Source organism: Paractinoplanes globisporus DSM 43857 (genome assembly GCF_000379645.1).
Taxonomy (GTDB): Bacteria; Actinomycetota; Actinomycetes; order Mycobacteriales; family Micromonosporaceae; genus Actinoplanes; species Actinoplanes globisporus.
Window position 1 is genome coordinate 1 of record NZ_KB903328.1, and the last position, 113,701, is coordinate 113,701.

Annotated in this window: 103 protein-coding genes, 1 rRNA gene and 2 pseudogenes (1 of these 106 cut by a window edge); 56 read left to right on the top strand and 50 right to left on the bottom strand. The window is 70.5% G+C overall.

Annotation, left to right across the window (positions count from 1 at the left end; translation table 11 throughout):
- Positions 1-12: 12 nt before the first annotated feature.
- Positions 13-129, top strand: a 5S ribosomal RNA gene (gene rrf / locus A3CQ_RS0137125).
- Positions 130-156: 27 nt separating this feature from the next.
- Here rrf and A3CQ_RS0137130 read toward each other — a convergent pair.
- Positions 157-609, bottom strand: a complete 453-nt coding sequence (locus A3CQ_RS0137130; RefSeq protein ID WP_020516031.1) for a hypothetical protein — start codon at positions 607-609, stop codon at positions 157-159.
- A gap of 16 nt (positions 610-625) precedes the next feature.
- Between A3CQ_RS0137130 and A3CQ_RS0137135 the strand changes: the two genes are divergently transcribed.
- The 15 genes from A3CQ_RS0137135 (at position 626) to A3CQ_RS0137205 (ending at position 21,029) form a co-directional block, all read left to right on the top strand.
- Positions 626-1,612: a phosphotransferase family protein gene (locus A3CQ_RS0137135; RefSeq protein WP_020516032.1), complete on the top strand. Its 987-nt coding sequence runs from the start codon at positions 626-628 to the stop codon at positions 1,610-1,612.
- A 123-nt stretch (positions 1,613-1,735) separates the two neighbouring features.
- Positions 1,736-2,767 (top strand): M4 family metallopeptidase, encoded by a 1,032-nt coding sequence (locus A3CQ_RS0137140; RefSeq protein ID WP_040433759.1) that lies wholly within the window; start codon positions 1,736-1,738, stop codon positions 2,765-2,767.
- A 267-nt stretch (positions 2,768-3,034) separates the two neighbouring features.
- Positions 3,035-3,352 carry a protealysin inhibitor emfourin gene (locus tag A3CQ_RS55405; protein WP_051115468.1) on the top strand — a complete coding sequence of 106 codons (318 nt, stop codon included), beginning with the start codon at positions 3,035-3,037 and terminating at the stop codon, positions 3,350-3,352.
- Between the two features lie 39 nt (positions 3,353-3,391).
- Positions 3,392-4,294 (top strand): siderophore-interacting protein, encoded by a 903-nt coding sequence (locus A3CQ_RS0137150; protein WP_020516035.1) that lies wholly within the window; start codon positions 3,392-3,394, stop codon positions 4,292-4,294.
- A gap of 52 nt (positions 4,295-4,346) precedes the next feature.
- Positions 4,347-5,138: an SAM-dependent methyltransferase gene (locus tag A3CQ_RS0137155; RefSeq protein WP_020516036.1), complete on the top strand. Its 792-nt coding sequence runs from the start codon at positions 4,347-4,349 to the stop codon at positions 5,136-5,138.
- Positions 5,139-5,194: 56 nt separating this feature from the next.
- Positions 5,195-5,821, top strand: a complete 627-nt coding sequence (locus A3CQ_RS0137160) for a dihydrofolate reductase family protein (RefSeq protein ID WP_020516037.1) — start codon at positions 5,195-5,197, stop codon at positions 5,819-5,821.
- A 241-nt stretch (positions 5,822-6,062) separates the two neighbouring features.
- Entirely contained in the window at positions 6,063-8,987 is a 2,925-nt protein-coding gene (locus tag A3CQ_RS0137165; protein ID WP_020516038.1) for a glycoside hydrolase family 3 protein, read from the top strand.
- Between the two features lie 71 nt (positions 8,988-9,058).
- Positions 9,059-11,872: a beta-galactosidase gene (locus A3CQ_RS0137170; protein WP_020516039.1), complete on the top strand. Its 2,814-nt coding sequence runs from the start codon at positions 9,059-9,061 to the stop codon at positions 11,870-11,872.
- A gap of 71 nt (positions 11,873-11,943) precedes the next feature.
- The gene (locus A3CQ_RS0137175; RefSeq protein ID WP_020516040.1) at positions 11,944-12,978 is read left to right on the top strand and encodes a LacI family DNA-binding transcriptional regulator; all 1,035 of its coding nucleotides are present in this window, start codon (positions 11,944-11,946) and stop codon (positions 12,976-12,978) included.
- A gap of 245 nt (positions 12,979-13,223) precedes the next feature.
- Complete coding sequence (locus A3CQ_RS0137180) at positions 13,224-14,540, top strand: extracellular solute-binding protein (RefSeq protein WP_020516041.1); 1,317 nt, start codon at positions 13,224-13,226, stop codon at positions 14,538-14,540.
- The gene (locus tag A3CQ_RS0137185) at positions 14,537-15,511 is read left to right on the top strand and encodes a carbohydrate ABC transporter permease (RefSeq protein WP_020516042.1); all 975 of its coding nucleotides are present in this window, start codon (positions 14,537-14,539) and stop codon (positions 15,509-15,511) included. Before A3CQ_RS0137180 ends, A3CQ_RS0137185 begins: the two co-directional genes overlap by 4 nt.
- 2 nt (positions 15,512-15,513) lie before the next feature.
- Positions 15,514-16,395: a carbohydrate ABC transporter permease gene (locus tag A3CQ_RS0137190; protein WP_051115470.1), complete on the top strand. Its 882-nt coding sequence runs from the start codon at positions 15,514-15,516 to the stop codon at positions 16,393-16,395.
- A 9-nt stretch (positions 16,396-16,404) separates the two neighbouring features.
- A complete protein-coding gene (gene yicI, locus A3CQ_RS0137195) occupies positions 16,405-18,633 on the top strand; it encodes an alpha-xylosidase (protein WP_020516044.1) in 2,229 nt (742 codons plus the stop codon).
- A 73-nt stretch (positions 18,634-18,706) separates the two neighbouring features.
- Positions 18,707-19,723 carry a carbohydrate kinase family protein gene (locus A3CQ_RS0137200; protein ID WP_026206693.1) on the top strand — a complete coding sequence of 339 codons (1,017 nt, stop codon included), beginning with the start codon at positions 18,707-18,709 and terminating at the stop codon, positions 19,721-19,723.
- A complete protein-coding gene (locus tag A3CQ_RS0137205; RefSeq protein ID WP_040433762.1) occupies positions 19,716-21,029 on the top strand; it encodes a 6-phospho-beta-glucosidase in 1,314 nt (437 codons plus the stop codon). Before A3CQ_RS0137200 ends, A3CQ_RS0137205 begins: the two co-directional genes overlap by 8 nt.
- On the opposite strand, the gene A3CQ_RS58090 is transcribed toward A3CQ_RS0137205, so the two are convergent.
- Entirely contained in the window at positions 21,026-21,496 is a 471-nt protein-coding gene (locus tag A3CQ_RS58090; protein WP_020516048.1) for a CGNR zinc finger domain-containing protein, read from the bottom strand. The genes A3CQ_RS0137205 and A3CQ_RS58090 overlap by 4 nt on opposite strands.
- Before the next feature lie 97 nt (positions 21,497-21,593).
- Between A3CQ_RS58090 and A3CQ_RS55415 the strand changes: the two genes are divergently transcribed.
- The 4 genes from A3CQ_RS55415 to A3CQ_RS55420 all read left to right on the top strand — a co-directional run bounded on the left by A3CQ_RS55415 (position 21,594) and on the right by A3CQ_RS55420 (position 25,555).
- Complete coding sequence (locus A3CQ_RS55415; RefSeq protein WP_020516049.1) at positions 21,594-23,048, top strand: MFS transporter; 1,455 nt, start codon at positions 21,594-21,596, stop codon at positions 23,046-23,048.
- A 50-nt stretch (positions 23,049-23,098) separates the two neighbouring features.
- A complete protein-coding gene (locus A3CQ_RS0137220; RefSeq protein WP_020516050.1) occupies positions 23,099-23,671 on the top strand; it encodes a redoxin domain-containing protein in 573 nt (190 codons plus the stop codon).
- 452 nt (positions 23,672-24,123) lie between these two features.
- Positions 24,124-25,056 (top strand): hypothetical protein, encoded by a 933-nt coding sequence (locus A3CQ_RS0137225; RefSeq protein ID WP_026206640.1) that lies wholly within the window; start codon positions 24,124-24,126, stop codon positions 25,054-25,056.
- 31 nt (positions 25,057-25,087) lie between these two features.
- Complete coding sequence (locus A3CQ_RS55420; RefSeq protein WP_020516051.1) at positions 25,088-25,555, top strand: GNAT family N-acetyltransferase; 468 nt, start codon at positions 25,088-25,090, stop codon at positions 25,553-25,555.
- Between the two features lie 71 nt (positions 25,556-25,626).
- On the opposite strand, the gene A3CQ_RS0137235 is transcribed toward A3CQ_RS55420, so the two are convergent.
- From A3CQ_RS0137235 to A3CQ_RS0137255, 5 genes are all read right to left on the bottom strand, one after another.
- On the bottom strand, positions 25,627-25,944 hold the full coding sequence (locus A3CQ_RS0137235) for a hypothetical protein (protein WP_020516052.1): 318 nt from the start codon (positions 25,942-25,944) through the stop codon (positions 25,627-25,629).
- A gap of 41 nt (positions 25,945-25,985) precedes the next feature.
- On the bottom strand, positions 25,986-26,351 hold the full coding sequence (locus A3CQ_RS0137240) for an SHOCT domain-containing protein (RefSeq protein WP_020516053.1): 366 nt from the start codon (positions 26,349-26,351) through the stop codon (positions 25,986-25,988).
- A 12-nt stretch (positions 26,352-26,363) separates the two neighbouring features.
- Complete coding sequence (locus tag A3CQ_RS63950; RefSeq protein ID WP_342663729.1) at positions 26,364-27,275, bottom strand: DUF6325 family protein; 912 nt, start codon at positions 27,273-27,275, stop codon at positions 26,364-26,366.
- A gap of 184 nt (positions 27,276-27,459) precedes the next feature.
- Entirely contained in the window at positions 27,460-28,350 is an 891-nt protein-coding gene (locus A3CQ_RS63775) for a M56 family metallopeptidase (protein ID WP_020516055.1), read from the bottom strand.
- The gene (locus A3CQ_RS0137255) at positions 28,347-28,727 is read right to left on the bottom strand and encodes a BlaI/MecI/CopY family transcriptional regulator (RefSeq protein ID WP_020516056.1); all 381 of its coding nucleotides are present in this window, start codon (positions 28,725-28,727) and stop codon (positions 28,347-28,349) included. Before A3CQ_RS0137255 ends, A3CQ_RS63775 begins: the two co-directional genes overlap by 4 nt.
- 299 nt (positions 28,728-29,026) lie before the next feature.
- Between A3CQ_RS0137255 and A3CQ_RS0137260 the strand changes: the two genes are divergently transcribed.
- On the top strand, positions 29,027-29,941 hold the full coding sequence (locus tag A3CQ_RS0137260) for an EamA family transporter (protein WP_020516057.1): 915 nt from the start codon (positions 29,027-29,029) through the stop codon (positions 29,939-29,941).
- Here the strand turns inward: A3CQ_RS0137260 and A3CQ_RS0137265 are convergent.
- Positions 29,871-31,505: a methyl-accepting chemotaxis protein gene (locus A3CQ_RS0137265; protein WP_020516058.1), complete on the bottom strand. Its 1,635-nt coding sequence runs from the start codon at positions 31,503-31,505 to the stop codon at positions 29,871-29,873. The genes A3CQ_RS0137260 and A3CQ_RS0137265 overlap by 71 nt on opposite strands.
- 9 nt (positions 31,506-31,514) lie before the next feature.
- Entirely contained in the window at positions 31,515-33,164 is a 1,650-nt protein-coding gene (locus tag A3CQ_RS0137270) for a methyl-accepting chemotaxis protein (RefSeq protein WP_020516059.1), read from the bottom strand.
- A gap of 160 nt (positions 33,165-33,324) precedes the next feature.
- Between A3CQ_RS0137270 and A3CQ_RS0137275 the strand changes: the two genes are divergently transcribed.
- Complete coding sequence (locus A3CQ_RS0137275) at positions 33,325-33,660, top strand: carboxymuconolactone decarboxylase family protein (RefSeq protein WP_020516060.1); 336 nt, start codon at positions 33,325-33,327, stop codon at positions 33,658-33,660.
- Here A3CQ_RS0137275 and A3CQ_RS0137280 read toward each other — a convergent pair.
- The 4 genes from A3CQ_RS0137280 to A3CQ_RS0137295 are packed head-to-tail and all read right to left on the bottom strand — an operon-like array spanning position 33,626 to position 36,185.
- Positions 33,626-34,780 (bottom strand): AI-2E family transporter, encoded by a 1,155-nt coding sequence (locus tag A3CQ_RS0137280; RefSeq protein WP_245577515.1) that lies wholly within the window; start codon positions 34,778-34,780, stop codon positions 33,626-33,628. The genes A3CQ_RS0137275 and A3CQ_RS0137280 overlap by 35 nt on opposite strands.
- Positions 34,764-35,207 (bottom strand): DUF7144 family membrane protein, encoded by a 444-nt coding sequence (locus tag A3CQ_RS0137285; protein ID WP_020516062.1) that lies wholly within the window; start codon positions 35,205-35,207, stop codon positions 34,764-34,766. Before A3CQ_RS0137285 ends, A3CQ_RS0137280 begins: the two co-directional genes overlap by 17 nt.
- Positions 35,208-35,210: 3 nt before the next feature.
- Positions 35,211-35,951 (bottom strand): potassium channel family protein, encoded by a 741-nt coding sequence (locus tag A3CQ_RS0137290; RefSeq protein WP_020516063.1) that lies wholly within the window; start codon positions 35,949-35,951, stop codon positions 35,211-35,213.
- Positions 35,952-36,185, bottom strand: a complete 234-nt coding sequence (locus tag A3CQ_RS0137295; RefSeq protein ID WP_040433806.1) for a DUF8691 family protein — start codon at positions 36,183-36,185, stop codon at positions 35,952-35,954.
- A 174-nt stretch (positions 36,186-36,359) separates the two neighbouring features.
- Here A3CQ_RS0137295 and A3CQ_RS0137300 point away from each other — a divergent pair, with 174 nt between their 5' ends.
- Positions 36,360-37,733, top strand: a complete 1,374-nt coding sequence (locus A3CQ_RS0137300) for a DUF2252 domain-containing protein (RefSeq protein WP_051115471.1) — start codon at positions 36,360-36,362, stop codon at positions 37,731-37,733.
- Here A3CQ_RS0137300 and A3CQ_RS0137305 read toward each other — a convergent pair.
- Positions 37,730-37,930 (bottom strand): DUF8691 family protein, encoded by a 201-nt coding sequence (locus A3CQ_RS0137305; RefSeq protein WP_020516066.1) that lies wholly within the window; start codon positions 37,928-37,930, stop codon positions 37,730-37,732. The two genes, A3CQ_RS0137300 and A3CQ_RS0137305, sit on opposite strands and share 4 nt — an antisense overlap.
- Before the next feature lie 25 nt (positions 37,931-37,955).
- Positions 37,956-39,356, bottom strand: coding sequence for a hypothetical protein (locus A3CQ_RS0137310; RefSeq protein WP_020516067.1), 1,401 nt, complete (start codon positions 39,354-39,356; stop codon positions 37,956-37,958).
- Between the two features lie 142 nt (positions 39,357-39,498).
- On the opposite strand from A3CQ_RS0137310, the gene A3CQ_RS0137315 reads away from it, so the two are divergent.
- From A3CQ_RS0137315 to A3CQ_RS0137345, 7 genes are all read left to right on the top strand, one after another.
- Positions 39,499-40,008, top strand: a complete 510-nt coding sequence (locus A3CQ_RS0137315; protein ID WP_020516068.1) for a DUF1269 domain-containing protein — start codon at positions 39,499-39,501, stop codon at positions 40,006-40,008.
- A 67-nt stretch (positions 40,009-40,075) separates the two neighbouring features.
- Complete coding sequence (locus A3CQ_RS0137320) at positions 40,076-42,790, top strand: MGH1-like glycoside hydrolase domain-containing protein (protein WP_020516069.1); 2,715 nt, start codon at positions 40,076-40,078, stop codon at positions 42,788-42,790.
- Positions 42,787-44,262: an alpha-amylase family protein gene (locus A3CQ_RS0137325; protein ID WP_020516070.1), complete on the top strand. Its 1,476-nt coding sequence runs from the start codon at positions 42,787-42,789 to the stop codon at positions 44,260-44,262. The genes A3CQ_RS0137320 and A3CQ_RS0137325 overlap by 4 nt, the downstream gene beginning before the upstream one ends.
- A gap of 25 nt (positions 44,263-44,287) precedes the next feature.
- Positions 44,288-45,730: an MFS transporter gene (locus A3CQ_RS55425; protein WP_020516071.1), complete on the top strand. Its 1,443-nt coding sequence runs from the start codon at positions 44,288-44,290 to the stop codon at positions 45,728-45,730.
- A gap of 23 nt (positions 45,731-45,753) precedes the next feature.
- Entirely contained in the window at positions 45,754-46,182 is a 429-nt protein-coding gene (locus A3CQ_RS55430; RefSeq protein WP_040433810.1) for a DUF6325 family protein, read from the top strand.
- Positions 46,183-46,192: 10 nt separating this feature from the next.
- The gene (locus A3CQ_RS0137340; protein ID WP_020516073.1) at positions 46,193-46,639 is read left to right on the top strand and encodes a DUF6325 family protein; all 447 of its coding nucleotides are present in this window, start codon (positions 46,193-46,195) and stop codon (positions 46,637-46,639) included.
- 1 nt (position 46,640) lies between these two features.
- Positions 46,641-46,994 (top strand): SHOCT domain-containing protein, encoded by a 354-nt coding sequence (locus A3CQ_RS0137345; protein ID WP_040433765.1) that lies wholly within the window; start codon positions 46,641-46,643, stop codon positions 46,992-46,994.
- A gap of 66 nt (positions 46,995-47,060) precedes the next feature.
- Here A3CQ_RS0137345 and A3CQ_RS0137350 read toward each other — a convergent pair whose 3' ends face one another.
- Complete coding sequence (locus A3CQ_RS0137350; protein ID WP_020516075.1) at positions 47,061-47,909, bottom strand: M48 family metallopeptidase; 849 nt, start codon at positions 47,907-47,909, stop codon at positions 47,061-47,063.
- A 446-nt stretch (positions 47,910-48,355) separates the two neighbouring features.
- Here A3CQ_RS0137350 and A3CQ_RS0137355 point away from each other — a divergent pair, with 446 nt between their 5' ends.
- From A3CQ_RS0137355 to A3CQ_RS0137385, 7 genes are read left to right on the top strand one after another with little or no spacing between them, the layout of a single operon-like run.
- A complete protein-coding gene (locus A3CQ_RS0137355) occupies positions 48,356-50,983 on the top strand; it encodes a winged helix-turn-helix domain-containing protein (protein ID WP_245577516.1) in 2,628 nt (875 codons plus the stop codon).
- Between the two features lie 54 nt (positions 50,984-51,037).
- A complete protein-coding gene (locus tag A3CQ_RS0137360) occupies positions 51,038-52,957 on the top strand; it encodes a phage holin family protein (protein WP_157296806.1) in 1,920 nt (639 codons plus the stop codon).
- A 58-nt stretch (positions 52,958-53,015) separates the two neighbouring features.
- Positions 53,016-53,846 carry a class II glutamine amidotransferase gene (locus tag A3CQ_RS0137365; protein ID WP_020516078.1) on the top strand — a complete coding sequence of 277 codons (831 nt, stop codon included), beginning with the start codon at positions 53,016-53,018 and terminating at the stop codon, positions 53,844-53,846.
- Between the two features lie 21 nt (positions 53,847-53,867).
- On the top strand, positions 53,868-55,268 hold the full coding sequence (locus A3CQ_RS0137370; RefSeq protein ID WP_020516079.1) for an amino acid permease: 1,401 nt from the start codon (positions 53,868-53,870) through the stop codon (positions 55,266-55,268).
- A 12-nt stretch (positions 55,269-55,280) separates the two neighbouring features.
- Positions 55,281-56,501, top strand: a complete 1,221-nt coding sequence (locus A3CQ_RS0137375) for an arginine deiminase (RefSeq protein ID WP_020516080.1) — start codon at positions 55,281-55,283, stop codon at positions 56,499-56,501.
- A gap of 13 nt (positions 56,502-56,514) precedes the next feature.
- Entirely contained in the window at positions 56,515-57,516 is a 1,002-nt protein-coding gene (gene argF / locus A3CQ_RS0137380) for an ornithine carbamoyltransferase (protein WP_020516081.1), read from the top strand.
- Between the two features lie 4 nt (positions 57,517-57,520).
- Positions 57,521-58,435, top strand: a complete 915-nt coding sequence (locus A3CQ_RS0137385) for a carbamate kinase (protein WP_020516082.1) — start codon at positions 57,521-57,523, stop codon at positions 58,433-58,435.
- Between the two features lie 712 nt (positions 58,436-59,147).
- Here A3CQ_RS0137385 and A3CQ_RS0137390 read toward each other — a convergent pair.
- From A3CQ_RS0137390 to A3CQ_RS55435, 6 genes are all read right to left on the bottom strand, one after another.
- Entirely contained in the window at positions 59,148-61,049 is a 1,902-nt protein-coding gene (locus tag A3CQ_RS0137390; protein ID WP_020516083.1) for a hypothetical protein, read from the bottom strand.
- 72 nt (positions 61,050-61,121) lie between these two features.
- The gene (locus tag A3CQ_RS0137395; RefSeq protein WP_020516084.1) at positions 61,122-61,580 is read right to left on the bottom strand and encodes an RDD family protein; all 459 of its coding nucleotides are present in this window, start codon (positions 61,578-61,580) and stop codon (positions 61,122-61,124) included.
- Complete coding sequence (locus tag A3CQ_RS0137400; protein ID WP_020516085.1) at positions 61,577-64,336, bottom strand: cation-translocating P-type ATPase; 2,760 nt, start codon at positions 64,334-64,336, stop codon at positions 61,577-61,579. Before A3CQ_RS0137400 ends, A3CQ_RS0137395 begins: the two co-directional genes overlap by 4 nt.
- Before the next feature lie 248 nt (positions 64,337-64,584).
- The gene (locus tag A3CQ_RS0137405) at positions 64,585-65,079 is read right to left on the bottom strand and encodes a hypothetical protein (protein WP_020516086.1); all 495 of its coding nucleotides are present in this window, start codon (positions 65,077-65,079) and stop codon (positions 64,585-64,587) included.
- A gap of 1 nt (position 65,080) precedes the next feature.
- Positions 65,081-65,521 (bottom strand): DUF7144 family membrane protein, encoded by a 441-nt coding sequence (locus A3CQ_RS0137410; protein WP_020516087.1) that lies wholly within the window; start codon positions 65,519-65,521, stop codon positions 65,081-65,083.
- 13 nt (positions 65,522-65,534) lie between these two features.
- Positions 65,535-66,050, bottom strand: a complete 516-nt coding sequence (locus A3CQ_RS55435; RefSeq protein WP_051115472.1) for a DUF6069 family protein — start codon at positions 66,048-66,050, stop codon at positions 65,535-65,537.
- A 192-nt stretch (positions 66,051-66,242) separates the two neighbouring features.
- Here A3CQ_RS55435 and A3CQ_RS64375 point away from each other — a divergent pair, with 192 nt between their 5' ends.
- Entirely contained in the window at positions 66,243-66,596 is a 354-nt protein-coding gene (locus A3CQ_RS64375; protein ID WP_444510684.1) for a DUF7144 family membrane protein, read from the top strand.
- A gap of 72 nt (positions 66,597-66,668) precedes the next feature.
- On the opposite strand, the pseudogene A3CQ_RS64380 reads toward A3CQ_RS64375, so the two are convergent.
- From A3CQ_RS64380 to A3CQ_RS0137440, 5 genes and pseudogenes are all read right to left on the bottom strand, one after another.
- Positions 66,669-67,457 (bottom strand): annotated as a pseudogene (locus A3CQ_RS64380) (YhjD/YihY/BrkB family envelope integrity protein); the annotation flags it as partial.
- Positions 67,458-67,459: 2 nt separating this feature from the next.
- Positions 67,460-70,147 carry a winged helix-turn-helix domain-containing protein gene (locus A3CQ_RS0137425; protein WP_020516090.1) on the bottom strand — a complete coding sequence of 896 codons (2,688 nt, stop codon included), beginning with the start codon at positions 70,145-70,147 and terminating at the stop codon, positions 67,460-67,462.
- A 147-nt stretch (positions 70,148-70,294) separates the two neighbouring features.
- Positions 70,295-71,416: a carboxylate-amine ligase gene (locus tag A3CQ_RS0137430; protein ID WP_245577517.1), complete on the bottom strand. Its 1,122-nt coding sequence runs from the start codon at positions 71,414-71,416 to the stop codon at positions 70,295-70,297.
- A 77-nt stretch (positions 71,417-71,493) separates the two neighbouring features.
- Positions 71,494-71,988 (bottom strand): hypothetical protein, encoded by a 495-nt coding sequence (locus tag A3CQ_RS0137435; protein ID WP_020516092.1) that lies wholly within the window; start codon positions 71,986-71,988, stop codon positions 71,494-71,496.
- Positions 71,985-72,530 (bottom strand): hypothetical protein, encoded by a 546-nt coding sequence (locus tag A3CQ_RS0137440; protein WP_020516093.1) that lies wholly within the window; start codon positions 72,528-72,530, stop codon positions 71,985-71,987. Before A3CQ_RS0137440 ends, A3CQ_RS0137435 begins: the two co-directional genes overlap by 4 nt.
- Positions 72,531-72,656: 126 nt before the next feature.
- Here A3CQ_RS0137440 and A3CQ_RS0137445 point away from each other — a divergent pair, with 126 nt between their 5' ends.
- Both A3CQ_RS0137445 and A3CQ_RS55445 read left to right on the top strand, forming a co-directional pair.
- Positions 72,657-73,055 carry a hypothetical protein gene (locus A3CQ_RS0137445; protein ID WP_026206647.1) on the top strand — a complete coding sequence of 133 codons (399 nt, stop codon included), beginning with the start codon at positions 72,657-72,659 and terminating at the stop codon, positions 73,053-73,055.
- A gap of 5 nt (positions 73,056-73,060) precedes the next feature.
- On the top strand, positions 73,061-73,615 hold the full coding sequence (locus A3CQ_RS55445) for an Rv1733c family protein (protein WP_020516095.1): 555 nt from the start codon (positions 73,061-73,063) through the stop codon (positions 73,613-73,615).
- Positions 73,616-73,654: 39 nt separating this feature from the next.
- On the opposite strand, the gene A3CQ_RS0137455 is transcribed toward A3CQ_RS55445, so the two are convergent.
- Both A3CQ_RS0137455 and gadC read right to left on the bottom strand, forming a co-directional pair.
- Entirely contained in the window at positions 73,655-74,083 is a 429-nt protein-coding gene (locus A3CQ_RS0137455) for an EH domain-containing protein (RefSeq protein ID WP_245577519.1), read from the bottom strand.
- Positions 74,080-75,552: a glutamate/gamma-aminobutyrate antiporter GadC gene (gene gadC, locus A3CQ_RS0137460; protein ID WP_040433769.1), complete on the bottom strand. Its 1,473-nt coding sequence runs from the start codon at positions 75,550-75,552 to the stop codon at positions 74,080-74,082. Before gadC ends, A3CQ_RS0137455 begins: the two co-directional genes overlap by 4 nt.
- A 135-nt stretch (positions 75,553-75,687) precedes the next feature.
- On the opposite strand from gadC, the gene A3CQ_RS0137470 reads away from it, so the two are divergent.
- Entirely contained in the window at positions 75,688-76,464 is a 777-nt protein-coding gene (locus A3CQ_RS0137470) for an N-formylglutamate amidohydrolase (protein WP_020516099.1), read from the top strand.
- On the opposite strand, the gene A3CQ_RS0137475 is transcribed toward A3CQ_RS0137470, so the two are convergent.
- The gene (locus A3CQ_RS0137475; RefSeq protein WP_020516100.1) at positions 76,448-77,038 is read right to left on the bottom strand and encodes a TetR/AcrR family transcriptional regulator; all 591 of its coding nucleotides are present in this window, start codon (positions 77,036-77,038) and stop codon (positions 76,448-76,450) included. The genes A3CQ_RS0137470 and A3CQ_RS0137475 overlap by 17 nt on opposite strands.
- An 87-nt stretch (positions 77,039-77,125) precedes the next feature.
- On the opposite strand from A3CQ_RS0137475, the gene A3CQ_RS0137480 reads away from it, so the two are divergent.
- A complete protein-coding gene (locus A3CQ_RS0137480) occupies positions 77,126-78,511 on the top strand; it encodes an MDR family MFS transporter (RefSeq protein WP_020516101.1) in 1,386 nt (461 codons plus the stop codon).
- On the opposite strand, the gene A3CQ_RS0137485 is transcribed toward A3CQ_RS0137480, so the two are convergent.
- The 4 genes and pseudogenes from A3CQ_RS0137485 to A3CQ_RS0137500 form a co-directional block, all read right to left on the bottom strand.
- The gene (locus tag A3CQ_RS0137485; RefSeq protein WP_020516102.1) at positions 78,500-79,219 is read right to left on the bottom strand and encodes an MBL fold metallo-hydrolase; all 720 of its coding nucleotides are present in this window, start codon (positions 79,217-79,219) and stop codon (positions 78,500-78,502) included. The two genes, A3CQ_RS0137480 and A3CQ_RS0137485, sit on opposite strands and share 12 nt — an antisense overlap.
- Before the next feature lie 9 nt (positions 79,220-79,228).
- Positions 79,229-79,792, bottom strand: a complete 564-nt coding sequence (locus A3CQ_RS64120) for a zinc ribbon domain-containing protein (RefSeq protein ID WP_369076496.1) — start codon at positions 79,790-79,792, stop codon at positions 79,229-79,231.
- Positions 79,753-80,664 (bottom strand): annotated as a pseudogene (locus tag A3CQ_RS64125) (transposase); the annotation flags it as partial. The pseudogene A3CQ_RS64125 and the gene A3CQ_RS64120, both read right to left, overlap by 40 nt.
- A gap of 85 nt (positions 80,665-80,749) precedes the next feature.
- A complete protein-coding gene (locus tag A3CQ_RS0137500) occupies positions 80,750-81,220 on the bottom strand; it encodes a hypothetical protein (protein ID WP_020516105.1) in 471 nt (156 codons plus the stop codon).
- A gap of 178 nt (positions 81,221-81,398) precedes the next feature.
- On the opposite strand from A3CQ_RS0137500, the gene A3CQ_RS0137505 reads away from it, so the two are divergent.
- A complete protein-coding gene (locus A3CQ_RS0137505; protein ID WP_020516106.1) occupies positions 81,399-82,175 on the top strand; it encodes a phosphatase PAP2 family protein in 777 nt (258 codons plus the stop codon).
- Here the strand turns inward: A3CQ_RS0137505 and A3CQ_RS0137510 are convergent, their stop codons facing one another.
- Genes A3CQ_RS0137510 through A3CQ_RS55450 form a run of 3 tightly spaced genes read right to left on the bottom strand, consistent with a single transcriptional unit; the run spans position 82,176 to position 84,428 of the window.
- On the bottom strand, positions 82,176-83,489 hold the full coding sequence (locus tag A3CQ_RS0137510) for a neutral zinc metallopeptidase (protein ID WP_020516107.1): 1,314 nt from the start codon (positions 83,487-83,489) through the stop codon (positions 82,176-82,178).
- A gap of 51 nt (positions 83,490-83,540) precedes the next feature.
- Positions 83,541-83,816, bottom strand: a complete 276-nt coding sequence (locus tag A3CQ_RS59700; RefSeq protein ID WP_020516108.1) for a hypothetical protein — start codon at positions 83,814-83,816, stop codon at positions 83,541-83,543.
- 21 nt (positions 83,817-83,837) lie between these two features.
- Positions 83,838-84,428 (bottom strand): hypothetical protein, encoded by a 591-nt coding sequence (locus A3CQ_RS55450; protein ID WP_020516109.1) that lies wholly within the window; start codon positions 84,426-84,428, stop codon positions 83,838-83,840.
- A 104-nt stretch (positions 84,429-84,532) separates the two neighbouring features.
- Between A3CQ_RS55450 and A3CQ_RS0137520 the strand changes: the two genes are divergently transcribed.
- The 5 genes from A3CQ_RS0137520 to A3CQ_RS0137540 all read left to right on the top strand — a co-directional run bounded on the left by A3CQ_RS0137520 (position 84,533) and on the right by A3CQ_RS0137540 (position 87,992).
- On the top strand, positions 84,533-85,738 hold the full coding sequence (locus tag A3CQ_RS0137520; RefSeq protein ID WP_020516110.1) for a DUF8581 family protein: 1,206 nt from the start codon (positions 84,533-84,535) through the stop codon (positions 85,736-85,738).
- An 89-nt stretch (positions 85,739-85,827) separates the two neighbouring features.
- Positions 85,828-86,373 (top strand): winged helix-turn-helix domain-containing protein, encoded by a 546-nt coding sequence (locus A3CQ_RS0137525; protein WP_026206648.1) that lies wholly within the window; start codon positions 85,828-85,830, stop codon positions 86,371-86,373.
- Positions 86,298-86,909: a transposase gene (locus tag A3CQ_RS0137530; protein WP_084699401.1), complete on the top strand. Its 612-nt coding sequence runs from the start codon at positions 86,298-86,300 to the stop codon at positions 86,907-86,909. Before A3CQ_RS0137525 ends, A3CQ_RS0137530 begins: the two co-directional genes overlap by 76 nt.
- 86 nt (positions 86,910-86,995) lie before the next feature.
- The gene (locus A3CQ_RS0137535; RefSeq protein WP_020516113.1) at positions 86,996-87,376 is read left to right on the top strand and encodes a hypothetical protein; all 381 of its coding nucleotides are present in this window, start codon (positions 86,996-86,998) and stop codon (positions 87,374-87,376) included.
- A gap of 10 nt (positions 87,377-87,386) precedes the next feature.
- Positions 87,387-87,992: a DUF8581 family protein gene (locus A3CQ_RS0137540; RefSeq protein ID WP_020516114.1), complete on the top strand. Its 606-nt coding sequence runs from the start codon at positions 87,387-87,389 to the stop codon at positions 87,990-87,992.
- Here A3CQ_RS0137540 and A3CQ_RS0137545 read toward each other — a convergent pair.
- Complete coding sequence (locus A3CQ_RS0137545) at positions 87,978-88,547, bottom strand: DUF6197 family protein (RefSeq protein ID WP_020516115.1); 570 nt, start codon at positions 88,545-88,547, stop codon at positions 87,978-87,980. The two genes, A3CQ_RS0137540 and A3CQ_RS0137545, sit on opposite strands and share 15 nt — an antisense overlap.
- A gap of 101 nt (positions 88,548-88,648) precedes the next feature.
- Between A3CQ_RS0137545 and A3CQ_RS58100 the strand changes: the two genes are divergently transcribed.
- The gene (locus tag A3CQ_RS58100; protein ID WP_020516116.1) at positions 88,649-89,080 is read left to right on the top strand and encodes a hypothetical protein; all 432 of its coding nucleotides are present in this window, start codon (positions 88,649-88,651) and stop codon (positions 89,078-89,080) included.
- The gene (locus tag A3CQ_RS0137555) at positions 89,077-89,934 is read left to right on the top strand and encodes a tetratricopeptide repeat protein (RefSeq protein WP_026206649.1); all 858 of its coding nucleotides are present in this window, start codon (positions 89,077-89,079) and stop codon (positions 89,932-89,934) included. The genes A3CQ_RS58100 and A3CQ_RS0137555 overlap by 4 nt, the downstream gene beginning before the upstream one ends.
- 6 nt (positions 89,935-89,940) lie before the next feature.
- Here the strand turns inward: A3CQ_RS0137555 and A3CQ_RS0137560 are convergent, their stop codons facing one another.
- From A3CQ_RS0137560 to A3CQ_RS0137575, 4 genes are read right to left on the bottom strand one after another with little or no spacing between them, the layout of a single operon-like run.
- Positions 89,941-90,786 (bottom strand): carbohydrate ABC transporter permease, encoded by an 846-nt coding sequence (locus A3CQ_RS0137560; protein ID WP_157296808.1) that lies wholly within the window; start codon positions 90,784-90,786, stop codon positions 89,941-89,943.
- On the bottom strand, positions 90,783-91,706 hold the full coding sequence (locus tag A3CQ_RS0137565) for a carbohydrate ABC transporter permease (RefSeq protein WP_020516118.1): 924 nt from the start codon (positions 91,704-91,706) through the stop codon (positions 90,783-90,785). Before A3CQ_RS0137565 ends, A3CQ_RS0137560 begins: the two co-directional genes overlap by 4 nt.
- A 10-nt stretch (positions 91,707-91,716) precedes the next feature.
- A complete protein-coding gene (locus A3CQ_RS0137570; protein ID WP_020516119.1) occupies positions 91,717-93,033 on the bottom strand; it encodes an ABC transporter substrate-binding protein in 1,317 nt (438 codons plus the stop codon).
- 2 nt (positions 93,034-93,035) lie between these two features.
- A complete protein-coding gene (locus A3CQ_RS0137575) occupies positions 93,036-95,816 on the bottom strand; it encodes an alpha-L-rhamnosidase (protein WP_020516120.1) in 2,781 nt (926 codons plus the stop codon).
- A 179-nt stretch (positions 95,817-95,995) separates the two neighbouring features.
- Here A3CQ_RS0137575 and A3CQ_RS0137580 point away from each other — a divergent pair, with 179 nt between their 5' ends.
- The 4 genes from A3CQ_RS0137580 to A3CQ_RS0137600 all read left to right on the top strand — a co-directional run bounded on the left by A3CQ_RS0137580 (position 95,996) and on the right by A3CQ_RS0137600 (position 99,820).
- Complete coding sequence (locus A3CQ_RS0137580) at positions 95,996-96,898, top strand: helix-turn-helix transcriptional regulator (protein WP_020516121.1); 903 nt, start codon at positions 95,996-95,998, stop codon at positions 96,896-96,898.
- 38 nt (positions 96,899-96,936) lie between these two features.
- Positions 96,937-98,238, top strand: coding sequence for an MFS transporter (locus A3CQ_RS0137585; protein ID WP_020516122.1), 1,302 nt, complete (start codon positions 96,937-96,939; stop codon positions 98,236-98,238).
- A gap of 179 nt (positions 98,239-98,417) precedes the next feature.
- Positions 98,418-99,314 (top strand): polyphosphate kinase 2, encoded by an 897-nt coding sequence (gene ppk2, locus A3CQ_RS0137595; protein ID WP_020516124.1) that lies wholly within the window; start codon positions 98,418-98,420, stop codon positions 99,312-99,314.
- Positions 99,315-99,328: 14 nt separating this feature from the next.
- Entirely contained in the window at positions 99,329-99,820 is a 492-nt protein-coding gene (locus A3CQ_RS0137600; RefSeq protein ID WP_020516125.1) for a hypothetical protein, read from the top strand.
- Here A3CQ_RS0137600 and A3CQ_RS0137605 read toward each other — a convergent pair.
- From A3CQ_RS0137605 to A3CQ_RS0137625, 5 genes are all read right to left on the bottom strand, one after another.
- On the bottom strand, positions 99,817-101,304 hold the full coding sequence (locus tag A3CQ_RS0137605) for an alkaline phosphatase D family protein (RefSeq protein WP_020516126.1): 1,488 nt from the start codon (positions 101,302-101,304) through the stop codon (positions 99,817-99,819). The two genes, A3CQ_RS0137600 and A3CQ_RS0137605, sit on opposite strands and share 4 nt — an antisense overlap.
- 72 nt (positions 101,305-101,376) lie before the next feature.
- Positions 101,377-102,321, bottom strand: a complete 945-nt coding sequence (locus tag A3CQ_RS0137610) for a beta-ketoacyl-ACP synthase 3 (protein ID WP_020516127.1) — start codon at positions 102,319-102,321, stop codon at positions 101,377-101,379.
- Positions 102,322-102,446: 125 nt separating this feature from the next.
- Positions 102,447-103,940, bottom strand: coding sequence for an alkaline phosphatase PhoX (locus A3CQ_RS0137615; protein WP_020516128.1), 1,494 nt, complete (start codon positions 103,938-103,940; stop codon positions 102,447-102,449).
- Between the two features lie 158 nt (positions 103,941-104,098).
- Positions 104,099-105,514, bottom strand: coding sequence for a serine/threonine-protein kinase (locus A3CQ_RS58105; RefSeq protein WP_157296811.1), 1,416 nt, complete (start codon positions 105,512-105,514; stop codon positions 104,099-104,101).
- Positions 105,515-105,532: 18 nt separating this feature from the next.
- Complete coding sequence (locus tag A3CQ_RS0137625; protein WP_040433773.1) at positions 105,533-106,399, bottom strand: Sco1979 family transcriptional regulator; 867 nt, start codon at positions 106,397-106,399, stop codon at positions 105,533-105,535.
- Between the two features lie 122 nt (positions 106,400-106,521).
- Here A3CQ_RS0137625 and A3CQ_RS0137630 point away from each other — a divergent pair, with 122 nt between their 5' ends.
- On the top strand, positions 106,522-107,331 hold the full coding sequence (locus tag A3CQ_RS0137630; RefSeq protein ID WP_020516130.1) for an SAM-dependent methyltransferase: 810 nt from the start codon (positions 106,522-106,524) through the stop codon (positions 107,329-107,331).
- Between the two features lies 1 nt (position 107,332).
- On the opposite strand, the gene A3CQ_RS0137635 is transcribed toward A3CQ_RS0137630, so the two are convergent.
- From A3CQ_RS0137635 to A3CQ_RS0137645, 3 genes are all read right to left on the bottom strand, one after another.
- Entirely contained in the window at positions 107,333-108,418 is a 1,086-nt protein-coding gene (locus A3CQ_RS0137635; RefSeq protein ID WP_020516131.1) for a magnesium transporter, read from the bottom strand.
- A 38-nt stretch (positions 108,419-108,456) separates the two neighbouring features.
- The gene (locus A3CQ_RS0137640; protein WP_157296813.1) at positions 108,457-110,340 is read right to left on the bottom strand and encodes an ATP-binding protein; all 1,884 of its coding nucleotides are present in this window, start codon (positions 110,338-110,340) and stop codon (positions 108,457-108,459) included.
- A gap of 120 nt (positions 110,341-110,460) precedes the next feature.
- A complete protein-coding gene (locus A3CQ_RS0137645) occupies positions 110,461-111,000 on the bottom strand; it encodes a hypothetical protein (protein ID WP_020516132.1) in 540 nt (179 codons plus the stop codon).
- A 547-nt stretch (positions 111,001-111,547) separates the two neighbouring features.
- Between A3CQ_RS0137645 and A3CQ_RS0137650 the strand changes: the two genes are divergently transcribed.
- Positions 111,548-113,701, top strand: partial view of an ABC transporter substrate-binding protein gene (locus A3CQ_RS0137650; RefSeq protein ID WP_020516133.1) — the 5' portion only. It continues 1,284 nt past the right edge of the window; 2,154 of the gene's 3,438 nt are visible here — the first part of the coding sequence; its start codon is at positions 111,548-111,550; its stop codon lies off the right edge, out of view.

The window sequence follows — 113,701 nt, forward strand, 5'->3', positions numbered from 1 at the left end:
GCTGGCAGCTGTTTCGGTGGCCATAGCGGAGGGGAAACGCCCGGTCTCATTCCGAACCCGGAAGCTAAGCCCTCCAGCGCCGATGGTACTGCACTCGGGAGGGTGTGGGAGAGTAGGACGCCGCCGGACTCAAACCGACAGAAAGCCCATCCCGGGTCACCGGGATGGGCTTTCTGCTGTTTCAGGGCGGGTATCGGCGCCGTGCAGAAACAGGTCGACCAATTGCCCAGCCGGCAGTGGAGTGCGGTCAGGGTGTGGCGCACGCGCGGCGCCCAGGGAGATGCCGAGAAAGGCTTCCGCGAGGACGTCGGGCGGGAGGCGCAGGTTGGCCTGGTCCGGGGTCAGCAGACGTGTGACGGCCTGGCTCGTCTCGGGCAGGCTGCCGATCGCTCGGAAGTCGTCGCGGGTGAACGAAGACGGCGTGTCCGGGGCGGCACGCCGTCCGGCGGAACGCTGGATGTCGTCGAAGCCGCGACGGGCGCGTTCGTAGTAGGCGTCCATGATGGTGATGACCGCGACCAGGCGCGCGGCGAGCGGCTGCTCCACCGAGACCGCGTCGAGTTGCCGCACCGCTTCGCCGGGATCGAGCGCGACGCGCAGGCCGGCCATCGTATGGTGTCGGGCGATGGAGACTTCGGTGCGAGCGAATGCCTGGGACGATCCGCGGTGGGTCGAGGCGGCCCGGGATTGGGTGGAGCGGCGGCTCGGCGAGCTGGGGCGGCCGATCGCCGGAGAGTTCGAGGAAATGCGGGTTCGGCCGTGGTCGGTCACCTATCGGGTGGCCACCGACGGCGGGGTCGTCTGGTTCAAGGCGAACACGCCGGGGTGTGCCTACGAGGCCGGGCTGGCGGCGGCACTGGCGGGGTGGGTGCCCGACGCCGTGATCTCGCCGCTGGCGGTCGACGCGGAGCGCGGGTGGCTTCTCACGGCGGATGCCGGCCCGACCCTGCGAGAGGTGGTCGGCCCGGAGCGTCTCCTGCCCACGTGGGAGGCGATGCTTCGGGACTACGCCGTCATGCAGCGCGAGCTGGCCGGCCGGGCAGGTGAGCTTCTGAGCCTGGGGGTTCCCGATTGCCGGCCTTCCGAGCTGCCGGCGCGGTTGGGCGCCCTACTGGAGCTGCCGCAGGTGCGGGAGGACCTGGGGGACGAGCGGCTTGCGAAAGTCGTGAGCCTGCTCCCGGAGTACGCGGCGTGGTGTTCCGAGCTCGCCGGAGACGGAATTCCGGCCTCGCTGCAGCACGACGATCTGACCGACGCGAACGTCTTTCCCGCCGGGGAGCGGTTCCGGTTCTTCGACTGGGGAGACTCCAGCGTCGGGCACCCGTTCGGGTCGTTGCTGGTGGCGATGGGGTTCGCCGGATATCTGCTGGACCTCCCGGCGGGCGCTCCGGAGATGGAGCGGCTTCGCGACTCCTATCTGGAGCCCTGGTCGGACCTCGCGCCGGTGGCGGAGTTGCGACGGTCGGTCTCGCTGGCCTGCCGGGCCGCCCGGATCTCCAAGGCGCTGGCCTGGCAGCGGGCGCTCCACGACTCGTCGTTGCCGGTGGCGGACGATTTCAGGACGGCGGTCGCGGACTGGGTGGCCGAAACGTCCGAGCCTCCGCCCATTTGACAGTCCCGCGGACGGGGTGTGTTCAATTATTGACAGCTCGTTGTGCTCAAGAATCGACAGCCCGGCGCGGGCGCAGGGAGAAATGTGAGTGGATCCATTTCTCCTCCGGTGGGGGTTGTCGTCATGGCAGGTCCGGTCTGTTTCTACGTCCCGGCTCACATCATCGACCACATTGCGAAAAATGCTCGGCAACTGGGTATCGACCCGGAGCCGGCTCAGCGCACGGCAATCGCGTCCCAGGCGGCGCGGCAGACGCGGCGGGCCGCGGCTCCGGCCAACCTCACGGCGGCTCTGACGCCGCCGCGGCCGGGGAAGGGCGACCGGCAGATCTTCGACGACGGGCACCAGTGGAACACGGGCGTGACGCTGGTTCGTGGCGAGGGGGACGCCGCGGTCGGGCAGGCCAACGCCAACGCCGCCTATGACGGGCTCGGCGCCACGCGGGACTTCTATCGGGACGTCTTCGGGCGCGACTCGATCGACAACGCGGGGCTCACGCTGCTCGGGAACGTCAATTTCGGCGTGCAATACGACAACGCCTTCTGGGACGGCACGCAGATGGTGTTCGGCAACGGCGACGAGGTGATTTTCACCGACTTCACGAAGGACGTGGACGTCTGCGCGCACGAGCTCACCCACGGCGTCACGCAATACACGGCCGGCCTCATCTACACCGATCAGCCGGGCGCCATGAACGAGGCATTCTCCGACATTTTCGGGTCGTGCGTCGACCAGGCGGTGCACAAGGTGGACGCCGGCGAGCACAACTGGCTCATCGGCGAGGAGGTCATGGCCGAGCAGTTGTACGGCGAGGCGATCCGCTCGATGTCGCACCCGGGCACGGCGTACGACAACCCGATTCTCGGCAAGGACCCGCAGGCCGCGGACATGTCCGGCTACGTGCCCGGCGGCGACCCGCACGTCAACTCGGGGATCATCAACCGGGCGTTCTACCTGACGGCGATCGAGCTCGGCACGGTCCCGGCCGCGCGCATCTGGTTCAACACCCTGCTCAACCTCTGGCCGAACGCGCAGTTCATCGACTGTGCCTACGTCTGCGCCGAGCAGGCACGCATCCTCGCCCGCGACGGCAAGGTCGGGCGCAACGCTCCTCAGACCGTGCGCTCCGCGTTCCGGGAGGTGGGGATCAAGTAGGGGGCGGGTTCCGACCAGCGCACCCCGCAGTCGTCGCAGCTCCAGTGCACGTGCCCTGGGCCGCGGCGACGGCGGGGTACCGTCTTGTAGAGCTGTGCGCCACAGGCCCAGCAGGCGGTGCCGACCACCGCCTGCCCGGGCGCGGCTTCCGGGATTGCCATGTTTCATGTTTACCCGGATGACGGCCCGGCCGAACACGGAGAGCCCGAACGCAGGAGGCCGAACACGGAGAGCCCCATCACAGGCGGCCGAACACCGGAGGTTTGTGTGTCCGAGCATGTGCGAGCCGAGCTGCGCCGATCGGGCGGGTTCACCGGCCGCCCGCTGCACGTGCGGGTCGATTCGGCGTCGATGCCGCCCGCCGACGCCGTCGAGCTGGTGCGCCTGGTCTCGGCGATCGACCTCGGCGGGCTCCCGGCTTCGGGCGCCGGGCTTCCCCACGGCGCCGACCTCATGACGTACGAGCTGATGGTGGAGCGAGGCGGGAAGCGCTGGCAGGGCACCGTCTCCGATCCGTCGGTGCCCGCGTCCCTGAGGCCGCTGCTGCAGTTCCTGACCCGGTATTCGCAGGGGCACTCCGCGTAGGTTAGGTTAGGCATACCTTGCCTGACCGAGGAGGACCCGGTGACCGCGCCCCTGCCCTGGCGGTTCTTCAGCACGACCGTCCGGGAGGTCCGGCGGCTGAGCCCGAGCTTCCTGCGCGTCACCTTCACCGGCGACGACCTCGACCAGTTCGCCGACAACGGCTTCGACCAGCGCATCAAGCTGATCCCGCCGCTGCCGGACTGCGGTCACGACCACCTGCCGACCGGGCCCGACTGGTACGAGGAGTGGCGGGACCTTCCCGACGACCGGCGCAATCCGATCCGGACGTACACGGTGCGGGCCGTGCGGCCCTCGGTGCGCGAGGTCGACATCGACATGGTGCTGCACGGCGTGCACGGGCCGGCCTCACGGTGGGCGGCCGCGGCCACGCCGGGGTCGGTCGCGTGCCTGATGGGGCCGAACGCGGAGCACGACGGTGTGCACGGCGGGATCGACTTCCGGCCGCCGGCGCGGACCTCGTGCATCCTGCTCGGCGGCGACGAGACAGCGGTGCCGGCCATCTCGTCGATCCTGGCCGGCCTGCCGTCGTCCGCCCACGGGGAGGCGCTGCTCGAGGTGCCCACGGAGGAGGACGCGCTGCCGGTCGCGGCGCCGCCCGGGGTGCGGGTCACCTGGCTCGCCCGGAACGGTGTTCCGCACGGCGAGCGGCTGATTCCGGAGATGCGGGCCACGGTCCGGCGGCTACTGGGGAACCAGGTGCCGGCGCACGACTCCGACCTCGAGGACGTGGATGTCGACAACGACACCCTGTGGGAGGTGCCCGAGCCGGTCGCGGAGGTGAGCCGGTTCTACGCCTGGCTGGCCGGCGAGGCCGCGGTCATCAAGACCCTGCGGCGGCACCTGGTCGCCGACTGCGGGGTGGACCGGCGGTCGGTCGCGTTCATGGGCTACTGGCGTCAGGGGCGTTCCGAGGACATCTGAGGCGTTAGGGTTTCCGTCTACTGTGGCGCGTGTCGACGATCGGAGTTGCGCCGTGGACGAGCGACTCGACACCGGCCAGGCCCACGTGGCCCGGGTCTACGACTACTGGCTCGGTGGCAAGGACAACTTCGAGGCCGACCGGGCGTACGGCGATGCCCTCGAGGCGCGGGTGCCCGCCATCCGGATCGCGGCCCGGATGAATCGCCTGTTCCTCGGGCGGGCCGTCCGTTTCCTGTCGGAGGAGGCGGGCGTACGCCAGTTCCTGGACATCGGGACCGGCCTGCCGACCGCCGGCAACACGCATCAGGTCGCCCAGGCGATCGCCGCGGAGTCACGGGTCGTCTACGTCGACAACGACCCGCTGGTGCTGGTGCACGCCCGGTCGCTACTGACCAGTTCGCCCGAGGGGCGCACCGCGTACCTCGACGCCGACGTGCGCGATCCGGACGCCATCCTCGACGGGCTCGCCGGCACGCTCGACCTGGGCCGGCCCGTTGCCGTCCTGCTGATCGCGGTGCTGCACCTGGTCACCGACGACGCGGTCGCCTACCCGGCCCTCCGGACGATCGTCGACGCCATGCCGCCTGGCAGCTATCTGGTGCTGTCACATGCCACCGGCGACTTCTGGCCGCGCGAGCGGGTGGAGGCGGCGGACGCGACCAACCGGGCGCACCGGGTCGATTTCCGGTTCCGTTCCCACGCCGAGCTCGGCCGCTTCTTCCGCGGGCTGGAACTGGTCTCGCCCGGCATCGTGCCGGTGGCGGAGTGGCGGCCCGATTCTGATCCCTCCGCCAGCCGGGAGGATGCCAACATTTGGGCCGGGATGGCCCGGAAAGCGGACTGACGCGGCGGTTCCGGCCCCGAGCCCGAGTGAGTGTGGTGCAGGCTCGGGAGATGTCAATGACCCGCGTTCACTCGTTCTCGATCTCTCTCGACGGCTTCGGCACCGGTGAAGGGCAAAGCGCCGACGCGCATTTCGGTCACGCCGGGGAGAGGCTGCACCAATGGATGTTCGCCACCCGGTGGTGGCAGCCCGGCGGCAGCGACGGCGTCGACAATCTGTTCGTCCAACAGCACGACCCGGGGATTGGCGCCGAGATCATGGGCGCCGGCAAGTTCGGCCACCCGGGCTGGCACGAGGATCCGCAATGGAAGGGCGCGTGGGGTCCGAACCCGCCGTTCCACACGCCGGTCGTCGTCCTCACCCACCACACGCGGCCACCGATCGAGATGGAGGGTGGCACCACCTTCCACTTCGTCGACGCCTCGCCGGCCGAGGCGCTCGAGGCGGCCCGCAAGGCGGCCGACGGCAAGGACGTCCGCATCGGCGGCGGCGCCACCGTGATCCGCGAATTCCTCGCGGCCCGGCTCATCGACCACATGCATGTCGTGGTGGTCCCGATCGTCCTCGGCCGGGGCAAGCGCCTCTGGGACGGGCTCGAGGGCCTGGAGGACGACTACCGGATCGAGGCCGTCTCCTCGCCCAGCGGGGTAACCCACCTGACGTTCGCCCGCACCGGCCGCTGATCTCCGAGACGCGCTCCCACGCCCCGCAGGTGGGCGTGGGAGCGCGCCCATGTTTCGCGGGGATTTCCGGGGAGACTGTGGACACGGGATTGGCGGGCATCTATCGTGAGCGATACCGCCGACAATCGAAGCGCTTCGACACGAACTTTCGAGAGCCTGGGCTTCGAAAGCTGGCCTGCTTGAGCCGCCACCACGCTCAGCGGGTTATCTCGCCATTCCTGAAAATCGAGGAGAATCGCCCATGCGAAGGCGTTTCCTGCCGATTCTGGCGGCCGCGCTGCTTCTCGCGCCCGCCATTCCGGGCGCCGCGCACGCGGACCCGGCCTATCCGTTCCGTGATCCACGCCTGCCGCTGCAGACCCGGGTTGACGACCTGGTCGGGCGGCTCACGCTGGACGAGAAGATCTCATTGTTGCACCAATACCAGCCCGCCATCCCGCGGCTGGGAATCAACCTTTTCAAGGCCGGCACCGAGGCGCTCCACGGTGTGGCCTGGTCCAACGATATCGACAACGGCGGCGCCGTCGTGCAGGCGGACGGCACCTCGTTCGCCCAGCCCGTCGGGCTCGCCAGCACGTGGGACACCGACCTGATCGAGAAGGTCGGCTCGGCCGTCGGCGACGAGGCGCGCGGCTTCAACGCGAAGAACCCCCGGGTCTTCGGGCTCAACCTCTGGGCGCCCGTCGTCAACCTGCTGCGCGACCCGCGCTGGGGGCGCAACGAGGAGGGCTACTCCGAGGACCCGCTGCTCACCGGTGCGATCTCGACCGCGTACGGGACCGGGCTGGAGGGCGGCGACCCCGATCATCTCAAGGCCGCGCCGACGCTGAAGCACTACCTGGCCTACAACAACGAGGCCGGGCGCGACGTGACCTCGTCCAACCTTCCGCCGCGGGTTCTCAACGAGTACGACCGGGAGGCGTTCCGCCCGGCGATCAGCGCGGACGCGGCGACCGGCGTGATGGCCTCCTACAACCTGGTGAACGGCCGTCCGGCGACCGTCGACCCGGACCTCGCGACCGTGGAGCGGAGCTGGAGCGACTATCCGCTGTTCAACGTCTCCGACGCGTACGCGCCGTACAACCTGACCGGCTCGCAGAAGTACTACGCGACGCAGGCCGAGGCGAACGCCGCGGTGATCAAGGCCGGTCTCAACGCGTTCACGGTCGACGACGCGAACGGGACTCCCACCGTCACGGCCATCAAGCAGGCGCTCGACCAGGGCCTGCTCACCGTGCACGACATCGACGTGGCCGCCGGCCAGGCGCTGAGCATCCGGTTCCGGCTGGGCGAGTTCGACCCGAACGGCGGCCGGTACGGCTCCATCGGGCCCGACGTGATCAACAGCCCGGCCAACCAGAAGCTGTCGCGGGAGACCGCGGACAAGGCGATGGTGCTGCTCAAGAACGACCACAACGCGCTGCCACTCAAGCCGGGCGGGAAGGTCGCGGTGGTCGGCCCCCTGGCCGACACCCTCTACAGCGACTGGTACGGGGGGAAGCTGCCCTACCAGGTGACGGCCGTGGACGGGATCGCGGAGCGGGCCGGCAGTGTGGTCAGCTCGACCGGTTCCGATCGCATCGCTCTCAAGGACGTCGCGACCGGCAAGTACGTCACCGCGACCGGCACCACCGACGCGGACGCCGTCGCGGTGACGGGCGCCTCCGCCGACACGGCCGCGCAGTTCGACGCGGACGACTGGGGCCAGAACGTGCTGACCCTGAAGAACGTCTCGAACGGCAAGTACCTCGGCTACAACTGGGGGCCGTTCATCACCCGGGACGACCAGCCCAACGGCTGGTACGTGCAGCAGCAGTTCAAGCTCGAGCCGCAGGCCGACGGAACCGTCGCGATCCGGTACGCCGGTTACGAGACGCTGGAGAGCTGGTTCGGCCCGAACCGGTACCTGACCGTCGACGCCGACGGCAAGCTCGCGCTGGGCTCGCCGGACGCCGCCGGCGCCGCGAAGTTCAGCAAGGAGGTGCTGCGCAGCGGCATCGACGAGGCCGTCGCCGCCGCGAAGACGGCCGACACCGCGGTGCTCGTCGTCGGATCGCAACCGTTCATCAACGGCCGCGAGGCGCACGACCGCACCACGATGGCGCTCGGCGCCGGGCAGGAGGCCCTGGTCAAGGCGGTCCGGGCGGTCAACCCGCACACGATCGTCGTGCTGCAGACCAGTTACCCGGACACGATCACCTGGGAGCAGCAGAACGTCCCGGGCATCGTCTGGACGACCCACGCCGGCGCCGAGACCGGGCATGCGATCGCGGACGTGCTCTACGGCGCCTACAACCCGGCGGGCCGGCTCACGCAGACCTGGTACCAGAGCGACGCTCAGCTCCCGCCGGACCTGCTCACCTACGACATCATCTCGTCGAACCAGACCTACCTCTACAGCAAGCAGACGCCGCTCTACCCGTTCGGGTACGGCCTGTCGTACACGTCCTTCAAGTACGGCAAGCCCGCGATCGGGAACGGCAAGGTCACCTTCACCGTGACCAACACCGGCCGGCGGGACGGCGACGAGGTGGTCCAGCTCTACACCCACCAGCGCACCTCACGGGACAAGGCGGCGGTCAAGCAGCTGCGGTCGTTCGACCGGGTGTCGCTGCGGGCCGGGCAGACGAAGACCGTGAGCCTGCGGCTGACCGCGGACGACCTCAAGCACTGGGACGTCACGCGCAACCGGTGGGTCGTCGAGTCCTCGGTGTACGACATCCTGATCGGCTCCTCGTCGAGCGACATCCGGCAGAGGACGACCTGGAACGTGCACGGCGAGACCATTCCGGCCCGGGATCTGTCCCGGACAACAAGGGCGGAGAATTTCGACGCGTACGCCCCGGCGGTGAAGCTTGTGGATGAGTCGAAGGCCACGGGCACCGCCGTCGGATCGTCGGCGGTCGGAGACTGGGTCGCCTTCAAGGACGCCGACCTGCGCGGAACCCACTTCAGCGCGAGGGTCGCGGCCCTGACCGCCTCCACGATCGAGGTACGCCTCGACTCGCCCACCGGCAAGCTGCTCGGCACCGCCCCGGTGCCGGCGACCGGCGACGTCTACACGTACGCGACCACCACCGCGAACCTGGCCAGGGTGAGCGGGCACCACGACGTCTATCTCGTGTTCGGCGACGCGCTGCGCGTGTCCACATTCTCCATTCGGTGAGAGGGGAACCCGCCCGCCGGCCTGGTCAGCCGGCGGGCGGGTCACCGATCCGTCCTCGAGGAGAGCCCCGCATGAAGATTCGCCGCATCCTGCTCGCCGTCGTCCTGGCGCTGGCCGGTTTGGCCGGGTTTGCGGCGCCGTCCGCCGCGACGGCCGCGCACACCGTCACCTACAACAAGTACTCGCTGATGCTCGACGGCCGCCGGATCCTGGTGCAGGCCGCCGAGTTCCACTACTTCCGCCTGCCCAGCCCCGACCTGTGGCGGGACATCCTGCAGAAGGAGAAGGCGGCCGGCTTCAACGCCATCTCCGTCTACTTCTCCTGGGCGTTCCACTCGCCCGCGCCCGGGCAGTACGACTTCACGGGGGTCCGCGACGTCGACCGGCTGCTGCGGATGGCCGAGGAGACCGGGCTCTGGGTGATCGCCCGGCCCGGGCCGTACATCAACGCGGAGACCAGCGGCGGCGGCTTCCCGGCCTGGCTCAAGACGGTGCCGGGGCGGGCGCGCAGCAGCGACGCCGGCTACACGGCCGCCTATCACGACTGGCTCGCGCACATCAATCCGATCATTGCCCGGCACCAGGTCACCCGCGGCGGCTCGGTGCTGCTCTACAACGTCGAGAACGAGTACGCGGTGAACACCGACGCCGTGTACATGCAGGACCTGCAGGACACCGCGCGGGCCGGCGGGATCGACGTGCCGATCACGACCAACGACTGCTGCGATGCGGGCTCGTGGTCCTCGACGTGGGGATCGGGCCCGGGCGCGGTGCAGATCCCGGGCGTGGACGATTACCCGCAGTCGTTCGAGTGCCAGAACGCGTCGACGACCTGGGGGCCGTGGGGCGCCGGGGTCACCGAGCGGGTCCGCGACGACGCGCCGGTGTTCGCGGCCGAATACCAGGCCGGGTCGATCGATCTGAACAATGCCGGGTACGAGGCCTGCCGCGATCTGACCGGCGTGCAATACACCAAGTTCTTCCAGAAGGGGAACATGGTGCTCAGCGGCGCCACCGGATTCAACTATTACATGGGTTTCGGCGGCACCAACTGGGGCTGGATCGGGCAGCCGAATGACGTCTACACGTCGTACGACTACGGCGCCGCTATCGACGAGTCCCGTCAGCTCACCGACAAATACTTCGAATTCAAGCGGCAGGGGTATTTCCTTCAGGCCGTGCCGCCGCTGACCAAGACCGATCCGTCCACCGCGCCGGTGGCGGCGGGACTGGAAACGGCCGCGCGCACCAATCCGGACACCGGGACGCAGTTCGTTCTCGTGCGCAACGGGTCCACGGAGGCCGTGTCGTCGACGCTGGCCTGGAACGGGTACTCGCTGCCGGTCACCTTGCCGGGGCATGACGCGAAGGTGCTGGTCGGCGGGTTCGACCTCGGCGGGCAGCGGCTGGTCGCCTCGACGTCGGAATTGCTCACCACCGCGTTCATCAACCGGGACGTCGCAGTCTTCTACGGCGCCGAAGGCACTCCGGGCACGACGGTTCTGCGGTATTCGAACGCGCCCACGGTCAAGGTGCTGTCGGGGACGGTCTCCTCGTCGTACAGCAATGGGAATTTGCGGCTGGACTACACCCACAGCGGTCTGGCCCGGGTGCTGATCAGCGGCGGGGGACACCGGCCGATGCTGCTTCTGCTCGGGACGGATGACACGGCGGGCTCGTTCTGGCGGGCGGACACGGCCGGTGGGCCGGTGCTCGTTCGCGGGACGTCGCTGCTGCGGTCGGCATCCGTATCGCACGGGAGCATTGCGCTGCAGGCCGACACGTCGGCGCCGGGCGCCGTCGAGGTCTTCGGGAACGGACGCGATCTCACGGTGAACGGGCGGCCCATTTCCACCCGTACGTCGCCGAGCGGCTCACTCGAAGGCAACCTGCCCGGCCCCCGCGCGATTTCGTTGCCGGCTCTCGACGGCTGGAAGCAGGCCGCCGAGGCGCCCGAGGCGCAGCCGCGGTTCGACGACTCGCGGTGGACCGTGGCCGGCAAGACGTCGAGCCTGAGCACCTTCCAGCCGCTCACGCAGCCGGTGCTGTTCAGCGACGAGTACGGCTACCACGCGGGCAGTGTCTGGTACCGGGGCCGGTTCACGGCCACCGGCAGTGAGACAACCGTGTCGCTCAACGCGATCACCGGCAAGCGCGGCGACTACCTGGTGTGGTTGAACGGGCGCTACCTGGGCAGCGCGGCCGGCGGCGTGCAGGCCGACTCGGACGTGCCGGCCAACCCGTCGCCGGGCGCCGGAAAGTTCACGATCCCGGCCGGGCTGCTGCCCGCGGGCAAGCCGGCGGTGCTCTCCGTGCTCGTGCAGAACATGGGGAACAACGACGACTGGACCGCCGAGGACAGCCGGTTCCGCCAGCCTCGTGGCCTGGTCGGGGCCGCGGTCGACGGCGTACCGGCGATCTCCTGGAAGATCCAGGGCCGGGCGCGGGTCGACCCGGTCCGGGGTGGGCTCAACAACGGCGGGCTCTTCGGGGAGCGGGCCGGCTGGAGCCTGCCGGGTTACCGGGACGGGTCCTGGCCGTCGGCAACCTTCGCCGTGCCGGCCGGCGTGACCTGGCTGCGGGACGACTTCACGGTCGACCTGCCGCGCGGCCAGGACACCTCGGTGACGCTCCGTTTCGGCGACGCGATTCCGCAGGGTTACCGGACGATCATCTACCTCAACGGCTGGATGCTCGGCCAGTACGGCGCGGCGATCGGCCCGCAGACCTCGTTCGTGTTGCCGGCCGGGGTGCTGCGGCAGAACGGCCGGAACACGCTCGCCCTGGCCGTCATCGCCGAGCAGCCGGCCACCGTGACACCCCCGCAACTGGCCGTCGCGGGATCACAGCGCGGAGGTGTGCCCGTACGCGATGTCGCGTCTTGATCAATTAGGTAGTTAGGATTCCTGGCGAAGGGCGCATCATGGAACGCGATCGGGTCACGTGGGGAGGGCCGATGCCGACGATCAACGACGTGGCCCGGGCCGCGGGGGTGTCACCCAGCACGGTGTCGTACGTGCTGAGCGGCCGGCGCCCGATCTCCGCGCAGACCCGGGCCCGGGTCCAGGCGGCCATCGCCGAGCTCGGCTTCCACCCGCACGCCGGCGCCCGGGCGCTCGCGAGCAGCAAGACCAACGTCGTGGCGCTCGTGGTGCCGCTGCGGGTGGACGTCAACGTGCCGGTCATCATGCAGTTCGCGACGGCGGTGGTGACCGCGGCCCGCACGCACAACCACGACGTGCTGCTGCTGACCAAGGACGAGGGGACGGCCGGCCTGGAGCGGGTGGCCCACTCGACCATGGTCGACGCGCTGATCGTCATGGACGTGGAGAAGCACGACGTGCGCATCCCGGCGCTGCGGCGGCTCAAGCAGCCGACCGTGCTGATCGGGCTGCCCGACGACCCGGCCGGCATCATCTGCGTCGACCTCGACTTCGCGGCGGCCGCGAAGGAGACGCTGCGCCATCTGGCCTGGCACGGTCACCGCCGGATTGCGCTGGTCGGGCCGTCGCCCGCGGTCTACCGGCGTGGCACCAGCTACGCCGACCGGTTCCTGGCCGGGTTCACCGAGGCCTCGGCCGAGCTCGGGCTGGAGACGATGACGCACCCGTGCGAGCCGGCCCAGGACGGCGTGCGCACCTGCCTGGCCGACATCGACGCGGCGCTCGACGGGGTGACCGCGCTGGTGGTGCACAACGAGGAGGCGCTGCGGCCGCTGCTCGATCAGCTGCGGGCCGCGGGCCGGCGGGTGCCGGAGGACATCTCGGTGGTGGCCGTCTGCCCCCGGGACGTGGCGCTGTCCATGCCGATCCCGCTGACGTCGGTCGACATACCGTCGCACGACGTGGGCGGTCTGGCCGTCGAGACCGTGATGAAGCTGCTCGACGGGCGGCACACCGAGCCGATCCGGTTGCTGCCGCCGACGCTGGTCGAGCGGGAGAGCTGCGCCGCGCCGGCTCGCTCGACGGGTGAAGTCTTCAAGATCAGCTGAAGGCGCCGGTGCGCGCCGTTAGGCTGGGGCCGGAGCCATCGACGGGTGGCTCTGTTGTGAGGTCACCGGCCCTGACACGGGCCGTAGTCGAGCGGTGCCGGCCGGGATCCGATCGTTGCGAAATCTCTTCGTCACACCGTTGACATCTATGCGCGGCGAACCCTAACGTCACCGGAAAGTCCCGCGTCGAAGCGCTTCGACGACCGCCTGTCGAAGCGCTTCGACGAACCCACCCGGAGGACGGCATGTTCAGAAAACGAGCCGGCGCTGCCGCCGGTGCATTCTTGCTGGCCACGTCCCTCGCGCTGACCGCATGCAGCGGTTCCGGCTCGGACGACGACAAGAACAGCGGCTCCGACGCGAAGACCCTCACCCTCTGGCACTACGAGGGCCCGACCAGCGCCATGGGCATCGCCTGGAACAAGGCGATCGATATCTTCAAGGAGAAGCACCCGGGCGTCACGGTGAAGTTCGAGGAGAAGTCCTTCGAGCAGATCCAGCAGAACGCCCAGATGATCCTCAACTCGGACAGCGCGCCCGACATCCTCGAGTACAACAAGGGCAACGCCACCGCCGGCCTGCTGTCGAAGCAGGGCCTGCTCACCGACCTGACCGACCAGGCCACCCAGCGCGGCTGGGACAAGAAGCTCAGCACCAGCCTGCAGACCACGGCCAAGTACGACGACGACGGCATCATGGGCTCGGGCAAGTGGTTCGGCGTCCCCAACTACGGCGAATACGTCATGGTCTATTACAACCAGGACATGTTCAAGAAGTACAACCTGCAGGTGCCGACCACGCTCGACGAGTTCACCAAGGTCATGGACGCGTTCAAGGCCAAGGGCGTCACCCCGCTCTCGGTCGGCGGCGCCGAGTACCCGGCCCAGCAGATCTTCTACGAGCTCGCCCTGTCGAAGTCGGACCGCTCGTTCGTCGACGACTACCAGCTGTACAAGAACAAGGTCGACTTCCACGGCCCGCAGCTCACCTACGGCGCCCAGACCTTCTCGGACTGGGTCGGCAAGGGCTACATCGCCAAGAACTCGGCCGGCATCAAGGCCGAGGACATGGGCGTCGCCTGGGAGCAGGGCAAGTTCCCGATCCTGATCTCGGGCAGCTGGTGGTACGGCCGGTTCGCCAGCGAGGTCAAGAACTTCCAGTGGGGCACGTTCCTGTTCCCGGGCAACCAGCTGCACCCGGGCTCGAGCGGCAACATCTGGGTGGTCCCGGAGAAGAGCAAGGCCAAGAGCCTGGCGTACGACTTCATCGACATCACGATGTCGCCGGAGATCCAGAACCTGCTGGGCAACAGCGGCGGTGTCCCGGTGGCCGCCGACGCCGCGTCGATCACCGATCCGAAGAACAAGGAACTGATCGACAACTTCAACAAGATCTCCGCCTCGGACGGTCTCGCCTTCTACCCGGACTGGCCGGCTCCCGGCTACTACGACGTCCTGGTCGCGGGCGTGCAGGGCCTGATCAACGGCTCGAAGACCCCGTCCGCGTTCCTCGACGAGATCGCGAAGCCGTACAACGAGAACCTCGCCGACCTCGGTAAATGACCGGCCCGCGGGCGGCGGCGGAGAGGGCCGCCGCCCGCCTCACCACCAAGAAGGGACGTAACCAGATGGCCGGCAAGAGGGCGAGCCGGGGCGGCGGTTACGCGGTCTATCTGATCCCGGGGGTCATCGCGTCCCTGGCGATCATCGTGGTTCCGTTGATCATGACGGTCTACACCAGCTTCACGAAGTGGAACGGTGTGGGCGACCAGAAGTGGATCGGCTTCGACAACTACACCCGGCTGTTTCACGACACGCTGTTCTGGCAGTCGTTCGGGCACATCATCCTGCTGATCCTGGCCATGGCGGTGGTGCCGACGCTGCTCGGCCTGTTCCTGGCGGCTGTGCTGTTCGACTACATCGCGAAGCACTTCAGCAACCGCTGGGCGTCCCTGTTCCGCTCCGGGTTCTACCTTCCGCAGGTCATCCCGGTCGCCGTGACCGGCATCGTGTGGGGCTGGATCCTGCACCCCGAGTACGGCGCGCTCAACAAGATCCTCGAGTCGATCGGGCTGTCCGGGCTGGCCAAGAACTGGCTCGGCGACGAGAACTACGCGCTCTACAGCGTCATGGCCATCATGATCTGGTTCCAGCTCGGGTACCCGATCGTGATGTTCATGTCGGGCCTGCAGCGGATCGACCCGTCGCTCTACGAGGCCGCGGACCTGGACGGCGCCACCTGGTGGCAGCGCTTCCGCAAGATCACCGTGTACATGATCCGGCCGGAGTTCTACGTGGTCCTGGTGACCACCACGATCGCCGCGCTGAAGATCTTCGGGCCGATCTTCGTGCTCACCCGGGGCGGGCCGAGCAACTCGACGATCGTGCCGTCCTACTTCGCGTACAAGAACTTCTTCGAGAAAGCCCAGGTCGGGTACGGCTCGGCGATCTCGACCGTGCTCACCGTGCTGATCATCCTGCTGGCGATCCTGTTCCTGCGCCTGCAGAACCGGGCCGAGAAGGCCGGAGCCTGACCATGACCGTGACTGCCCCCGCCCCCGTGACGAGTGCCGTGCCCGAGATCAAGGCGGCCAAGCGCCGCAACCCCGCGCGCTTCGCGATCCTGATCGCGCTGCTCGTGCTGCTGCTGCTCGTGGTCGCGCCGCTGCTCGTGGTCGTGCTCAACGCGGTCAAGAGCCCGGCCGACTACGCCGGCAACGGCCCGCTTTCGCTGCCCAGCCACCTGTACTGGGACGGCATCATCAACTTCTGGAACCGGGTGAACTTCGGCCAGAAGCTCTGGAACAGCTTCATCTCGAGCATCGTGGTGGCCGTGCTCGGCGTCGTGCTGAGCATCCTGAACTCGTACGCCCTGGGTATCGGGAAGGTGAAGGGCCGGGTCTGGTTCCTGGTCTTCTTCCTGGTCGCCAACGTGCTGCCGCAGGAGGTGCTGGTCTACCCGCTGTACTACCTGTCCAAGCAGGTCGGCCTGTACGACAACCTCATCTCGGTCGTCATCATCTTCACCGTCATCCAGAGCGCGTTCGGGACGTACCTGCTGACCTCGGTGTACGCCGAGTTCCCGACCGAACTGCTGGACGCCGCCGCCGTCGACGGCGCCGGCAAGTGGCGGACCCTGTGGCGCGTCGTCGTGCCGGTCAGCCGGCCCACGCTCGGCGTGCTGTTCACCTTCTTCTTCATCTGGACCTGGAACGAGTTCTTCCTTCCGCTGGTCTTCCTGATCTCGAACGACAACCAGACGGTGCCGGTCGCCCTCGGTGTGCTGCAGGGCGACCGCCTGATGGACGCCACGACGACCAGCGCCTCGGCGCTGCTCGGCATCCTGCCCGCGATGCTCTTCTTCGTGATCTTCCAGCGGACGCTGACGCGCGGTATCACCGCCGGCGCCATCAAGTAAAGGACGCATATGAAGTTCACCGACGGCTACTGGCGCAAGCGCGACGGGTTCGCGGTGCTGCACCCGGCACAGCTGCACGACACCGAATCGGACGGGGCGACGCTGACCGCGTACGCCGCCGCGAAGAAGGTGCACAGCCGCAGCGACACCCTCGACGCGCCGATCATCACGATCAGGTGTGAGGCGCCCGCGCCGGACGTCATCCGGGTGACCATCGGGCATTTCCTGGGCGGCGTCGCGAAGGGGCCGAACTTCGCGCTGAACCGCGTGGAGCACCCGGTCACGATCGCGGAGCACGAGATCACCTCGGGTTCATTGACCGCGCGATTCAACCCGGGCGACGAATGGGGACTCGACTTCCTCGCCGAGGGAAAGCGGCTCACGGGCAGCGGCTGGAAGGGCATGGGCATCGTCGACACCGCCGACGCCCACTACGTACACGAGCAATTGGATCTTGGTGTTGGTGAGGCCGTCTATGGCCTCGGTGAGCGATTCGGGCCGTTCGTGAAGAACGGCCAGAGCATCGACATCTGGAACGAGGACGGCGGCACCAGCAGCGAGCAGGCCTACAAGAACGTCCCCTTCTACCTCACCAACAAGGGGTACGGGGTGCTGGTCGACCACCCCGGGCGGGTGTCGTTCGAGGTCGCCAGCGAGATGGTGTCGCGCACGCAGTTCAGCGTCGCCGGTCAGACCCTCTCGTACCTGGTCATCTACGGTCCGACTCCGGCCGAGGTGCTCCGGAAGTACACCGCGCTCACCGGACGCGCGGCACTCCCGCCGGCCTGGTCCTTCGGCCTCTGGCTGACCACGTCGTTCACCACCCCCTACGACGAGGAGACGGTCACCCAGTTCGTCGACGGGATGGCCGCGCGCGACCTGCCGCTGAGCGTGTTCCACTTCGACACGTTCTGGATGCGCGAGTTCCACTGGTGCGACTTCGAGTGGGACCCGCGGATCTTCCCGGACCCGGCGGGCATGCTCAAGCGCCTGTCCGGCCGCGGCCTGCGCACCTGTCTGTGGATCAACCCGTACATCGCGCAGCGCTCGTCGATGTTCGAGGAGGGCCGGGCCAACGGCTACCTGGTTCGGCGGCCGAACGGCGACGTCTGGCAGTGGGACCGCTGGCAGGCCGGCATGGGTCTGGTCGACTTCACCAACCCGGCCGCCGTTTCCTGGTTCGCCGGGAAGCTGCGAAACCTGGTCGAGATGGGCGTCGACGCGTTCAAATCCGACTTCGGCGAGCGCATTCCGACCGATGTGGTGTGGTTCGACGGGTCCGATCCGGAGCGGATGCACAACTACTACACCCAGCTCTACAACCAGGTCGTCTTCGACGTGCTGCGGGAGACGCGCGGCGAGGGCGAGGCGGTGCTGTTCGCGCGGTCGGCCACGGTCGGCGGTCAGCAGTTCCCGGTGCACTGGGGCGGGGACAACTCGGCCACGTACGAGTCGATGGCGGAGAGCCTGCGCGGCGGTCTGTCCCTGATGTCGTCGGGTTTCGGCTTCTGGAGCCACGACATCGGCGGATTCGAGGGACGGCCTGACCCGGCGGTGTTCAAGCGGTGGATCGCGTTCGGGATGCTCTCCTCGCACAGCCGGTTGCACGGCAACCACTCCTACCGGGTGCCGTGGCTGTTCGACGAGGAGTCGGTCGAGGTGCTGCGCAAGTTCACGCACCTCAAGTACGCGCTCATGCCGTACCTGTACGGCGCCGCTCGCCGGGCGCACGAGGACGGGCTGCCGGTCATGCGGCCGATGATCGTCGGATTCCCCGGCGATCCGGCCGTCACCCACCTTGACCGGCAGTACCTCCTCGGCGGTGACCTGCTCGTCGCCCCGGTGTTCTCCTCGTCCGGGCAGGTCACGTACTACGTCCCGGCCGGGCGGTGGACGCACTACCTGACCGGGGAGGTCGTCGTGGGGCCGGGCTGGGTCACCGAGACGCACGGCTTCGACAGCGTGCCGCTGCTGGTGCGGCCCGGGGCGGTCCTGCCGATCGGGAACCGCCACGACCGGCCCGACTACGACTACCGGGACGGGATCACCCTCCGGCTGTACGAGCCGGCCGAGGGGAGCACGACGGTGGTGGTCGGCGACAGCACCTTCACCGTGACCCGCGACGGCACGGCGACCCGCGTCGAGCGGTCGGGCGCGGACCTGCCCTGGCGGGTCGAGATCGCCGGCGGGCCGTCGGCCGACCTCGCCGCCGGCGATTCCGAGTGGGTCACCGGCTGATCGGCGGGAATGGGGGTGGTGCTGCGGGCAGGATCACCCCCAATTCGGCGTGCGACCGAAATAAGATCGCACGATGGAGAGGACGCTGGACCTTTTCGTTCCCGGTGTCGTCTACCTCGACATCGTCTTCACCGGCCTGCGCGATATGCCCCGGCCGGGAACCGAGGTGTGGGCGAACGGGATGGGATCATGCCCGGGCGGGGTGGCGAATCTGGCGGTCGCGGCGGCCCGACTCGGGTTGCGGACCGGCCTGGGAACGGCCCTCGCGACAGATGCATACGGCGATTTCTGCGCCCAAATCCTTTGTACTCAGGAAAACGTCGATCTATCCGCCTCGACCCGGATAAACGGCCATTCACCGGTGACCGTGTCGCTCGCCTACGACCGCGACCGCAGCATGATCACCCACGCGCACCCGCCGCCGCTGAACGCGTCCGGGCTGGTCGGGGCGTTGCCGGCGGCCCGGGCGGCCTCCGTGAGCCTGACCAAAGACGGGCTGCCCTGGGTGCGGCAGGCGCGGCAGGAAGGGACGCTGGTCTTCGCCGACGTGGGCTGGGACGACACCGAGGAGTGGCCGTCCGAGGCGCTGGCGATGCTCGGCGACTGCTACGCGTTCCTGCCCAACGCGGTCGAGGCCATGCGGTACACCCGGGCCTCGTCGCCCGAGGAGGCGGCGCGCCGGCTCGCGGGGCTGGTGCCGCTGGTGGTGATCACGTGCGGGCCGGACGGGGCCATCGCGCTCGACTCGGCGACGGGGGAGATGGTGCACGCCCCGGCGGTGCCGGTGGAGGCGCTCGACCCGACCGGGGCGGGGGACGTGTTCACGGCCGGGATCATTCTGGGGACGCTCAACGGATGGCCGATCGCGCAGCGGCTCGCCTTCGCCAATCTGATCGCGGCGCTGTCGGTGCAGCATTTCGGGGGATCGTTGTCGGCGCCGGGCTGGGGGGACATCGCGGACTGGTGGCGGGCGTCGGGGGATTCCCGCTACGCGTTTCTCGAGGACGTGATTCCGGGTGGGGAGCAGCGGTCGGTGCGGCGCGCGGGGGCCACGATCGCTCGCCTCTCGGATGCGCACGCGCATGAGTAAGCTCACCATTCTCGGGGGCGGGGGATTCCGGGTTCCGCTCGTTTACGGGGCACTGCTCGGGCCGGACAGTCCGATCACCTCGGTCAGTCTGTACGACATTTCCGCCCCGCGGCTGGCGGCCATTTCGCGGGTGTTGATGGCGCAGGCGGCGGATTCCCCCGACGCGCCGGACATTTCGGTTACTACGGATTTGTCGGAAGCGCTGAGCGGGGCCGACTTCGTGTTCAGCGCGATTCGCGTGCACGGGCTGGCCGGGCGTGTCATCGACGAACGGGTGGCGCTGGCCGAGGGAGTGCTGGGCCAGGAGACCGTGGGGGCCGGCGGGGTCGCGTACGGATTGCGGACGCTGCCGGTCGCGGAGGCCATTGCCCGCCGGATCGCGCTGGTGGCGCCGTCGGCCTGGGTCATCAATTTCACGAATCCCGCCGGAATGGTCACCGAGGCGATGGCGGCGCACCTCGGGGATCGGGTCATCGGGATCTGCGATTCACCGTCGGCGCTCGGGCGGCGCGTCATGCGGGCGCTCGGCGTCTCCGGGGCGCGGCTCTCCTATGCCGGGCTCAATCATCTGGGCTGGCTTTCGGGCGTACACGTCGATGGGGTTGATCTGCTCCCTCGTTTGCTGGCGTCGGACGAGGCACTTTCGTCCTTCGAGGAGGGGCGGCTTTTCGGGGCCGATCGGTTGCGCTCGCTCTCGGCCGTGCCCAACGAATATCTGCATTACTACTACGAAACCCCGGAGGTGGTACGCGCGGAGCTCGGCGCTACCGAGACCCGCGGGGAGTTTCTGCTCCGGCAGCAGGACGAGTGCTATGCGGCGCTGGCCTCGCGAACCGCCGATCCGCTGGCGACCTGGAACGCGGCATTGCGGCAGCGGGATGCCACGTATATGGCGCTCGAGGGGCTCGGGGAAAGGGACGACGCCGAAGGCGGGGGATATGAGGCGGTGGCGCTCGCCCTGATGATGGCGATCGCGTCCGACTCGCCGACGGACCTGATTCTGAACGTTCGCAATCGCGGGACTCTGGACATTCTCGACGACGACGCGGTGGTGGAGGTGCCCTGCCGGGTCGACGGTTCGGGCGCGCATCCGTATCCGGGCGCGATCCTGCCGGCGCACGGGATCGAGCTGGTGAAGCGCATCAAATCGACCGACCGGGCCGTGGTGTCGGCGGCGGCGTCGGGCTCGCGGGCGGTCGCGGTGCGCGCGATGGCCTGCCACCCGCTGGTCGACTCGGTCCCGGTGGCCCGGCGGCTGATCGCGGAGTACCAGCGGCAGCTGCCGGAACTCGCCTACCTGCACTAGCCGGCGTGGCGGCGGCGGAAGGCCGCGGCCCGGGCTCGATTCTGGCAGGTCAGGCAGCAGAAGCGGCGCCGGCCGGCCGGGGAGGCGTCGACCCAGACATCCGCGCACTGGTCGTCGGCGCAGATGCCGATGCGGCCCGGGTGCTCGGCCAGCTGATGCCGCAGGGCCAGCGCCGCCGCCGCACGCGCGGCCTGCGAAGGGTCGTCGACCGTCCACTCCTCGGCGAGCGCGCCGTCCCGTTCGAGCAGAACCGGCCGCACCCGCGCGCGATCGAGCAGCCCGCTCACGATCGACGCCTGCGTGACCGGAGCGGCCGCCGCGAACACCGCGTGCAACTCGTCGGCGAGCGCCGTCCGGACCCGGTCGCCGCTCGGCTCCCGGTCGTCGAGGGCGCGCGGGAGCGACCCCCACTCGTTGACGAAATCGACCAGTTCCGCCATCGGCATGACCACGATCGTTGTCCCCACGTGGTCAGCGTAACGCATTAACGCGGTTGATCGCGTTGTCCGGGCGGCGTAACGTGATGACTGAGTTCATAGCGTTACGTGTGATCGGAGGCGCGAGATGAGGAACTGGGCCGGCCTGGCCGTACTGGCGCTGCCCTGCCTCCTGGTGTCCCTCGACGCCGAGGTTCTCAACCTGGCCGCGCCGCAGCTCACCGCCGCCCTGCACCCGTCGAACGTCCAGCTTCTCTGGATCATGGACAGTTACGTCTTCGTAGTCGGCGGCGCGCTGATCGCCATGGGCGTCCTCGGCGACCGCATCGGCCGTCGCCGCCTCCTGCTGATCGCCGCGGCCGCGTTCGGCGTCGCGTCCCTGCTCGCCGCGTTCGCCACCACCCCCGTACAGCTGATCGCCGCCCGGATCCTGATGGGCCTGTCCGGAGCCTCGTTGATGCCCTCCACGCTCGCCCTGATCCGGGTGATGTTCCCCGACCCGCGGCGGCGCACGATCGCCCTCGGCATCTGGAGCGCCAGTTTCTCCCTCGGCGGCGTCGCTTCCCCGCTGATCGGCGGCACCCTGCTCGCCCACTTCTGGTGGGGGTCGGTCTTCCTGATCGCCGTCCCCGCCGTACTGCTGCTGCTTCTGCTCGGCCCGGCCCTGCTGCCCGAGTCCCGGGACAACGCCGCCACGTCGTTCGACATCATCGGCGCCCTCTCCAGCCTGGCGTCGGTTCTCCTTTTCGTGTACGGGGTGAAGCAACTCGCCGCCGACGGATGGCACCCGGCGCCCCTGCTGTTCATGGCCGTCGCCGCCGTGCTCGGGCTCTCGTTCGTGCGCCGTGAGCGCCGTATCGCCCAGCCGCTGCTCGACCTGTCCCTGTTCCGCGACCCGCGCGTGACGGTCGCCGTCGGCAGCAATGCCCTGTCGTACTTCGTCCTCTACGGCACCCAGCTGGCGATCGCCCAGTACCTGCAGCTGGTCCTCGGCCTGTCCCCATTGCACGCCGGCCTGTGGACGCTGCCGTCGGTCCTCGCCTACCTCGGCGCCTCGTTCCTGGGCCCGGCGCTGACCCGCTACCTCCCGCCCGGCCGGGTGATCGCCGCCGGCCTGGCCACGATGGCCGTGGGCTTCGCGGTCCTTGCGTTTGGTGGTCTGACCTTTGTCGTCACGGGAATGGTTCTTTTCTCCATTGGTCTGGCCCCCGCGTACATCCTCTCGACGGAGCTGGTCGTCTCGACCGTCCGCCCGTCCCGCGCCGGCATGGCGGCCGCCGTGACCGAGACCGGCTGCGAGCTCGGCGGCGCGCTGGGCATCGCGATCCTGGGCTCGCTGGTGCTGGCCACGTACCGCCACGGCATGGCCGGCCGGCCGGTCGGCACTCTTCCCGACGGCGTCTCCGCCGGCGGCCAGGTGGCGCATCAGGCCCTGACCGCGTACGGGAGCGCCTTCACGGTGATGGCCGCGGCCGCGGCCGTTCTTGTCCTGCTGGCCGCGATTCTGGCGGCGAAGGTTCTCCGCCACCGGGCGGCCGCGGCGTCGCCGGTCGTCGATGAGCTTGAAACAACTTCCGTGTAGAGTTCCGATTCCTATCGGTGAGATAGGTATTGACAACCACGGGAGGCACGATGACGACGGCCGTGCATCGACGCACGCCGGCGGCGCGGCGGACGGACGACGAGGCGCTGCGCCGCCAGTTCGATCGCGACGCCATCTGGGACCGCCTGGTCAAGCCGGGCGACCGGCTCCCCTCGGCCACGCTGCTCGAGGCCGACCTGGGCCCGATCCACCTCGACCGGCTGCGGATGACCGGCCCGATCGTCCTGGTCTTCTTCCGGTACGCGAGCTCCGAGCCGTGCAACGAGATCCTCGCGTCCTACCAGCGCGACCTGGTCCCGGCGCTGGCCGGCGGACCGGCGCATCTGGTGGCGGTGAGCCCCCAGATCCCGGCGCGGCTCACCGAGATCAAGCGCCGCCATGACCTGGGCTTCTTCGTGGCCTCCGATGTCCGCCACATCCTGATCGACGCTTTCAACCTGGGTTTCCACGAGCCCGGCGCCGACGTGTTGCTGGGCGCTCGCCGCTCGATCCTCCCGTTCCCGGCCGTCGTGATCGCCGACCGCACCGGCACGATCCGCCACGTCGACGTCCCGCACCCCGCCCCGGCCCGGATCCAAGCCGCCGTCCGCACCCTGCCCTGACTTGGTCCGCTCCCGCCCACGTACTGCCCTGACTTGGTCCGCTCCCGTCCACGTCCTGCCGTGACTTGGTCCGCCGCCGTCCGCACCCTGCCCTGACTTGGTCCGGTGCCGTCCGTGTCCTGCCTTGACTTGGTCCGCCGCCGTCCGCACCCTGCCTTGACTTGGTCCGCTCCCGCCCACGTCCTGCCTTGACTTGGTCCGCTCCCGCCCACGTCCTGCCTTGACTTGGTTCGCCGCCGCTCACGTCCTGCCCTGACCTGGTCCGGCGCCGTCCGCGTGCTGCCTTTACTTGGTTCGCCGCTCACCGCGCCGTGCCCTGACGTGGGCCGGGATGTCCTCGCCGCCGCCCGGGCCTGCCCTCACGTCATCCGTCCAGAGTGATGCCCCACCGGGCGGGGGAGCCGACACTTTCGGCGAGCGCGCCTGTGCGCCGAGCCCGAAGGGGACTGCAGATGGGACTGTTCGCGCACGCCCGGCCGATCGCGGCGGCGTTCGCCCTGGCCACCGCCCTCACCGGGCTGACGGCCTGCGAATCCGGCGGCGACGGCACCGCGCTGCCGTCGAAGCTGCCCTCGATCGAACGCAGCGCCGACCGCGAGACGACCGAGGCCACGAAGTCGCCCGAGCCCACCGAGACGACAAGGTCGGCACGGCCCACCCGCACCACCGACGCCCCCGCGACCAGCCCGGCCACGACGCCGACCAAGACGGAGCCGACCAAGACGGAGCCGACGAAGACCGCCGAGCCGACGAAGACCCAGCCCACGACGACCGAGGCCACCACCGAGACGACCACCAAGACCACGACCGAGGCCGCCGCGCCGACCGCCACCACCCCCGCGCCGACCCCCTCCGAGGCCGCGGCCACGACGACGACCAGCGGCATCAGCACCCTCGGCTGGTTCCTGATCATCCTGCTGATCGGCCTGGCCATCCTCGTCGCCGTCCTGCTGGTCAACCGCTCCCGCCGCTCCGCCGCCTGGGAGACGGAGGCCGTGGACCTGGCCGCCGCCGGCCGCAACCTCATCGCCACCCGCCTGCCGACCGTGCTCAGCACCCGCGAGTCCGCGGACCGCGCCCTGGCCTGGCCCCCGGTCCGCGCCGACCTGACCGAGATGGCGGCCCGCTGGGGTCAACTGTCCGGCCGCGCGACCGACGACTACCACCGCGACTCGGCCGGCCAGGTCAGCGTCATGACCCAGGACCTGGTCACCGCGATCGACGCCGAGAACCAGGCGCTCGCCACCGGCCGCGACTGGCGCATGCTGAGCCCGCAGGTCGACGAGATCGTCCGGACGCTCGACACCGCGCTGACCGCCTTCGTGGTCCCGCAGCCCGATCCGAACGCGACCACGGGCGGCGGTCCCGACCCGTACCCGGCCTGATGGTTTTAGTAATGACGGCACAATCACCCGGATGAGGATCAGAGACGCGGCCCCCGCCGACATCGACGCGATCATCGAGATCGGTCACCGCACCTGGCCGGCGACCTACGGCTTCGCCGGCGACGAATACGTGCGCAACGGCCTCGACACGTGGTGGTCCACCGAGGCGACCGAGCGCACGCTGCGCGACACCACGGTCCTGGTGGCCGAGGCGGAATCGGGCCTGATCGGCATCGGCAACATCGACCTGCGCGGCGACGTACCGATCATCTGGAAGCTCTACGTCCTCCCCGGGGCGCAGGGCACCGGCGCCGGGACCGCGCTCATCGAGGCGCTGCTGGCAAAAGCACCAGGCCTTCCCGTACGCCTCGAATATGTCGACGGCAACGCCAACGCCGCTCGCTTCTACCAGCGACGGGGTTTCACCGAGCTGAGCCGCGAACCGGGCGAGCGCCCCGGCTGGCCGGAAACGGTCTGGATGGAGCACCGACCGGCCTGAAGCCGGGCCGAAACGGGAACGCCGATGAGGGGCAGCCCCGCCGGCTGCCCCTGATCCTTCACGGCGTTGCGTCAGCCCGAGAACGCGGCCTCGGACGTCACGGACTCGTCCTTGGCCTCGGACTCCGCCGCCTCGTCCGACCGCCGGTGAGCGATCATCCGCTCCGCCACCACGGCGGCCGCGGCCCCGCTGACGGTCGCGACGATCGCCGTGATCGCGATCCACCGCCGCCCCATCCGCCGGATCTGCTCGCCGCGCATCACCTGATAGGCCAGCCCCAGCCGATCGGAGTAGATCGGCACCAGCTGCCGGAACTGCCCACCGCTGACCCGCGCGGCGGCCAACGCGTTGGCCATCGCGTCGCGCAGCTCGATCTCACGTCGTCCCATGGTTCATCCCTTCACCGTGCTGTTCTGCGAGGTGCGAAAAGTCAGGTGCCGAGCAGGCGCCCCTTGGCCGCCGAGAACTCCTCGTCGGTCAGAACCCCCTCGGCGTGCAGCGACCCCAGCCGCTCGAGCCGGGAAGCGAGATCGTCGGAGGTGGCGGGAGGAGCGGGCGGGGGCGCGTATTGCGGCTGCGCGGGTGCGTACCGCGGTGGCAGGGGTGCGTACTGCGGCGGTGTCGCATATTGCGGCCCCGCGTTCTGGCTCTGCATTTCGGCGATAGCCGCGTCCTGAAGGGCGTTCCGGTCGGCCGAACGTGCCGCGGCCCGCCCGGCGAGGAACCCGGCACCCCCGACGAGCGCCCCACGCAGCAGCGGCGCCCCTCGGCGCACGATGATCGGACGCGGAAACATCGGCAGCTCCTCTCAGCGCCCGGCCGTCGCCTCGGCCGCGTGCTCCGCCGGAATGGCCGCCGACGCGACGATCACCCCGTCCAGCCCCGCGACCCGTTCCGCCAGATCCGCCGACCACCGATGCTCGACCAGCAACGCGACCGCGTCCTCACCCGTGGCGACCGCCGCCGAGATCTCCCGCATGTCCTGTTCCGAGATCAGCCCCTCGATCGGCGCGTCCCACCCCGGCGGCATCCCCGGCAGATCGGTGAGCTCAACCGCCGACACCACCCCGTCCGGCCCGGTCCGCACGACGAGCGCATCCACCACCCGCACGTCCGCCGACTCCACGAGCCGTTCGAGCGCCGCCGCGATCCCCGCCGGCAGCCGCGCGGCAGGAAACGTCATCACGACAAGCTCCAGCGGTCCCCAGCCCATGCACCCACCCTCCCGTCCACAAACCCCCGCCCGCCTCACCCCGTTCGGATGAACCCCACCCCCAGGACCAAACCCAACAAACCCCCCAAAACCCCGATTGTGTACGCCCGAAGCACCCCTCCCAGCCGCAGAACAAGGCACCGCATCCCCACGCACCCCGTCAGTTCGGCGGCGACCGGCACGGCGCCCAGCGACGCGCGTGGGGCAGCGTGGGACGCCCGCCGGATCGTGCCGGACGACGGCAGGCGGGGCGCCATGTGCCGGGAGGGGAGCTGGCGCAGGGCGCGGGCGCGCCGTGCGGCGACCGGCGGGCCGCCATGCGCCGGCCCGGGGTGGCGCAGCGCGCCGGCGGGCCGCCGTGCGCCGGGCCGGGTGGCGAAGGATGCGAGTCGCGCCAGGCACCAGTTGCCAGGCCCCGGGATGGGAGGCGGGCGGAGGATGCGGGTCGCGCCGGGCGGCGACCGGCTCGGCACCGATCGGCGGATGGTCAGTGCCAAGGGATGACATCAGGAGATGCGCGGCGGCCGCCGCGCACGCGCGGCAGGCGTCACGGTGACATGGTCGGGCTTTGGGCGACGTGTGACGGGCGTCGGCGGCCGTGTGGGACGCAGGGGCCGCGACGCGCGTGGCGGACCGGGCCAACCGTGGCGGACCGGGGTCAGCCGATGTCGCCGTGGACCCCGGCGACGACCTAGCCGGCCAGCCAGGCTCGGAGGACGTCGACGAAGTCGGCGGTGGCGGTGGCCTCGAGCAGGAGGCAGACGGCGGTCACCCCGGCCAGCAGGGCAAGCTGCCAGCGGGCCGAGGCGGGGGGAGGGCTGTGCAGCGCCCGGACCCGGCGGACGATCACGCCGCCGTGCATGCCGAGCGCGGGGGCCGGGGCCGGGTGGCCGGCGGTGGCCAGGGCGGCGCGGGCGACGGCGCGGGCGACCAGGTCGCGGTCGCCGACGCCGGTGGCGGCCTCCTCGTCGGCCCAGCGTTCGACCAGGTAGGCGATGGCGTCGCGGGCCGGGCGCAGCAGCGGGTTCACCGCGGCGGCGGCGCCCGCCAGCAGCACCGCGCGGTGGTGGCCGTGGGCCAGGTGGGCTCGCTCGTGGGCCAGGACGGCCCGGCGCTCGTTCGCGTCCAGCACGCGGAGCATGCCGGTGGTCAGGAGGATCTCGCCGGGGCGGCCGGGAACGGCCACCGCCAGCGGTTCCGACCAGTCCGCCACGACCACGCCGCCGGCCGCGGGGCCGGCGTTGCGGAGGCGGTGGGCCGTGGTGCGGCGCAGGTGGACGTCGCGTTCCAGGCGGATCAGGGCGACCACCAGCAGGACCAGCGCACTCACCGCGACCCAGTCGGGCACCGGCTCGGGCAGGTGCATACCGGTGCGGGAATCCAGGTCGATCATCGCGGGGAGGTCGTCGAACAGGGTGAGGAACAACAGCAGCAGGGACCAGATCGTGGCGGCCGCCGAGAAGATCGCGGCCGCGACCAGGCCGGGGACCGCGGCGCGCGGGCGGGCGCGGTCGGCGGTGAGGCGGGCGGCCAGCGCCACCAGCACGGGGAGCAGCAGCGGCAGGTAGACGGCAACGGTCACGGCTCACGCTCCGCGAGGAGGGCGCGAAGGGTCTCGGCGTCGTCCTCGCCGAGGCCGGCGGCGAACTGCTGCAGGACGGCGCGGCGGTCGGGGCGCTCGTCGAGGGCGGCACGCATGCGGGTGGCGGCCAGCGACGCCGCGTCCTGCGCGGGCCAGTAGGCGTGGCCCCGGCCGCTGTCGGCCGGGCCCCGGCGGACCAAGTCTTTTTCCAGCAGGCGGGTCAGGATGGTCTGCACGGTGTTGTACGCCAGCCCGTCGCCCAGCGCCGTCTGCACGCCGGCGGGGGTCAGCGGCTCGCCGGCCGCCCACAGCGCGGCCATCACCTCGGACTCGAGCTCACCCCGAGCCCGACGGCGCCCGGCCTCGTCGTCGGCCATCGCTCACCCCTCGCCACCGGACGGCCGGGCCCCGACACGGCGCCCGGCGACTTTGTTGGGAGGAGGTTATCGTCCCGGGCTGACAATTCCGGCGCCGTGATCCCGATATGCGGGCAATGCAGCCGTTCGGGGGTGGCCCGCCCACTACCATCGCCTGATGCGCCGATTCTCCACCCCGCCGCCCCGCTCCTGAGCGGGACGGCCTCCTGACGCGCCGGGTCTGAACCCGGCGCGCGATGACGCGCACGTCCCGCTTCCGCGACCTCAAATCCTTGTCGCTGGAGCTGGAGCAGTAGTAAATGTCCGAAACAATTATCAAGGCCCGGCCGCACACCGCCGAAGGCCTCTGGTTCCTCGTTCTCGCCGGCGCGCTGTGGGGCACAGGCGGCCTCACCGGCAGCCTTCTCGCCCGCACCACCGGCCTGACCTCCCCGGCCGTCGCCGCCTACCGGCTCGGCACCGGCGGCCTCCTCCTCATCGCGTTCCTCCTCGTCACTCGGGCGAAATTCCCCCGAGGCCGGCGAGCCTGGACCAGGATCGTCATCATCGGCCTGCTGGCGGCCGAGTTCCAGGCGACCTATTTCGCCGCCGTCGAGCGCATCTCGGTCAGCCTCGCCACCCTGATCACCATCGGCGCGTCTCCCGTGCTGGTCCAGCTGGTGGAGCGCCGGCGGGCACTGGTGACGATCGCGATCGCCCTCTCCGGCCTGACGCTGCTCATCGGCGTACCGGAAGGGGATCGGAGCCTGCCCACGATGCTGGCCGGCGCCGGATTCTCGCTGCTCGCCGCAGGCGGATTCGCCACGGTCACCCTGGTCGGCAGCCGGCCGGTGCCGGGCCTCGACGATCTGCCGGCGACCGGCCTCGCGTTCACCCTCGGCAGCCTCGTGCTCGTTCCGCTCGCCACCGCCTCCGGCGGCCTCGCCTTCACCCCGACCTGGTCCGGCCTGGGACTTCTGCTTCTGCTCGGGGTCGGACCAACAGCGATCGCGTACGCGTCCTATTTCCGCGGCCTTCGTACGTCGCGACCGGGCACCGCCGCGCTGATGGCGCTCCTGGAACCGCTGGTCGGGACCGCGCTCGCCGTCGTTATCCTCGGTGACCGCCTCGGGCCAGCGGGCTGGGCCGGCGCGGCGCTGCTGATCATCGCGCTCGTGCGGGAGAGCCGGTCACCTGAAACTGATCGACTATCTCGTGCAGCTCACGTGACATGAGCTCCAGGTTCTCGGCGGTCTCCTGGGCCTCGGCCACACCCTCCGCGGTCACCTGAGCCGAGGAGGCCACGCCCGCGACGTTGTTGGCGATCTCCCCGGAGCCGGTCGCCGCCTCGACGATGTTGCGGCTCATCTCGGCGGTCGTCGCGGTCTGCTCCTCCACGGCCGCGGCGATCGTCGTGGAGAACTCGTTGACCTGCCCGATGATGCCGGTGATCCGGTCGATCGCGGTGATCGCCGCGGTGGTGTCGTGCTGGATGGCCTGCACCCGGCCGGCGATGTCCTCGGTCGCCTTGGCCGTCTCCTGGGCGAGATCCTTCACCTCGGAGGCGACCACCGCGAACCCCTTGCCCGCCTCCCCGGCCCGGGCCGACTCGATCGTCGCGTTGAGGGCGAGCAGGTTCGTCTGCTCGGCGATCGAGGTGATCAGCTTGATCACCTCGCCGATCTCGGCGCTCGAGCGGCCCAGCTGGGCGATCGTCTCGCCGGCCTCGCGGGCGCTGGAGACGCCGGTGGCGGCCACGCTGGCGGCCTGCGAGGCGCTGCCGGAGATCTCCAGGATGGCGGCGGTCATCTGCTCGGTGCCGGCCGCGACCGTCTGCACACTGCGGGACACCTCCTCGGCGGCCGAGGCGACCCGCTCGGACTGCCCGGACGCGTTGCCCGCGGCCTCGGCGATCCGGCCGGAGGCCATCGTCAGCTCGTGCGACGCGCCGGCCAGCGTACGGCTGTGGTCGCTGATCCGCCCGAACGCCCCCAGCAGCACCTCGAGCGTGCTGTTCACGGCCCGGCCCATCGTGCCCAGCTCGTCCCGTCCCTCCGCCGGCGCCTGCACCGTGAGGTTCTTGGCGGCGACCGAGCGCAGGGTCGCCACGGTCTTGCCGAGCGGCAGCGTGATGCTCCGGGTGACCAGCACGGCCAGCAGGCCGGCGAGCGCGAGGCTGAGCGCGCCGGCGATGAGCATCAGGGTGCGGGAGGTGTTGGCCGTCGACTCGGCGTCGGCCTTCGCGGTCTCGGCCTGGGCGCCGGTGAGGCTCACGAGGTCGTCGATGGCCGCCACGATCTTGTTCATGGTGTCGATCGCGCTGCCGGACACCATGTCCCCAGCCTTGGCGAAGCCGGACGCCGACCCGGTGCGGAACGCCGCGATGATCTGATCGTCGAGCGCCATGAACTCGCCGAACGTCGACAGGGCCGTGTCCGCCGCGGCCTTCTCGGCGGCGGTCAGCGGCTCGCCCTCCATCGTGGCGACATCCTGCTTGAAGGCCGCGGTCGAGGCCAGGAAGTTCTTGCGCTGCCCGACGTCGTCCGAGGCCGCGCCCTTGACGCCGCGCTGGATGTCGAAGGCGTACCCGCTCTGCCAGCCGTTGAAGTCGGCTGTGCGGAACTTGGCGGTGAGCGCGTCGTGCTGCAGGTCGGCCGCGAGAGCCAGCCGGCCCGTGGCCGTCTTGGCCTCGTGCTGTCCCCAGAGCCCCACCGCCACGGCGATCAGCAGGCAGGCGCAGACGGCGGTGAACGCCCCGGCCAGCCGTACTCCGATCCTGATATTTCCGAAGAGCCGCATCGCGGGCGCCTAGACCCGGAACCGGGCGACGACGCCGCGCAGCTCGCCGGCCACCTGGGTCAGCTCGGCGACCGACTGGTCGGCCTCGTTCAGCGCACCGGTCTGCGCCTGCACCGCCTCCGCCACCGAGTTGATATTCCCGGCGATGTTGGAGCTGCCGCTCGCGGCGTCGCCGATGCTGCGGCTCATCTCGTTGGTGGTGGCCGTCTGTTCCTCGACCGCGGAGGCGATCGTGACCTGGTAGTCGTTGATCTCCGAGATGATCCGGGAGATCTCGGCGATCGCCTCGACCGCGCTGGTGGTGTCGGCCTGGATCGCCTCGACCCGGCGGGAGATGTCCTCGGTGGCCTTCGCGGTCTCCTGGGCGAGGTCCTTGACCTCGGTGGCGACCACCGCGAACCCCTTGCCGGCCTCGCCGGCGCGGGCCGCCTCGATCGTGGCGTTGAGCGCGAGCAGGTTGGTCTGCTCGGCGATCTGCGTGATCACCTTGACCACGTTGCCGATCTCCTCGGAGGACGTGCCGAGCTTGGCGACGGTGTCGTTGGTGGACTGGGCCACGCCGACCGCGCTCGCGGCGACCTGGGCGGCGTTGTTGGCGTTCTCGGCGATCTCCCGGATCGAGGCGCCCATCTGGTCGCTGCCGGCCGCGACCGACTGCACGCTCGTGGAGACGTCGCCGGCCCCGTTCGCGACGACGCCGGCCTGCTCGGCGGCCTCCCGCGCGCCCTCGGAGAGCCGGGCGCTGATGCTGGCCAGCCGCTGGGTGCCCTCGCCGAGGGTCTGCGCGCCGCTGCTCAGCGCCGTCACCGTCGTGCGCAGTCCCTCGCGGGCCCGGTTGACCGCGGCGGCCATGGCGCCCAGCTCGTCGCGGGAGCGGACCTCGGCGGCTACGGTGAGGTCGCCCTCGGCGACCGCGTCCAGCGCGCTGGAGACCGTGACGAGCTGCCGCCGGATCAGGCGGATGACCATGACACAGACGATCGCGGCGACGACGAAGCCGACGAGCAGCGCGATCAGCGTGACCGTCCGGGCCCGGTTGTACGCGGCGGTGCCGGCCGCCGCCATCGCGTCCGACTGCTGGTCCTCGACCTGTTGCATGGTGACCACGGCGTCGGCCATCGCGCTCTCGACCTGGTTGAACACCGGGCCGATCTGGTCGGGGGCGGGCATCGTGTACCCGGCCGCCAGGGGTTCCTGGTACAGAACGGTGTCGCGCAGCGCCCGGTAGTGCTTGACGGCCTCGGTGAACTTCGCGGCCGCGGCCTGCCGCTCGGCCGACCCGGCGGTGATCGTCGCGTACTTGGCCAGCGCGGCGTCCATGGCGTCGTCGGCCTTGCGGATGCCGTCGCGGCCCTGGGCCATCGTCTCCTTGCTGCCGTTGGCCAGCTCGGTCAGCACCATGCCCCGGAACATCGCGGCCAGCTCGCCGCGGAGGTTGGCCACCTCCTGCAGGCTGTCCACGTGCTGGGACTTCATCTCCTTGAGGTCGGAGTTGAGGCTGGCCATCCTGTTGATCGACAGGACCGCGACGCAGAGCGCCACCACCGCCACGCAGGCCGCCGCGATCATCGTCTTGATCGTGAGGCTGCGGTCGCCCAGCAGCGCCTCGACGGCGGTGCGCTGCACGGTGATCGGCGTGTCGCCTCCCTGGATACGCATGGCGTCCCCCCGATGCCCGTTTCCCCCGGATGCGACCAACTTTAGAATCGGATTCGTGTTTGAGGGATAAATACGACAAATCCGGTCTAGGGCGAGGTGCGGGCCGTACCATCCGCGCGGGATGACGCCTCGGGAGGACGCCCGAGGGTTAGCTGCGATCATGTCTCTCAACGAGGATTTCAACGACGCCATGCGCGAGCTCGCGCAGGGCAACGGACCTGTGCTCGAGGCGCTCGCCAGGCAGTCCGAGGGCGCCCTGCAGCAGACCGGCATCGACCCGCAGACCGCATTGCTCGTACGGATCGCGGCGCTGGTCGCCCTGGACGCGGCGCCCGCGTCCTACCTCATCCACCTCGGCATCGCCGACCGCGGCGGCGTGAAGGCCGAGGCGATCGAGGCGACCCTGGTCGAGCTGGCGCCGCTGGTCGGCAGCGCCCGGATCGTCTCGGCCGCCGGCAAGATCAATCAGGCTCTGCGGGAGCTGTCGGCACCGTGACCCGTCCATCGGGGGCGCTGTCCGTCTCCGCGACGGGCAGCGGCCCGCTGGAGAGCAGGGGAGTGATCCACCGCGTCGACGGGTCGATGTCGACCAGCAGGCCCTTCGCAAGCAGGCTCAGCGGGATCGCGAGCAGCGCGCCCAGTGGCCCGAGCACCCAGGCCCAGAAGATCAGCGACAGGAACGAAATCGTGGCCGAGAGGCCGACCGCGTCCCCGATCACCTTCGGCTGGATGATCGACTGGATCACGAAGTTGATGGCGCAGTACACGACGATGACCCAGATCATCTTCTCGACGCCGCCCTGCAGCAGGCCGAGCAGCGCCGGCGGGATCACGCCGATGATGAAGCCGATGTTCGGGATGTAGTTCGTGATGAACGACAGCAGACCCCACAGAAACGGCAGCGGGATGTCCAGCGCCCACAGCGCGACCGTGTCGATCACCGCGACGATCAGCCCGAAGACCGTGGTCACCCACAGGTAGCGGCGGGTGCCCTGGGCGAACTCGCGCAGCGCGCCGGCCACCTGGGGCCGCTGCAGGCCGCTGGCCGCGAGCCGGGCCGGGAAGCCGATCGCGTCCACGCACATGAACAGCAGCACGGCCAGCAGGAAGACCGTGTTGGACAGCACGCCGGCGATCCCGCCGAAGATCCATTCGATGACGCCCACGATCTGGCCGGGGGTGGTCGCCTTGTCCAGCGCCGCGGTCACCTGGGCCTGGTCGATGCCGAGACTGCCGAGCGTGCCGGCCACGTTGGCCCGCAGGTCGAGGAACTGCTGCTGGTACTGGGGCAACAGGTCGACCAGCCGGGACAGCGACATCGCCATCGCGAGACCGAGCGCGGCCAGCAGCAGGTAGACGACGAGCACGTTGGAGATCATGGTCAACCACAGCGGCACGCCCTTGCGGCGCATCCAGATCGCGATCGGGCTGACCGTCACGGTCAGCATCAGGGCCAGGAACACCGGGCCGAGGAGGTCAGCGGTGATCTTCATCCCGCCGACCACGATGACCAGGCAGGCCGTGCCCAGCAGCACGATCACGCCGCGCGGCAGGCCGGCGCCCGGTACGACGTGCGCCGACCTCACCCGCGGCGGTCGCTCAGTACTGGACCTCACGGCCGTGCACGGTGAGCGCGTAGATCGCGAGAACGTCCAGGGCGATGATGATCGTCGCCCAGATCGGGTACGCGGGCAGGAACGCGATGTTCGACAGCGCGCTGAGCACCGCGATGATGACGCCGATGACCCGGGCCCACGTCTGTCCGAGCAGGACGCCGATACCGGCGATCACCGCGATCACGCCGATGATCAGGTGCGTCCAGCCCCAGGCCGTGTAGTCCATGTTCAGCAGCAGCCCGCTACGGGTGACGAGGTAGTAGTCGTCGCGGAGGATGGCGACGAGGCCCTCAATCGCCTGGAATCCGCCCAGCATGATCAGCATGACGCCGGCGAACACGACGAACCCGACCCAGCCGGTCGCCTGCGGGCGCCGTGGGGTGTAGGAGGTGGACGAGGCCGACGGCCTCTGCTGTGTCTCAGACATTCCTTACTCCTCGGTCGAGGGAGAATTCGTGCTCACGGTCGTCTCTTCCGGCGGCGGCGACGCCATCCCGGGCGAATGAAGTTTGTTCGCCCAGCCCTTCGGGCTCCACACATTGACGACCTTGGCCACGGCCGTGACCAGGAAGAGCTGGCCGAGCAGGGCCTCCAGGACGGCCATCGTGCGGCCCGGGTTCCCGGCCGGCACGAAATCGCCGTACCCCGTGGTGGTGAGCGTGACGAAGCTGAAGAACAGGCTGTCGGCCAGCGTCCCGTCGCCCTGGGCGCCGAAGAACGGGCTCGGCTGGAACGCCGCGACGCAGCGGTACGCGAAGGCGAACGCCATGCCGAGCATCAGGTACGTCGCGAGCGCCCCCAGCATGAGCTCGCGGTCCACGTGCCCGCGCCGGCCCAGGTTGCCGAGGATCGACACCGGCGCCAGCAGGTACAGGACACTGCTGGCGAAGAAGGTGATACCGAGAAACGTGGTGCCGTGCGCGAAGATGTTCCATCCGCCGGCGATCAGCGCGAGCAGGAAGACCACTGCGGCGAGAACGCGAAGGCTGGTGCGTGCGTGCGAGACGCGCAGCGCGTACGAGACCGTGCCGATCTGCGCGAACAGCAGAAGCGAGATCGTCCATCGGTGGCTGGCGACGGTGCCGATCACGTACGTGCCGGCGATCAGCAGCATCAGCGGGCCGTAGCTGTCCTTCGACCAGATCGGCGCACGGCGGCGCAGCCGTGCCATTTAAGGATTCCCCTGGTGGGAGTCGTCACCCCCGGGGAGCCGGCGGATCTCGATCAACCGCAGGCCCATGCCGTGCATCCGGGAGATCAGCCCGAACAGCGCCGACTGGTCGGGCAGTTCACCGTAGAGCACGGTCTCCGGCGGCTCCACCGAGATCGTCATGTCGGACAACTCGGCCAAAAGCTCGCTCGGGATCGTCCCCGACACACGCACCTGGTAGTTCGTCGCGGTCATGACCATCCTCTCCGCGTCGTCTCGACCTGGTCCGGTGCTTGCGCGCCGAGCCGGCCGCGGTTGGTTGGACCTTCAACACTCGACCGCGGCGGCGCTCACGTCGTCACCCCGGGCAGATGAGGCGATGCTGGTGAAGGTGCGATTTGCTCGGCCAGAACCATCGGGAGGTGCGGGATGAGAGATCCAGAAACTCGCGCGGCGGCCGGCCGGGACGCGCGCAAACAGGTGCCGCCGGAGAGCCACGCGGAGTTCGCTCCGGCCGCCGGCCGGCCGGACCCGGTGAGCATCCTCCAGGCGCAGGACGCCGGCCGGCTGCCGGAGCTGGTCCCGATCCGGCACGGGCGGATGAGCCTGTCGCCGTTCACGTTCCTGCGCGGCTCGGCCGCGGTGATGGCCGCCGACCTGGCGACCACCCCGACGACCGGGCTCGGCGTGCAGCTGTGCGGTGACGCGCACCTGATGAACTTCGGCCTGTTCGGCTCGCCCGAGCGACGGCTCGTCTTCGACATCAACGACTTCGACGAGACCGCGCCCGGGCCCTGGGAGTGGGACGTGAAGCGGCTCGCGGCCAGCCTCGCGGTGGCCGGCCGGGACAACGGTCTCGGCCGCAAGACCCGCCGCACCATCATGCTGGCGATGGCCGAGCGCTACCGGGTGGCGATGGCCGAGTTCGCGGCGATGCGGGACCTCGACGTCTGGTATGCGCGGGCCGACTCCGACAACTTGGCCGAAACCCTCGGCGCGCAGCTGGACAAGGTCCGCCGCAAGCAGATCGACAAGCTGCGGACCAAGGCGATGACCCGCGACAGCCTCCAGGCGTACAAGAAGCTCGCGGCCGTCGTCGACGAACGCCCGCGGATCATCGCCGACCCGCCGCTGGTGGTCCCGGTCTCCGACCTGCTGCCCGAGATGGACTGGAACGAGCTCGCCGACCGGCTGCGCGGGCTGCTGGGCGGATACCGGGAGAGCCTCGCCGAGGACCGCCGGCACCTGTTCGACCGGTACGAGTTCGTCGACATGGCCCGCAAGGTCGTCGGCGTGGGCAGCGTCGGCACCCGCTGCTGGATCGTCCTGATGACCGGTCGCGACAAGCACGACCCGCTGTTGCTCCAGGTCAAGGAGGCGGGCCAGTCGGTGGTGTCGGCCGAGCCGGCCGACAACGAGGGCCGGCGGGTGGTCTCCGGCCAGCGGCTCATGCAGGCGGTCAGCGACATCTTCCTCGGCTGGCACCGCGTGTCCGGCTTCGACGGGCAGACCCGCGACTTCTACGTGCGGCAGCTGCGCGACTGGAAGGGCGCGGCGGTGGTCGAGGAGATGGACCAGGTCGGCCTGCGCGCGTACGCGGCGCTGTGCGGCTGGACGCTCGCCCGGGCCCACGCGCGCACCGGCGACCGGATAGCGATCGCGGCCTACCTGGGCACGGACGCCACCTTCGACAACGCGATCGCCGACTTCGCCGAGAAGTACGCCGACCAGACCGAGCGCGACCACGCGGCCCTGACCGCCGCGGTCCGCGACGGCCGGGTCCAGGCGCAAGAGGGGATCTAGGCAGTGTCGAGGTAGACGAGCTCCACGCCGGACTGGTTGAGCCGGTCGAGCAGCCGGTACAGCTCGTCCTCGGAGAGCCGGCCGCGAATCGTGCTCTGGCAGGGGAGCGTCTCGCAGGCGAGCCCATCGAACGTGCTGCGCAGCAGCGGCCCGAGCAACCCGTGTATGCGGATCTCGTACCGTTCCTTCATGAGCATGCCCCCTGCTCTCGAGAACTGGATGTCACAACGGTGCCGGTTCCGGCGGTGAGACCGCTTCACTCGGCGTGGGTGATCCGGGTTCGGCGCCGGAGCCGGCCCGCGCCACGAGCGTCACCGCCACCTCGTAGACGGCCAGCACGATCACGATCACGAGGAGCGCCGTCCACGACGACAGCAGCAGCGCGAGGATGCCGCCGACCACCAGGCCGCCGACCCGCAGCACGTCCAGGTGCGCGGCCGTCCAGCCCGGCGCGTTGGTGCCCAGCCACCGGCCGGCCCGGGCCGTGGCGTGCCAGCCGGCGACCGCGCCCCGGCTGACCTGCCGGCGCAGCCAGACGGCGCCTCGGCCGGGCCCGAACAGATAGCAGACGACCGCGATGATCGCGCCGATCCAGATCAACTGCGTTCCCCGCGTACGAAGGAGGCTGAAGATGCTGGTCACCGCGGCGGCCACGCCGTCCCGGTAGACGCCCTCCGGCAGCTGTTCGAGCAGTTGGTTGCGGGTACCGCGCAGCGCCGCGCTGACCGTGACCGCGGCCACCACCAGCCAGATGCCGAACTGCGCCAGCGTCCGGCGCCGCCAGGGCGAGATCAGCAGCGACACCAGGAACAGCACGATCGTGGCGGCGACGAACACCGCGAGGTACCGCTTGGCGGCATTCACCGACTCCTGCACCGCGTAGAGCTGCCCGTTGTCGTACACGGTGAACTGGGCGAAGTTGGCCGGCAGCGTGACGCCGAGCGCGTCCTGCACCCGGGCCCGCAGGTCGTCGGGTATCGCCCCGCTGCTCAGGTCGGGCAGCGTGATCTGCCGGCCGAACAGCGTCGGCAACTGGGCACTGAGCTGCCGCAGCACCTGGTTGATCAGCGGTAGCAGGTCGATCTCCACCTTGTCCTGGCTGACGGTGACTCCCGGGCTCTTGCCCTCCAGGATGTCCATCACCCGGCTGTGCACCTGCGTGTTCAGGCCGATCCAGACTCGCTGGAACTGGTCGCTCTGCATCACGTTCTCGACGGTGTTGCGGATCTGCGTGCGCAGCTGAGCCGTGATCGGGCCGGCCACGAACGCGGCCTGCGCCGGCAGCACGTTCTCGATGCGCTGCTGGACGTCGATCGCCTCGAACAGCTGGGTGGTCGAGTACTCGGCGACCGCGGCCGCGATCTGCGGATCCTTCGGCAGCGGCGCCACCGTGGAGACCCAGCGGTCGGTGCTGAGCAGGGTGGTCGCGGCCCAGACCCCCACCACGCTCGCCACCAGGGCGAACGCGGTGATCATGATGAACACCGCGGCGGCCACCCGGCGCAGCGAGAGCAGAGCGAACTGCCGCCGCCGACGACCGTCGAGGCGACCCTGAAGAGCTGCTATCTCGCCGCGAAGGCGCGCGAGCTCCTCGGCGTCCGGTTCGGGCGGGCTCGAAGTCATGCCCCGACGCTCGCCGACGCCCGGTTCCACCGCTTCATCCGTCGCGAGTGAACGCCCCTTTTCATTCCCCCGGTATGAGGAGCCACCCTCCGACCTGTGGCTGACTGGGCTGGCAAACGAAGACGGAGAAGGGGCGTTAACCATGTCAACTCTGGTCGCCATCGGGTATCCCGACGAGACCACGGCGACGTCGGCGTCGCTGGAGGCCGAGCGGCTCGCGAAGGACCTCATCATCCAGCCCGACGCGATCGCGGTCATCCGGCGCGACACCGAGGGCAAGTTCCACGTGACGACCAACCACCACGCGGTGGGCGGGGGCGCCACCTGGGGCATGTTCTGGGGCCTGCTGTTCGGGCTGCTGTTCTTCGTTCCGGTGATCGGCATGGCCGTCGGCGCGGGACTCGGCGCGCTGATGGGCAAGTTCACCAAGGGCGCGATCAACAAGGAGTTCCAGGACCAGGTACGCGACCTGCTGCAGCCCGGCACGTCGGCGCTGTTCCTGATCGTCGAGGCCGTCACCCCGGACAAGGCCGTCGACGCGCTCAGCCAGTACGGCGGCACCGTGCTCAAGTCCTCGCTGTCCAAGGAGGCCGAGCAGCAGCTGCAGGAGGCTCTGCACGGCAAGGGCGAGCCGGAGAGCGCCCAGGCCTGATCGTTCATGGCGCCGCTCGCCCGGTCGCCGGGTGGGCGGCGCTTCGGCTGAAGGGAGCCGTCCGGCCATGACCAGTGCGGAGCAGCAGCGAATCACCGACGCGGACACGGGCGATGTCCCCTGGCGGCGGTGGGGTCCCTACCTCAGCGAGCGGCAGTGGGGCTCGGTCCGGGAGGACTACAGCCCGGGCGGCGACGCCTGGAACTATCTGACCCACGATCAGGCCCGGTCCCGGGCGTACCGGTGGGGCGAGGACGGCATCGGCGGGCTCAGCGACGACCGGCAACTGCTCTGCCTGGCCCTGGCCATGTGGAACGGCCGCGACCCGATCCTCAAGGAACGCTTCTTCGGGGTGACCAACTCCGAGGGCAACCACGGCGAGGACGTCAAGGAGTACTACTTCTACGTCGATGGGACGCCGACCCACTCGTACATGCGGATGCTCTACAAATATCCGCAGCGGGAGTACCCCTACAACGATCTCGTGCAGACGAATCGGTCGCGCGGACGCGACCAGTTCGAGTACGAGCTTCTCGACACCGGGATCTTCGCGGACGAGCGCTACTTCGACGTCGAGGTCGAGCAGGCCAAGGCCGGCCCCGAGGACATCCTGGTCCGGGTCACCGTGCACAACCGGGGCCCGGAGACCGCGACGCTGCGCCTGCTGCCCACGCTCTGGTTCCGCAACACCTGGCGCGACTCGCGCAACGGGGAGCCCACGCTCTATCAGATGCCCGGCGTACGTGACGCCGCCGTGGTCGAGGCCCGTCACCCCGAGCTGGGCCGCCGCTGGCTGCTGGTCAAGGGTGAGCAGCCACTGCTGTTCACCGACAACGAGAGCAACGACGAACGCTTCGGCGGCGGGCCCAACGTCTCGCCGTACGTCAAGGACGGCATCGACCGTTTCGTCGTGCACGGCGAGAAGGAGGCGGTGAACGCGGCGCTGACCGGCACCAAGGTCGCCGCGGACATCGCCCTGGAGATCCCGGCGGGGGAGTCGGCCGTGGTGCGGGTGCGGCTCACCGACGAGCCGGTGCCGCCCGAGGCGGTCCGCGAGCGGCTCGGCTCGGTCTTCGACGAGACCGTCGAGCTGCGCCGGCGCGAGGCCACGGAGTTCTACGACGAGCGCCTCGCCGGAGGCATGACACCCGACGAGCGCGAGGTGGTGCGGCAGGCCCTGGCCGGCATGCTCTGGAGCAAACAATATTTCGGGTACGACGTGGAGCGGTGGCTGACGCAGCACGGCCGCGACCCGCTCGATGCCGGGCAGATCCGCAACGGCCAGTGGTACCACCTGATCGCCGACGACGTGATCTCGATGCCCGACGCGTGGGAGTACCCCTGGTTCGCGGCCTGGGACCTCGCCTTCCACACGGTCGCGTTCAGCCTGATCGACCTGCACTTCGCCAAGCACCAGCTCGACCTGCTGCTCGGCCGCCGCTACCTGCACCCCAACGGGCAGATTCCGGCGTACGAGTGGAACTTCGGCGACGTGAACCCGCCCGTGCACGCCTGGGCCACCTACCTGGTGTACGAGCTGGACAAGTCGCACCGTGGCGGCAACGGCGACCGGGAGTGGCTGGCCTCCGCGTTTCACCAGCTGGCCAAGAACTTCGTCTGGTGGGTCAACCGCAAGGACGCCGACGGCAACAATGTGTTCCAGGGCGGCTTCCTCGGGCTGGACAACATCGGCGTCTTCGACCGGAGCGCGCCGCTGCCCACCGGCGGCCACCTCGACCAGGCCGACGGCACCGCGTGGATGGCGCTCTACTGCCAGAACATGCTGCAGATCGCGCTCGAGCTGGCCCAGGACGACGAGACCTACGTGGAGCAGGCACAGACCTACGTCGAGCATTTCGCCTGGATCGCGGCCGCCGTCAACCACCCCGGCCGGGCGTCGATGTGGGACGAGGAGGACGGCTTCTTCTACGACCTGCTGCGCCTGCCGGACGGGGGAGCGGTCCGGCTCAAGGTCCGCTCGATGGTCGGGCTGCTGCCGCTGGCCGCCGCGACGGTCTTCGACCGCACGGTCAGCGCCCGCCACCCGGAGATCATCGAGGAGGCCAACCGCTTCCTCGACGCGCACCCGAGCGTCAGCGCGGCCCTGAACAAGGGACGCTTCGCCGGCCGGCCGGGCACCCACCTGCTGGCCCTGTTCGACGAGAACCGGCTCCGGCGGATCCTGTCGCGCCTTCTCGACGAGGAAGAGTTCCTCAGCCCGTACGGAATCCGGTCGGTCTCCCGGTTCCACGCCGAGCACCCGTTCGAGTTCGACGTGGGCGGCGCACGCTACACCGTTCCCTACAGCCCGGCCGAGTCGGACAGCGGCATGTTCGGCGGCAACTCCAACTGGCGCGGCCCGATCTGGTTCCCGGTGAACGCCCTCATGATCAGGGCGCTGCTCAACCTGTACGCCGGCTACGGCGACGACTTCACCGTGGAGTGCCCGACCGGATCCGGCGTCGAGATGACGCTCTTCGAGGTCGCCAAGGAGATCTCCAACCGGCTGACCCGGATCTTCCTGCCCGGCGAGGACGGGCACCGGCCCTGCTTCGGTGGCCAGGACATCTTCGCCAGCGAGAACTGGCGCGATCTGATCACCTTCTCCGAGTACTTCCACGGCGACAACGGCGCCGGCCTCGGCGCCGGGCACCAGACCGGCTGGACCGGCCTGGTCGCCGTGTTCCCCGTGCTGTTCGCCCGGGTCTCCGGCGCCGAGCTGCTGCAACATGGCATGTCCGGGATCTTCCAGGCGGTCGACGACGAGGAGGACCGGCGATGAGCACCGGATGGCCGGCCGCGCCGGTCGTGTACGAGATCGACACCTGGCCCTGGCTCGAGGGCGTCGCCACCAGGGTGGGCCACCCGGTGACGCTCGCCGACGTACCGGAGGAGATCTGGGACGAGACGCTCCCGCCCGGCGCCGACGCGGTCTGGCTCATGGGTGTCTGGGAACGCAGCCCGGCCGGTCTGGTCGTGGCCCGCGCCAACGAGGATCTCCAGCGCTCGTTCCACGAGGCCCTGCCCGACATGCGCCCGGCCGACCTGGTCGGCTCGCCGTACTGCGTCCGCCGCTACCGGGTGGACCAGCACCTCGGCGGGCCCGGCGGGCTCGCCGCGGCCCGCGCCGAGCTGGCCCGCCGCGGCCTTCGCCTGGTCCTCGACTACGTGCCCAACCACGTCGCCCCCGACCACCCGGCCGTCGCCGAGGAGCCGGACTGGTTCGTCCTGGGCGACGAGACCGACGAGCGCAAGGAGCCGGCCGGCTGGTTCCGGGCCGCCGGGCGGATCCTCGCCCACGGCCGCGACCCGTACTTCCCGCCCTGGCCCGACGTCGCCCAGCTGAACGCCTTCTCGCCGGGGATGCGCCAGGCGACCGCGGCGGCGCTGGCCGACATCGCCGCGCAGTGCGACGGCATCCGCTGCGACATGGCCATGCTGCTGACCAACGACGTGTTCGCCCGCACCTGGGGCGAGCACGCCGGATCGCGCCCGGCCGAGGAGTTCTGGCCGGCGGTGATCGGGGCGGTGCGCGAGCACCGGCCGGAGGTGGTGCTGATCGCCGAGGCGTACTGGGACATGGAGTGGACCCTGCAGCAGCAGGGCTTCGACTTCTGCTACGACAAGCGGCTCTACGACCGGCTCGCGCACGAGGACGCCGCCGCCGTGCGCGGCCACCTCGCGGCCGGCCTCGACTACCAGGACAAACTGATCCGCTTCATCGAGAACCACGACGAGCCGCGGGCCGCGACGGCGCTGCCCGGCGGACGGGACCGGGCCGCCGCGGTGGCGGTCGCGACCCTGCCCGGCGCGACCCTCTGGCACGAGGGCGAGTTCGAGGGCCGGCACGTGCACCTGCCGGTCTTCCTGTCCCGCTTCCCGGACGAGCCGGTCGACGAGGATCTCCAGGCGTTCTACCGCCGGCTGCTCGCGGTGGTGGCCGGCATGCGCCGGGGCGAGTGGACCATGATCGACAGCGAGGGCTGGCCGGACAACCCGACCCACGCCGACGTCGTGGCCTGGGCGTGGCACGACGACGTGCCGCACCACGTGATCGCGGTGAACCTGGCCGATCACCCGTCGCAGGCCCGGCTCATGCTGCGCTGGCCGGCCCTCGCGGGCCGGCGCTGGCGGCTGATCGATCTGCTCGACGGGCGGGTCTTCGACCGCGACGGCGACCAGCTGGCCACCGACGGGCTCTACGTCGACCTGCCGCCGTGGGGGCAGCACCTGCTGGCGGTCGCGCCCGCCTGACATCTCCACACGAGGAGTTCCTCCCGTGACCACCAGATCCACGGCGGCCGCGGCGCGCTCGATGGTGCTGCCGCTCGCCCTCGCCCAGTTCATCGCCAGCTACGCGGCGAGCAACATGAACGTCGCGATCACCACGATCGCCGACGACATCGGCACGTCCGTCGCCGGCATCCAGGCGACGATCACGTTCTTCACGCTGACCATGGCCGCCCTGATGATCCCGGGCAGCAAGCTCACCGACATCTGGGGCCGCAAGTTCTGCTTCAACCTCGGCATGATCATCTACGGCGCCGGCGCGCTGATCGCGTCGCTCGCCCAGGGCCTCGGCCTCCTGGTGATCGGCTACTCGATCCTCGAGGGCGTCGGCTCGGCGCTGATGATCCCGCCGATCTACATCCTGATCACGGTGGCCTTCGACGACATGGCCACCCGCGGCAAGTACTTCGGCATCGTCAGCGGCGCGGCCGGGCTCGGCTCGGCCGCCGGCCCGCTGATCGGCGGCGCGATCACCAGCTCGCTCGGCTGGCGCTGGTCGTTCCTGTTCCAGTTCGCCGTCGTGGTGCTGATCCTCGTCCTCGGCCGCCGGATCCCCGAGCCCGCCCGCACCGCCACACCGCCCAAGTTCGATCTCGGGGGCGCCGTGCTCTCGGCGGTCGGCCTGTTCCTCCTGGTCTCCGGTATCCTCTTCTCCTCGTCGTACGGGATGATCTCTTGGCAGGTCTTTGTGCCGGTCCTGGCGGGACTGGCCGTCCTCGTGTTCTTCCTGCGGTATCTGACCGTGCGGGAGCGCAGGGGCAAGGTCCCGCTGCTGTCGCCCCGGCTGTTCCGCAACCGCACGTCGAACCTGGGGCTGAGCACCCAGCTCGTGCAGTGGCTGATCCTGCAGGGCTCGTTCTTCGTGATCTCCGTCTACATCCAGCAGGTGCGGCACTACGACGCGATCCACACCGGCCTGCTGCTGACCCCGGCCACGGTCGGCGTGCTGCTGGCCTCGGCTCTCGCCGGGCGGATGGCCGGTCGCCGGGCGCAGGCCATGCTGGTGCGCGGCGGTTTCGTGCTCACCACGGTCGGCATGATCCTGGTTCCGCTGCTGGTCCGGCAGGACTCCGCGATCTGGACCTTCATCCCCGGGCTGTTCCTCATGGGATTCGGCGTCGGGGTCATGCTCACCGCCTCGGTCAACGTCGTGCAGTCGGCGTGGGGCGACGCGGACCAGGCGGACATCTCGGGCCTGTCCCGCAGCCTGTCCAACCTCGGCTCGTCGCTGGGCGTGGCGATCGCCGGCTCGGTCCTGGTCGCCGCGCACGGCCAGCGGCTCGGCACGCCGTTCGCGGTGGCGCTCGGGCTGCTCGCCGGCATCTCGCTTCTCGGTCTGCTGGCGGCCGCTTTCATTCCGCGAAAACCGCCGGGCGCGCCGCCGGACATGTCACCGCCGGGCTCATCCGCAACGGGTGAGGCGGCGGCGTGAAAAGCGGGCGCATGCTGAGGGTCATGGCATTGGGTCCGCTGGAACTCATCGTCCTGTCCTTCCCCGCGGCCAAACTCAACGACGGCGTCCTGGCGACACTCGACCGGCTGCACGGCGCCCCCGGAGTCCGGGTGGTCGACGTGCTGGTGGTCCGCACCGACGCGGTCGGCGGCGCCTGCCCGGTGGAGCTCAACGAGCTGCCCGGGATCGGCGGCGACCCGCTCGCGCTGGCCCGGCTGGCCACCGGGCTCATCACCGATACCGACATCGACGAGGTCGGCGAGCTCGTCGATGACGAAACCGACGCCCTCGCCGTACTCGTCGAGCACCAATGGGTGAACGACCTCGCCAGCGACGTGGCGTCGACCGACGGCACCGTCCTGGCGCTGATGCACATCCCGGTAGTGATGGAGGTCCGCGCGAACGCTCTGGCGGGCATCGGCGGACAGTGAAGGGAGTTCCATGGACGACCTGAAGGACATTCAGGAGATGGGCCCGGTCGATTACCTCTGCATCGAGTTCCCACCGGGCAGCACCCCCGGCCAGGGGCTGCCGCACCTCGTGAACCTGGTGGACCGCGGCATCGTGCGGATCCTCGACCTGCGGTTCCTGCGCAAGAACGAGGACGGCACGGTCAACGAGCTGGTCGGCGAGCAGCTGGACACCGGGCTCGCCCTGTTCCAGGGCGCCTCCTCCGGGATGCTGGGCGGTGACGACCTCGAGGAGGCCGCCGCCGTGCTGGAGCCCGGCAGCGCGGCCGCGCTCATCGTGTACGAGAACGTCTGGGCGGCCCCGTTCGCCGTAGCCGTGCGCAAGGCCGGCGGCCAGGTGATCGCCGGTGGCCGCATTCCCGTCCAATCCCTGCTCGCGGCCCTGGACGCCTCCGAGCCCGACTACGTGAGGCGCTGACATGGGACTTCTACGTGGAGTGGCACGCACCGCCGTAGTGGCCGGCACCGCCACCGCCGTCTCCAACCGCGTCTCCCGCCGCCAGGCCGGCCGCTGGCAGAAGCAGGCCGACCAGGAAGAGGCCAACGCGTACTACGACCAGTCGCAGCAACAGCAGCAGCAGCAGCCGCAACAGCAGTACGCACCGCCGCCGCAGCAGGTGTACGTCGCGGCACCGGTCCCCGCCGAGGCCCCCGCCGGCGACGACATGCAATCGAAGCTGGACGCCCTGAAGCAGCTGGGCGACCTCAAAACGGCCGGCGTCCTGACCGACGAGGAATTCCAACAGCAGAAGGCAAAGATCCTGAATTCTTGATTCGGGGGTGAAATGGCGTCGGCCGCCGGTGACGGGAGATCACCGGCGGCCGATGTCTAGGCCGAATCAGGCGGCGGTCCTGGCGCCGGAAGACTGTTTGTGCAGCAGGCCGAGGCGGAACAGGTGCTCGAGCCGCCGCACGGTGAACGGGTGCGACATCGGCAGCTGGGCCAGCCCGATCCAGAAGCCGTGCAGCCGCCGCCCCTGTTCGAGCAGCTCGTCGACGTTGACATCGTTCTCCACGTACCGGCCCGCGGTGAGCACGATCAGGCCGTTCACGCCGGTCGGGCAGAGGAACGCGCCGTGCCGGTCGCACGAGTACTCCCGCAGCCGGGACAGCGCCGGCCCCAACAGCGGAATCCGCTGCGAATAGGCCACCGCCAGCTGATACCACAGCGACACGTGATGCAGCCGGATATGCCCCAGTTCATGGCCGAGTATGAACCTCAGACCTTCGCGATTGTTGTTGTACAAATTGGCAAACAGTTCGTTCGCCAGCACCACGTAGTCGTACCCCGTGGCCTGGGCGGCGAAGGCGTTCAGCGTGCCGTTCCCGTTGGCCAGGTAGATGATCGGCCGCCGGCGCAGACCGAGCGTGCCCGCGAACTGCTCGGCGGTGCGGTAGATGTCCGGGAACTGGGTCGGCGACAGCTCCACCGCCTGACCGCGGATCGACGCCCGCTGGGTCTCGCGGATGACGATCAGGGCGGGGATGAACAGCAGCAGGGCGATGAAGGCCGACCGGATCGCCACACCCCACCCGGAATCGCGTACGGAATCGGGCACGAACGGCAGCACCGACGCCGCGATGACGATCGCGATGATGATGAGGACGTTGAGCACGACCATGATGGCGAACAACGGCACCTCGACCGGATGCCGCAGCCGGCGCTCGGGAAGTGGGGGACTCGTCACGTCTACTCCTTAGGGCGGCAACGGAATCCTCGCCCGAGAATCACCCGCGGTGTCGGTCCACGCGTCATACCGGCGGGATGAGCAGCACCGGGCCGGATGGGCCAACCTGGTCCGATGGGCGAGATGGCCGACTCCACGATGTTGCATTCCGGCTGCGTTCTGTGTTGGGGTGTGGGCGGGGACGCATGACAAGTACGACGACGGTCACTCTCTGTCACTCATGAGTCCAGGTCGCTCCACTGAGGACCTTGGCGAATCGGCGGCATGGATGGCGGAGGGTGAAAATGATCGCCGTCGCCCGGAGTTCGGCTCCGATGCTCCCGGCCGTGCGCGAACGCGGCCGGCCGGCACCGGGCCTGACCAGGTACGCCCATCGCGGGCGGGACCGATCCGGGCCGCAACACCGGTGCCGCCGGGGGTGACGAACCGCGGGGGTGGTTGTGCAGTTGAGGGAAACCGGAAGGATCACCACACCGGTCAGCGGGCGGCTCGGCCGCCCCACGCTGCGGCAGCCGCTCGTGCGGCGGCGCCGGCTGACGGAGATGCTCGACACCGGCGTCCGGCGGCCGGTGACGCTGGTCTGCGCCGGCCCGGGCTGGGGCAAGACCACGCTGGTCGCCTCCTGGGCCGAGACGCGGGTGACGTCCGGCCCGATCGGCTGGCTGACGCTCGGCCGGCAGCACAACGATCCCCGTGCCTTCTGGTCCGACTTCGTGATGGCGCTGCGCATCGCCGGCGCCGTGCCCTGCGGCAACGCCCTCGAAGACATCGACTTCGGCGACGACACCGGCGCGCTCACGGCCGCGCAGGTCCTCACCGGCCTGGAGTCGCTGCCGGCACCGGTCGTCCTGGTGCTCGACGAGTTCCACGAGGTCGACGACGCCCGGGTGATCGGCGGCCTGACCGGGCTGCTGCACGACCCGCCGCCGGCGCTTCGGCTCGTGCTGATCGCCCGCACCGAGCCGACCCTGCCGCTGCACCGCTTCCGGGCCGGCGGAAACCTCACCGAGATCCGCGCCCGGCACCTGGCCTTCCGCGCGCCCGAGGCGGCCGAGCTCCCGGCCGTGCACCGCCGGCGACTGCCGGTCGAGGAGCTGGCCGAGCTGCTCGACCGCACCGAGGGGTGGGTGGTCGGGCTGCAGCTGCTCGCCGACGTGCTGGCCGAGCAGGGTGTGCTCGAGAGCGGCGAGGTGCGCGCGGTCTCCGACTACCTCCTCCGTGAGGTGCTGGCCGCCCTTCCGGCCAAGATGCGGCAGTTCCTGGTACGCACGAGCGTGCCCGACGAGATGTGCGGCCCGCTGGCCGACGCGCTCACCGGCGAGACGCACAGCCGGCGCCTGCTGGAACGCCTCGAGAGCTCGAACGCCTTCGTCGTACGGATCGAGGACCGGCCCGGCTGGTTCCGCTACCACCCGCTGCTACGCGATGCCCTGCTGCACCAGCTCGCCCTGGACCGGCCGGGTGCCGAGGCCGCGCTGCACCTGCTCGCCGCCCAGTGGTACGCGGGCCAGGACCACATCTTCGAGGCGCTGCGTCACGCGGCCGAGGCGGGCGACTGGCACTACCTCGGCCGGCTCACCGTCGAGCTGGCGATGGCCAAGGTCATGACCGGCGACCAGATCGCGCTGGTCGACGTGCTCCGGCGGATCCCGCCCGAGCAGCACGCGGCCACGCCCGAGCTGGCCCTGTGCGGGGCGGCCGTCCGCTACGTCAGCGGCGACCGCACCGGGGTGGCCGGGCTGCTGCGGCTGTCGCGCTCGCTCGCCCGGGAGCAGGCCACGGTGCCGACCGCCACCGACGTCACGCTGCGCCTGATGGAGGCCGGCATCCTCAACTGGCGGGTCGGCGACATGCCCGGCCTGATCACCAAGTCGTCCGAGACGCTGAAGCTGCTCAGCTCGTACCGGCTGGACGAGCTGCCGTCGCTGCTGCACTACCGGGCGATCGCGCTCAACGAAAAGGGCGCCGGGCTGCTCTGGATGGACCGCGCCGACCAGGCCGACCGCTACCTGTGGGCGGCGTCGACCGCGGCGCGCAGCGTCGGCTCCACGGTCACCGAGGTCAACGCGCTGGCCCACCTCGGCCTGCTGGTCTTCCTGCAGGGGTCGGTGCGGGAGGCGGCCGAGTTCGTGGGCTCCGCGATCGACCTGGCGCGGCGCGCCGGCTTCGAGACGTCCGCGCAGGCGTCGGTGTCGTACCTGGTCCTGGCGCTGATCCAGCTCGAGCGCGACCGGATCGGCGACGCCCAGGAGTCGTTGCGCAAGGCCCTGCACGCCGGCGGCGAGGAGCCGGCCGCCGCGCCGGCGGTGCTTGCCGCGCTGGTCCGGGCACACCTGCTCCGCGCGGCCGGTGACCCGGCGGCGGTCCGGACGCTGCTGCGGCAGACCCGCGAGGAGGCGCCGGCGACGCTGGTCGCGCCGGTGCTCGATCACTGGCTGCGGCTGGCCGAGGCGGAGGCCGATCTGGCGCTCGGCTCGTGCCGCGAGGTCATCGCCCGCTACGACCGTGAGGCGCCGCACGGCGTGTTCACCCCGTCCGAGCAGGCCTGCCTGGCCCGGGCGACGCTGGCCGGGGGCGATCACGCCACGGCCGAACGACTGCTGTCGGTGGTGCGCGAGGGCACCGACCACGTCGCGGCGGTGACCGCCTGGATCGCCACGGCGTTCGCGGCCGACGCCGAGGGGCACGGTAACCGCTCGATCGACGCGCTGTCGCGGGCCGTGCTGATCGCCGAGCGGGAGGGGGTCCGCCGGCCGTTCCGCACCTTCGACCAGCGGCGGCTCGCGGTCTTGCTGGACCGGCGGCGCTGGGTCGAGGAGCACACGGCCACCCCGGCCGTCGCGTCGCGGACGGCGGGTGGCGAGCCGCCGGCCACGCAGTCCGACGTGCTCAGCGAGCGGGAGCGGGACGTGCTGCGCTACCTGCCGACCGTACTGACGGCGGGGGAGATCGCGACCAACCTCAACATCTCGATCAACACGGTCAAGGCGCACATGCGCTCGATCTACCGCAAGCTCGGGGCGGCCCGGCGGAGGGAGGCCGTCGTCCGGGCGCGACAGCTGGGCCTGCTCTGAAACAACCCGTCCGGGATGAGGAGCCGAGGCGCCGCGAGGCGTTTGCTGGTGTTCATGCGTACCGCCGGGATTCTGCTGGTCGGCTGGGCGGCGCTGGGGCTGACCGTCCTGATGCTGCCCGGCCTCACGGCCGACAACGGCTGGTCGGTGCTGGTCGCCGCGGTGCTGCTCGGCCTGTTCGGCGTGGTGATCCGGCCGGCGCTGGCCGGGCTGATGGCGTGGATCGGCTGGGCCGGTGTGCTGGCCGGGTGGCTGCTCGCGCAGGCAGCGCTCGTCTACCTCGCGTTCGCGATCACGCCCGGCATCCGGGTCGACGGCTTCTGGACCGCGTTCTGGGCCTCGTGGATCTACTCGATCCTGATCAGCGTCGCGCTGTGGGTGGTCACGGCCGGGCGCTCGGAAGCGGTCACCAATCACCTGCTCTGGGTCAACCGCCGCTTCCGTGACAAGGTGCCGGCCACCGACGTGCCGGGCGTCGTCTTCGTGCAGATCGACGGGCTGTCGGCGCCGCTGGCCCGCTGGGCGCTCGACACCGGGAACCTGCCGACGCTGGGCCGCTGGCTGCGAGAGGGGAGCCACTCGCTCACCGAGTGGCATGCCCGGCTGCCGGCGACGACACCGGCCAGCCAGGCCGGACTTCTGCACGGCGGGAGCGATCACGTTCCGGCCTTCCGGTGGTACGAGAAGGAGAGCGGCCGCCTCGTCGTGACGAACCAGCCGGCCGACGCGGCGCTGGTCGAGACCCGGCTCAGCGACGGCAACGGGCTGCTGGCCGACGGCGGGGTCAGCCTGAGCAACGTCTTCTCCGGCGACGCGCCGACGAGCCTGCTGACCATGAGCACGGCCCGCGCCGGCCGTGGGCCGGCCCGCTACCTCAGCGCGTACCTGCTGGACCCGTTCGGACTGACCCGGTCGCTGGTGCTGACCGTCGGCGAGATCGTCAAGGAGCTCTACCAGGCGCGGCGGCAGCGTCTGCACCGCGTCGAGCCGAGGATCCGTCGCGAACCGTCCTATGTGCTTTTGCGCGGTGTGACCAACGTACTGCTGCGGCATTTGAATCTCGCGGTGCTCGCCGAGCATCTGATGCGGGGCACACCGTCGATGTACTGCGACTTCGTCGACTACGACGAGATCGCGCACCACGCGGGGCCGGCCCGGCCGGAGGCGCTCGCGGCGCTGGAGGGGATCGACTCGGTGCTCGCCAATCTCGAGGAGGTCGCGCGGTCCGCGCCCCGGCCGTACAAGTTCGTGATCCTCTCGGATCACGGGCAGAGCCAGGGGGCTACCTTCCGGCAGCGTTTCGGCGTGGGCCTGGAAGATCTGGTACGCGGTGACGTCGAGCTGGCCACCGACAACGAGCAGGCCGGCCGGGCGGCGACGCTGAAGGCAAGCCTGCTGCCCTCGTCGGCGTCGTCGCCGTCCTCGCCGTCCTCGCCGTCTTCCGCGGAGGAGGTTCCCGGCGCGCCCGAGTTCGTGGTCGTCGCCTCCGGAAACCTCGGGCTGGTCTACCTGGCCCGGCAGCCGGGGCGGCTGACCATGGAGGAGATCGAGAAGCACGCGCCCGGGCTGATCGACCGGCTCGCCTCGCATCCCGGGGTCGGCTGGGTCATGGTGCGATCCGCGACCGACGGCCCGATCGTGCTCGGCGGTTCCGGGCGGCGGCTGCTCGACGGGGACGCGGTCACCGGCGCCGACCCACTCGAGGGCTTCGGCTCGTGGGCCGCGGACGACCTGCGCCGGCACGACGGCCTCGCCCACACCCCCGACATCCTGGTCAACAGCCTGTACGACCCGGAGACCGGCGAGGTGGCCGCGTTCGAGGAGCTGGTGGGCTGCCACGGCGGGCTCGGCGGCTGGCAGGACCGGCCGGTGCTGATCCATCCGCGGGAGTGGACGATCACCGGCACGCCGGAGAGCTCGGACGCGGTTCACGCGATCTTGAAGAGCTGGCTCGACCTCATCCGCACGGGGTGATGGCCCGCCGCGCCGCCGACGTCACCCTGACGGTGATTATCGCAGCGAGGAGACCGTGATGTGTCGCTGGCTGGCCTACTCCGGAACGCCCATCCTGCTCGACGAGCTTCTCTACAAGACCGAGCACTCACTGATCGACCAGAGCATGCACTCGAAGCTCGGCGTCGAGACCACCAACGGCGACGGCGTCGGCGTCGGCTGGTACGAGGCCGGGGAGCAGCCTGTTCCCGCCCTGTTCCGCGGCATCGGCCCGGCCTGGGGCGACGTCAACCTGCGCGAGCTCGCCCGGGTCACGCGATCCGGGCTTTTCCTCGCGCACATCCGCGCGAGCACCGGCACACCGGTGCAACAGACCAACTGCCATCCCTTCCGGTACGGCCGTTGGCTGTGGTGCCACAACGGGGCCATCCACGAGTTCCGTGAACTCCGGCGTGACCTGATGATGGCCATCGACCCCGATCTGTTCCCGAGCATCTCCGGCTCCACCGACTCCGAGGTCATGTTCTACCTGGCACTCACGTTCGGCCTGCGCGAGGAGCCGGTGCGTGCGGTCGAGCGGATGGCCGGCTTCGTCGAGCAGGTCGCCAAGGCCCACGGCGTCGCCGAACCCATGCAGATGACGGTCGGCACCACCGACGGCGACCGCGTCTGGGCCTTCCGGTACTCCAGCGTGGGCAAGAGCCGGACGTTGTTCTACAGCACCGAGCTCAACGCGCTGCGCACCATGCACCCCGAGCTCGAGGTGCTGCGCGGGCTCTCCGAGGAGACCCGCCTGATCGTCTCGGAGCCGCTCGGCGAGCTCAAGGGCGCCTGGCAGCCGGTGCCCGAGTCGAGCTACGGCGTCATCCAGAAGGGCGCCGACGAACTGGGTTCCTTCACGCCACGCTGACCTCCTGCCCAGGAGCCCGTCATGGTCGACGTCCGGAAAGACGCGTCCGTGCCCGAGGCCACCCGCACGATGGGGTTGTCGCAGGCCACCGCCCTGATCCTCGGCAGCATCATCGGTGTCGGGATCTTCAACCTGCCCTACTCGCTGGCCGGGATCGGCCCGATCAGCATCGCGGCCATGGCGCTGACCACGATCGGCGCGCTCGCCCTGGCCATCATGTTCGCCTCGCTGTCCCGGCGCCTGCCGGCCGACGGCGGCCCGTACGCCTACGCCCGCGCGGCGTTCGGCAACGCGACGGGCTTCACCAACGCCTGGTCGTACTGGATCACCGCGTGGGCCGGCAACGCGGCGATCGTCACCGGCTGGGTCTTCTACGTGGAGTACTTCATCAACAAGAACGGCGTGACCGGCTGGTCGATCGTGATCGCGCTGGTCGGCCTGTGGATCCCGGCCCTGGTCAACCTGGTCGGCGCCAAGAGCATGGCGGCCGTCCAGCTGTGGACCTCGATCATCAAGTTCATCCCGCTGGCGATCATGTCCACGGTCGGCCTGCTGTTCATCAGCACCGGCAACTTCAAGCCCTGGAACGTCAGCGGCCAGAGCACGATCGGCGCGATCGGCAGCGCCATGGCGATCTGCCTGTTCAGCTACCTCGGCGTGGAGACCGCCGCGGTCGCCGCCGACAAGGTGCGCAACCCGGAGAGGAACGTCCCGAAGGCCACCGTGTTCGGCACGCTCGCCAGCGCGGTGGTCTACCTGCTCTCGCTGACCGCCATCTTCGGCATCGTGCCGACCACGCAGCTCGCCCTCGACGCGAACAAGGCCTCCTACTCGGTGGCCGCGAACTCGATGGCCGGCAGCGGGCACTGGGCCGGTGACCTGGTCGCCGCGGCCGTCATCGTCTCCGGCTTCGGCGCGCTCAACGGCTGGACCATGATCTGCGCCGAGATGCCGCTCGCGGCCGCCAACGACGGGCTGTTCCCGAAGTCGTTCGGCAAGATCTCGGGGCGGGGCGTACCGGCCGTCGGCATCATCGCCTCGACCGTGCTGGCCAGTCTCGCCATGGTGCTGAGCTTCCTGGGCACCAGCGGCGCCACGGTCTTCAACACGCTGGTGCTGATGACCGGGATCACGGCGGCCATCCCGTACGCCTTCTCGGCTCTCGCCCAGCTGAAGTGGCGCCTGCGTGACCGGCGCGAATTGCACACGCCACGGTTCGCCCGAGACGCGGGCGTGGCGATCGTCGCGTTGATCTTCTCGATCCTGTTCGTCTGGTACTCGCGCAACACCGGCCAGGAGCACTGGTACGTGGTGTGGGGCCCGTTCCTCATGGCCGGCGGCGCGCTGCTGATCGGCATCCCGGTCTACCTTTCCATGCGGAGCCGGATGGCGACGCCGCCGCCGGTCCCGCCCTACCGCTGAGGCGGGAGCGTCATGAGTTTCCACGTCGATTCCGAGACCGGGCGACTCCGCCAGGTCATTCTCCACCGGCCCGGCATCGAGCTCAGCCGGCTGACGCCCGACAACGTCGACTCGCTGCTCTTCGACGACATCCTGTGGGCCAAGCGGGCCCGTGAGGAGCACGACGCCTTCGCCTCGGTGCTGCGCGAGCGCGGCATCACCGTGCACTACTTCGGCGATCTGCTCGCCGAGGTGCTGGAGGACCCGAAGTCCCGTGACTGGGTCCTCGAGCGGGTCATCAACGACGACACGGTCGGGCCGAACCTCGCCGACCCGCTGCGCCGGCTGGCCGAGCAGGCCGAGAGCGCCCGCCTGTCCGAGCTGCTCATCGGCGGGGTGCTCAAGAGCGAGCTGGCCGGGTTCACGGTCAACAGCCTGCGCTGGGAGCTGATGAACGCCGACGACTTCGTGCTCACGCCGCTGCCCAACCATCTCTTCCAGCGGGACAACTCCGCGTGGATCTACGGCGGGGTCAGCATCAACCCGATGGCGATGCCGGCCCGGCTGCGCGAGTCCGTGCACAGCACCGCGATCTACCGCTTCCACCCGATGTTCGCGGGCGCCGACTTCCAGGTCTGGTACGGCACCGACGAGCCGCCGCACCGGTTCGCCACGCTCGAGGGCGGCGACATCCACGTGCTCGGCAAGGGCGTAGTGATGATCGGGCTGGGCGAGCGGTCCACGGCGATGGGCGTGGAGAACCTGGCCCAGCGGCTGTTCGCGGCCGGCGCCGCGCAGAAGGTCATCGCGATCGAGCTGCCGCACTCGCACGCGATGATGCACCTCGACACGGTCATGACCATGATCGACAAGGACACGTTCGTGCGGTACCCGTACCTCAAGGGCGCGCTGCGGTCGTGGACGGTCACGCCGGGCCCGCAGGGCGGCGGCGTGCGGGTCGACGAGAACCACGACCTCTTCCCGGCGATCGCCGAGTCCATCGGCCTGGAGAACTACCGGGTCCTGGTCACCGACGAGGACGAGCGGGCCGCGCAGCGGGAGCAGTGGGACGACGGCAACAACTTCCTGGCGGTCGAGCCCGGCGTGATCGTCGGCTACGAGCGCAACGTCACGACCAACACCTACCTGCGCAAGCACGGCATCGAGGTGATCACCATCGCCGGCAGCGAGCTGGGCCGCGGCCGTGGTGGCCCGCGCTGCATGACCTGCCCGATCGAACGCGACGCCGCCTAGGAGGCGACCAGCCATGTCCTTCAACCTGCGCAACCGCAGCTTCCTCAAGGAGCTCGACTTCACCACCGCCGAGTGGCGCTACCTGCTGAAGCTCGCCGCGGAGCTGAAGACGGCCAAGTACACCGGCACCGAGGTGCCCCGCCTGAGCGGCAAGAACATCGCGCTCATCTTCGAGAAGACCTCCACGCGTACGCGGTGCGCCTTCGAGGTCGCGGCCCACGACCAGGGCGCGCATGTCACGTTCCTCGACCCGGGCAGCACCCAACTCGGCCACAAGGAGTCGATCGCGGACACGGCCCGGGTCCTCGGCCGCTTCTACGACGGGCTCGAGTACCGCGGCTTCGCCCAGGAGAACGTGGAGACGCTCGCCCGTTACTCCGGCGTGCCGGTGTGGAACGGGCTCTCCACCGAATGGCACCCGACCCAGACGCTGTGCGACCTGATGACCATGCGCGAGCACACGGTCAAGCACGACAACGAGATCGCCTTCGCGTTCCTGGGCGACGCCGAGAACAACGTGGGCAACTCGCTGCTGATCGGCGGCGCCATGATGGGCATGGACGTGCGGATGGTCGCCCCCGACGGCCGGTGGAACCACGAGGACGTGCTCAAGGAGGCCCAGCGGATCGCCGAGCAGACCGGCGCCCGCATCACGCAGACGGCGGACGTGGCCGCCGGCGTCCGGGGCGTCGACTTCCTCTACACGGACGTCTGGCTGTCCATGGGCGAGCCGAAGGACCAGTGGGACGCGCGGATCGCCCTGCTCAAGCCATACCAGATCAACATGGAGACCGTACGCGCCACCGGCAACTCGGCGGTCAAGGTCATGCACTGCCTGCCGGCCTTCCACGACCGCCGCACGAAGGTCGGCGAGGAGATCTTCGAGCACACCGGCCTCGACGCCCTCGAGATCACCGACGAGGTCTTCGAGTCGCCGTACTCGATCGTCTTCGACCAGGCCGAGAACCGCATGCACACGATCAAGGCGATCATGGTCGCCACCCTCGGAGGCTGACACCATGCGGATCGTGATCGCCATCGGCGGCAACGCGCTGTTGCAGCGCGGCCAGAAGCCGGACGCGGCGATCCAGCGGGCCAACGCCCTGCGCGCCATCGAGGCGCTGGCCCCCCTTGCCGCCGAGCACGAGGTCGTCATCACCCACGGCAACGGCCCGCAGGTCGGCATGCTGGCCCTGGAGAGCGCGGCCGACCCCGCGCTCTCCATCCCGTACCCGCTCGACGTGCTGGGCGCCCAGACCCAGGGCATGATCGGCTACTGGCTCTTGCAGGCCCTGCAGAACTCCCTCCCCGGCAAGCAGGTGGTGGCCCTGCTCGACCAGACCCTGGTCGCCGCCGACGACCCGGCCTTCGCCGCCCCCACCAAGTTCGTCGGCCCCGTCTACGACTCGGAGACCGCCCACCGCCTGGCTTCGGAACGCGGCTGGTCGATCGCCGCCGACGGCCAGTACTGGCGCCGAGTCGTCCCCTCACCCCACCCGCAGCGCATCGTCGAGACCCGCGTGATCCGCTCCCTGCTCTACTCGGGCGCGATCGTGGTCTGCGCCGGCGGCGGCGGCATCCCGGTCGTCCGCGGCGAGGACGGCCGCCTGTCGGGCGTCGAGGCCGTCGTCGACAAGGACCTGGCCACCGAGGTCCTGGCCGAGGCACTGGACGCCGACGCCATGCTCCTGCTCACCGACGTCCCCGCGGTCGTCCGAGGCTTCAGCGGCCCCAACCCGACCCCCATCTCCCGCGCGACCCCGGCCGCCCTCCGCCGCGAGAACTTCGCCGCCGGCTCGATGGGCCCCAAGGTCGAGGCCGTCTGCCGCTTCGTCGAGATGACCGGCGACACGGCCGCGATCGGCGCCCTCGAGGACGCGGCCCTGATCCTCTCCGGCAAAGCCGGCACGGTGGTCACCCCCTCCGGCACCTGACCGCCCACCTCACGCCGGCCGGGCACACCCCGGCCCGGCCGGCCGTGCGCTCCCGGCGAATCCGGCCCGCCGCGAGCCCATCGGCTGGTGGGCTCGTTCGCCCCGGACGGGCCCGTGCCCGACCGCGCGGCGCGACCGGTCGCGATGGCTCGGAGCTGTGGCCGACCACAGCGGACACAACCGGCGACGGACCGGGCCACGGCAATCCAGCCCCGACAAGCCACCAACTGCACCCGCCACCACTTTGCTCTGCGCACCCATACGCGCAGCTCTGCGCACCTATACGCGCTGCTCTGCGCACCCATACGCGCTGCTCTGCGCACCTCTACGCGCAGAGATCTGCGCACCCGGGCGCGCCGCCGGACGGGTGAGCAGGGCTGCGTGCGTATAGGTGCGCAGAGCAAAGGGGTGGTCAGGGGCGCACCCGGGCGGGCCGCGGGGCGGGCAGGGCTGCGTGCGTATAGGTGCGCAGAGCAAAGGGGTGGTCAGGGGCGCACCCGGGCGCGCCGCCGGGCGGGCGGGCAGGGGTGCGTGCGTATAGGTGCGCAGAGCAAAGGGGTGGTCAGGGGCGCACCCGGGCGGGCCGCGGGGCGGGCAGGGCTGCGTGCGTATAGGTGCGCAGAGCAAAGGGGTGGTCAGGGGCGCACCCGGGCGNGNCGCNGGGCGGGNGNGCAGGGNTGCGTGCGTATAGGTGCGCAGAGCNAAGGGGTGGTCAGGGGTGGGGGCAGGGGGCGCCGGCGCAGACGTCGATCACGCGGCCGGTCAGCAGGAACGTTGCCTTCTGGAGTTGGGCGCTCGGCTGGGCGCGCGGGAACTCGTGCGGGTCGGTGCCGTACTGCGGGCCGGCCGGGGCGAGGTTGGTGGGTGGCGGGGCGAAGGCCTGGCCGCTGTTCCAGACGACGAGGGCCGAGCCGCGGTAGGGGTAGGGCGGGAGCGGCCTGATGCCCCAGAACGGGACTGTTTCGTCGGACCAGCCGGGGGCCAGGGCGGGCTGGTGGATGCGGGCGCCGATCGTGCGGGCCTCCACCTGGGCGGCGGCAGGGGAGACCTGGTGGTCGCCGAAGGCTACGTGCATGAGGACGCGGTGCGCGGGAGTGCGGGGGAGCGGATCCGTGGTCAGGTGCTGGGCGTAGCCGTTCGCCTCGCCTCGGTCCCAGAGCATCTGGATCAGCGCCAGGGTCAGCTGCTGGTCGGCCGGGTCGGGGTAGGACTGGTCCATGAGCTGCTGGAACGGGGCGAAGTCGACGCTGCGCTGCAGCAGGGTGCTGTAGTTCATGGCGGGGACGCCGAGGACCGATCGGGTCCAGTCCTGGGCGATCGCGGTGAGGGCGCCGCCGTTGATGCCGCCCTGGCTGTTGCCGTCGTAGTGCATGCCGCCGGCGCGGTCGAGCAGGCTGTGGCCCTGGGCGTCCTGGAACGCCGGGTTCGCGGCGAAGCCGCGCGGCGCGGTCATCGCCCGGCCCAGGAACAGGAAGTTGAGGAAGCTCTGCTGCAGGCGGTCGGGCACGGCCGGGAACTGGCTCAGGTCGCTCCACACGCCGGCCACGAAGGGTACGTCGGCGGCGGCCAGGCCGATCCAGCTCGTCGCGCAGAACATGAAGTCGTACGTCTGCGACATGTCCTTGACGTTGCCGGCGTTGATCTCGGTGGGCGAGCCGAGCAGGCCGTGGCCGTAGAGGGACAGGTGGGCCGGGCTGCCGGCGGTGGCCGCGCGCGGGATGTTGCAGACGAAGTCGGCGGCGTAGGTCTGGCCGGTTGTGGTGGGCAGGGAGTCCGGCCGGAGCGGGGCGTCGTAGTGCAACCGCGAGCCGGGCCCGCCCGTGCCGGTCAGGTAGCTCGGCACCGCGACCGTGCCGCGCACCTGGCGGGCGATGCGGGCGTCCTGCTCCGGCGTGAAGTCGGCGACCTGGCTGACCGTGAACGCCGGGGCGTGGTGGCCGAGGGCCGCGAAGGCGTCGTCGCGCATGCGAAGCACGCGGCCGGTGAGGTTCCGCTCGCTCGCGACGGTGAAGTCCCAGGCCAGGTACAGGTTGTGCGATGAGATGTGCGCCCGCCGCAGATCGGCGCCGGCATGGGGAGACTTGCCACGGATCAACGCGCCGGTGTGGTCGCGCAGACCCCGGAGGACGACGACGTACCGCGTCGCCTCGCGCAGCGCCACCGCCGGCCGGATGATGAGCAACTGATCGGGCCGGCCGGTCGCGTGGGCGTCGAGCTCGGCCCAGTACGGCGTGCGCTGCCAGGTGCGGGTGTCGAGCAGCACGATCGGCGCGTCCGCCGCGAGGGAGCGCCCGATGTCGGTGACCGGCGCGATGCCGCTGGCCACCGGGTCGAGGCCGGGCACGTGGACGAGGATCGGCGTGCCGGGGCTGAAGCCGTCCTGCCGGTTCCACTCGGCCGGGTCGATGTGCTTGCCGGCCACGTTGGCGGGCAGCGCGTCGGCGGGGAAGTGCACCCGGCGGCCGGTGGCGCTGCTCCGGTCGGGAACCGTGAACCGGTCGCTGGGGAACGGCAGTAGGCCCGGCGGGGAGGAGACAGAGGCGGCGGCGACGGCGGTGCCGGACGGCACGACGACGGCCAGGACGGCGATGACCATGAGCAGGAGTCGGCGCATGACGGGCACTCCCTTGTGACCCAGCGGTGATGATCTATCTTTACGCCGCGGGCCCGGGCCGGGCAATCGTCCCTACAGGCGGACGACGAGGGTGCGGGCGATCAGGTCGTGGATCGCGCGGTGCCGTCTGTCCACAAGCAACCACAAAGAGCCGATCGGGAAGTACGCGAGGAGAATCGCCCGTGCGAACGCCGAGATCCAGCCGACCCGTCCGCGGGACGTGCTGACCACACGGATGCCGACCACGGCCATGCCCGGCGTGCGACCGGTCAGTCCCCAGAAGGCCGCGCAGTAGAGGGCGAACACCGCGGGCAGCACCACCAGGTAGGCGGCGGTGAGCGTGCGGGCCAGGTCGCGGGCCTCGCTGCCGATGACCGAGGAGATCAGGCTCATCCCGACGGCGGTTCCGGCCGACGCGATCGAGATGATCAGCGCGTCCATCACGTATGCGATGGTTCTGCTCACCACCCCGGCGAAACCGGCCGGCGAGGCCGCAGCCATCGCCGGCCGGGGGGCCACGGTCGCGCTCATGCCGCCACGGTGACGGGGATCGGCTCCGCGTCGGGAGCGGTGGGCGGGGCCGACGACAGCCGGCGCCGCAGCACCATCTTGCGGATCTCGGTCAGCACGATGACGGTCAGGGCGGCGCCGATGCAGATGAGCCACTGGACGGCGTTGAGACTGGTCGTGCCGAGCAGGCGCTGGAGGAAGTCCAGCGAGGTGGCCAGGAAGATGGCCGCCACCGACATGCCGCTGGTGATGACGAAGCGGCGGTCGCTGAAGGTCTCCACGCTGAACACCGAGCGGATGTCGCTGCGCACCGTGAACGAGAAGAACAGGTTCATGATGGCGAACGCGGTGACACCCATCGTGCGGCCGGTCTCGATGTTCCACTCGCGGTCGGCCCACCAGATGACCAGCAGCGTGCTGATGCCCATGACCAGGCCGACGACACCGAGCCAGGTCAGCGCCGCGCGGGTCAGCAGCGGCTCGTCGGACTTTCTCGGCTTGCGCTGCATGATGTCGGGATCGCCCTTGCCGTAGCCGAGGCCGACCGACTGGAACACCTGGGTGGTGAAGTTGAGCCACAGCGTCTGCAGCGGCACGAACGGCACGCCGCCCGCGATGTTGAAGATGCTGGCGCTCAGGAACGTGACCACCATGCCGGCGAGCACACCCATCTGGAAGAAGATGTACTTCTTCAGGTTGTCGTAGAGCTCGCGGCCGAGCCGCACCGCCTTGACGATGGTGGCGAAGTCGTCGTCGGTGAGGATCATCGCGGCGGCTTCCTTGCTCACCTCGGTGCCGGTGATCCCCATGGCGATGCCGATGTCGGCCTTCTTCAGCGCCGGCGCGTCGTTCACGCCGTCGCCGGTCATCGCGACGATGTGTCCCTTGCGCTTGAGCACCTCGACCAGGCGTACCTTGTGCTCGGGGGTGACCCGGGCGATCACGCCGATGCCGTCGATCTGCTCGTCGGCCTGCGCGTCGGTCATCGCGCCGAAGTCGGCGCCGGTGATGGCGCGGCCGGTGATGCCCAGCTTGCCGGCGATCGCGGCCGCGGTGACCGCGTGGTCGCCGGTGATCATGCGGACCTGGATGCCGGCCGCGTGCGCCTCGGCGATCGCGGCCCGCGCCTGCGGCCGCGGCGGGTCCACGATGCCGACCAGCGCGAGCACGGTCATCCCGTCCAGCGCCGCCAGCAGGTCGCCGTCGGCGTCGAACGTCTTCGGGTCGAAGTCCTTGCGTCCGGTGGCCATGACCCGCAGGCCCTGCTCGGCCAGCCGCCGGTTCTCGTCGAGGTACCGGGCCTTGAAGGCGGCGTCCGTCCCGATCACGGTGAGGTCGTCGGGCGCCAGCGTGTGGGTGGCCCGGGACAGCAGCTGGTCGGGTGCGCCCTTGACGTAGGCCCGGATGACCTCTTCGCCGTCCGGCTTGGTGAAGCGATGGAAGGTGGCCATCATCTTGTACGCGGCGTCGAACGGCAGCTCCGCCACCCGCGGGTAGTGCTGACGGGTCGCGTCGACGCCGATGCCGCCCTTCTCGGCCAGCACGACCAGAGCGCCCTCGGTCGGGTCACCGATCATCTCGCCGTCGTGCGCGACCGCGTCCGAGGCGAGCGCCATCGGCAGCAGGAAGTCGTCGAGCGGCGTGTCCGGCTGCCCGGCGACGCGCTGGATCTGGCCGTCGGTGGAGTAGCCACTGCCCGAGATCGTGTACCGGCGGCCCGGGATGGTCATCTCGGTGGCGGTCATCTGGTTCAGCGTCAGCGTGCCGGTCTTGTCGGAGTTGATGGCCGACGTCGAGCCGAGTGTCTCGGTCGAGCGCAGGCGCTTCACGATCGCGTTCGCCTTGGCCAGCGTGGTGGTGCCCAGCGACAGGATCGTGGTGACCACGGCGGGCAGGCCGGTCGGGATGGCCGAGATGGCGAACGCGATCGCGGCCGTGAAGACCACGTTGAACTCGTTGCCCCGGGCCAGGTTGATCACGACCGACGCCAGCAGCGCGAAGCCGGAGACGTACAGGATCTGGTTGGTGAGCTTGGCCAACTGCCGGGTGAGGGGGGTGTCCTCCTCCGTCTGGGTCTGCAGCATGCCGGAGATGTGGCCGACCTCGGTGGCCATGCCGGTCGCGGTGACCAGCAGGTCGCCGGAGCCGCGGGTGACATTCGTGTTCATGTACGCCATGTCGGACCGGTCGCCGAGATCGGTGTCGACCGCGCCGCACGCCTCGACGCTCTTGCTCACCGGCAGGCTCTCGCCGGTCAGCGCCGACTCGGCGATCTCCAGCGTGGCCGTGCGCAGCAGCCGCCCGTCGGCCGGCACCAGGTCGCCGGCCTCGATCTGCACGACGTCGCCGGGCACGAGCTCCTCGGCCGGCAGCTCGACGAGCGTCCCGTCGCGGCGCACCTTGGCCTTGACGATCATCATCTTCTGCAGGGCGCCGATCGCCGCCGCGGCCTTGCCCTCCTGATGCAGGCCGAGGAAGGCGTTGAGCAGGGTCAGCAGGATCAGCAGGATGCCGGTGCCCCACTGCTTGAGCGGCACCATGCTGCCGATGCCGGCGGCCAGCAGCACGATCTGCATCGGGTCGGCGTACTGCCGCAGGAACGATCGCCACCAGGGCTCCTTCTTGCCCTCGGCGAACTTGTTCGGGCCGTACTGCGCGCGTCTCTTCTCGGCCTCGGCGGTGCTCAGGCCGGACTGCTGGTCGACCTCTTCGGCCCGGAGGGCCTCGTCGACCGTGAGCGTGTGGAACGGGGGCGGCGGGGAGGTCGTTATCGCCATCGCGTGCTCCTAGATCAAGAAACGCCGGAGCGGGCACGGCCGGGGTGGACGTTCCGGCCGTGCCCGGGGTGCTGGCACCGGTCAGCGGCGCCGGGACACCCGGCGTGCTGTTCTGCGGCCGGTGCGCCGGGCCACGCGGCGGGATCCGAACATGTCTGTGCCTCCTCGGGCTCCGATGAGGGAGATCGTCGCCTCGGCACCGCTGAGATCGCCTCATCCCAGCCGGATGAGGGCCGGCCGCATGAGGATCAGTGCAGGGCGATCTTCAAGATGATCATGACGGCGCCGAACGTCCCGGCCACCACGGTGGACAGGATCCGCTCGGCCGGATGCAGCTTGGCGCCCATCCGCCAGCCCGCCAGGCACAGCAGCACCGTGCTGGTGATGAGCGCGGACAGCACCGCCCCGGCCATCTCCGCGCCCACGCCCCGGGCGATCAGCAGCACCAGCAGCGGGAGCACCGACAGACTGATGATCTCCCAGCCGGTGGTGAGCTGCTCGCGCACCACGTGCCAGGCCGGCCGGTGCCCCTCGTGGATGCGCTCGGCGACGACCCGGGCGTACCGCTCGGCCGCCCAGTAGATCGCCAGCGTGACGACCACGATGATGTCCAGCTTGTAGGCCGTCTCGGCGTGCGCGGTCACGAGCACCGCCGAGCTGACGATGACGCCGTAGATGCCGGCCGCGGTGCCCTCGGCGGTCTCGTGCCGCAGGCGGATCCACAGCCGGCCTCTCACCGACATGTCAGTCCCGCTCCGAACGGCGCAGGAACTTGCCCTCGCCGCCGTGCACCGCGAGCGCGTAGATGGCGATCAGGTCGAGCGCGATCGAGATGATCGACCAGATCGGGTACGCCGCCAGGAAGGTCAGGTTGATCATCGCGTGCACGAACACGATGACCATCGAGATGATCCGGGCCCAGGTGTGGCCGAACATCACCGAGTAACCGGCGCCGATGAGCAGCGCGCCGAACGCGATGAGCGTCCAGCCCCAGGTCTGGTAGCTCAGGTCGATCGCCAGTTTCTCGGCGGCGACCAGGTAGAAGTCGTCGTCGACGAGCGCCACGATGCCCTGGATCAGGCTGATCATGCCGCTGACGATCATGACGATGCCGACGAAGAGGATCCAGCCGATCCACTTGGTGAGCCCGGTGTCCTCGCCCGGCCGGGCCGCGTGCTGTGCCATGTGAGGTTCCCTCTCAGCGGTACTGCGGCGGAATCGGTGGCGGGGGGACCGGCGGTAGCCCCACGCCGGATTGCATGATCGGGGGCCGCAGCGAGCTCTTGGCGACGCCCGCGACCAGGCTGCCGATCGCGATGCCGAGCACCAGGTTGAGTCCCGCCGTGTACCAGCGCGAATCCCGGGGCTCGTCGGTGGTGAAGGGCAGGAGCATCGCCGCCACCGTGGCGAGCCCGATCACCCAGCCGAAGAAGCGCATCGGCCGGGGCGTGGTGATGATCAGCACGTGGATCAGGCCCGTGGCCACCAGCGCGGCCGCGGCGGCGCCGGCGGCGTACCAGAAGGTGGAGGCGTCGCCCCAGGCGCCCTTGCCCTTGGGCGCGAGGACCGCGACGTCGAAGACGCCCCGGCCGAACAGGATGCCGACTATCGCGATCAGGGCCGCCACCAGCGCGGTGGCGGCGCCTCCGGCCCAGAGGCGGCCGGCGTTGAGCACAGGTTGCGGGGGTGTCGGCGGTCGGTAGACGTTGGACATAGCCGTCCTCCTCGAGAGCTGCCCGAGACGCCCCCGAGTATCGCGACGGGTGCCGCGGGCGTACCTCATCCGGCGCAGATGAGGCATCCCGCCGGGGCGCCGGGCGACGCTGAGCAGGTGGCAAACGAAACCGCGACACACCGCAGTGACGAGCCGACCGGCTGGATCGCCTGGATCCTGTTCGGCGGCCTAATGCTGGTGCTCCTGGGCGGAGCGCATCTCACGATCGGATCGCTCGCGCTCATTCGCCCCGAGTCGCTCGAGGGAACCCGGTCCGACCTGCTGTTCAACGTCAGCCTGACCACGCTCGGCTGGATCCACATCGTCCTCGGCGCGGTTCTCATGATCGTCGGCGCCGGCCTCATGCTCGGGCAGGTCTGGGCCCGGGGCATCGCCATCGTCCTGGCCTGTGTCGCCCTCGTGATCAATTTCGCGTACGTCGGGGTCTACCCGATCTGGTCGGTCGTCTCCATCGGGCTCTGCGCCGTCGTCCTCTACGCGACGGTGGCGCACGGCGGGGAACTTACCCGGGCGTATCACCACTGACAGCGTCCGCAGCCCGGCCTCGCCGCGGATGACCCGCCCGATCAGGCCGGGTTCCGTGGCGAGGACGCGCCCGATCACCGTCGCCGCGAGCAGGCAGAACGAAATGATGTACAGCCACCCGATGTAGGTGAAGGCCAGCCCGATCGTGCCGTAGTGCGCGTTGCTGGACCGCAGCGCCCGGGGCAGGTAGATGTGCCCGGCCGGCCGGACCGCCAGCATGATCAGTCCGAACGCGAGCGCGCCCGGCAGCAGCCGCCGGAACGGCACCGCGCCGGCCAGCAGCAGCGCGGGCACCGCGGTCGTGATCGCGACGTCGGCCACGAACAGGGTGGTGGTGTCGGTCAGGAACGGCATCGGCGAGTCGTCCGCGAGCTGACCGATCGCCCGGCTCAGGATGACGAACATGCTCAGCAGCACCACGACCAGCAGCCAGCGCAGGGCGGCCGCCGGCCCGGATTTGACCTTGCCGACGTTCCATACCGCCGCGTAGCCACGGACCATGGCCCGGGCGAGCCCGGTCGCCGAGACCAGCACGATCAGCGCGCTGAGCACGCCGAAGGTGCCGAACCCGTGCTCGTCGAGCGCGTCGGTCAGCAGCCGCTTGGACGACTCGGGCAGGTCGATGGCATCGGCGAGCTCGGTGGAGCGCTGGGCGCCGATCAGGGTGCCGAACATGATCAGCAACGGGAAGATCGAGGTGAACGCCTGCGCGGCGAGCCCCATCGCCCGGTCGAAGATCTGGATCTCGAACAGCCCGGCGAGGAAGCGCAGCAGCAGCTTGCCGAACCAGGAGGCCAGCACCAGCGCGGCGCGCGGGCGTAGCCACCCCGGGAGGGCGGCCAGCCCGCGTTCCGCGTCCATATTCAGATGAGGCCGAGTGAGCGTGCCCGCCGGACGGCCTCGTTGCGCCGCGAGGCGGAGAGCTTGCGCAGGATGCTGCGCACGTGGGTCTTCACCGTGTTGACCGAGACGTACAGGGTCGCGGCGATCTCCTCGGTGGGCAGCATCGCCGCCATGCCCTGCAGCACCTCCATCTCGCGCTTGCTGAGCGCCTCGAAGACCACCACGCCGGCGTCGGCGGAGGCGGCCGGCGACGCGTGCGCGCCGCCCTGGAGCTGCTTGTACTGGGCGGCGAGCTCGTCGTCGTCGCGCAGCACCCGGCGCAGGTCGGCCCAGACCTGCTGGACCGCCCGGCGCTGGGACTCCGGCGCCGCGGCCCGCAACGCCTGGCGCAGCGCGCCGCGCGCGTCGTCGACCTCGCCCCGCCGGGCGGCCACGGTGGCCAGCACCAGCCAGGCCTCGAGGCTCACCGGTCCGGCCACGCCGGCCGCGCCGGCCAGGGGCTCGACCAGCTCCCAGGCCTGCTGGGCGTCGCCCGCCGCCGCGAGGGCCGCGGCACGCACCACGGTCGCGTCGTCGGCCTCGGGCTCGCTCAGCCGGCCGACGGTCTCCAGGGCCTGGTCGGGCCGGCTCATGGTGACCAGCAGGCGGGCCTGCGTGAGCGTGACCTGGCGGGTCAGCCAGCACGGCGCGGCCAGGCCGCCGGGCACGTGCCCGGCGTCGCCGAGGGCGGTGAGCGCGCCGCGCAACTCGCCGCGCGCCTGCAGGCGGCGGGAGCGGATCAGCGCGAACGCCGCGTGGATCATGCCGTCGGCGGGCCGGATGCGGCGCGGGTCGGCGGCGCGCAGGTGCCGTCCCGCGGTGTCGATGTCGTACCGCTCCATCGCCACCCAGGCCAGGGCCAGCTCGGCGCCGACCGGCCGGGAGGCGGTGCCCCCTATCCGGTCGGCCAGCTCGGTCGCCTGGTCGGCCAGCTTCTCGGCGTGCCGCAACCGGCCGCGGTGTGCCTCGATCAGCGCGAGGTGGGAGAGCGCCCCGATGCGCACCCCCTCACAGCTGCCGGCGACCGTGTTGGCGACCTCGGTGAGCGTGACCGCGGCCGCGTCGATCGCGCCGACGCGGCTCTGCGCGTCACCGCGGGCACCGAGCACCAGCGCCCGCAGCTCGCCGTGCCGTTCGAGCCGCTGGGGCGGCGTCTCGGCGAGCATCTCCTCGGCCGCCGCGGCGGCGTGCAGCACGCCGTCGAGGTCGTCGCGCAGGCGGGCCAGCACGACGTCGGTGACCAGGTGGGCGAGGGCCAGCGCCGGGCTGTAGCCGGCGGGGCTGCTCATCATGAGCTCCTCGGCCCGCTCGAGGTGGCCCGCGCTGGTCTCCACGTCCCGCTTGGACAGCGCGAGGGCGGCGGCGACCACGGCCCCCTCGGGGCTTTCCAGGTCGTCCGGCAGCGCGCTCAGCTGCTCGGACAGGCGGCTCTCGCGCCCGTCGAGCAGCAGCCGGCCGATCGCGTAGTCCTCGACGACGATCGTCGCCGCGAGGGCCCAGTCGCCGGCGGCGGAGGCGTGGCTGATCGCCTCGGTGATCTGCCCGGCGCCGGCGAACCACGAGGCGGCCCGCCGGTGCAGCTCCGGGATCCGCTCGTGCGCCTCCCGGCTGAGCTGGGCCTGCAGCAGCTCGGCGAACAGCCGGTGGCATCGGTACGCGGTCAGCCCGTCCCCGGCCGGTTGGACGAAGGCGTTCTGCCGGCACAGCGCCGACAGCAGCCAGCGCGCGTCGGCCCGTCCGGTCACGGCCTCCGCCAGCTCCGGGGTGAAGGTGTCGAGGATGCTGGTCTCCAGCAGGAACGTCCGGACGTGCGCCGGCTGGATGCGCAGCACCTCGTCGACGAAGTACTCGGCGATCGTCGCCTCGTTGCCGGTGATCGTGGCGATCAGGCTTTCGGCGTCGCCGGCGTCCTCCAGGGCCATCGCGAACAGCCGCAGCCCGGCGGCCCAGCCCTCGGTGTGCTGCAGCAGCTGGCTCATGCCGTCCCGGCTCAGCGGCACCTGGTGCAGGATGAGCAGCTCGGCGGCCTCGTCGGAGGTGAAGGCGAGGTCCTCGCTGCGCACCTCCTCGAGCCGGCCGGCCAGGCGGTAGCGGTGCAGGGGGAGCGGGGGATCCCAGCGGCCGACCAGCACCAGGCGCAGCATCCGCCCGGCGTGCCGGAGCACGAATTCGAGGTCGGTGGCCCAGTGCGGGCTGGTCAGGTTGGAGACGCCGTCGAGCACGAGCACGACCGGCTCGGGTTGCTCGGCCAGCGCGGAGGCGAGGCGTACGAGGAAGGACCGGTCGGCGGCGCCGCCGGCACGTGGTACGGACAACGAGGCGGCGACCGGTACGCCGGCGCGGCGCAGGGCCTCGAGGATGTAGGCCCAGAAGGCGTCGGACGGGCCGTCCTCCTCCTCGAGCGTGATCCAGCCGATCGGATATCCGGGCGTCCCCTCGGCCGCCCAGGTGGCGACCAGCTGGGTCTTTCCGGCGCCGGCGGGCCCGACGACCAGCGTCACGGGCTCGCGGACACCTCGGGCGAGACGCTCGGTGAGCCGGGGCCGGGCCACCAGGAAACTGGGCGGCTCGGGCACGGCGAATTTCGATTGCAGCAACGGATCGCCGCCGGCGGCCGGGGCCGCCGCCGGTGAGGAGATCGGTGCCGGGACGACGAGCTCAGCTGTCACAATGCTCCCTCCACAGGCACACACGTCTGAACGACTGGATCATCGTTGACCGCGGAGGACAACTCCCGCATCGTCCGAAACGGATTAAGCGCTGAGTAACCCTCTCACTACGCGAAGGCGACCACGGGTGGTTGCGTTGACATGTTTCTATTTGTGTGCAGTCGCGACGGGAGCCGTCGCGTTCGCCAGGAAATCGACGAACGCCTCCGGTGATCCGGCCCGTATCCAGGCCCGACGCTGCCGATCAGCGCCGGTGCCCTCGTGCCGCAGCCGGTCGAGACTCGCGAAGACCTCCTCGGCGTCGCCCCAGGCCGTCAGCGCCGGCGACACCTTGGTCATCAGCCGCGCCACAGCTCCGGCGGCCGGGGAGCCGCCGTCGGGCGTGCGGCCGCGCCGGACCCGCACCTGACCGTGCGCGGCCGTCATGAGGTGCGCGTCGACCACGCCGGTCGGGATCGGCAGCGTGGTGATGTTGTGCCGCGCGTCCTCGATCAGGGTCGCGACCAGGGCCCGCACGACCGCGGCGAAGAACACGGTGTCCTCGACGCTCAGGCAGGCGTCGGCCACCCGCACCTCGACGGTCGGGTATCGGGCCGAGAGCCGCGCCAGGAAGTAGATTCCGCCCACGTCCAGTGCCGCGCCGGCGCCGACCAGGGAGCGCACGACCCGGTCGTACCGCTCGGCGCCGGCCCACGCCCCGGGCGGCCGGAACGTCGGCCAGCGTTGCTGCAGGTGGTAGCGGTAGCTGGCCCAGCCGGTGTCCCGGTCGCCGGCGAACGGCGAGTTGACGGTGAGCGCCAGCAGGGCGGGCAGCCACGGCCGGATCCGGGCGAGCACCTCGACGGCCAGGTCCCGGTCCGGCACGCCGATGTGCACCTGACAGGCGCAGGAGCTGCCGGCCACGACCGCGCCCGGGAACTGCCCGGCCAGATCGCGGTAGCGGGTATCGTCGGTCACCGCGCCCAGCGGTCCGGACGCGAACGGCGGCGCGCCGACCGAGACGAGGCTGGCCCCGGCCCGCCGCGCGGCGTCCGCGGCCCGCAGCCGCAGCTGCACCAGCTCCCTGCGCAGCTGGTCGAGCCGCGTGCAGACCGCGGTGGTGGTCTCCAGTTGGTAGGACAGGAACTCGGGTTTGATCTGGTCGCCCGCCTTGGCCAGGCGGGCGACGAAGGGCGCCGAGGGCACGACGGCCCCGTCCGGCCCCAGCAGCAGGAACTCCTCCTCGACCCCCATCGTGAGCATCGCGTCCCCCATCGCTTGCTGCGTCACGTCCGGCCAGCGTGCGACCGCGGCGAGCGGCGGTGCCTCATCCGCAGGGGGTGATTCGATCTTCGAAGGACTTGGTCTCAGGCCTCCCGGCGCAGCACCTTGGCGGTGACCCGGTCGACCGCGGTGTCGCCGGCCGCGGCGCCGCTGCGAATGCGGCCGACCAGTTCGTCCACCATGGTGTCCCGCTGGCCGCGAACCAGCGACTGGACCCGGTCGGGCTCCTTCTCCAGCAGCTCCAGCACATCGTCGAGGATGTCCCGGACCAGCGGCCGCAGCACCCGGTCGAGCTGGGCGTCGACCATCTTGTTCACCAGCGCCGACGTGGCGATCGCGGTGACGGCGGCATCGAGAGCCGCCGCCGCCCGCAGTTGCGCCTTCTCCCGCTCGGCCGCGCCGCGGCCGGCCATCTCGCCGAGGCGGCGCTGCACGGTGGCCGAGCTGCCGTTGAACGGCCGGCTCGCCGTGTAGCGCACGCTCGCGGCCAGCAGCTCGGCCGCGTCACCGGCCTGGAAGGCGGCGCCGACCAGCATGTCGCGCACGCGGGTGACCTGCACGACGACGAAGGTGGTCATGACGAGGCCGCCGCCGACCGCTCGATCCGGTCGAGCTCGGCCGCCTCGGCCGCGGTCACCAGGCCGATACCGACCAGGTCGAGCGGGCTGATGAACGCGTCGGCCAGGCGGAACCCGCCGGCCCGCGCGATCGCGTCGCGCAGCGGCACCGCCCAGTGATGCTCGATCAGCAGCAGCGCGGCGGCGCTGTCGTTGGGGATCTCCTCGACGACGTCCCAGGCTTGTTCCTCGTCGAAGACCTCGATGCCGTCCTCGGCGGCCGCGGCGCCGAGCGCGGCGCCCGCCTCGAGGCCCTCCTCGCCCTCGATGCCGAGGCCGACCAGGGCGCCCACCTTGCTGCCGAGCTCGACTGCCTCGTCGGTGGTCAGGTTGGACAGGTGCTCGACCTCGATCTCGCCCTTGGCGTCCTTGTAGACGGCGAGCGCGTCGATCACCCGGATCGCGTCGCTCGCGCGGAGCCGCTCCAGTTCGGCGATGACCTCGCCGTGGAAGTCGGGGTGCGTGAAGCCCAGCACGATGAGCTGGACCGGTCCGATGGCCATGCGATGCGCTCCCTTCCTCGGCCCGCCGGCCACGGCGGGCCAGGCCAGCGTCCCGCCGGTGGTGCCGCGATCACCTCATCCGGGCGGGGTGACGTGTCCGGCGCCGGGGCCGACGATCCTCGGGACATGCGACGAATCACAGCGATCATCGCGGCGGCGGTGCTCGGCCTCCTTCCGGTGGCCGGGTGCAGCCAGGACACGCCGGCCGTCTGCGACAGCCTCACGGCGGTGCAGAACTCGGCCCAGCACGTCCGCGACACCAACGTGGCCGAGAACGGCCTCTCCCAGCTGCGCACGAACCTCAACCAGCTGCGCGCCGGCGTGCAGCAGCTCGTCGCCGACGCGAAGGGCCAATGGTCCGACCAGGCAAACGAGATCAGCGGCAACCTCGACATCCTCAAGGCCAGCGTGCAGGCGGCGCAGGCCACGCCGAGCGACACCAACATCGGCGCCATCCGCTCGGCGCTCACCACACTGCAGCAGAGCGTCCGCGACCTCGCCGACGCGATGCAGAGCACCTGCTGACCGCGATGGGCACGCGCTCGTTGCTGCGGCGACTGGGGTGGGAGCGCAACTCCCTGCGCCGCGGAACCGATCGCCTCGAGGCCTGGCTGAACGCCGTGCTGCTGGTCCTGCTGGTGCTGATCGGCGGGGCGCTGGCCGGTTACACCGGCCGGGCCGCGTACCGGGACCAGGCGCGCGCCGCGGCCTGGGACCGGGCGCACCGCTTCGAGGTGTGGGCGGTTCTGCTGGACAAGCCGTCGGCGCCGCAGGGCACCGCTCGCGGCCGCTGGAAGGCCCCGGACGGCACCGCCCGCACCGGCCCGGTGGCGACCGGGGAGACCGGCGGAATCGGGACCTGGGTGCCGATCTGGGTCGACGAGAAGGGCGCGGTCGCCGCGGCGCCGCCCCGCCGCGACCCGGCCTCGCAGGCGGCCGGCGTCGTCGCGGTCACGCTCGGCCTGGTGGCCACGGCGCTCGGCGCGGTCTGGCTGCTCTGCCGCCGTCTGCTCGACCGCCGGCGCCTGCGATCCTGGCAGGCCGAGTGGGTCGACGTGGGTCCGCGCTGGTCGAAGTACCGATAGCGAAAGGGGGGCCGGACGGCCCCCCTTTCCGATGAGCACTCAGGACGCGACGTCGGCCGTCTTCAGGTTGTCCACGACCTCCTGGAAGTCCGCGGCCTTGTCCGGGCAGTACACCTTGACGATCAGGAGCACGCCCTCGACCGCCTTGTTGTCGGCGATGATCGGACGCTGCCCCGGCCCGGCCGCGCCGTTGGTGAGCTGGCCGTAGAGGATGCTCTTGACCAGCGCGTTGGCCGGCGCCACGCAGACCGCGCCGCCGTCGTCGCCGAGCACGTTGTAGATCTGCTGAAGCTCCGGCACCGGCAGGCCGGCCGAGGCCAGCTCGGCGCTGAGCTGATTGGCCTTGTCGACCGCCTCCTGGTTCTTCTTGTTCGAGTTGAAGATCGACACGGCGACGATCATCATCCCGAGGAAGAAGATCCCGAGGACGATCCAGGTGACCCGCCGCTCGCGGTGAACGTCCATCATGACTGCGCCACCTCCGCCTCGACGTTCTCGGCGTCCGCCGTCTTCCAGGACGGCTTGCGGAACCGGTAGAACAGGAACGGCACGAGCAGGCCGAGGCCGAGCGCGCCGCCGGCCACGATCCCGACGTACAGGCCGGTGCTGCCGGAGCCGAACTGCGACGGCGGGATGAAGCCGATCAGCAGGGCGGCCAGCGAGGCCGCGAAGCCGACGCCGCACAGCCCGACGAGCATCGGGGCCTTGTAGCCGCGCGGGTGGTCCGGCTGGCTACGCCGCAACCGCACCGCGGCCACGAACATCAGCAGGTAGACGATCAGGTACACCTGCGTCGTGATCACCGAGAAGATCCAGTACACGCTCGAGACGTCCGGGATGAACGCGTAGCCCAGCGCGATGACCGTCGTGACCAGGCCCTGGGTGACCAGGATGTTCTGCTGCACGCCGTGCTTGTTGAGCTTCTGCAGGAACGGCGGCAGGTAGCCCTCCTTGCGTGAGATCAGCAGCAGGCCCTTGGACGGGCCGGCCAGCCAGGTGAGCATGCCGCCCAGCGACGCCGTCACCAGCATGATGCCGACGATCGGGGTCAGCCATGACGAGTTGAACTGCGCGAACATCGCGTCGAACGCCTGCATGACGCCCGCGGTCAGCGACAGCTGGTCGGCCGGGACCACCCAGCTGATCGCCAGTGCCGGCAGGATGAAGATGACCAGCACCAGGCCCATGGCCAGGAACATCGACTTCGGGAACTCCTTGCCCGGGTTCTTCAGCGAGCTGACGTGCACCGCGTTCATCTCCATGCCCGAGTACGACAGGAAGTTGTTCACGATCAGCACGAGGCTGGACAGGCCCGCCCAGGCCGGCAGCAGGTGACTGGCGTCCATCGGCGCCGCGGACTCGTTGCCCTGGCCGAGGAAGACCGCGCCGAGTGTCACGAGCACCACGCCCGGGATCAGCGTGCCGATGATCAGGCCGCCGCTGGCGAGCCCGGCCACCGATCCGGTGCCGCGCGACGACACCCAGACCCCGCTCCAGTAGCAGACCATGATCACGAGCGCGGTCCACAGGCCGCTCGACGCCAGGTCCGGATTGATCACGTACGCGAGCGTGCTGGCCACGAACCCGAGCAGGCTCGGGTAGTAGAAGATGGTCATCGCGAACTGGCACCAGACCGCGAGGAAGCCCATCGGCTTCGACAGTCCCTGGCTCACCCAGTTGTAGACGCCACCGGTCCAGCCCGACGCCAGTTCCGCCGAGACCAGCGAGGTCGGCAGCAGGAAGACGATCGCCGGGACGATGTACAGGAAGATGCAGGCCAGTCCGTACACCGCCATCGTCGGCGCGGCACGGAGACTCGCCACCGAGCTGGTGGTCATCATCGCGAGCGCGATCCAGGAAATGTAGTGAACGGCTTTCGGCTTCGCGGCGGCTGACGATGCCGCTGCTGCGGGCGCGCGTCCCGCGGGTACATCCATCGCGCTCACGCCGGCTCCTTTCCGGACAGAGAGACCTCAGGCTCGAATCATCAGCTCCGATCGAAGATCGCAACCTCATCCCTGGCGGGCTAAAGGCCTGGCTCACCCGAGGGTGGGAAGGGCGTAGGCTGCCGGATGATGATCTTCAGAGTCACGCCCGGCGCCCCGGAATCGCCCGTGATCCTGCATGTCCCGCACGCCTCGCGGGCGATCACCCCGCGGGCGCGGGCAGGCCTGATGGCCGACGACGCGCAGCTCGCCGAGGAGTTGGACCATCTGACCGATGCGCACACCGATCTGATCGCCCATCGCGCGGCGGCGGCCGCGACGACCACGCCGTGGATCTTCGAGAACCTCTGGTCCCGCCTGGTCGTCGATCCCGAGCGCTTTCCCGACGACCGCGAGGAAATGCGGGCGGTGGGCATGGGCGCCGTTTACACGGCGGGCTTCGCGGGACGAAAGCTTCGTGACGACGATTCCGTACGCGACCAGGCCCTTCTACAAACGCATTTCACGCCTTATTCCGAATTCGCGGCGGAACTGGTCGCCGCCCGGTTGGCCGGAACCGGCCGTGCGATCGTCGTCGATGTCCACTCCTACGCGACGGTGCTTCTCCCGTACGAAATCCATCGCGAAAGCGCCCGCCCGCCGATCTGCCTGGGCACGGACCGCAACCACACACCCGGCTGGCTTCTCGATGCCGCGAAAGCGGCGTTCCCCGAGAATGCGCTGAACACGCCGTTCGCGGGCTGCTACGTGCCGCTGGAGTTCTACGGGCGCGAGCCGCGCGTCTCGGCCCTGATGATCGAGATTCGCCGCGACGGATACATGACCGAGCCGGGCGGCCCGCCGCACGAGGGCCTCGACGCCGTGGCCGCCCGCCTGACCACCTTGATCAACGCGATTTCGTGACCAGCGGCAGGAAGATGTCGTCGACGATCTCCGCGATGGCCTCCTCGGACACCGGCTTCATGGTCATCAGCAGCTCGTGCCGCAGGAGATCGCCGGGCAGCGCCGCGATGCGCGGGGTCAGCCGCTCGGGGTCGATCTCCCCGCGCTCGATGGCGCGCTGGACGATCACGTCGAACCCGAACGGCCGTTTCCGCTCGGCCAGGAACTGGTCGCGCAGCTCGCCCGGCGTCGTCCCGGTCTCCTCGAAGAACCCGCCCATCTGCACGCTGAACAGCGCCACCAGCGAGAGCCGCCGCGCCGACACCTCGCGCAGCAGCGCCACCAGGTCGTCCCGGAACGACCCGGTGTCCGGCCACTCGAACAGGTCGCTGCGGCTGAAGTGCCGCACGGCCGCGACCGCCAGGTCGGACCGCTGCGGCCAGCGCCGATAGATCACCGGCCGGCTGGTCCCGGCCCGCGCCGCGACCCCCTCGAAGGTGAACCGCGCGTACCCCACGGCGACGAGCTCCTGCCACGCCGCCTCGAGCAGGGCCTCCTCGAGATCCGCCCCGCGCCGCCGCGTCTCGCCCGCCATTAGATACACCCTCGCATCTTATTGACACCCGGTCCCCGCCGGAGTAGTTCTAGATACGTCAGCGTATCTTATTGACGGGGGAACTTCATGACCGCCACCAAGCAACGCCTCGATCCGGCCCTGATCCGCCTGGCCGTGGTCATGCTCACCGGCGTCCTCGCGGTCGTCTTCGACACCACGATCGTCAACGTAGCCCTCGACACGCTCGGCCGTGAGCTGCAGGTCGGCGTGGCGACCGTCCAGTGGGTGACCACGGGTTACCTGCTCGCCCTGGGCGTGTCGGTGCCGGTCACCGGCTGGCTGATCGACCGCTGGGGCGGCAAGCGCATCTGGATGATCGCCCTGGTCATCTTCCTGGCCGGCTCGATCGGCGCCTCGCTGGCGCCCAGCGCCACCGCCCTGATCGCCTGGCGCGTGTTCCAGGGCGTCGGCGGCGGCCTGATGCTCCCGGTGATGACGACGCTGCTGGTCCAAGCGGCCGGCGGCGAGATGCTCGGCAGCGCCGTCGCCCTGATCTCGATGCCGATCGTGCTGGGCCCGGTCCTCGGCCCGTTCATCGGCGGCCTGATCGTCGAGCATCTCTCCTGGCGCTGGATCTTCTGGGTCAACGTCCCGTTCTGCGTGGCCGGCCTGATCCTGGCCTGGCGTCTCATGCCCCCGCTGCCCGGCTCGGGCCGCGCCCGCCTGGACGTCCCCGGCCTGCTCCTGATCACGCCGGGCATCGCGGCCGCGGTCTTCGCCCTGTCCCGGGTCGGCGTGGACGACGGCTTCCTGTACCCCTCGGTGATCGTCCCCCTGCTGGCGAGCGCCGTCCTGCTGGCCGTCTTCGCGGCCCGGTCCTGGAGGCGAGGCGACCGCGCCCTGGTCGACGTCCGGCTGTTCCGGGCCGGCTCGTTCTCGGCGGCCAGCGCGCTGCTGTTCCTCTCCGGCTTCACCCTCTACGGCGGCATGCTGCTGGTCCCGCTCTACTTCCAGCAGGTACGCGGCACGTCGGCCTTCGTCGCCGGCCTCCTGATCGGCGTCCAGGGCCTGGGAGTCCTGGCCAGCCGCAGCGTGGCCGGCACGCTGACCGACCGCATCGGCGCCCGCTGGGTGACCTTCGCCGGCCTGGTCGTGGTGGCGGTGGCCACCGTCCCGTTCGCCCTGGCCACCGCCCACACCACCGAGTGGTGGCTGGTGGCGACGCTGATACTCCGGGGCGTGGGCCTGGGCGCCGTGACCATTCCCGTGATGGCCTCGGCCTACGTGGGCCTGGCGAAACCGGAGGTTCCCCACGCCAGCATCATCACCCGGGTGGCCCAGCAGATCGGCGGCTCGTTCGGCACCGCGGTGATCGCCGTGATCCTCTCCCGCGCGATCGCCACCCACGCCCCGGCCGACGCCTTCGACATCGCCTTCTGGTGGTCGATCGCCTTCACCCTCGCCGCCCTGGCCCTGGCTCCCCGCCTCCCGGTGCCCGCGTCAGTCCGGTAGTTCGTTCGCGACGGCGTCCAGGGCCGCGGCTGCCCCCTCGGTCAGCGGCTCGCCGTGGCCGAAGCAGACGATCGACGGCGAGAGCGCCGCGAGCCGCCGGGCCGTCGCGGCCGCGGTCGGCGGGTCGGCGTTGAAGACACCGAGCATGACCCGGCCGCCCGGACCGCGCGCGATCGTGTCGCCGGCGAGAAGCACCCCCGGATCGGGCAGGTGAAAGACGACGCTCCCCGGCGTGTGTCCCGGCGCCCCCACGCAGACGGCCCGCACTCCGCCGCCCAGATCGATGGTCGCCCCGTCGTCGAGCAGGTGGTCCACCCGCACCGGCGGCACCGGCGCCGACGTGTCGGTCCCGGCGCCGACCTGGGCGAACAGCTCCCGCTCGAAGTCCGAGACGAGAACCGGCGGCGGCCCCGCGACCTCGCCGCGGATCATCGGCGCGTCCAGCCGATGGGCCTGCACCTCGACCTCACCCCAGCCGGCCACCTCCGCCGCCGACCCGGCGTGGTCCCCGTGGAAGTGCGTGAGCAGAACCCGCCGTACCTCCCGCTTCCGGTGCCCGAGCCGCTCGATCCCGCTGGCGATCGCGTCCGCCGACCCGGGAAGCCCGGTGTCGATCAGGGTGAGCCCGCCCGGATCGCGCCAGAGATAGGCGTGCCCCACCGGAAACCGAAACATGACCAGCTCGGGCAGCAACTCGACGACGTCCACGCGGTCACGCTAGTGCGGTGTGTCCACGAACGTCGACCGGGTTGGGTCCGGTGGTGTTGTGGATCCTCGCTCACGGGTGTGGGCGAGCGACTCCCCTGTGAAAGGGGCGGGCCTCCGCCGGCCAAGGGACCCGCCGGTCGCCGGTGGTCGGCGGCGGGGGTCACGCCGTGCCGTGGCGACTCCGGGGAGGTGTCGTCCGGCTCGACGGTGCGTAACCAGCCCAGCCGCCGGGATGCGGATGGGGGTGGTTGCGCCGCCCGGGGTGCGGGTGGCGATGGTGAACGCCGCGGCGAGATCACGATGCCCGGCGAACTGGCAATGCGGGCAGGACATGGTCCGGCCGGCGGGTTTGGGGATGCGTTTCCTGCAGTAGGGACAGGTCGACGAGGTGCGCGTTCGTCGACGAGGTGCAGCTGGATGCCGGCGAGGGTGGCTTTGTCGTGCAGGATTTGCAGGGTGCGGCCGATCTGCCANTGCCGCAGCCGCAGGTTGTGTCTCCGCCCTGCTTGCAGATTCAGTACCCCGCGTGGGTCGCCGACGGTCAGGGTGCCGATCCGTTGCTGGATGGCCCAGTGGATCACTGTCTTGGCCGCCTCGTGCAGCGCCTGCCGCACCCGGCGCCGGTGTCTTCCCTCGACGAGGCGGGCTCGGCGGCGGGTCTTGCGCCATCGTCGTGACCCGTGCTGACCACGCGAAGGGGCGCGGTCGGCGGTCGCCCGTTGGCGGTGTTCGGTGTCGGCCAGGTGCAGTCGGTGTTCGGCCCGGATCGCCCGCCCGGACACCAGCAGCGCCTCACCGTCGGGCCCGGCGACCGCGAATGGGTGAATGATGCCGAGGTCCACCCCGGCCACCCGCTGCGGGTCGGGTGCACGCTCGGCGGGGTAAGTCGTGACCGGCAGTTCCGCGGTGACATCGATGCAGAGCCGGCCGTCGGCGAACAGCAGCGTCACCGACCGCACGGTGCCGGGCGGGTAGGGCAGGTGCCGGTCGAGGCGGACCATCAGCGGAGGGCATCCGCGTGCGGTCGGTAGGCGTAGCGCGCGGCCGGTGAGGGTGAAGGTGCCGTTGTACCAGCGGATCGGCATCGACGCTCGTCGCCGGCGCGGGTATCGGACTTCGAGCGCGCCGGCTTTGCGGCGGGCAGCGGCGGAGAACCAGGCATCGGAGTAGCGACGCAACACCGACCGGGCGCCCGCACTGTCGAGTTCGCCGAAGATGCCCGGCCCGGACTCGGCCAGTAGCCGGCACAACTGCTGATAACCCGCTACCGGCGGATCACCCCGGTGCCGCCGCCACCAATTGATCTCGAGAAGGCAGGCCCAGACGTCACCGGCGCAGCGCAGCAGCCCGAAACATCGTTGCCGCTGGGCCCGGGTCAGTCGCAGGCCGATCCGGGCGGTGCGGTGCACGACCGGTTCGGTATCTACATCACGACGTCTGGGCATGCCATCGAGTTTGCCGCGGGTCTAGTCGTTGAGCAACTAGCGGATCAACAATGGCACACCCTGCCCAACATTTGTGGTCACGGCACTAGCCGAACGTGGCCTCCACTGGTCCCACCCGCAGGATCCCGTCGTCGAGGGGCGTGCAGCGCACCCCGCCCTTCCCCCGCAGCGCCTTCCAGGCTCCCGGTCCGACGGTGACGTCCATCCACGCGCACGGATGCGCCTTCCGGTTGACCATCAGCCGCACCGGGCCGTCGCCGGAGTCGAGGGTCAGGACCTGGCCGACCAGGTCGTCGACGGGAACGCCGTCCAGCAGGATGTTGCGCCGGACCGCCAGGAGGCCGACTCCCGGGGGAAGCGACGTACGGGCGATCACCGTGATGCTGGCGTCCCGGTGCGCGGGCTTCGCGAAATACCGGTCCCCGACGATGCCCAGGCCGGCCCGGACGCGTACGGATGAAACCAGCTCACCGGCCGGAGCCGGCGCCGGACCGTCGGAAGGCCGTCCCTCGAAGCGGTGAATCGGGGAGGCGAGCAGCTCGACGATCTCCGGCATCCGGCGAGTGTAGGCCGCCCGACCAGGCGACCGCCGTGCCCCGGATGGTCACAGATTAACGACGTGGAACCCACAGGTGAAGGACGTCATACCGCACGGTTGCGAGCGTCTGGGAAGATCGCAAGCCGGTCACCGGTTGGCGCGGTGGACGGACGGAAACCGGGGGGAGAGAAGCGCGATGAGCCTCATCGAGGAGGAGATCTCCGGCGAACAAGGCGAACGCATCGCGCGGCGCGTCGCCCTGCGGCGGGCCCTCTACGAGATCCTGCTCGTGGTGGTGCTGTTCCTGGCGTACAAAATCGGTCGTCTTGCCGCCGACGGGCATGTCGGCGAGGCCATCGGCAACGCCGAGGACGTGTGGCATCTCGAGCGCCTGCTGCGGCTGCCGAGCGAGTACGGCCTGCAGCAGCTGGTCATCGCCCACGAATGGCTGATCAAGGCCGCGAACTGCTACTACGCGTACGTCCACTTCCCGGCGACCGCGGCCGCGCTGATCTGGCTCTACGTCCGCCGCCCCGAGCGCTACGTGCCCACCCGCCGGCTGCTCGCCTGGCTGACCGCGGCCTCGCTGGTCGTGCACCTGGTGTTCCCGCTGGCCCCGCCGCGCATGCTCACCACCGTCGGCATGGTCGACACCGGTCATCTGTTCGGCCCCGCGGTCTACGGCTCGCCGACCAGCGACACGCTCACCAACCAGTACGCGGCAATGCCGTCACTGCACGTCGGCTGGGCCCTCGCGATCGCGGTCGCGCTGATCGGCGCCACCCGGAGCAAATGGCGCTGGCTCTGGCTCGCCCATCCCGCGATCACCCTGCTTGTCGTCGTCGTGACCGGCAACCACTACTGGCTCGACGCGCTGGTCGCGACCTGCCTGCTGGGCGTCGTCGCCGCCGTGCTGTCGACCCGGGCGCAACCGATGCCCGCCCTCCCGAAGCCACGCGTCGGCCACGGCTGATCAGACGCAGACCCCGAGACCTTCCAAGACCCCTTTCCGGTACGCGGAGATGCGGTCGAACGCCGAAGGTCCGCCCCCCTTGCCGGCCCGGCCGAAGGCGAGCAGCGCCGCCACCGCCTCGTCCAGGTCGCCGGGGGACAGGTGCAGGTCGTTCGGGCTCTCGTCCCGGGTGAGCAGGTCGTTCGTCCACGACCCGGCGAGGCAGTCCACGGTCAGCTGCCCGGCCTTGTCGGCCGTGGAGGCGCCGCGCCGGTCCTGGGCGGCCCGCGCGAACAGGTCGCCGAGCAGCATGCCGACCGCGAAGTCCCCGATCCGGTCGTACAGCGTGGGACCGAGCTCGGATCCGTCGAACGCGATGAAGTCACCGGACGCGCAGTAGAACGCCGCCCCGCCCGCCGATGAGTCCGGTTTGTCGCAGTCGGGCGGGTTCCCGGCCTCGAACGTCTCCACCTTCACCGGCTGCCACTGCCGATCGTCCGCGATCTCCGGGAACGTCCGCTCCCAGTACTGCTCGGCGTCCTGGGCGAGCAGGTTCACCGCGTCGTCGTACGGCAGGTCGCCGCCGCTCTCCGCCTCGGCCCGGGAGCTGAACGGCACCTCGGTGACCTGCAGGTTGTCGGCGTCGTACCCGGCGCACCGCTTCGGGCCCTGCTGGATGCCCTCCTGGAACGCCCGGATCCGGTCGAACGCGTTGCCGTGCGCCCCGTCGGCCACGGCCGGCGTCCCCGGCTGGTCGCGCAGCATGAGGATGCCGGCCACCGTGTCGTCGAGCTGCTCGGCGGCCGGCTTCTTGAAGGCCGCCGAGTGCCCCGCCTGCACGTCCGCGAGCCAGGCGCCGGCGAAGCAGTCGGCCTGCTGCTCGAGCACCACCGTCGGCTGGTCGGTGTCGCCGAGCCGGGCCTGGACGGCGTGCCCGTACTCGTGTGCCATCACCACGCCGACCAGCAGCGGCCCGAAGTCCTCCTGCAGTTGCGGGATCAGGTTCTGCGCGTCCCAGGCGATGTAGTCCCCGTCCGGGCAGTAGAACGCGTTCGGCTGATAGCCCGCCGACTGGCCGCCGCAGTCCGGCGGCGGTTTCGATTCGGTGTACGGGTGGAAGCCGCCCCGGACCGGCTGGAACTTCCGGCCGCCCGCGATCTTCGGGAACTCGCCGCCCCAGTACCGCTCGACGTCCCGCAGCGACTTCGTCACCACGTCGGTCGAACTCGGGGCCCGGCTCGTCGTCGCGCGCCCGCCATCGTCCGGCGCCGGCACCAGTCCACATCCCGCCAGTGTCAGCACCAGCACCACCGCCACGACCCGCAGCGCCCGCATCCGGCCCTCCCTCAAGCCCGTGACTCCAGGAGTACCCAATGCCCGCAAGCTCTAAGGCGCGTCCCACCACGACAAGATCCGCAGCGCCCGTACGGTGTTCCACCGGCTGGCCCCGGGCGGCTCGAGCGGGAAGAACTGCTTTCCCGCGTATCCCGAATAGGTGGACCACCGCCCGTCCCGGCGCCGCGCCCGCCGTACCAATTCGACCGCGTCGCCGAGCCGCTCGTCTTTGTCGGCGCCGCTTCCCGCGAAGTACTCGAGGCCCCGCAGCACGTCGAAATGCCATTCCGGAAACGCCGGGAACCGCACGCTGGCCGGAATCGCCACGGCCCCGGTCCGGTGCGACCGTTAGAGGCGGTGCTTGAGGAAGAACTGCCGTCCCCGCTCGAGTGCCGTTCCGGTCGCCACCGTCCCGCCGGATCTCGCGTACGCGTCGAGCGCCTCCAGCGCCTGAATGCTGGTGTGGAACGAGCCGTGCATCCCCTTGTCGCCCCGGGACTTGCAATTCCACCCGCCGTCGTCGAGCTGCTCCCCGACGAGGTGCCCGACCAGGCCGTCGAGCCGCTCACCGCCGTACCGGAAAATGCTTGTGATCTTGATGAGCATCCCCACGATGCAGGTCTCCCGCGCGCGCCACCCGGCCTGCCATTGCCACAACCGGTCACATCCGCGCGCCGCCGCCGCATTCCCCGGCGTCAGGCCCAACCAGATCAAATGCATCATCGTGTACGTCGTGGAAGTCCATTTGGGGGAGTAGTCGCCCTCGCCCCATCCACCGTCGTCCCGCTGCAAGGCGAGAAGGCGAGCCCCCCACCCTTCCGTGGCCACCCGCGCCCGTTCCCGCTCGACCTCCTCCGCCGGGGCGCCCACCAGGTCCCGCACCCGCCACCGAACGGCCGGATCTCCCTCCAGCAGCCATGACCGAACGTCGTCGTCCATGCGCCACTTCTACCATTCCGGATCCGTCTTTCCGACAGTGGCGCGTCGATGTGCCCGGGCAGGTGATAGACAGCGAGTTTGGCGCGCGGCTTCGCGGAGGGCGGATGAGGCGGCTCTTCGACGATCTGCTCACCATCGAGGTCGACATCGTCCTCAAGGACAACTACCGTGCCGAGTCCCGCCGGCCGGGTGTGGAGGAACTGGACGTCGATCGCGCGCTGTCCGAGATAGCCCGTGCGTACGACCGCTATCTCGGGGAGGCCGCGGCCCTTCCCGTCGCTGGCACCTTCGCCGCCCTGCGGGAGCGCGCGGTGCGGGCCGAAGCCGCGCACCGCCGTCTGAAGGGCACGGACGAGCGGGCGGTGATCCTGCGGCGGATCCACCGGAACTGCGAGCAGATCGAGGGCGTGCTGGCGCGGGGGCGCCCCTACACCGCCGAGGACATCGTGCTGGTGCGCAAGATCTGGGAGATCGGGGTCGGCGTCATCGTCATGCAGACCGTCATCCAGCTCGACGGCGACGTCGTCACCCGGGTCTGCCCGGGCGGGGCGGCCTGGGAGCTGCCGTTGCACGAGTTGCACCGGGCGAGCGTCCGGGCCGCCGTCGGGTACTGGAACGTCCTGTTCGGACTGTTCGCGCACTTCACCGCCGGAACGGTGCGGAGCTTCCTGGCCGCGGTGGTCAGCAGCCGGCGCTGGCACGGGCAATCGGCCGCCGGGGACCTCCGGGCGCTGCCGGCCGCGTGCCTGGAGCTCCGGCGCCGGCTGTTCCGCCGCGGCGGCGCCACCCTGGACACGACCGACCCGGCCAGCGGCGTTATCGCCATCCGGACCGTGATCCAGCCCGACGGCGACCTGGTGTGCCACGTGGACGACGCTCTGGCGCCGGACAGCGCCCTGTGGAGCCTGCACGAGGCGAGCGTCGAGAAGTTCGCGGCGCAGGTCGCGGGGACCGTGCGCGGGCTCGACGCGCTGCTCAGCGGGGTGGTCCTGGCGCTGCCGGCGGTGATCGCGAGCGCTCTGGCCATCGGATCGGGGAAGGTCTGGGGCGCGGTCGCGGGCGTCGCCCTCGGCGGGGCGGCGGTGGGAGCGGCCAACGTCTGGGATGCCGCGCGGACGCCCGGGTCCGGCCGGGGCGTGCTGGCGCGGTGGAGCGCCTTCGCGATCGTCTGCCTGCTCGGCGGCGTGCTGGGCGCCGGCGCCGGCGAGCTGACCGATCTGCTGGTCTTCACGGTCGCCCTGCTGCCCGGCGTGCTGGTGAGCTGGGCCCTGCATTTCGCGCTGCGCCGATATCTCAGTCTGCGGCTCTAGAGACCTTTCGGGTTGGGGGTCTGTGTCTGATCCACTGTGACGCTTGTGGGTGATCGTGCCGGCGGGCTGGTATCGGGTCTGCTAAACGCATGCGATATGGCGACGGTGGCGGCGTTGACCAGGCGGAACGGGGACGGCGAGAGCGGGTACGGCAGCGGGCGGCGGTGTTGTTCGCGCAGGGTAGGTCGGCCCTCGAGGTTGCCGGGTTGCTGGAAGTGTCGACGAAGTCGGCGTATCAGTGGCGGCGGGCCTGGACGGCCGGCGGTGTCGACGCGTTGGCGTCGCGGGGGCCGGCAGGGCCGGATCCGAAGCTGTCGGACGCCCAGCTGGCCCGGTTGAAGCAACACTTGGAACAAGGGCCCGCCGCGGCCGGCTATGGCGAGGATCAGCGGTGGACTCTGGTCCGGATCGTGGCGTTGATCGCGGCCGTGTTCGGTATCCGGGTCGGAGTCAGCACGGCGTGGGAAGCGATGCGCCGGCTCGGCTGGACCAGCCAGCTGCCGTCGTATCGGGCGATCGAGCGGGACGAGGCTGCGATCGCGCATTGGCGCCGCTACCAGTGGCCGGCGGTAAAAGAGTCGCCGCACGACGGGCCGCCTGGATCTGTTTCGCCGACGAATGCGGCCAGACGCTAAAACCTCACAAAGCCGCCACCTGGGCACCGCGGGGTGTCACCCCGATCGCGCACGTCACCGCGACCGGCAACGCCCGGGTCTCGGTGGCCGGGCTGGTCTGTTACCGGCCCGGCCACCGATCCCGGCTGATCTACCGCACCAAAACCTCCGGCCGTGGCCGTAAAGGGGAGCCGAAAGGCTTCCGCGAGCGTGACTTCGCCCGGCTGCTCGACGCCGCCCACCGGCAGTTGCAGGCGCCGATCGTGCTTGTCTGGGACGGCCTGTCCGCGCACCGGTCCGCCCGGATGCGGGCACTGATCGCGGCCCGGTCCTGGCTACGTGTCTACCGCCTACCCGCCTACGCGCCCGAGCTCAACCCGATCGAGCAAGCCTGGTCAGGCCTCAAACGCAGCCTGGCCAACCTGCCCGCCCGCACCGCCAGCAGCCTGGCCATCGCGGTGAAGAACCGCCTTAAACGCATGCAACACCGCACCCATCTGATCGACGGCTACCTCACCGGAACCGGTCTATCCCCACCAGCACCGGCCAGACCCTGACCGCGAAAGGTCTCTAGACGTATTTGCGTGGCCGGTATCCGACCGGGCTATTGACCCGGTCGGATCGAGCAAAGACGCTCGACGCTGTGGCGAATGACGATGCGGCGCTCCGGCGCTCCGGCGAGGCCGATTCACACGACATCAAGGGCACGATCACCCGCATTTTCGCGGAAATGACCGAAATCAAGGTGGTCACCGCGGTGGGAAAGGTGGAGATCGTTTTCGAGGAGAGCGGCGGGCGCACCAAGACGAAGATCAACACGCCGGATCCGCCCACCGACGTGCTCATCACGATCTTCGACCTGGTCGACGGGGACGTGACCAACGTGATCTCGCCGGGGCTGCAGGACAACCAGGCCCTGCGGGATTTCCATCTGCAGCAGGTCGAGCGCAGCGTCCGCGTTCTGCCGGAACACTTCAAGGCGCTGATCGACGCGGCCGAGACGATCCTCAACCGCAAGTGGTGAGGGGCCCGACGTGGCGGGCCGGGCGCGGCAGATATTCGAGGACGTCCTCAACATCGAGATAAACATCATTCTCAAGCCGGGCATGACCGGCCGGAAGATGCCCGAGTCGCACTTCGCCCTGCTCGACGTCATCGGCGAGTACAACCGCTTCCTCGGCGGTGAAGGAGTCGACGAGGTCGTCACGGCCGATACATTCCGGGTGCTGGCGGAGCGCGCCAATTCGGCCGCGGCCGACGCCGTCATTTGCCGGCGGATAGCGCGGAACTGCGACGCGATCGAGCGCATACTCCGCCGGAAAGAGGTCGCCGACGCGGTCGGCGACGGCATCCGCGACGACGCCGGCCCGTCGGTCCACCTTCCGCTGGAGATGGACGAGGTCCTGGTCGTGCGGAAGGTGTGGGAGGTCGGTGTCGAGTCGATCGTGATGCAGACCGTCGCCCAGCTCGACGGCGACATCGTCACCCGCCTCGACCCGGACCGGGTCTCCACCACGGAGTCGCCGGTGCACACGGTGCATCGGGCCGCCGTCGAGACCGCGTTCCAGTACTGGCGCTTCCTGATCAAGACCGTCGTCGAGATCGGCGGCCGGGCGCTGCCGCGCTCACCCGGCGGGTAGTCGCGGTGCGGAGACGCGGGCGGCGGCCCGGTCCAGCAACCGCATGACGTCCTTCTGGGTCCGATGGTCCCGGTCGTTCCAGGTGGTCAGATCGCGGACCCGGGCGGCGCGGACCAGGGGCGGGCACAGCGGGCCGACCGGGTCGGTCGCGGCCGGCGTACCGGCGTCGAAGAGCGTGATCCAGAGGGCGTCGATGGCGGGGTACGCGTGCTCGGGGCGGGTGCTCTGCAGCCAGGCCCCGTGCATCACGGCGCCGACCAGGCACGCGCCGACGACCCGGCTGTGGTCGAGGCGTCCCGGCAGGAAGCGGTGCCGCGCCGGGCGGTGTCCCGCCGGAGTGTCCAGCACATACCACGTGTTCTGCGCCCACCCGCGGCCGACGACGCCGCGCGCGGCGGTGAGCACGGCCAGGGCGTCCTGCTGCCGGCGGCCGCCCGGGTTCGCCCGCGCCGGCTGAGGGGTCTCGCCGGGCGCCGGCCGCAACGCGGCCCTGACCGCCGCGACGAGCCGGGCCACCTGCCCGGCCGGGTGCTTCGAGGTGATCGTCTTCGACACGCTCCGCCTCCTGCTCGAGAGGGTCTGACACTTCATTCTCCTCGTGTTTCCCCGCTCGGCTACGCTGTGGCCGCGTGCGGCGGCGGAAGGAACGGGGATCGATGCAGGACGACTTGTTCCGGCCGACGATTCACCAGGAGTCCGGCGCCGGCCGGGCGCCGTGGCGGCCCGACTCGATCTACTATCCGGCGTTCTTCGGCGGCCCGCTCGCCGCGGCCACGCTCGGGCTGATCAACGGGCGGCGGCTGCGGCTGGGAACCGGTCCGATGCTGGCCGTCGCGGCCGCCGGGGTGCTCTGTTTCGGCGGCCGGCTCGCGTTGAGCGCGGCCGTCGGCGGCAGCTCGTCCCTGCGGCTGGCCGGATCGGTGTTCGGCGTGCTCACGGCGCTCGTCGTCGCGACCGTCGAGCGGCGGCCGTACCGAGCCTTCACCTATCGCGGCGGGAAACCGGCGAGCCTGATCGGGCCGGGTCTCGCCGCGGTGATCGGGTGCGGACTGGTCGAGGCCTTCGTGATCTTCGGGCTGGTGCGATGACGCCGGTCCTCGCCCGGGCGCAGGCGCTGCTCGAGACCGGGCGCCCTCGGGAGGCGCTGGCGGAACTGGCCACGCTGCCCGCCTCCGACGTGATGGCGCCGGGTGCCGCGCGGCTGCGGTGCGCCGCGCTCGCCCAGCTCGACCGCTGGCCCGAGGCGGGGGATGCGGCGCGGGCCGGGCTGTCCGCGAACGGGCCCGATCCCGGCCTGATGTACTGGCTGGCCTGTGCCGAGGAGCACGCGGGGAACGCCGAGTTCGCCGAGCGGATCCTGCTCGACGGGCTGGCGATCGCGCCGCACGACGCCGGCCTGCTCTGCGCGTACGCGGATCTCTGCGCCGGCGCCGGCCAGGGTGAGAAGGCCGCGAAGCTGGTCGCGCTGGCCGCCGCCCAGGATCCGCGGGCGCCGATGGTCTACGCGACCCGGGTCAAGGTCGCCTACGCCCGCGGCGACGACCGGGAGGCACAGCGGATCAGCCGCGAGTTCGTGGCCGCCTACCCGGCCGACCCGGTCGCGAACGCCCTGCTCGGCGGCGTCTCGGCCGCCCGGGGCCAGGTCGGGCCGGCCTACGCGGGCTTCCGCCGGGCCGTCGCCGAGGATCCCACCCAGCACGCGTACGCCGAGTCCGCCCTCGACATGCGCATCGCCGGCCACCCGCTGATGCTCCCGCTGCGCCCGATCGTCCGCTTCGGCGCGCTCAAGGTCTGGCTGGCCGCCGTCGTCCTCATCTTCGGCGTCCGGCTGCTGGGCGTGCCCTGGCTGTCCCTCCCGGTAGCGGCGGCCTGGCTGGCCTTCTGCGTCTACTCCTGGGTGGTGCCCCCACTCGTGCGCTGGTGGGTCCGCCGCCACTGGTGAACGGCGTCACCCCTTGATGGCGCCGGCGGTCATGCCGGCGACTATCTGGCGGTTGAAGAACAGGTACATGATCAGCGGCGGGATCGTGATCAGCAGGATGTTCATGAACAGCAGGTTGTACTGGGTCGAGTACTGGCTGGAGAAGTTGTAGAGGGTCAGCTGCACGGTGGCGTTCTGGTCGCCGGGCAGGAAGTACAGCGGATTGGTGAAGTCGTTGAAGACGAACACCGACTGCACCACCACCGACGTGATGATGACCGGCTTGAGCAGCGGCAGGATCACCCGGAAGAACAGCCGCATCGGCCCGGCCCCGTCGATGATCGCCGCCTCGTCGAGCTCGCGCGGGATCGTCCCGATGAACGCGCGGAACAGCAGGATCACGAAGGCGAGCCCGAAGGCGACCTCGACCAGGATCAGGCCGGGCATCGTGCGGAACAGCCCGATCTTCTGCAGAACCCAGATTGTCGGCACGACGGCCGGCGGGATGATCAGGCCGGCCAGCACGAGGGCGTTGACCAGGCCGTTCCACCGGCTCTTCCGGCGCTGGAGGACGAACGCCACCATCGCCCCGAACACCACCATCAGGGTCACGCTGGCGACGGTGAGGATGGTGCTGTTGATGAACGCGATGATCAGCATGTAGTCGCGGGCCTGGACCACGTCGATGAAGTTCTGCACCAGCCGGAACTGGTGCGGCCACGAGAAGTCGAGCAGCGACGCCTGCTGCTGGTCCTTGATCGCGGTCAGCAGGACGAACGCGAACGGCACCAGGAACACGATCACCGACAGCACGATCGCGACGAAGCTGAGCAGCAAGTTCTTCCGGGGACGGCGCGACTGGAGAACCGTCACAGCTCGACCTCCTTACGGTTGAGGAACCGCGACAGCGGCAGCACGATCGCCGTCACCACGACGAACAGCACCACGTTCCCGGCGGTCGAGAGACCGTAGAAGCCGGCCTGGTACTGCTTGTAGATCACCGACGCGATGACGTCGGAGGTGAAGCCGGGGCCGCCGCGGGTCATGGCCCAGATCAGGTCGAACGACCGCAGGCCGCCGATCAGCGACAGCGTGATCACCGTGACGGTCGCGGGCCGGGCCAGCGGCAGCACGATGTGCCGGAAGTTGTCCCAGGCGCCGGCGCCGTCCACCCGCGCCGCCTCGAAGTACTCCTGGGGGATGGAGACGATCCCGGCGATGTAGATCAGCGTCGCCAGGCCCACGCCCTTCCAGACATCGACCAGAGCAACCGACAAGAGGGCGTACGACGGGTCGGTCAGCCAGCCCGGTCCCTGGATGCCGATCACCGACAGCGACTGGTTGATCAGGCCCTTCTCGGGGTTCATCAGCACCGTGAAGGTCAGGCCGACGCCGATCGTGGAGACCAGCACCGGGAAGAACACGACCGAGCGCAGGTAGCCGCGGGCCACGATCTGCGAGGTCAGCAGCACCGCGAGCAGGAGGCCGAGCACGACCTTCAGCCCCGAGGTGACCACCGCGTAGATCAGCGTGTGCCAGAGGCTGGTGACGAGAGCCGGCTCCTTGAAGAACGTCACGTAGTTGCCGAACCCGATGAACTTCGAGTCGAAGATGCTCCACCGGGTGAGGCTGAAGTAGAAGGCGATCAGCGTCGGCACGATGAAGAGCACGCCGTAGATCACGGCGGCGGGGAGATAGAACCAGGTGGGGTACGGGCTCTTGGCCCGCACCCGGCCCGCCGAAGGCGCGCTGCTGCGCGTCTCGGCGGACCGGGTCACGGTGGTGGTCGCCACGGGCTGTCTCCTACCAGCCCGACAGCCCGAGCTGCTGGGCCTGCTTCTTGACGTCCTCGTCGTAGTGCTTGGCGCCGGCGTCGGCCTTGCTGATGCCGGAGCCGACCTCGACGCAGATCTGCTCGAGCGCCGGGCCCTTGACCGGGGAGAGGAACTCGAGCGCGAGGCTGGACGCGCCGTTGTCGATGTACGTCTGCATGTCCTTGACCGCCTGCGGCACGGAGTCACCGACCGAACAGCCCTTGACCGCGTACGGGCCGGTCGGCTGGGAGGCCGTGGTCTGCGAGGTGCAGCCGTCGGGGCTGGCGATGTAGGCGAGGAACTTCTTGGCCGCGTCGAGCTTGGCGCCGGTCGTGGTGGTCGGGATGTAGACGCCGGCCGGGGCCCAGACGGTCAGGTTGTTCTTCGAGCCGTCGGAGCCGGGGATGGCGAACAGACCGATCTTGTTCTCGCTGCCGGGGTTCTCGGAGATGAGCTCGCTGAGCGTGGCCGACAGGATCGGATAGTTCGCGCCCTTGCCCTGGGCCAGGTAGCGCAGCGCGTCGGGCAGCTTCGCCGAGGCGAAGTCCTTGTTCTCGTACTTGAGGTCGTGCACCTGCTGCAGGTGCTGGAAGCCGGCCAGCGCGGCGGGCGTCGTCGCGTACTTGGCCTGGTTGGCCGTGTACTTGTCGGCGAACTGCGGGTCGGCCGAGAGCACGTTGGCGAAGTCGCCGAGCACGAACAGCTGCGACGTCCAGGTCTCGCCGTAGCTCTGGATCACCGGGTCGACGCCGGACGCCTTGATCTTCGCGTTGTTGGCCATGAACTCGTCCCATGTCTTCGGTACCGACAGGCCGAGCTTGGAGTACACGTCCTTGTTGTAGAGGATCGCTCCGGCCATGAAGCCACCCCACGGTACGCCGTAGACCTTGCTGTTCGCGGTGACTGTGGTGGTGAAGTTCTTGTCCAGACTCCCGATGTTCTGTCCCTCGTCCAGCGGGACGAGGTTCTTCTCGGGGGCGATGGCCTGGAACAGCGAGCCCGAGTTGTACATGAAGACGTCGCTCATGTCGCCGGTCGACAGCCGGGTCTTGACCAGGTTGTCGCCGTCGGTGCCGGCCGGCCGCGTCTCGACCTTGATGGTGATGTTCGGGTTCTTGGCCGTGAAGTCCTTGGCCAGCTGGTTGCCGATCTTCACGGTCTCGGCCGCGTTGTCGACGAGGAAGGAGAGGCTGACCTTGCCGTCGCCGCCGCTGTCGTCGCTGGAGCCGAGGCTGCCCGCGCTGCACGCGGTCAGGGCCATCGATCCGGCCGCGAGCAGGGCGATCGCTATGTGGCGTTTTCTCATTTTCAGTTTCCTCCGGGGGAGTAGAGGGCGCGCATCCGATCGGCGCCCGGGATGAATCCGTCCGCGGTGGCGGCGTCAACGACCGTGGCCGCCGGCGCGTCGAAGAAGCGTGCGAGCCGGTCGGCGAGCGCGGCCTCGTCGGCCGCCACTCCCGACTCGGCGGCGGCGGAGACGAGGCGATCCCAGCTGGGCTGGTGGTCCATCAATTGCCGGATCGTCATCTCCGCGGTGGTGCTGCTGCTTTCCTGCGCGTACGCGTCGGGAACGCGCCATTCGTGACGGCCGTGGCGTACCTCGCGGTCTTGATCTTCACCCGGAACCCGGACGACGGCGCTGGAACCGACCGGAACCACCACGGTCAGGCGAAGCTCGCCGCCGGACCGCTCCCAGGCGACGGACGCCTCGCCGAACGGCGTGATGTGCCGGGCCGACGCGCTGGTCAGGTGCGGGCCCGGCAGCGGGCGTACCTCGATCAGCTGGTAACCGGGCGCGCCCGGGGCCAGCCCCGCCACCCGCCGGTGCAGCCAGTCGGCGACCGCCCCGAGCGCGTAGTGGTTGAACGAGGTCATCTCGCCCGGGTTGATCGAGCCGTCCGGCAGCATGCTGTCCCAGCGCTCCCAGACCGTGGTCGCGCCCATGGTCACCGAGTAGAGCCAGGACGGGCAGCCGGTCTGCAGCAGCAGCCGGTACGCGAGGTCGGCGTGCCCGGTGTCGGTGAGCGCGTCGGTCATCAGCGGCGTGCCGACGAACCCGGTGCTGATCCGGAAGCCGGATGCCCGGACCAGGTCGGCCAGGCGCTCGCCGGCGTGCCGCCGCTGCTCGGCGTCGGGCAGCAGCGCCCACTGCAGCGCGAGCGCGTAGGTGGTGGCGGCGTCGCCGAGCACCCGGCCGCCGGGGGTGATGTACTCGCGGGCGAACGCGTCGCGCACCCGGCGGGCCAGGTCGCCGTACTCGCGGGCGGTGTCGGCGTCGCCGGCCACCTCGGCCGCGAGCGAGACGATCTCGGCGCTTCGTGCGAGGTGCGCGGTGGCGATGACGTCCGGGTCGGCCTTGGCCCGGAACGGGTCCTCGGGCGGGGCGGTCGGGTCGAGCCAGTCGCCGAACTGGAAGCCGCCCGCCCACAGCAGGGCCGGGCCGGCCAGCGCGGCCATCTTGTCGACCCAGCCGCGCATGCTGGGCAGCTGCCGCTCGAGCAGGTCGCGGTCGCCGGTGCGCCGGTAGAGCACCCACGGCACGATGGTGGCCGCGTCGCCCCAGGCCGCGGTGGCGGGAGCGGGCCGGCGGATCACATCCGGGATCACGTACGGCACGGAGCCGTCCTTCTGCTGCTCGGCGGCGAGGTCGGCGAGCCAGTTGCCGAGGAAGCCCGCGGTGTCGAACAGGAAGCTCGCGGTGGGCGAGAAGACCTGGATGTCGCCGGTCCACCCGAGCCGCTCGTCGCGCTGGGGGCAGTCGGTGGGCACGTCGACGAAGTTGCCGCGCATGCCCCACACGACGTTCTCGTGGAATCGATTCAGCAGGGCGTGCGAAGACTCGAACCAGCCCGTGCGGCGCAGGTCCGTGCCGACCACGACGGCCTCCGCCTGGAAGTCGGCGACACCGGTGACCTCGGCGTAGCGGAACCCGTGAAAGGTCAGCTCGGGCTCGAGGGTGGTCTCCTCCGGTCCGGCGAGCACGTAGGTGTCGGTGGCCTTGGCCGTGCGCAGCGGGCGGACGCCGAGCTCGCCGTTCTCGAGCACCTCGGCGTGCCGCAGCGTGATCTCGTCGCCGGCCGCGCCGCCGCGAACCGTGAGCCGCACCCAGCCGACCAGGTTCTGCCCGAAATCGACCAGCGTCCGGCCACTGGGCGAGGTGGTGACGGCGACGGCCGGGAGCACCTCGGTGATCCGCACCGGCGGCCCGTCCGGGGCGACGAGCAGGCCGAGGTCGGCGTCGAGCACGTCGACCGGGCTCTCGCCGGTGGGCTCCCGGCGCAGGTCGGTGCGCTGGCCGTCGTAGAGGTCGTCGGCGACGATCTGGCTCTCGCGGGCGGTCCAGGCGCCGTCGGTGCCGAGCACGTGGACCATCCCGTCGGCGGTGGTCACCTCGAGCTGGGCCAGCGCGGCGAGCCGGTCGCCGTAGACGGCCTGGCGGCCCTGGAAGCCGAGCCGGCCGCGGAACCAGCCGTTGCCGAGCAGGATCTCGAGGCGGTTGGTGCCGATGGTGACCAGGTCGGTGACGTCGTGCGTCCGGTAGCGCAGCCGGTGCTGGTACGCCGTCCAGCCGGGGGCCAGCTGCTCGTCGCCGACCCGCTCGCCGTTGAGGTGGGCGACGTAGAGGCCGTGCGCGGTCGCGTAGAGGCGGGCCTTGACGATGTCGGCGGGCAGCTCGATCGAGCCGGAGAGGATCGGCGCGGGGTCGCCGAGGCCGGCGATCTCGCGGGGGCTGATCAGGCTCGCGGTCCAGTCGGTGGCGGCGAGCAGGCCGGCCTCGACGATCGCCGGGGCGGACCAGTCGCTCCAGGAGGTGGCGTCGCCGACTCTCACGCGTACGGACGCGATCTCCCGGGCGGTGAGGGGAACGCCCGGCCAGGCCACCAGGATCTGCTCGCCGGAGGCGGCGGAATGCACCTGCGCGGTGCCGCCGCGGGAGATCTCGATCTCGTATCGGGCCTGCGCCCAGTCGTCCGGGGCCGCCGGAACCCGCCAGGACAGGCGCGGGGTGGCGGTGCCGATGCCCAGCACCGGACGGTCGGCGGGATGGTGTTCGAAGCGAAGGTCGGTCGGTGCGGCCAGCTCAGGCATGACACTCCTGCGGGGGTGAAACGATTCAAGAACCGACCCGAAAAGGGCCGATCACAATGTTTCGGCTTGATGGCGGGGACGTTTCGCCTGCACCCGATCCTGCGGTGTGCCGTGGGTCACCACATAGCCCGAAGTGAACCGGAGGTAGCACGAAATTCACCTGGGCCTTACGGTGAGGCATGGATGTGGACGTCTTCCCCGTCGAGCAGACCCGCACTCTGCTGCACATCATCGACGGTTCGCTCGCGTTCGCGGGCCACTACGTCCACGAGGATTCGCACCCGATCCACACCCACAGCTTCGTCGAGATCGCCGTGGTGATCGGCGGCGAGGGCGCGCAGCGCAGCCTGGCCGGCCGCAAGCAGCTGCGGGTCGGCGACGTGCTCATGCTGCGGCCCGGCGTCTGGCACGGGTACGAGGACTGCCGCGGTCTCGACCTGTACAACTGCGGTTTCTCCATCGAGCTGCTGCGGCGCGAGCTGGCCTGGACCCGGGAGGATCCGCAGCTCGGCCACCTGCTCTGGACCGGGCCGTACGCGGAACAGCGGCGCGGCATCCTCACCGGGCACCTGGCCGGCCCGGCCTACCGCGAGTGCGTCGAGCATCTCGAACGACTGCACGATCTGCGCGAGGTCCCGGTCGCCACCCACCGGGGCGATCTGATCGGCCGGCTCACGCTGTTCCTGAGCTGCCTCGCCCGCGCGATCGCCCCGGCCGGCGCCGAGGGCTCGGTCGAGATCCACCCGGCGGTGCTCGAGGCGATGCGGATGCTGGAGGAGCGTCCCGCCTACCACTGGACGCTGACGTCGCTCGCCGCCGAACTGCACCTCGCGCCGGGATACCTGGTCCGCCTGTTCAAGTCGGCGACCGGGTTGCCGCCGATGGCGTACCTCTCCCGCCATCGCGTCGAGCTGGCCGCGAACCGGCTCCTGCACACCGATCACCCGATCAACCGGATCGGCGAGTCGGTGGGGTGGCCCGACCAGAACTACTTCGCGCGGCGCTTCAAGTCCCACTACGGGCTGAGCGCGTCCACGTACCGCGCGAGGTTCACCCGCCGGCTGGGTTTGCCCAAAGCCTGACCGGGGTAGACGGCCCTCAATGTCCGTTGGAGGCCACTATGGGCACTGAGCTCGCGTCCGGTGGAACACAGCGCCGCCGGGCCGCCATCGCCAGCACGGTCGGAACCACCATCGAGTGGTACGACTTCTTCCTGTACAACACCGCCGCGTCGTTGATCTTTCCGGCGCTGTTCTTCCCCAAACAGGCGGCCTTCACCGGCATCCTGCTCTCGTTCGGCACGCAGTTCGTGGGTTTCGCGGCCCGGCCGGTCGGCGCTGCGATCTTCGGCCACTACGGCGACCGGATCGGGCGCAAGGCGACGCTGATCGCGACGCTGCTGCTGATGGGGATCGCGACGGCGCTGATCGGCGTGCTGCCGACGTACTCGTCGATCGGGTACGCGGCGCCGATTCTGCTCACTCTGCTCCGCGTCCTCCAGGGCATCGGGGTCGGCGGCGAGTGGGGCGGATCGGTGCTGCTCTCCATGGAGTGGGGCTCGAAGAGGCGGCGCGGGCTGATGGCCTCGTGGCCGCAACTGGGCGTGCCGCTCGGCCTGGTCGCGTCGACCGGCATCGTGCGGCTGATGACGGACTGGACCGGGGACTCGTTCGACACCTGGGGCTGGCGGATCCCGTTCCTGCTCAGCATCGTCCTGATCGCGGTGGGGCTGTACGTGCGGCTGCGGGTGCTGGAGAGCCCCGAGTTCGAGGCCGTGCGCAAGACCGACGCCGTCGTCAAGCAGCCGCTGGTCGAGGTGATCCGCAAGGAGTGGCGGCAGATCCTCACCTCCGCCTTCGTCCGGATGGGCGAGCAGGCGCCGTTCTACCTGTTCACGAGCTTCGTGCTGACGTACGCCACGAAACACCTCTCGCTGACCCGGGACTCGGTGCTGGACTTCATACTCATCGCGGCCACGATTGGACTGATCTCCGTACCATTGTTCGGTCATTTGTCGGACAAGTTCGGTCGTAGGCGTGTTTATGGCACCGGCATCGTGTTGACGGCGTTGTTCGCCTTTCCTTACTTCGGGCTGCTCAACACGAAGGAATCGGTGCTCGTCCTGCTCGCCATCGTGGTGTCGCTGATCTTCCACGACATGCAGTACGGCCCGCAGGCGGCGCTGATCGCGGAGGGCTTCGGCACGAACCTGCGCTACTCCGGGGCCGGACTGGGATACCAACTGTCCTCGGTGATCGCGGGCGGGCCGGCCCCGCTGATCGCCACGAAGATCTTGCAGGAGACCAACTCCAGCACCGGTATCAGCTGGTACATCATCGGCTGCTGCGTGCTCGGCTTCGCGGCCCTGCTGCTCATGCCGCGGCGCGCGCCGGTCGAGGCGCAGGAGTCGGTGAACGCCTAGGAATCGGACCCGGCGGTGGCGGCGGCGAAGGAGTCGTCAACCACCGCCGGAGTCCTCACGGCCGTATCGGAGCCGAGGCAAAACATAGATTGCATCCTGCACCGAGTCAACGGCCGGACCATCGTGGCCGGTTCCCGCACGGCCGTGACAGGCGCTCCGGGGAGATCGATACTCGAGGGGTGATTCACGGAAATTTCCGGGAGTACCTGGAGCGGCTGTTGCTCGAGGGCTACAGCGTGCGGCCCGACGAGCACCACTCCGACCCCGACCTGATCGATCCCGGCGGCAACCCGGTCGAGACCTGGCGCGAGGACTATCCGTACGAGGAGCGGCTCGACCGCGAAACCTACGAGACGGAGAAGTATCGGCTGCAGGTCGAGCTGCTGAAGTTCCAGAACTGGGCACTGGATGCCGGCACCAAGCACGTGATCCTGTTCGAGGGCCGCGACGCCGCCGGCAAGGGCGGCACCATCAAACGGTTCATGGAACACCTCAACCCGCGTGCCGCGCGGGTCGTCGCCCTCACCAAGCCCACCGAGACCGAGCTCGGCCAGTGGTACTTCCACCGGTACGTCGCCCGCCTGCCCACCGCCGGGGAGATCGTGCTGTTCGACCGGTCCTGGTACAACCGGGCCGGAGTGGAACGGGTGATGGGCTTCACCACCGACCACGACTACCGGATCTTCCTCCGGCAGGCGCCGCTGTTCGAGGAGATGCTGGTCGAAAGCGGCTTCACGCTCACCAAGTTGTGGTTCTCCGTCACGCAGTCCGAACAACGCACCCGGTTCGCGATCCGCCAGATCGACCCGGTACGCCGATGGAAACTGTCCCCCATGGACATCGAGTCCCTCGACCGCTGGGACGACTACACCACCGCCAAGGAGACCATGATCGAGCGCACCGACACCGACTACGCGCCGTGGACCTCGATCAAGAGCAACGACAAGAAACGCGCGCGCGTCAACGCGATGCGCTTCTTCCTCGACCAGTTCGACTACGACGACAAGGACCCATCGGTCGTCCACCCGGCCGATCCCCTGCTCGTGCAGCGTGGCCGCGACTCGATCAAGGACTGAGGGGCGCCGGAGACATGCTGGCCGATCGGTGGGGCGTGACCGACGAGGAGGTGTCCCGCCCGTACCCGTGTGACGACTTCGTCGCCGCGCCGACCGTGCGAGCGTGGCGCGGCGTGTCGGTCGCGGCGCCACCGGCCGCGGTGTGGCCCTGGGTCGCGCAGGTGCGGCTGGCGCCGTACTCGTACGACTGGATCGACAACCGCGGCCGTCGGTCGCCGCAGCGGCTGATGGACCTCCCCGAGCCGCGCGTGGGGGAGGCCTTCACCCGCGTCGGCGGCCGTCCGCAGGGACGGATCGTCGCCGTCGACGCCGGGGAGCAGCTGACCGGCACGATCATGGGCGCGTTCATGTCGTACGTCCTGGTCCCGGCCCCGGACGGCACCACCCGGCTGCTCCTCAAGGTCGTCATGCGGACGCATCGATGGGCCGCGCCGGGCCTGTCGCTCGGCGACTTGGTCATGGCCCGGCGTCAGCTGCTGAACATCAAACGTCTCGCCGGGCCCTAGTTCCGCCGGACGCCGGGCCGGCCGTCCTCGATGGCGAACGACCCGACCGTCCGGACCGCCGCATCCCGCACGCTGACCGCGTCCACGCCCCGGAAGTCGGCGGTGAGCTTCGCCGGCGTGATCGTGGCCCGGGTGTAGCCGCGCCGGTCCGAATAGAACTTCAGGTGCGGGTTGAGGCCGCCGGTCGGGATCGTGGTGGTCGCCGAGCCGTCCCCGCGCGACGTGATCGACGTACAGATCAGCTCGGTGCCGATCGTGGCCGAGGAGGGGTCGGCGTAATCGGCCTTGAGGTCGTTGGCCCAGGCGGTGTGGATGTCGCCGGTCAGCACCACCGGGTTGCGGGCGCCGCGCTCGACCCATCCCCGCTGCAACCGGTCCCGTGACGCCCGATAGCCGTCCCAGGCGTCCATGTTCCGCGTGCCCGAAGCGTCGGGCTGGGCCGCGAAGAACACCTGCTGGCCGATCAGATCCCAGGTGGCGCGGTGCTCGGCGAGCCCGTCGAGCAGCCAGGCCTCCTGCGCGGGACCGGTCATGCTCCGTCCCGGCAGCGCCGCGTCGGGACAGACCTGCCGATGCCCGCCGCACGCCTGCGGGTCGCGGTACTGCCGCGTGTCGAGCATGTGGAAGGTCGCGAGCCGCCCCCACGGCACCCGGCGGAACAGCCGCGTGCCGGGCCGCAGCGGCAGGTGCTCGTAGTAGGCCCGGTACGCCGCGGTTCGCCGGCCCACCCATTGGGCCGCGGTCAGCGGTGGGATGTTGTCGAGCCGGTGCGTCCCGGCGTAGTCGTCCTCGACGTCGTGGTCGTCCGGCACCACCAGCCAGGGCGCGCTGGCGTGCGCGGCCTGCAGGTCCGGGTCGGTCTTGTACTGCCCGTAGCGCCGCCGGTAGTCGGCCAGCGTGAGAATCTCCGGCCCGAGATGCGTGCGCACGTGCCCCGGTTTGGCCTGTCCCTCGTAGATGTAGTCGCCGAGGTGAAGGATCAGGCCCGGCCGCTCCTCGGCCATCCGCCGGTACGCGGTGAAGTAGCCGGCCTCGAAGTTCGCGCACGAGGCGAACAGCATCACCAGCTCACGGGCGGCGGCGCCGGGCGAGGGCGCGGTCCGGGTGCGCCCGGCGGGGGAGAGCTGCCCCCGCGCGCGGAACCGGTAGTAGTACTCGCGATCCGCCGCGAGCCCACCGGCCACGACGTGCACCGTGTGGGCGTCGTCGTACCGCGCGGTCGCCGTGCCCGAGGCCACCAGCGTCCCGAACGTCGGACCGGCGGAGACCTGCCACTCGACCGGCACGTCGGCCCGCGGCATTCCGCCGTGCCCGTCGGCCGCGAGCGGCGACGGCGCGAGCCGGGTCCAGAGAACCACGCTGTCCGGCGCCGGCTCGCCCGAGGCGACCCCGAGCGTGAACGGATACCCCGCGGAGCGTGGAACGACGACGGCGCCGAGCCCACCCAGGAGGAAAGTCCGGCGTTTGATCGTGTTCACGGGCATGGCCTTCGTGGTCGGCGTCAGGCGACGCCGCCACCGTACCACCCTATGCCGGAAATGCCCGGACAAAAGGAACTAAGGAAGCTCGACCACCTGGGCCGCGTACGCCAGGCCGGCGCCGAAGCCGACCAGCAGGGCGGGACCGGTCGTGTCCGGCAGCGCCGCCATGGCCAGCGGGATGGAGGCCGCGCCGGTGTTCCCGTTGGTGACGATGTCGGTGGATATCCGGACGTGCGGGCCCAGGCCGAGCGCCTTGGCCGCGGCCAGCGTGATGCGCAGGTTGGCCTGGTGGGGGATGAACGCCGACAGCTCGGCGACCGTGGTGCCGGCGGCCTCCAGCGCTCGCCGGGCGACATCGGGGATGATCGAGGTGGCCCAGCGGAAGACCTCGGGACCCTCCATCCGCAGCATGCCCGTCTCGTCGTACCGCAGAACCTCGCTCTTGGCGCCCTCGGCGCCCCACACCACCGGGCCGATGCCGCGCGACGCCGCCGGGCCGACCACCACCGCGCCCGCGCCGTCGCCGAAGAGGAACGCGGTGCCGCGGTCGCGCGGGTCGATGATGTCGGTCATCCGCTCGGCGCCGACCAGCACGACGTGGCCGGCCGTGCCGCTGCGGACCAGGGCGTCGGCGGTCGCCAGGGCGTACGGGAAACCGGCGCAGGCCGCGCCGAGGTCCATCGCGGCGGCCGAGGTGGCGCCCAGCGCGTCGGCCACCAGCGGCGCCACGGTCGTCGCCCGGCCGCGGTGCGACATCGTCGCGACCAGCACCGCCGAGACGTCGTGCGGGTGCACGCCCGCCCCGGCCAGGGCCTTGGACGCCGCCGCCGCGGCCATCGTGACCACGTCCTCGTCCTCGGTGGCGTGGCGGCGGGACTCGATGCCGCTGCGGCGCCGGATCCAGTCGTCGGTGGAGTCGATCAGCGCCGCGATCGTCTCGTTCCCGACCTCGGTTCGCGGGCGGTACGTGCCGACGCTGAGGATCTGGGAGCCGGGGTTGCCGGTCAGAGCAGTGTCCATGGTGAGCAAGCAAAGCAGACCCGGCACACCGCGTCTTCAAAAACTATTTACCTGCCAGTACGCCTTCGCGCCCCGGGGCCGGCGGCCGGCCCGGGGAAACGTGCCCCGGGCCGGGCCGGCCGGTCTCAACGCAGGTACTTCTCCCAGGGGCCGCTGATGGCCAGCGTGATCCCCGGTACCTGGATGTTCACGAACAGGATCTTGCCGTCCGGGGAGAACGTCGGCCCGGTGAACTCGGAGTACGTGGGCGACCCGTTGGACGTGCCGATGCTGAGCTGGTTGCGGGCGATCGCGTAGGTCGGCCCGCCCGGCACCGAGCTGAGCACGTGCGAGGCCCGGACGCCGTCCTCGGCGAGGATCAGCGTCCCCCACGGCGTGACGGTCACGTTGTCCGGCCCGTCGAAGGTGAGATCGGCGTACTTCGGGTACGCACCCTCGGTCTCCGCCGCCGGGTTGTGCGGGAAGTACGTGACCAGCGTGATCGTCTCGTCCGAGAAGTCGTAGAACCAGACCATGCCGTCGTGCTTGGTCGCGTCGGCCGGCAGGTCACTGGCGCCGAAGGCGAAGCTGTTGACGATGTAGACGCCCTTGCCGTTGCTCCACACGCCCTCGAACTTCTTGCCCCGGGTGACGGTGCCGTCGGCGAACTGGGTGCGCACCGGCTTGGTGACCGCGTCCCGGTCGGGAACCTCGGTCCAGGTCACCTTGAACGGGCGGCCCAGCTGCGCGGAGGTGAGGTAGGCGACGTCCGGCAGGATGCTGCCGTCGGCGAGGCGGATCTGCATCGCCTCGAGCTTGCCCGCGGTGTCCCCGAGGGTGTTCGCCAGGCCCCGCCCGAGCCGCACGCCGTGCGGCGCGGTCCACCGGTAGAACAGGCCGTTCGGCCCGCTCGCGTCCTCCGACAGGTAGACGTGCCGCAGGTTCGGCTCGACCGCGAGCGCCTCGTGCTCGTACCGCCCGAATGCCTTGATCGGCTTGGGCAGCTGGTGGTTCGAGCCGGCGTCGAGGACCTCGAAGGCGTAGCCGTGGTTCTTCTCATAGGTGCCGGTCTGGCCGCCGGCCGTCCAGGTGGCGCCCGCGTTGATGAAGGTCTCCTCGCAGGTCAGCCAGGTGCCCCACGGGGTGACGCCGCCCGCGCAGTTGCGCACGGTGCCGGAGATGCCGACCCACTCGGCGGAGGCCTTGCCGCGCCCGTCGGTGGTGATCACAGTGCAGCCGCCCGCGTTGGCCGCGCCCGGGTCGTACACCGTACCGGCGATGTGCGGCACGCCGAACGCCGACATGTTCGGCGTCAGCTCGTGGTTCTGAATGATCGTCAGCCGGTTGCGGCCGGAGTCGACCACGCCGGTGCCGTCGTGGAAGGCCGGGGTCTTGCCCTGGCCGAACGAAAGGTCGGTCTCGCCTTCGCGCGTGACGATCGAGTACGAGAAACCGGCCGGCAGCGCGAGGATCCCGTTCGGATCGTCCTCCAGCGGCGGGAACGGGTGCCCGCCACTGCTGTGCCCGCCGGACCCGGTCGCGAGGGCCGATTCGCTGAGGCTGGGCAGCACGCCGGCGACCGAGATGCCCACGCCCGCGGCGGCCCCGCCGGTGAGAATCTGGCGACGAGAGACGGCCATATTCCACTCTCCTGTGGTGCGCTCATATTCATCCCTGACGCAGCGGAGCCTGCTGGTCCCAGGTGGACTCCAGGCAAACCACAGGTTACCGCCGGGTGTTGACCACAGGATGTTCGTCGCTTATTCGCACTTCACGGGCCTATTAGACGGCTCTGTACTTAGAAGATGGTCTTGGTGGTCTCGCCGTCCGTGGACCCGGCCAGGCAGTGCAGGAGCGGGACGCCGTCGCCCGTGCGCTGGATCGGCCAGGCGTCGCGCCGCCACGAGCGGGTGGCCGCCGGATCCTTGCTGCGCGAGGCCATGAGCGCGGCCGAGCAGGCCTTGGCGACGTCGGGACGCTCCATGAGCTCGTCGGCGCGCCCGTCGGCCGCTCCGGCCGGCAGTCTCACCGCGGCGAAGGTCTCCCAGTAGTGCTCCTCCGAGCAGTTCACCGGGGCCGGCGGTTGGGCTTTGCCGCTGATCGAGGTGAGTCCGGACCAGCACATCGGCTCGGTCGGGCAGAGGGCGTTCCCGCAGGCCGCGAAGCCCTTGACCGTGGCCGTGGCCGTGGTCGCGCCGCCGGTCCGGACGTCCGGCTGTTGCGCCTGCAAGCGGCCGTCGTCCCCGCTTCCGGCCCGGGTGATGAACCACGCGGCCGCCACGACAACCACCAGGATCGCGGCGGCCCAAGCTGCCGCGATCACCTTCCGGCGGGGTCCTGGTTCCGCGATTTCGGGCGTACGCGGTGAAGCGGGCGCTCCGGGCGTCGCGGTGGCCCGGGCGGCGTCGGCCAGCGCGGCGGCGGACGGCCAGCGGCCGGCGGGGTCGGTGGCCAGCGCCCGCTCGACCACCCGCAGCACGGGCGCGGGCAGCGTGACGCCGATCGTCCGCGGCGCCGACTGCAGGCGCTGCAGGGCCACGGCGTACGGGTTGTCGCCGACGAACGGACGCTCCCCGGCCAGGCATTCGTAGGCGGTGAGGCCCAGCGAGTAGACGTCGCTGCGCGGCGTGGCCGGTTGGCCGAGCACCTGCTCGGGGGAGAGGTAGCTGGGCGTGCCGAGGACGGCGCCGGTGGCGGTCAGATGGCTGGCGTCCTCGTGCCGCGCGATGCCGAAGTCGGTGATCACGACCGAGCCGTCCCGGCGGATCAGCAGGTTGGCCGGCTTCACGTCGCGATGCACGATGCCCTGGTCGTGGACGGCCTGCAGCCCGTCGGCCGCCTGCGCGACGATCCGCATGGTGGTGGCCGGGTCGAGCCGTCCCGTCCGGGCCAGCCGCTGCGCCAGCGACTCGCCGTCGACGAACTCCATCACCAGGTACGTGACGCCCCGCCCGCGCCCGAAGTCGTGGATCGACGCGACGGCCGGGTGATTGACCCGCGCCATCGACGTCGCCTCGATGAGGAACCGCCGCCCGAACTCCGGATCGTCCGCGACCGACGGCAGCATCACCTTGACCGCCACCACCCGGCCCAGCAACTCGTCGACGGCCCGCCACACCTCGCCCATGCCGCCCGCGCCGAGCCGGCTCTCCAGGCGGTAACGGTCGCCCAGCCGCTCGCCGGGCCGCAGAATTCCCCCAGCTCCCACGCCCACGGGCGACAGCTTAGGGGCTCAGTCCAGCTGCCGGAGCATGCCCTCGAGGATGGCCGGGGTCTCGCTCAGCGGAGCCGCCTCGATGAACAGCCGCGAGATGGCCGCCGCGTACCGGTCGACCTCCTCGCGTTTGTCCAGGTAGAGGCCGCCGGTGAGGTGGTCGATGTACACGATGTCGGCGAGCTCCTGGTACGGGAACCGCAGCACGCTGAACGCGCCGCCGACCGCCGCGTGCCCGCCGGACGCGAACGGCATCACCTGCAGGCGTACGTGCGGAGAATCGGTCATCGCGAGGAGCGCCTCGATCTGCTCCCGGAGCACGGCGACGCCACCGATCGGCCGGCGCAGGACCGCCTCGTCGAGCACCACCCACAGCTTCGGCGGGTCGGGCCGCAGCAGCAGTTGCTGGCGCTCCATCCGCAGCTTGGCGCGCCGCTCGATCTCGCTGGGCGCCGCCGGGTCGTAGCCGAGGCTGATCACGGCCCGGGCGTACGCCTCGGTCTGCAGCAGGCCCGGGACGAACTGGATCTCGTACGTCCGGATGAGCTCGGCGGCCTGCTCGAAGTCGAGGTAGGTCTGCAGCCAGGTGTCCAGCACGTCGCCGTAGGAATGCCACCAGCTCGGGGCGTTCGCCTCCCGCGCGAAGTCCAGCAGGTGCGCCCGCTCGTCCGGATCCTCGACGCCGTAGAGCGTCAGCAGGTCGGCGATGTCGCGTTCCTTGAACCCGACCCGGCCCAGCTCCATCCGGCTGATCTTCGATTCGGAGGCCCGCAACGGGTACGCGGCATCCTCGCGGCTCATCCCGGCGCGTCGTCGAAGCGCGCGCAGACGAACCCCGAGCTGCATGCGGCGCACCGTTGAACCGCCGCCCTGTCCCTGGCTCACCTCGCCCGCCCTACTGGACCCGTCCACTGTGGAACGGTTTGATCTTCGCGCGCTAGCATACCGGCGTACGTGCGGTCCGGAACTCTCCACCGATCACGGATTTGCGTCCACCGGGGGTCACCATGACAGACAGCGAGGCCGGAGCCAAGCTCGACACCACGATCCCGCACTCGGCGCGGGTCTGGAACTACTGGCTGGGCGGCAAGGACAACTTCGAGGTCGACCGCCAGGTCGGTGACCAGTTCTCCGGACTTTACCCCGACATCACCGTGGTGGCGCGGTCCTCGCGCGGCTTCCTCAAGCGGTCGATCACGTACCTCGCGGACGAGGTCGGCATCCGCCAGTTCCTCGACATCGGCACCGGCATTCCCACCGCCGAGAACACCCACCAGGTCGCCCAGGCCGCCGCCCCCGATTCCCGCATCGTCTACGTCGACAACGACCCGCTCGTGCTGGCGCACGCCCGCGCCCTGCTGGCCGGCACCCCCGAGGGCGTGACCGAGTACCTGGACGCCGACCTGCACGACCCGGCCGCGATCCTCGAGGTAGCCGGCCGCGCCACGCTCGACCTCTCCCGGCCCACCGCCCTGATCCTCATGAACATCCTCGGCCACGTCCCCGACCTGGACGAGGCCGTCTCGATCGTCCGCCACCTCATGGCCGCTCTGCCCTCGGGCAGCTACCTGGTCACCGCCGACGGCACCAACGTCCTCGACGGCCCCGCCTTCGAGGAGGCCATCGGCGTCTGGAACGCGAACGCCCCGCTCTCGTACAACCTGCGCAGCCCCGACCAGCTGTCCCGCTTCACCGACGGCCTGGAGCTCGTCGAGCCCGGCCTGGTCCCCTGCGCCGCGTGGCGCCCGGCACCCGACGCCACGGAGGAGGAACTCCGCGAGGTCGACGAGTTCGGAGCGGTCGCCCGCAAGCCCTGAGCTAGAAGGTTGACGGATCCGCCGGATCATAGGCGAGCAGGCGGGTGATCGCGGCCGCCTGCTCGCGGTCAAGCTCGGCCAGGACGTCACGCGCCTCGTACCGCCACTCGAGGCTGTTGAGGATGGCGGCCGCCGTGCCGGGAACCGCGTGGCTGAGCAGACTCACGGTACTTTTGTGGAAGATCCTCGTGAAACTCTCCGGCCGGTCGTCGAGGCGCAGCAGGAGCTCCTTCGCCACCAGGTCGAGGACGACCGGCTCGGCGATCGCCTGCCGCACGAGGTGCTCCAGGACCTCCTCCGCGATATGGGACTCGAAGCCCCGGAAGACCATGTCGAGCCATCGCGGCCGGGGCCTCATGGCGAGCAGGACGAGCGCGATGTCCGCGGGCGGGAGTCGCTCGAGCCGCATCCGCGCCAGGTAGTGATCCCGGGCGAGGACAGCCTTGGCCTCGGCCGCGTGATCCATGCCCGATCCGGCCGAGGCGGGCGGCGACGGCCGCGGGGCTCGCGGTACGTCGATCAGGTCGGCGCCGATCGAGTGCGCGGCTCGGAGGAGCCGGCGCACCACCGCTTCGTCGTATCGCCCGCTCTGGAGCAGGCCGACCGCCTCGCGCAGGGCCCCCACCGCCTCGGCATGGCGCCGTCCGCCATCGCGGCAGAGCCGTGCGAAGGCGATCAGTGCCCGGACGAGGTCGAGCCCGTAGCGATGCGGATTGATCCGGACGAGCCTCCGGTCGATCGAGATCGTCCGGTGCTGTGACTCCAGGGCTTCCGGCCATCGGTGGAGCCGGGCAAGGATCTCCGCCTGCACGCCGAGTGCCCGTGCCAGATCCTGGTCGTAGGACACGTTCAGCTGGGCCATGCGCTGAAAGGCGTCGACCGCCCCGGCCGCCGCGCGCGCCGCCTCGTCCAGGTTGCCGAGCGCGTGCAATGTCTTGGCTCGACCGAGCAGGGTGGCGGCGATGTCCGGCTCGAATCCCACATCGGCGCTGCCCGCCACCGATCGCAGGAGCTCGGCGACCTCGTTCAGCGCGTCGAGGGAGTCGCGGGGCCGGTCGCCGCGACGCAGCTGCTCCGCCTGCTGCACCAGCGCCCGGAGCAGGGTGAGCCGATGTCGCGGGTCGATCAGCGCCAGGCGCCGCAGCCGGCCGATCGCGCGGTGCCGGGTCGACAGCGAGGCCCCGTCCCGGCCGAGATTCCACAGCGCCTGGCTGAGGTCGGAGAGACATGCGCGGCGTCTCCGGTCGGCGGCGACACGCGTACGCTCTCGTCGCTCCAGAGACCCACCGCCTCGCCGAGGGCCGCCGCCGCGGATTCCCAGTCCCCGGCCTGCAGGTGGGCCCGGCCCAGTCCCCGCAACGCGAACTCCAGTTGACCGGCGTACGCAGCCGCGTCGCGAGCGGCCAGCCGGCGTGTGGTGGCGACGGCCGTGCCGAGCAGGTCGATGCCGTCGGCGATCCGCCCGGAGTCCAGCAGCCGCCAGCCGAGCTTCAGGTAGAGCGCCGCCATCCGCGTCGGGTCGTCGGTCTGCCCGCGCAGCCCGGCCGCGAGGCGCTCGGTGATCGCCGCCGCGCCGGCGCGCAGGTCGGCCGGCGGGTGGTCCGGCAGCGCGGAGTCGATCGCCGCGAGCACGTCCAGCGGCACGGCCGGGGTGGCGGCGAGCGCCGACAGCGCCGATGAACCGGCGTGGATGGCGAGCTCCGGCCGCTTGCGCAACAGCGGCAGGAGATGGTCGGTCGCGAGGTGCGGCCACCGTCGCGCCGCCTCGATGACCAGCGGAAACATCGTGCTGACGACCCGCGGGCTGTGATACGCCAGCGCGGTGAGCGCGCCCGTGGCCCAGGGGTCCGGCCGGAACCGGTCGATCGCATGCCCCTGGCTCTGCAGCGCGACGAAGTCCTCGGCCAGCCGATCCGGATACAACGGCTCGAGCACGGTGGCCCGATCGTGCGGCGGGTAGCACATCCCATGGTCGGCGATCACCCGCGTGGCGGCCGCCGCGCCGTCGACCACCCCGGTGGACGCGAGGATCGCCGCGGCGGTGTCACGATCGAGTGCCCGGGCCAGCGCGGCGATGTAGACGGCCCGCCCCATGACCTCCGGCGGCGAGGAGATTCGCCGGTCGTTGCCGTACATCGACTGCCAGTGGCTCCGCTCCCGCGACAGCAGGTAGGCCGAAAGTTGAGCCGGATCGGTGGGTGGCGTGTCACCCCGCCGCGCGGCCAGCACCTGCGCGAGCGCCGCCATGTGTATGGTCAGCACCGACCCCTCGACCTCGGGCGACGGCCCACCCGGGTCGCTTGTCCCGAGCGCCTCCGCGAAGCAGGCGCGAGCCACCTCGAACGCCCGCGCGGAATCCCCCTGCGTGGCGCCCAGCGGCGCGATCTCCACATTGTCGGCGCGCACTCCCAGCGCCTTGGAGAGCCCGTGCGTCAGCGCGTGCCACCAGTTGCCGACCGGCCGCGCCAGCATCAGGACCCGGAGCGCGGGACCACCGTGGAGCCGCCGGTCGAGCAGCAGCGCGAGCAGGTCGGAGAGCGGCCAACGCTCGGCGTAGTCGACGAGGACCAGGATGGGTCCGGCCGCCACCAGCGACTTCCGGGTTCCCATCTCGATGGGCCGGACGGAGGCCTCCCGGCTGTGCCGAGCCCGGAGCGCCATCCACCCGCCGGCCCGCGAGAGCTCGGCGAACCGGTGTGCCAGCCGGGTCTTGCCCTGCCCCGCCCCACCGTGCACGAGCCGGACCGCCACCGCGCCGCCGCCGTCCCGCCAGGCGGTCAGGTCGGCGATCTCCTCCTCCCGCCCGGTGAACCGGACGACCCGGTTCCCGGCGTTGAGAAGCCGGCTCGGCTGCTCGTCGTCGCCCGCCATCGCCGCCGGGAACGACAGTTCGTCGATGAGATGCGTCCCGATCCGCCGATGGACGTGCAGTTCCCCGTCCTCCGCCGGAACCAGGGAGGCGCCCTCACGGCCGACGTTGATCTGACGAGCCGGAGCGTCCCCCGTCATCGCCAGATGCCCCACGCCATCCCGACATTATGGAGCCCCCCGACCCATCGGTCACGGCCGAAGTACCGACCCGGGCAGCGCACCGTCTCCGCAGCCGGCCGGGATCCGTCGGATGCGCGGCTAACCGTGAAAGAGGTTCGCGAAGACAATCTTGCCGAGCAGAGTGATGTGGTAGCCGAGTCGGTACAGCCAGGCATCCGAGTCGCGGACCGCCACGTCCACATTGATGCCGGTGAAGATGTTTCCGGCGAGCTGCCCGGTCACGATGTCCATGACCTGGCTGAAGTGTGCGGGTCGCCAAAGGTCGACGGCGAAGCCCGCGTTGTCCGACGTGTCCTGATCGAAGATCGAGGCCAACGAGGCGGCGGGGGCCCACTGCTCGGCCATGAAGAAGACGCTGGTGCTGCCGGGTGGCCTGGGAATCGAGTACCGGTCGATGGCGAAGTTGAGGGGGCCATCCAGGTCCGGAATGAACGACAGCGTCTCGTGGAGCCATTGGTGGGGGCTGTCACCCTCGAGGTCGCTCTCGACGACCCCGGTCAGGACCAGCAGCCATCGCTGGTCGTAGACACTGGCGGGCCGCGGTTCATCGACCTGGAGCGCGGCCGGTGTGATCAGCCAGTTCTGTCCCTTGAAGGAATCCTGGCCCAGCGTTCTCATCGGTGGTCCTCCCGAACTCGGGCATCGGGAAGATCCCGCCCCCGCGCCGCGAAAGACGACCGCGCCGGGTGATGAGGCCCGGCAGAACGAGCGTGTCAGGGGCTCCACCGACGTCGTCGCAGCCGAGGTCGGAGACCGTCATGCGGAGCGTGTCCTGCGCGGGGGGAGTCAGGTTCGTGTTCACGTGCCGGGGGACCGGAATCTTGCTGATCCATGCTTGCAGCCGGGACGCCAGAAAGGCGCCCGGTCTCCGGTAGGTGTGCGCGCGGTGGTGGGCGTACCGCGTCGCCAGCACCCGCTCCTCTTCGGTGGCTCGCATCAGGTCGTGGCTGATGATCCATGGCATCATGGCGTTCTCCCTGGTCGTTTGCCCGGTCGGTGGTGGTTGCCGACACGGACAGGACAGTCCCGGGCGACCGGAACGGGCTTGGGTCCGGCTTGGAGGCCGCTTGGAGCGGCTGCTCGGGTGGTGGACCCGGTGTGGCCCGGGTGGTGGAATGAGGGAAGCCACCGGTCCGGGCGGCCAGGGGAAGCGGCGGGGTGGGCGATGGCCACCGAGGGCTCCACGGAGTTCGGCATTCTGGGACCCCTCGAGGTGTCACGGGCCGGTCGTCCGGTGGAGCTGGGCGGGCCGCGGCAGCGAGCCGTGCTGGCGCTCCTGCTGCTCGGGGCCGGCCGGGTTGTCTCGATGGACCGGCTCGCCGAGGAGGTCTGGGCGGGACACCCGCCCGGAGGCTGGACCACCACCCTGCAGACGTACGTGTTTCACCTGCGCCGCGCGCTGGAGCCGGACCGGCCCCGCGGTGGCGCCGGGTCGGTTCTGGTCACCCGGGATCGCGGCTACCTGTTGCACGTGGACCGGGCGCACGTGGACTCGGCCGTCTTCGAGGAAGGCCTCACGGCAGGCCGGGCGGCGCTGGACGCCGGCAGGCACGCCGAGGCCGCCGACACGCTGCGCCGGGTCCTGGGCCTGTGGCGCGGTCCGGTGCTGGCCGACCTGGCCGACTATGCGTTCACCCGGCCCGAGGCCGCGCGCCTGCAGCAGCTGCGGCTCGCCGCGCTGGAAGTCCGGATCGAGGCTGACCCGGCGCTGGGACGGCATGACGCGTTGACCACCGAGCTTGATGGGTTGGCCCGCGAGCATCCGCTGCGGGAGCGGTTGCACGGCCAGCTGATCGTGGCCCTGTACCGGAGCGGCCGGCAGGCGGACGCGCTGGGCGCCTACCGCCGGGCCCGCGAGCTGCTCGCCGACGAGCTCGGCATAGATCCCGGCGAGCCGCTGGAACGCCTGCACGCCGCCGTGCTCGCCCACGACCCTGACCTGGACTGGATCCGCGCCGCGGCACCGGCCGGCGACCGGCCCGGTGCCGGCGCCGCGTCTCCGGCGCCCCGGCCAGGACCACCTCGCCGGACAGGCGCGGGCAGCGGTGCGCCGGCGTGGCCCCGGCGGCGTGGCCGTCGGCTACTCGTCATCGGTTCGGCGCTCGCGGTCGCTGCGGCCGCGTGCGTCCTTGCCGTGTCCCGCCCGTGGGTGGTCGAAGCGACCGGACTGCCCGCCGGGAGCGTCGGCGTGATCGACGAATCGGGCCGGAGGTCGGGAGCCCCGGTCGCGGTGGGCAGCCCGGAAGGCCTGGCCTACGGCGACGGCTCGGTGTGGGCCGTGAACAGCACAGAGCGGACTGTCTCGCGGATCGACCCGGCCACCCACGCTGTGACAAAGACGATCCGGGTCGGCTCGCAGCCGACGGCACTGACCGTCACGGCCACCGATGTGTGGGTGACCAACAGCGGCGACGCGACGGTGTCCCGGATCAGCACCGATGCCGATGCCGTGGTTCGCACCATCCCCGTGGGAAACATCCCGGTCGCCATCGACGGCGGGCCCAGCGGTGTGTGGGTGGCGAACCAGGGCGACAACACGGTGGACCGGATCGATCCGGCGAGCGGCCTCGTGACGTCGAAGAACATCGAGGTCGGCGTGCTGCCGGACGGCATCGCGGTCGGAGACGACGCCGTCTGGGTCGCCAACAGCGAGGACGGCACCGTTTCCCGAGTCGATCCCGTCTCCGGCGACGTCGGTGGCCCGGTGCCGGTCGGTGCCGGGCCGGCCGGTATCGCCGTCACGACGGACGCGGTGTGGGTGGCCAACTCGCTGGATCAGACCGTGTCCAGGATCGACCCGGCGAGCGGCCGGGTGACTGCCAAGATCGGCGTCGGGGACGGGCCGAGCGCGATCGCCGCGGCCGGCGACAAGGTCTGGGTCGGCGACCAGTTCGACGCGACACTCGCCCGCATCGACCCGCGGACCGGCCGCGTCGACCGCATGGTGTCGGTGGGAAGCTCCCCGCACGGGATCGTGGCGACCCCATCCGGGCTGTGGGTGGCCGCGCGCTCGTTCGCCGTGCCCGTTCACCGCGGCGGAACGCTGATCCAGGCGACTTCGGCCCTGTATCCGCCTGACCCGGTGCACGATTACTCGGACACGGCATCCGCTCTCGCCGGCGTCTACGACGGTCTGCTCGGGTTCCGCAAGGCGGGCGGCGCGCCGGGGCAAACCCTGGTGCCGGACCTGGCCGTCGCATTGCCGAGGCCCACCGGCGGCGGCACCACGTACACGTTCACGCTGCGCGGCGGCATCCGGTACTCCAACGGCGCCATCGTGCAGGCGTCCGACTTCCGCCGCGGCCTCCAGCGCGAGATC

Excerpts from the sequence above, each read along its gene's own strand:
- A3CQ_RS55435 (WP_051115472.1), bottom strand. The coding sequence starts at position 66,050 with ATGTCCAACGTCTACCGACCGCCGACACCCCCGCAACCTGTGCTCAAC.
- A3CQ_RS0137410 (WP_020516087.1), bottom strand. The coding sequence starts at position 65,521 with ATGGCACAGCACGCGGCCCGGCCGGGCGAGGACACCGGGCTCACCAAG.
- A3CQ_RS0137395 (WP_020516084.1), bottom strand. The coding sequence starts at position 61,580 with ATGAGCGCGACCGTGGCCCCCCGGCCGGCGATGGCTGCGGCCTCGCCG.
- A3CQ_RS0137615 (WP_020516128.1), bottom strand. The coding sequence starts at position 103,940 with ATGGCCGTCTCTCGTCGCCAGATTCTCACCGGCGGGGCCGCCGCGGGC.
- A3CQ_RS0137130 (WP_020516031.1), bottom strand. The coding sequence starts at position 609 with ATGGCCGGCCTGCGCGTCGCGCTCGATCCCGGCGAAGCGGTGCGGCAA.
- A3CQ_RS0137170 (WP_020516039.1), top strand. The coding sequence starts at position 9,059 with ATGAAGATTCGCCGCATCCTGCTCGCCGTCGTCCTGGCGCTGGCCGGT.
- gadC (WP_040433769.1), bottom strand. The coding sequence starts at position 75,552 with ATGGATGTACCCGCGGGACGCGCGCCCGCAGCAGCGGCATCGTCAGCC.
- A3CQ_RS0137640 (WP_157296813.1), bottom strand. The coding sequence starts at position 110,340 with ATGACGGGGGACGCTCCGGCTCGTCAGATCAACGTCGGCCGTGAGGGC.
- A3CQ_RS55450 (WP_020516109.1), bottom strand. The coding sequence starts at position 84,428 with ATGGACGACGACGTTCGGTCATGGCTGCTGGAGGGAGATCCGGCCGTT.
- A3CQ_RS0137365 (WP_020516078.1), top strand. The coding sequence starts at position 53,016 with ATGTGTCGCTGGCTGGCCTACTCCGGAACGCCCATCCTGCTCGACGAG.
- A3CQ_RS0137505 (WP_020516106.1), top strand. The coding sequence starts at position 81,399 with ATGAGCCTCATCGAGGAGGAGATCTCCGGCGAACAAGGCGAACGCATC.
- A3CQ_RS0137580 (WP_020516121.1), top strand. The coding sequence starts at position 95,996 with ATGGATGTGGACGTCTTCCCCGTCGAGCAGACCCGCACTCTGCTGCAC.
- A3CQ_RS0137275 (WP_020516060.1), top strand. The coding sequence starts at position 33,325 with ATGTCTCTCAACGAGGATTTCAACGACGCCATGCGCGAGCTCGCGCAG.
- A3CQ_RS55430 (WP_040433810.1), top strand. The coding sequence starts at position 45,754 with ATGGCATTGGGTCCGCTGGAACTCATCGTCCTGTCCTTCCCCGCGGCC.
- A3CQ_RS0137360 (WP_157296806.1), top strand. The coding sequence starts at position 51,038 with ATGCGTACCGCCGGGATTCTGCTGGTCGGCTGGGCGGCGCTGGGGCTG.
- A3CQ_RS55445 (WP_020516095.1), top strand. The coding sequence starts at position 73,061 with ATGGGCACGCGCTCGTTGCTGCGGCGACTGGGGTGGGAGCGCAACTCC.
- A3CQ_RS55415 (WP_020516049.1), top strand. The coding sequence starts at position 21,594 with ATGAGGAACTGGGCCGGCCTGGCCGTACTGGCGCTGCCCTGCCTCCTG.
- A3CQ_RS0137610 (WP_020516127.1), bottom strand. The coding sequence starts at position 102,321 with ATGGACACTGCTCTGACCGGCAACCCCGGCTCCCAGATCCTCAGCGTC.
- A3CQ_RS0137645 (WP_020516132.1), bottom strand. The coding sequence starts at position 111,000 with ATGAGAACGCTGGGCCAGGATTCCTTCAAGGGACAGAACTGGCTGATC.
- A3CQ_RS0137500 (WP_020516105.1), bottom strand. The coding sequence starts at position 81,220 with ATGCCGGAGATCGTCGAGCTGCTCGCCTCCCCGATTCACCGCTTCGAG.
- A3CQ_RS63950 (WP_342663729.1), bottom strand. The coding sequence starts at position 27,275 with ATGTCATCCCTTGGCACTGACCATCCGCCGATCGGTGCCGAGCCGGTC.
- A3CQ_RS0137270 (WP_020516059.1), bottom strand. The coding sequence starts at position 33,164 with ATGCGTATCCAGGGAGGCGACACGCCGATCACCGTGCAGCGCACCGCC.
- A3CQ_RS0137345 (WP_040433765.1), top strand. The coding sequence starts at position 46,641 with ATGGGACTTCTACGTGGAGTGGCACGCACCGCCGTAGTGGCCGGCACC.
- A3CQ_RS0137435 (WP_020516092.1), bottom strand. The coding sequence starts at position 71,988 with ATGACCACCTTCGTCGTCGTGCAGGTCACCCGCGTGCGCGACATGCTG.
- A3CQ_RS0137265 (WP_020516058.1), bottom strand. The coding sequence starts at position 31,505 with ATGCGGCTCTTCGGAAATATCAGGATCGGAGTACGGCTGGCCGGGGCG.
- A3CQ_RS0137570 (WP_020516119.1), bottom strand. The coding sequence starts at position 93,033 with ATGAGAAAACGCCACATAGCGATCGCCCTGCTCGCGGCCGGATCGATG.
- A3CQ_RS0137225 (WP_026206640.1), top strand. The coding sequence starts at position 24,124 with ATGGGACTGTTCGCGCACGCCCGGCCGATCGCGGCGGCGTTCGCCCTG.
- A3CQ_RS0137235 (WP_020516052.1), bottom strand. The coding sequence starts at position 25,944 with ATGGGACGACGTGAGATCGAGCTGCGCGACGCGATGGCCAACGCGTTG.
- A3CQ_RS0137260 (WP_020516057.1), top strand. The coding sequence starts at position 29,027 with ATGTCCGAAACAATTATCAAGGCCCGGCCGCACACCGCCGAAGGCCTC.
- A3CQ_RS0137135 (WP_020516032.1), top strand. The coding sequence starts at position 626 with ATGGAGACTTCGGTGCGAGCGAATGCCTGGGACGATCCGCGGTGGGTC.
- A3CQ_RS0137255 (WP_020516056.1), bottom strand. The coding sequence starts at position 28,727 with ATGGCCGACGACGAGGCCGGGCGCCGTCGGGCTCGGGGTGAGCTCGAG.
- A3CQ_RS0137555 (WP_026206649.1), top strand. The coding sequence starts at position 89,077 with ATGACGCCGGTCCTCGCCCGGGCGCAGGCGCTGCTCGAGACCGGGCGC.
- A3CQ_RS0137605 (WP_020516126.1), bottom strand. The coding sequence starts at position 101,304 with ATGCCCGTGAACACGATCAAACGCCGGACTTTCCTCCTGGGTGGGCTC.
- A3CQ_RS0137455 (WP_245577519.1), bottom strand. The coding sequence starts at position 74,083 with ATGATGGACGTTCACCGCGAGCGGCGGGTCACCTGGATCGTCCTCGGG.
- A3CQ_RS0137175 (WP_020516040.1), top strand. The coding sequence starts at position 11,944 with ATGCCGACGATCAACGACGTGGCCCGGGCCGCGGGGGTGTCACCCAGC.
- yicI (WP_020516044.1), top strand. The coding sequence starts at position 16,405 with ATGAAGTTCACCGACGGCTACTGGCGCAAGCGCGACGGGTTCGCGGTG.
- A3CQ_RS0137390 (WP_020516083.1), bottom strand. The coding sequence starts at position 61,049 with ATGCGCCGACTCCTGCTCATGGTCATCGCCGTCCTGGCCGTCGTCGTG.
- A3CQ_RS0137240 (WP_020516053.1), bottom strand. The coding sequence starts at position 26,351 with ATGTTTCCGCGTCCGATCATCGTGCGCCGAGGGGCGCCGCTGCTGCGT.
- A3CQ_RS0137475 (WP_020516100.1), bottom strand. The coding sequence starts at position 77,038 with ATGGCGGGCGAGACGCGGCGGCGCGGGGCGGATCTCGAGGAGGCCCTG.
- A3CQ_RS55420 (WP_020516051.1), top strand. The coding sequence starts at position 25,088 with ATGAGGATCAGAGACGCGGCCCCCGCCGACATCGACGCGATCATCGAG.
- A3CQ_RS0137300 (WP_051115471.1), top strand. The coding sequence starts at position 36,360 with ATGAGAGATCCAGAAACTCGCGCGGCGGCCGGCCGGGACGCGCGCAAA.
- A3CQ_RS0137445 (WP_026206647.1), top strand. The coding sequence starts at position 72,657 with ATGCGACGAATCACAGCGATCATCGCGGCGGCGGTGCTCGGCCTCCTT.
- A3CQ_RS0137575 (WP_020516120.1), bottom strand. The coding sequence starts at position 95,816 with ATGCCTGAGCTGGCCGCACCGACCGACCTTCGCTTCGAACACCATCCC.
- A3CQ_RS0137440 (WP_020516093.1), bottom strand. The coding sequence starts at position 72,530 with ATGGCCATCGGACCGGTCCAGCTCATCGTGCTGGGCTTCACGCACCCC.
- A3CQ_RS0137205 (WP_040433762.1), top strand. The coding sequence starts at position 19,716 with ATGAGTAAGCTCACCATTCTCGGGGGCGGGGGATTCCGGGTTCCGCTC.
- A3CQ_RS0137405 (WP_020516086.1), bottom strand. The coding sequence starts at position 65,079 with ATGTCGGTGAGAGGCCGGCTGTGGATCCGCCTGCGGCACGAGACCGCC.
- A3CQ_RS0137310 (WP_020516067.1), bottom strand. The coding sequence starts at position 39,356 with ATGACTTCGAGCCCGCCCGAACCGGACGCCGAGGAGCTCGCGCGCCTT.
- A3CQ_RS0137325 (WP_020516070.1), top strand. The coding sequence starts at position 42,787 with ATGAGCACCGGATGGCCGGCCGCGCCGGTCGTGTACGAGATCGACACC.
- A3CQ_RS0137220 (WP_020516050.1), top strand. The coding sequence starts at position 23,099 with ATGACGACGGCCGTGCATCGACGCACGCCGGCGGCGCGGCGGACGGAC.
- A3CQ_RS0137295 (WP_040433806.1), bottom strand. The coding sequence starts at position 36,185 with ATGACCGCGACGAACTACCAGGTGCGTGTGTCGGGGACGATCCCGAGC.
- A3CQ_RS0137200 (WP_026206693.1), top strand. The coding sequence starts at position 18,707 with ATGGAGAGGACGCTGGACCTTTTCGTTCCCGGTGTCGTCTACCTCGAC.
- A3CQ_RS0137510 (WP_020516107.1), bottom strand. The coding sequence starts at position 83,489 with ATGCGGGCGCTGCGGGTCGTGGCGGTGGTGCTGGTGCTGACACTGGCG.
- A3CQ_RS0137140 (WP_040433759.1), top strand. The coding sequence starts at position 1,736 with ATGGCAGGTCCGGTCTGTTTCTACGTCCCGGCTCACATCATCGACCAC.
- A3CQ_RS58100 (WP_020516116.1), top strand. The coding sequence starts at position 88,649 with ATGCAGGACGACTTGTTCCGGCCGACGATTCACCAGGAGTCCGGCGCC.
- A3CQ_RS0137190 (WP_051115470.1), top strand. The coding sequence starts at position 15,514 with ATGACCGTGACTGCCCCCGCCCCCGTGACGAGTGCCGTGCCCGAGATC.
- A3CQ_RS0137525 (WP_026206648.1), top strand. The coding sequence starts at position 85,828 with ATGCGATATGGCGACGGTGGCGGCGTTGACCAGGCGGAACGGGGACGG.
- A3CQ_RS0137305 (WP_020516066.1), bottom strand. The coding sequence starts at position 37,930 with ATGCTCATGAAGGAACGGTACGAGATCCGCATACACGGGTTGCTCGGG.
- A3CQ_RS0137185 (WP_020516042.1), top strand. The coding sequence starts at position 14,537 with ATGACCGGCCCGCGGGCGGCGGCGGAGAGGGCCGCCGCCCGCCTCACC.
- A3CQ_RS64375 (WP_444510684.1), top strand. The coding sequence starts at position 66,243 with ATGCTGGTGCTCCTGGGCGGAGCGCATCTCACGATCGGATCGCTCGCG.
- A3CQ_RS0137180 (WP_020516041.1), top strand. The coding sequence starts at position 13,224 with ATGTTCAGAAAACGAGCCGGCGCTGCCGCCGGTGCATTCTTGCTGGCC.
- A3CQ_RS0137480 (WP_020516101.1), top strand. The coding sequence starts at position 77,126 with ATGACCGCCACCAAGCAACGCCTCGATCCGGCCCTGATCCGCCTGGCC.
- argF (WP_020516081.1), top strand. The coding sequence starts at position 56,515 with ATGTCCTTCAACCTGCGCAACCGCAGCTTCCTCAAGGAGCTCGACTTC.
- A3CQ_RS0137375 (WP_020516080.1), top strand. The coding sequence starts at position 55,281 with ATGAGTTTCCACGTCGATTCCGAGACCGGGCGACTCCGCCAGGTCATT.
- A3CQ_RS0137600 (WP_020516125.1), top strand. The coding sequence starts at position 99,329 with ATGCTGGCCGATCGGTGGGGCGTGACCGACGAGGAGGTGTCCCGCCCG.
- A3CQ_RS0137630 (WP_020516130.1), top strand. The coding sequence starts at position 106,522 with ATGACAGACAGCGAGGCCGGAGCCAAGCTCGACACCACGATCCCGCAC.
- A3CQ_RS0137290 (WP_020516063.1), bottom strand. The coding sequence starts at position 35,951 with ATGGCACGGCTGCGCCGCCGTGCGCCGATCTGGTCGAAGGACAGCTAC.
- A3CQ_RS0137315 (WP_020516068.1), top strand. The coding sequence starts at position 39,499 with ATGTCAACTCTGGTCGCCATCGGGTATCCCGACGAGACCACGGCGACG.
- A3CQ_RS0137285 (WP_020516062.1), bottom strand. The coding sequence starts at position 35,207 with ATGTCTGAGACACAGCAGAGGCCGTCGGCCTCGTCCACCTCCTACACC.
- A3CQ_RS0137370 (WP_020516079.1), top strand. The coding sequence starts at position 53,868 with ATGGTCGACGTCCGGAAAGACGCGTCCGTGCCCGAGGCCACCCGCACG.
- A3CQ_RS0137400 (WP_020516085.1), bottom strand. The coding sequence starts at position 64,336 with ATGGCGATAACGACCTCCCCGCCGCCCCCGTTCCACACGCTCACGGTC.
- A3CQ_RS0137385 (WP_020516082.1), top strand. The coding sequence starts at position 57,521 with ATGCGGATCGTGATCGCCATCGGCGGCAACGCGCTGTTGCAGCGCGGC.
- A3CQ_RS0137160 (WP_020516037.1), top strand. The coding sequence starts at position 5,195 with ATGACCCGCGTTCACTCGTTCTCGATCTCTCTCGACGGCTTCGGCACC.
- A3CQ_RS0137165 (WP_020516038.1), top strand. The coding sequence starts at position 6,063 with ATGCGAAGGCGTTTCCTGCCGATTCTGGCGGCCGCGCTGCTTCTCGCG.
- A3CQ_RS0137470 (WP_020516099.1), top strand. The coding sequence starts at position 75,688 with ATGATGATCTTCAGAGTCACGCCCGGCGCCCCGGAATCGCCCGTGATC.
- A3CQ_RS0137340 (WP_020516073.1), top strand. The coding sequence starts at position 46,193 with ATGGACGACCTGAAGGACATTCAGGAGATGGGCCCGGTCGATTACCTC.
- A3CQ_RS0137520 (WP_020516110.1), top strand. The coding sequence starts at position 84,533 with ATGAGGCGGCTCTTCGACGATCTGCTCACCATCGAGGTCGACATCGTC.
- A3CQ_RS0137320 (WP_020516069.1), top strand. The coding sequence starts at position 40,076 with ATGACCAGTGCGGAGCAGCAGCGAATCACCGACGCGGACACGGGCGAT.
- A3CQ_RS0137585 (WP_020516122.1), top strand. The coding sequence starts at position 96,937 with ATGGGCACTGAGCTCGCGTCCGGTGGAACACAGCGCCGCCGGGCCGCC.